Genomic DNA, 111750 nt, shown 5'->3' on the forward strand with positions numbered 1-111750 from the left:
AAGTGCATTCGATGACGAGCTTCGGCCAGCATTACATCGTGCCGATGATCTCGCGCTACCAGGAGCGGCATCCTTCGGTGCAGGTCGATCTGACGCTGGCGCAGCGCGTGCCCGATCTGCTCGACGAAGGTTACGACGTGTCCGTCGTGCTCGCCTCCGAATTGCCCGACTCGGCGCTGGTGTCGGCGCGGCTGGGTTCGGTGTTCAGCATCGCGTGCGCGTCGCCGGCCTATGTGGAGAAGCATGGCGCGCCGCATGTGCTGTCGGATCTCGTGCGCCATACCTGCCTGCATCTGATGACGCCGGTATTTCCGCCGGACCGCTGGGTGTTCGACGGTCCGAACGGGCAGGAAACCGTAAGTCTGGGACCGTCGGTGTTTACGGTGAACGTCGCCGACGCGATGGTCGTGGCGCTGCGCGAGGGCATGGGTGTCGGCGTGCTGCCGACGTCATCCGCGCTGCCGGCCTTGCGCGCGGGCACCCTGGTGCGGGTGCTGCCGCAGTACACGATGCAGGAGTTGAACGTGTACGCGCTGTATCCGTCGCGCCAGTATCTCGACGCGAAGATCCGCACCTGGGTGGAATTCCTGCGCGAGGTCATGCCGGACACGCTCGCGGCCGATACCGATTCCCTGAAGGAGTTCGTGGTCAGCTGAGCGCAGGCGCGGCTGTTACGAAATTAGGTGCGGCGCAACACTTGCTTACTCACGAAGCGTCCGCAGCTTGGTAATGTCAGCCTTCGACCACTCGCACCTTTTACGGGGACCTTACATGAGTACGCCACTTCTGCTCGCCCTCGCGGCTTTGTTGCTGCTGATCGCGATTCCGGCTTCGCGCGATCTGTTCAATGCGATGCGTGCTCAGTCTGAACGCAATGCACGGGGCCGCCTCGTGCCAATCCGCATCGACGACGACCGCGAGACGCGCAGGCGTTAAAAGGCGCTGCCTGCTCAGAGCAGCGTTTCCAGCGGCTCGATCAGGCGTGGTTCGTCGTTCGTGGCGCGGTTGACGTCGGTGGACACGCGGTGCCATACGAAATGCGACGCCGGTACGCCATCCGTCTTGACCAAGGCCGCAAGATCATCGGGCGTGGCGTCCGGATCCAGCCAGCGTCGCGCGGCGGCGGGCGCAAAGACAAGTGGCCGGCGGTCATGGACGTCGACGAGACCTTCGTCGGCGGCCGCCGTCACGATCACGAAGCCCGCGCCCGGCGCGGCGGCATCTTCATCGCGCATGATGCTCGTGAGCGCGGCAAGGTACATGGGCTCGCCGTCGGCGCGCTGGATGTAGTACGGCTGCTTGGCGGGCTTCGCGGCCGGGTTGTCCGCACGCGGCTCGATGCGCCATTCGAACCAGCCATCGGCCGGGATCAGGATGCGCGCTTTCTTCCACAGATGCTTGAAATATGCGCTCGTCGCCGCAGTTTCGACGCGCGCGTTGATGGTCTGCGGCAGTTTCTTCTGCAGCGCCCACGGCGGACAGTATCCCCAGTGAACGGCACGGATGGATTCGTCCGGATACACGCCCAGCGGATGCGTGCCCGGCGAGAGGTTATAGCCCGGACGCCGGTCGGCGGCATCCACGAGCACGAACGGATTTTTCAGATGCAGGCGTTGCGCGTAATGCATCGGCAGTCGGTACTGGCTGATTCGGCCGCACATGGCGTTCCTCCGCAGGGTCCAACAGGGTTCCGTGCTGCTTGTCGGGTTACCTTCCTTCAGTTCGTCTCGCTGTCGCTCACGCTCAGATCTCGACCACCTTGTCCCACGCAAACTGCTCGTTCTCCCAGCGGCCGCTGCGCCTGCTGAAGTAGCCGCGCGGATTGCATACCACACGCGTGCCGTCTGCTTCGTAATCGAACGAAGTATGTGTATGGCCGTGAATCCACAGCGCGACCGGCGCGCGCGCGAGCGTGGGCAAGTGGTTGACGAACCCCGCCGAAACGATGTCTTCCGCATACTGCGGCGCAAGGCTCTCGCGCCGGGGCGCATGATGCGTGACGACGATCGTCTGGCCCGCGAAGGGCTTCGCGAGTTCGGCTTCGAGCCAGCCGCGTGCCTGCTCGTGCAGCGCCAGCGAGTCGTCGGGTGCGAACGCGCGCGGCTCGCCGTCCGGCTCGGGCCACGCGAGCTGGATCGCCCCCTTGTAGTCGAGCATGACTTTCGTACACGCCTCGCAGGCGCGGCCGATGTCGCTCTCGCCCGATCCGAACAGCTCGAAGTCCGTCCACAAGGTCGTGCCGAGCACGCGCCACGCGCCCCGGCGATCCACCAGCGACGCGTTGTTCAGGTAATGCACGTTGTCGACGCTGCGGGCGGCGTCCTGCATGGCCGCTTCCATCGCGCCGAATTCGGCGTCGTAGTACTCGTGATTGCCGGGCACGTAGATGACCGGGACATCGGAATCGAAATTCTCGGCGGCCCAGCGCAGACCTTCGGCGTGGTTGTGGATGTCGCCGGCGAGCACGACGAGATCCGCCTGCGCGTAGGGAATGGCCAGGGGCTCGTCGCACTCCAGATGCAGGTCCGACAGCACGCGAATCTTCATGCGCCGTTCTCCTTGGCAGGCGCCGCGCCGGAGTGCACGACCTTGCCGGGGTTCATCAGGTTGTCGGGATCGAGCGCGGCCTTGACCGCCTGCATGAGGCGCACCTCGACCGGCGACTTGTAGTGCATGGCTTCCTCTGCTTTCAGTTGGCCAAGGCCATGCTCGGCGCTGATGCTGCCGCGATGCGCATGCACCTGATCGTAGACGAGCGCGTTGATCTGCGTTTCGCATTCCGCCAGGAAGGCCTTTTCGTCGACGCCTTCGGGCGCCTGCACGTTGTAGTGCAGATTGCCGTCGCCGAGGTGCCCGAAGGTCACCATGCGCGCGCCGGGTACGGCTTTCGCGATGATCGCGTCGGTTTCCTCGATGAAGCGGCCGATGCCCGAGATGGGCACGGCGATGTCATGCTTGATGTTCAGCCCTTCCTCTGCCTGTGCAAGCGGAATGTGTTCACGCAGCGACCAGAACGCCTGCGACTGCGCGAGATTCTCGGCCACCACCGCATCTTCCACGATGCCTTGCTCCAGCGCTTCTTCCATCAGCCGCTCGAAGAGGGCGCGGGCGTGCGCTTCGCTTTCGCTGTCCGAGAATTCGAGCAGCACCGTCTGCGCATGCGTGGCCTCGAACGGATAGCGCAACTGCGGGAAATGCCGGCCGACCAGGCGCATGCAGAAGTCCGACATGAGTTCGAAGCCGGTCAGCAGCGCGCCCGCGTGATGCTGCGCCAGCGAGAGGAAGTCGAGCGCGGCCTGCGCGGACGCCAGACCGGCAAGAGCCGTGACCTTCGCGACCGGCGCGGGGTGCAGCTTCATGACGGCGGCCGTGATGATGCCGAGCGTGCCTTCCGCACCGATGTAGAGATCGCGCAGATCGTAGCCCGTGTTGTCCTTGCGCAGCCCGCGCAGGCCGTCCCAGATCTCGCCCTGCGGCGTGACCACTTCGAGCCCGAGGCACAGCTCGCGCGTGTTGCCGTAGCGCAGAACGCCGGTGCCGCCGGCATTGGTCGCAAGATTGCCGCCGATCGTGCAGCTGCCTTCGGCGGCCAGACTCAACGGGAACAGACGCTGTGCCACCTGCGCGCGCGCCTGGATCTCGGCCAGCACGACGCCCGCTTCGACGGTGATCGTGTTGTTGTGCGGGTCGATGCCGCGCACGCGGTTCAGCCGCTTCAGGCTCAGCACGGCCTGTGCGCCGGTGTTGTCCGGCGTGGCGCCGCCGGCCAGGCCGGTGTTGCCGCCTTGCGGGACGATGGCGATGCGGTATTCACGCGCCAGCCGCACGACGCCGGCCACCTGTTCGGTGTTCCCGGGCAGCAGCACGGCGCACGCATTGCCGCGATAGCGCTTGCGCCAGTCGACGAGAAACGGCTCGGTGTCGTGGGTCTCGGTCAGGACGTGCGAGGTGCCGAGCAGTTCGGCGCAGGCGGAAACGAAAGCTTGGGTGGCGGTCATGAACGGTTGGGCAGGAAAGGGGTTCAGGCGTAGTGCAGAGTATCGCGCAGGGCGGCGCGAAGCGAACCTCGGCCGAATGGCATAGGCACGCACGGTGCGCCGGGAATCGTGCTACAAAGCATCACGTCGAAGCGATGCAGGCGTGGGAAAAGCGCACGGCTCAGCGTTTCTTCGCACGCGCATCCAGCTTCGCCGCACGCTTGAATGGCGCGACATACGCCAGCGCGAAGCCGAAAAAGGCTGCCGCAAGCAGCACTTCGAGCCAGCCCAGCGACGCGGACAGGCCCGCATCCGTCATCCCGCGCACCACGCCCTCGGCGATATAGAGCAGGACGAGCATCGCGGCCCATTGCATTGTGTAGAGGCTCTTGCGCGCCACGCCCGGCAGCGCGCACGCCAGCGGCACGGCTTTCAGCGCGAGCGCCCAGGCGCCTGGCCGCACCGGTGCAAGCCAGAGTTCCCAGAGCAGCGCCAGCACGATCAGCGCAATCAGGCTCGCGAGTGCGCCACGGGCATAGGCAGGGTGGCGGCGGGAAATGGCGGCGGGTGCGTTCATCGTCCGCGTCAGGCTGCTTGCGCGCCGCGTTGGACCTTGAGCGCCGTGCGCGCGAGCCGCGCGCCGAGCGCAATGGCGAGCGCCTTTTCGTCGGCGGTGATGCCGTGGCTGGCGGAGTCGCTGCCGAGGCGCGCGTGATGCGACGCGCCATAAGGCGTGCCGCCGCTCTGGGTCGTGGAGAGACGCGACTCCGTGTACGGAATGCCCAGGATCAGCATGCCGTGATGCAGCAGCGGCAGCATCATCGAAAGCAGGGTGCTTTCCTGGCCGCCGTGCAGGCTGCCGGTCGAGGTGAACACGCAGGCGGGCTTGTCCGCGAGCGCGCCCGAAAGCCATTGCGGCGTGGTGCCGTCGAGAAAATACTTGAGCGGCGCGGCCATGTTGCCGAAGCGCGTCGGCGAACCCAGCGCCAGGCCCGCGCATTCTTCGAGATCGCGTAGCTCGGCGTAGGGCGGACCGTCGGCGGGAATGTCGGGCTGGGTTGCTTCGCAAACCGCGGATACCGGCGGCACCGTGCGCACGCGCGCCTGCATGCCGGGAACGCTGTCGACGCCCTGGGCGATGGCGAGCGCAAGCTCGCGGGTCGCGCCATGGCGGCTGTAATAAAGCACGAGGATGTCGTTCATAAGGCTTTTCAGTGAACGGCTATTATAGGTTTTGAGCTGGTTTCCGGGGCGTGCGCCCTCCCGGTAATGCGGGCATGGGGCAAGGCGGGCATGGCCCGCCGCCGTGGCGTACGCCGGAAATCACGACGAGGAGAATGCCTTTGCAGTCACTTTCCATCGATCTCGCCGCGGTCAGGCGTCTCGCCAGCTTCGTGGCGCGCCGCATCGGTGAAGACCGCGTCGCGCAGGTGGCCGGCAGCCTGACGTTTACGAGCGTGCTGTCGCTGGTGCCGCTCGCCACGGTCGCGTTCGCGCTGTTCACCGCGTTTCCGATCTTCGGCTCGTTCCAGGCTTCGTTGCAGGATTTCCTGGCGGTCCACCTGATGCCGCCGCAGATCAACGACCAGATCTTCAAATACCTGAACCAGTTCGCGGCCAAGGCGAAGGGACTCACGACCGTCGGCATGATCATCCTGTTCGTGACCGCCGTGATGACGATGATGACCGTCGAATCCGCGTTCAACGTCATCTGGCGGGTGCGCAAGGCGCGTCCGTTCGCGCAGCGCGTGCTGGTCTACTGGTCGATCATCACGCTCGGCCCCATCCTGTTCGGCTGCAGCCTGTCCATCTCGTCCTATGTGTTCGCGCATTCGGTCGCCTTCGCGGGCTCGCACAACCTGATGCCGCCGGTCATCGAATGGGCGCTGACCGGCGTCTCGCTGCCGCTGACGGCGGTCGCGTTCACGCTCATCTACGTGTTCATGCCGAACTGCAAGGTGGAGTGGCGCGATGCGCTGGTGGGCGGGCTGATTGCAGCAGTTGCGTTCGAACTCGGCAAGCGTGGTTTCGGCTCCTACGTGCGGCGCATTCCCACCTACACGGCGGTGTACGGGGCCTTCGCCGCGTTGCCGGTGTTCCTGCTGTGGGTCTATCTGTGCTGGATGATCGCGCTGGTCGGCGCCATGGTGACGTCCGCGCTGCCCGCCATTCGCACCGGGCAATATCACCGGCGCGATTTCCCCGGCAGCGACCTGCTGGACGCGCTCGAGATCCTGGCGCGGCTGGTGGAGGCGCGCGTCGAAGGCAAGCCCGGCTACACCGCGCTGCAACTCTCGACAATGGCGCGCTGCGACCTCGATACCTCAAACCGGCTCATCGCCCGGCTCGACGCGCTCGGCTGGATCGGCCGGCTGGAGGACGCGCGCCAGCCGCGTTACGTGCTTATCGCGAATCCGAACCAGATGACGGTGACGATGCTGTTCGACCAGTTCGTGATCGATCGCGCGGAACTCGAATATCAGCTGAAGCTCGATGCCGCGCAGGTGGATTGCGCCGCGCTCATGAACGCGCTCGAAAACGACGCGCTGGACATCACGGTGGGCTCGCTGATCGCCGCGCGCGCCTCGGCGCTGACTGACGCGCGCCTGCGCGAGCCGCCGCCTTCCGCGCTGCCCCGGCAGACGGCATGAATTGCATGAGCCGTCAGAGCGAAATCCTGCCGATGCAGATGTCCTTGAACATCACCCAGTCGCCCATCAGGCTGTAGATCGGGTGGCGAAACGTGGCCGGCCGGTTTTTCTCGAAGAAGAAGTGGCCGACCCACGCGAAGCCATAGCCGCAGATCACGGCCGCCGGCGCCCAGAGCCAGTCGCCGGTGGCGATCGCCATGGCGAGACAGCCGATCACGCCGAGCGAACCGATGAAATGCAGCCGGCGCGAAATGAGATTGCGATGCTCCTCGAGATAGAACGGATAGAACTGGGCGAAGTTCGCGAAATGCTCCCCGTGTGCGGCGTGCGCCATGACGGCCTCCCTGTCATGCTTGGCTGATGTGCTGCGGCGCGTGGCGCGCCGGCTCTCCGACACCAGCAAGATTCATTCTGCGGCGGCGGCAGGCGCGGCGCAAGCGGGGGTTCCGGGGGGCGTTTCAAGCGGGCGGGCGAGTGCCGCGTGCGCAATCGAGCGCGAATGCAAACAGGGTATCGAGCGTCGCGTCCGGCTGTTCGGTCATCATGGCGTGACCCGCGTCCAGTTCCACTGTCTGCACCGTCGCGCCGGCCTTTCTCAAGGCCTCGACGACCGGACGCGACGCACGCGGCGGCGTCATGATGTCGCGGCGGCCGCTCAGCACGCACACCGGACAGCGCGCCGCGCCGGCGCGTTCGAGCGCCTCCGCGTAGGCATTGCAGGCGCTGAAGTCGGTATGGAAGAGCAGGGCCTCGCCCAGCAGGCTCACGCGCTCCATCAGCCGCCGGTTCGCGCCTTGCAGCCAGAAGCCGGGCGCGGGGCTCGAAGGTTTTGCGGCGAGCGTCGAATGCGACCACTGATTGACCATTTCGATGGCCTCCGGCTCGTGCTCGCGGGCCGCGTCGAGCAGGGTCGCGGAGACGGTCATCGGCGCGGCGGTCGCGAGCAGCGCGAGACCCAGCGCACGCTCCGGATGGCGCGCGGCGGCGTCGAGCGCGATCAGCGAGCCCATGCTGTGGCCGACGAAGATCGCCTGTCGCACGCCGGCCGCGTCGAGCACGCCGATCACCCAGTCGGCCAGCGCGCCGATGGTCGACAACGGCGCGCCGGCGCTGCGTCCATGTCCCGGAAGATCGAGCGCGAGCACCCCGAAGCCGTGATGCGCGAAATAGCGCGTCTGCAACGCCCACACGCTGTGATCGTGCTCCGCGCCGTGAATGAACACGACGGCAGGCCGCGCGGCGTCGAACGGTTTGCCGCCGGTATAGGCGTAGGCAGCGCGGCCGTGATGATCGAGCATCATGCGCGGCTCCCGAGCGGTGCGGCGGCGCCTGCGCCTGCGTTCTCGGCGGCCTTTTGCGCCGCCTTGAGCCCGCGCTTCAGGTCGTCGATCAGGTCGTCCGGATCCTCCAGACCGATCGACAGACGGATGCGCCCCGGCCCGATGCCCGCCGCGGCGAGCGCGGCGGCGTCCATGCGGAAATGGGTCGTGGAAGCCGGATGGATGACGAGCGAGCGTGCATCGCCGACATTCGCGAGATGCGAGAACAGCGTGAGCGTCTCGATGAAGCTGCGCGCCGCCGGCACGCCGCCCTTGATGTCGAAGCTGAACACCGCGCCCGCGCCGCGCGGCAGCAGGCGCTGGGCGAGCGCGTGGTCGCGGTGGGTCGGCAGTTCGGGATAGGCCACGCCCTCGACCGCCGCGGAGCCGAGCAGGAATTCGATCACCTTGCGCGTGTTCGCGACATGCCGGTCCATGCGCAACGGCAAGGTTTCGATGCCTTGCAGCAGTTGCCACGCGGCTTGCGGATGCAGACAGGCGCCAAAGTCGCGCAGGCCTTCGCGGCGGGCGCGCAGCAGGAAGGGCGCGACGGTGCTTTCCTCGGCGAACACCATGCCGTGAAAGCCGTCGTAAGGCTCGGTGAATTCGGGGAAGCGGCCGTTGGCGAAGTCGAAGGTGCCCCCGTCGACGAGCACGCCGCCGACGGTCGTCCCGTGGCCGCCGAGGAACTTGGTCGCCGAGTGGTAGACGAGGTCCGCGCCGTGTTCGAAAGGGCGCAGCAGATACGGCGTCGTGAAGGTGGAATCGACCAGCAGCGGCGCGCCGTGCGCATGCGCGATTTCCGCGACGCCCGCGATATCGAGCACGTCGAGGCCCGGATTGCCGAGCGTCTCGCCGAAGAACAGGCGTGTTTCGGGCCGCGCGGCCGCGCGCCAGGCGTCGAGATCGTGCGGCGCGACGAAGGTGGTGTCGATGCCGAAGCGCCGCAAGGTGTAATGCAGCAGATTGTGCGAGCCGCCGTAGAGCGCACTGGACGCGACCACATGCGAGCCCGCGCCCATCAGCGTGGCGATCGCGAGATGCAGCGCGGCCTGGCCGCTCGCGGTGCCGATCGCGCCGACGCCGCCTTCGAGCGCCGCGACCCGTTCCTCGAACACCGCGACGGTCGGGTTCGAGATGCGCGAATAGACGTGCCCGGAGCGCTCCATGTTGAAGAGCGCGGCGGCGTGATCGGTGTCGCGGAAGGTGAAGGAGGTGGTCTGATAAATGGGCGTCGCGCGGGCGCCGGTGGCGGGGTCGGGCGCGGCGCCCGCGTGCAGCGCGAGCGTGTCGAAGCGGTTGGCTGGCATCGTGGACGGCCGGCGCGCAGGGTGCCGGCGGGCGGCGAACAAGGGCCGATCATCGTAACATCGGGGATCGGCGTTCAAACTTAGGGCGAACATCAGGGCTGCGTCAGGGCTGCGTCAGGAACAAGCCACGCCGGATGCATGCTCCAAAGCAGGCACTCGAAACCGCGCAAAGCCTTGTCCATCCGGCCAGTGCGGGCGTTTCCCGGGCCGTTCGCCTTTTCTTTTGCGAGTCTTTCCGATAGCATCGATCCATCTTTGCCACCCCGTTCGCACCGCGGCTGCACGCCGTGCGCAACGCCGGCGGCGTCAACGTTTCAGGCTGCAACAGGCATCGTGCGGCCATTCGCGAGGAGACAACCATGCGAGTCAGCGACATTCTCAAGGTGAAGGGCAACACCCTTTTCACCGTCACACCGGACACCCCGCTCGGCGAGGCCGTCGACACCATGGCGGCGCATGACATCGGCTCGCTGGTCGTCATGGAGTACGGCGACCTGGTCGGCATGCTGACCTTCCGCGAAATCATCGTGACCTTGCGCGACAACGGCGGTTCGGTGGGCACGTCCACCATCCGCAAGATCATGGACGACCATCCGCTCACCTGCACGCCGGAAACCGACGTGAACGAAGTCCGCCGCATGATGCTCGAGCATCATGTGCGCTATCTGCCGGTCATGGAGAAGCGTCAGCTGATGGGCGTGATCTCGTTCTATGACGTCGCAAAGGCGGTGGTGGAGGAGCAGGGTTTCGAGAACCGCATGCTGAAGGCCTATATCCGCGACTGGCCCGAGCAGCAGGAAGAAGCGCGCTGAGCGCGTCATCTTTTGCGGCGGAACTTCGCAATCAGACATGATCTGGCTCGGGCGGTTTGAGCAGCTTGCTTGAACCCCGCGCCCCGCAAAGCGCGCCCGACCGGCGCGCTTTTTTTCGCCCCGCCCGGCAACCCGTCTCGCTCCAACGACTTCCATTCGGGCGCGCCCGACACCCAATCTCACCCTCCCGCAACACATGAGCGACCATCCGCCGCGCGCCCGAGAGCGCGACTCCCGACGTGCGCATGCAGCCGGCGAAAGCCAGTTCCGCCTGCTGCGCGAGCGCCGTTTCGCACCGTTTTTCTGGACGCAGTTCCTGGGTGCGATGAACGACAACGTCTTCAAGGTCGGCTTCACGTCGCTCGTGACGTTCCAGGCGGCGCGCTTTTCCGGCGTCGATCCGAAGACGGCCGCGTTCCTGATTTCCGCCATCTTCATCGTGCCGTTCGTGCTGTTCTCGGCGACCTCCGGCCAGATTGCCGACAAATACGACAAGGCCGTCCTCGCGCGCCTCGTGAAGAGCTTCGAGATCGTCGTGATGCTGATCGGCGGCGCGGGCTTCCTGTGGCACAGCGCGCCGCTGCTGTACGCCTGCACTTTCCTGATGGGCGTGCATTCCACCGTGTTCGGCCCGGTGAAATATGCCTATCTGCCGCAGCATCTCGACGCGCATGAACTGGTCGGCGGCAACGGGCTGGTCGAGATGGGCACCTTCGTCGCCATCCTGTTCGGCACGATCATCGGCGGCGCGGCAGCGGGCGCGTCCGAACACGGCGCGCTGCTGCTCGCCTGCGCCTGCTTTGCGTTCGCGCTGATCGGACGGGTGGCGGCCGCGTTCGTGCCGGCGTCGGCGCCGTCGCAATCCGGGCTGCGCATCAACTGGAATCCGTTCTCGGAAACCTGGCGCAACCTGCGGCTCGCGAAATCCGACCGCACCGTGTTCCTGAGCCTGCTCGGCATCTCCTGGCTATGGTTCGTCGGCGCGACCTTCCTGACCTCGTTCTTCAACTTCGCCAAGGACGTGCTGTCCGCCGATCCTGACGTCGTGACCGTCCTGCTCGCGACGTTTTCCCTGGGCATCGGCACGGGTTCGCTGCTGTGCGAGCGCCTGTCGAAGCGGCGCGTGGAGATCGGGCTCGTGCCGCTCGGGTCCATCGGCATCAGCGTGTTCGCGGTCGACTTGTTCTTCGCCAGCCACCGGATGATGCCGGCGGAACATCTGCTGGGCGTCGGCGAGTTTCTGCTTGCGCTGCCGCACTGGCGCATTCTCGCGGACCTGTTTCTGCTGGCGATGTTCGGCGGCTTCTACAGCGTGCCGCTCTACGCGCTGATCCAGGCGCGCAGCCAGCCCACGCATCGTGCGCGCATCATCGCGGCCAATAACATCCTCAATTCGTTCTTCATGATCGTGTCGGCGCTGATGGCGCTCGCGCTCACGTCCTTCGGCGTCGGCATTCCGGGACTCTTCCTCACTACCGCGCTGCTGAATGTGGTGGTCGCCTTGTACATCTATTCGCTCGTGCCGGAGTTCCTGCTGCGCTTCATCGCGTGGCTGCTGGTGCATACGTTCTATCGCATCCGGCTGGTCGATGCAGCGCGCATTCCCGCGCATGGCGCGGCCGTGCTGGTGTGCAACCACGTGAGTTTCGTGGACGCCGTGGTGATCATGGCCGAAAGTCCGCGGCCGATCCGCTTTGTGATGGACCACCGCATCTTCCGCACGCCGCTGTTCGGCTGGATGTTCCGCCACGTGAAGGCCATTCCGATCGCGCCCGCGCACGAGGACGCCGCCATGCTCGCACGCGCCTACGACGCGTGCGCCCAGGCGCTGGAAGAGGGCGATCTGGTCTGCATCTTCCCGGAAGGCAGGCTCACGCGCACCGGCGAGCTGAATCCGTTCCGGCATGGCATCGCCGAGATTCTGCGGCGCCATCCGGCGCCCGTCGTGCCGATGGCGCTGCGCGGCCTGTGGGGCAGCGTGTTCTCGCGTCACGAAGACGCGCAATGGCCGCGGCCGATCCGGCGCGGCGCGATGACGCGGCTGACGCTCGCGGTGGGCGAGCCGATCGCGCCGGAGGATGCGACGCCGCAGCATCTGCAGGAGGTGGTGTCGGCCTTGCGCGGGGCGCGCCGCTAGGGCGCGTCGGCGGGCGGCGCTGGCATAATGGCGGTTTCCCCCGACACTTTTTATCAGGTCGATGCTCATGTCCGGCAATACCCTTGGCACGCTCTTTACCGTCACGAACTTCGGCGAATCGCATGGTCCGGCGATCGGCTGCGTGATCGACGGCTGCCCGCCCGGCATGGCGCTCACCGAAGCCGACATCCAGATCGAGCTGGATCGCCGCCGCCCCGGCACGTCGCGGTACGTGACGCAGCGTCAGGAACCCGACCAGGTCGAGATTCTTTCCGGCGTGTTCGAAGGCGTGACCACGGGCACGCCCATCGCGCTCCTGATCCGCAATACCGACCAGCGCAGCAAGGACTACGGCAACATCGCGCAGAGCTTCCGTCCCGGTCATGCGGACTACACGTACCTGCAGAAATACGGCGTGCGCGACTATCGGGGCGGCGGCCGTTCGTCGGCGCGTCTCACTGCGCCGACCGTGGCCGCGGGCGCCGTCGCGAAGAAATGGTTGCGCGAGAAGTTCGGCCTCGAGACGCGCGGCTGCATGAGCGCGCTGGGCGAAGTGGCGATTCCGTTCGAAAGCTGGGAGCACGTGCGGGAGAACCCGTTCTTCTCGCCGAACGCGCAGATCGTGCCGCAGCTCGAGGAATACATGGACAACCTGCGCCGCGACGGCGATTCGGTTGGCGCGCGCATCGAGGTGGTGGCGAGCGGCGTGCCGGTGGGTCTCGGCGAGCCGCTGTACGACCGGCTCGACGCGGACATCGCCCACGCGATGATGGGCCTCAATGCCGTAAAGGCCGTGGAGATCGGCGCGGGCTTCGCGAGCGTCGCGCAACGCGGTTCGCAGCACGGCGACGAGATGTCGCCCGAAGGCTTCGCCACCAACAACGCCGGCGGCATTCTCGGCGGCATTTCAAGTGGGCAGGACATCACGGTGTCCATCGCGATCAAGCCGACGTCGAGCATCCGTACGCCGCGCCAGTCCATCGACAAGGACGGCGCGCCCGCCACCGTCGAAACCTTTGGCCGTCACGATCCGTGCGTCGGCATCCGCGCCACGCCGATTGCCGAAGCGCTGCTCGCGCTGGTGCTGATGGACCACGCGCTGCGGCATCGCGCGCAATGCGGCGACGTCGTGGTGGGCACGCCGAAGATCGCGGCTCAGGCGCCGTCGAAGTAGGCGGCAGGAGCGAACCTGAAATGAGAAACGGGCGCCATGGCGCCCGTTTTCTTTCGCTCGAACGATGCAGCCGGAACCCGGCCGCACGCCATCACATGTTCGGATAGTTCGGGCCGCCGCCGCCTTCCGGCGTGACCCACACGATGTTCTGCGTCGGATCCTTGATGTCGCACGTCTTGCAGTGCACGCAGTTCTGCGCGTTGATCTGCAGGCGCTCGTTGCCGTCGTCGCCCTTCACGAATTCATACACGGCCGCCGGACAGTAGCGGCTTTCCGGGCCCGCATAGGTGCGCAGGTTGACATCGACCGGCACCTTCGGGTCCTTGAGCGTCAGGTGCGCCGGCTGATTCTCCTCGTGGTTCGTGTTCGAGATGAACACGGACGAGAGCCGGTCGAAGGTGAGCTTGCCGTCGGGCTTCGGATAGACGATTGGCTTGCACTGCGAAGCCGGCTTCAGCATCTCGTGATCCCAGTGCTGATGGTGCAGCGTCCAGGGCACGTTGCCGCCCATCACCTTCTGCTCCAGGCCCACCATGAAGGTGCCGAGGTACAGGCCCTTGCTCATCCACTGCTTGAAATTGCGCGCCCGATACAGCTCCGTCTTGAGCCACGAGCTCTCGAACGCTTCCGGATAGGCCGTGAGTTCGTCGTTCTGGCGGCCGGCCTGCACAGCGTCGAACGCGGCTTCGGCGGCCATCTTGCCGGACTTGATCGCCGCGTGGCTGCCCTTGATGCGCGAGGCGTTCAGGAAGCCGGCGTCATCGCCCGCCAGCGCGCCGCCCGGGAAGCTCAGCTTCGGCAGCGACATCAGCCCGCCCGCGGTGATCGCGCGCGCGCCGTAGGAAATGCGCTTGCCGCCTTCGAGGAACGCGCGGATCGACGGATGGGTCTTGTAGCGCTGGAATTCCTCGAACGGCGACAGATACGGATTCGAATACCCCAGCCCGACGACGAAGCCCACCACCACCTGGTTGTTGTCCATGTGATAGAGGAACGAGCCGCCGTAGGTGTCCGGTTCGAGCGGCCAGCCGGCCGTGTGGATCACGAGGCCGGGCTTGTGCTTGACCGGATCGATTTCCCACAACTCCTTGATGCCGATGCCGTACACCTGCGGATCGGCATTGCGGTTCAGCTTGTACTTGTCGATCAGCTGGCGGCCGAGATGCCCGCGCGCGCCTTCGCAGAACAGCGTGTACTTCGCGTGCAGTTCCATGCCGAGCTGGAAGTTCTCGGTCGGCTGGCCGTCCTTGCCGACGCCCATGTTGCCCGTGACCACGCCGCGCACCGAACCGTCGTCCGCATACAGCACTTCGGCTGCCGGAAAGCCCGGAAAGATCTCGACGCCCAGCGCCTCGGCCTGCTGGCCCAGCCAGCGCGTGACGTTGGCGAGCGAAATCACGTAGTTGCCATGATTCTTGAAGTTGTCGGGAAGCAGCCAGTTCGGCACCTGCTTCGCGTCGTTCTGGGAGAGGAACAGGAAGCGGTCCTCGGTCACCTCGACGTCGAGCGGCGCGCCTTTTTCCTTCCAGTCGGGAATCAGTTCTGCAAGCCCGCGCGGGTCCATCACCGCCCCGGACAGGATGTGCGCACCGACCTCCGAGCCTTTCTCCAGCACGCACACGCCGATCTCGACGCCTTTTTCTTCCGCCAGTTGCTTTAACCGGATGGCCGCCGACAAACCGGCTGGCCCACCGCCGACGATCACGACGTCGTATTCCATCGATTCGCGGGGACCGTACTGCTCGATGAGGCTCGCCGGGGTCATCAATGCTCCTCTGTACTTTAGAATGCCCTTTCGGGTTCGGGGATCGCGTATTGTCGGGGAAGCTCAGGCAGCCCGCAACCGATGCTCGTTATATTCGCACGAACGTACTATTATGGCGGCGCCTGTGCCATCGGTGCCGACGCTGATGGCTTGCGGCGCGCGCCCGGTGCGCCGTCGAGGCTGAATCCACCCTGGAAAAGGAAGCACAATGGGCCGTTCGATCAACCTGGAAGGCAAGGTCGCGCTGATTACCGGCGCGTCCAGTGGTTTGGGCAAACGTTTCGCGCAGGTGCTGTCGCAGGCGGGGGCCAAGGTGGTGCTCGCGAGCCGGCGCACGGAGCGGCTGAAGGAATTGCGCGCGGAGATCGAGGCGTCGGGCGGCGCGGCGCACGTGGTCTCGCTCGACGTGACGGATTACCAGAGCGTCAAGTCCGCCGTGGCGCATGCCGAGACGGAAGCCGGCACCATCGACATCCTGGTGAACAACTCGGGCGTCTCCACCACGCAGAAACTCACCGACGTCACGCCCGCCGACTTCGAATTCGTTTTCGGCACGAATGTGCGCGGAGCGTTCTTCGTCGCGCAGGAAGTGGCCAAGCGCATGATCATGCGCGGCAACGGCGCCGCGAAACCGGCGTACCGGATCATCAACATCGCCTCGGTGGCGGGGCTGCGGGTGTTTCCGCAGATCGGCGTCTATTCGATGAGCAAGGCCGCCGTCGTGCAGATGACGAAGTCCATGGCGCTCGAATGGGGCCGCCACGGCATCAATGTCAACGCCATCTGCCCGGGTTATATCGACACCGAGATCAATCACCACCACTGGAAGACCGAGCAGGGGCAGAAGCTCATGTCGATGCTGCCGCGCCGGCGCGTCGGCACGCCGAACGATCTCGACGGCCTGCTGCTCCTGCTGGCCGCCGACGAATCGCAGTTCATGAACGGCGCCGTGATTTCCGCGGACGACGGTTTCTCGGTCTGAGCGCGGCCCTTCCACTTTCAGTCAACCAGGCCGTCATACGGCAACAGGTAACGCAGTCAATGAGCAGCGAGCAGAGCTTCCGCACCGTCATCGAATTACCCATGCCGATCCGCTGGGGCGACATGGACGCCTTCGGGCACGTCAACAACACCGTCTATTTCCGCTACATGGAGCAGGTGCGGATTTCCTGGTTCGAGCAACTGGGCATCGTGGGCGGCCACGGCGCGGGGCAGGGGCCGGTGATCGTGAACGCGTCGATGGAATTTCTCCGGCAACTGCACTATCCCGGCGACGTGATCGGCCGGATGTCGGTCGGCCAGCCGGGACGCAGCAGCTTCGACACGCATTTCGAGCTGGTGCGCGCCGATGCGCCCGACACGCTGGTCGCGCGCGGTGCGGCGAAGATCGTGTGGATCGAGTACGCGGCGGGCAAGTCGGCGCCGCTGCCGGAGGCGCTGCGCCGCGTGATCGAGACGGGTGTGTCCGTCGCGCTGTGAGTCCGTGGGTCAGGTGCCGAGCAGCCGTTGGAGCAATTCGGTGGCGTTGCCGGTGTCGTACTTGCGCATGAGTCGCGCGCGATAGATGTCGACGGTGCGCGGGCTGATGTCGAGCACGCGGCCGATCTGCTTGCTGGTCTTGCCGGTCACGAGCTGCGCGGCGATCTCCCGTTCGCGCGGCGTCAGTTCGATGGCGACCCGCCGCGTCGCGCTCAGGTCCTCGAAGGTCCAGACGCCGGCTGCGTGCGGCGTGGCGCGGTCGAGCGCGCGGCCGGTCACGTGGCACCAGAAGAGCTCGCCATTGTTGCGCTTCATGATGCGGTCGTCGCTGTAGGTGCCTTCCTTGCTGATGTGCGCGGCGATCCGCTCGCCGATCCGCGCGAATTCGTCCGGCGACGGATACAGCACCTCGAACGACTGGCCGATGAGCGCCTCGCGCGCAAAGCCGAAGATCGCGCAGAGCTGCGCGTTGCAGTCCTCGATCGCGCGCTCGCGCGAGAGCACGAGCCCGACGGGCGCGAGATGAAACGCGGTTTGATAGTCCAGTGCAGGCATGTGATCCGGGCGCCCGGGCGCTTGGCGCGGCGCGGCTGACGGGGCCGGGAACCAAACGCGCGCGGGCAATGACTTATGTATTTTTGCGTATTGTGCCGGATCAGCCGGGCAGCGTACTCTTTCGCCACGCTTCTGCCTCGCCAGCAGGCCGTCCGCGCGTCGGGTGACAGCGTCGTGACGGTTCACAAGCCGACGGATCAAGGCCGGTGCAAAACCGCTCAACAGCCGTTTCCCAGTTGGTTTCACACATGGAAGGGACACACAGATGAACAAGGTCTATCCCAGCGCGAAAGCCGCGCTCGAGGACATCGTCAAGGACGGGCAGACATTCGCCGTCGGCGGTTTCGGGCTGTGCGGCATTCCCGAGGCGCTGATCGCCGCATTGCGCGACACCGGCGTGAAGGGCATCACCTGCATCAGCAATAACGCGGGCGTCGACGGCTTCGGTCTTGGGCAACTGCTCGAAACTCGCCAGGTCAAGAAGATGATTTCTTCCTACGTCGGCGAGAACAAGGAGTTCGAACGGCAATACCTGGCCGGCGAACTCGAACTCGAATTCACGCCGCAGGGCACGCTGGCCGAAAAGCTGCGCGCGGGCGGCGCAGGTATCCCGGCCTTCTTCACCAACACCGGCTTCGGCACCGTGATCGCGGAAGGCAAGGAAACGCGCCAGTTCGGCGAGAACCACTACGTGCTCGAACATTCGCTGACGGCGGATGTCGCGCTCGTGAAGGCGTGGAAGGCCGACAAGTCCGGCAACCTGATCTACCGCCGCACGGCGCGCAACTTCAACCCGATGTGCGCGATGGCCGGCAAGATCACGGTGGTGGAAGTGGAAGAGATCGTCGAGGTGGGCGAGCTCGATCCGGACGCCATTCATACGCCCGGCATCTTCGTGCAGCGCCTCGTGCTGAACGCACAGCCCGAGAAGCGCATCGAACAACGCATCGTCCGCGCGAAAGGAGAGTAATCATGGCTTGGACTCGTGACCAGATGGCCGCGCGCGCGGCGCAGGAACTGCAGGACGGCTTCTACGTGAACCTGGGCATCGGCCTGCCGACGCTCGTCGCCAATCACGTGCCGGACGGCATGGAAGTGTGGCTGCAATCGGAGAACGGCTTGCTGGGCATCGGCCCGTCGCCGTATGAAGACGAAGTGGACGCCGACCTCATCAACGCCGGCAAGCAGACCGTGACCACCTTGCCGGGCTCGTCGATTTTTTCGTCGGCGGATTCGTTCGCGATGATTCGCGGCGGCCACATCAACCTGGCGATCCTGGGCGCCATGCAGATCAGCAAGAAGGGCGACCTGGCCAACTGGATGATCCCCGGCAAGATGATCAAGGGCATGGGCGGCGCGATGGACCTGGTCGCCGGTGTCAAGAAGGTGGTCGTGCTGATGGAGCACGTCGCCAAGGGCGACCAGCACAAGATCCTCGAAGAATGCTCGTTGCCGCTGACGGGCGTGGGCGTCGTGGACCGCATCATCACGGATCTCGGCGTGATCGACGTCACGGAGAAAGGACTGCGGCTGGTCGAGCTTGCGGACGGCGTGTCGGTTGAGGAAATCCAGCAGAAGACGGGTGCGCCGCTGGATGTCTCGGGCGTGAAGTGACGCGCGGGCAAGCGGTTTAAGCGCCGGATCTCGAACGGGCGCGGCTTTCGGGCTGCGCCCGTTTTGCTTTTCGCGCCGATGGTTCGTTCAGGGTCGTCCGTTCGGCCAGCGGGATTCCGGAGGACGCCACGCGCCGTACAATCGTTGCAATCCAAGTCACCAACCGCAATCTCATTCGCGAGGACCGCTTCATGACCGCACCGATCGTCGTCGAACCCGTTCACCCGGAGCTGGGCGAGCCGCGCCAGCGCTTCGTGCAATGCGCGAGTCCGGGCGGGCTGCATCGCGTGGCATACACGGAATGGGGCGATCCGTCGAACCCGCGCGTGCTGCTCTGCGTGCATGGCCTCACGCGCTCGGGGCGCGACTTCGACAAGCTCGCGAAGGCGTTCGCCCATGAGTATCGGGTCGTGTGTCCGGATGTCGTCGGGCGCGGGCTCTCGGGCTGGCTGGCGGATCCGCGTTACTACGGCGTGCCGCAATACGTCGCGGACATGGTCACGCTGATTGCGCGGCTCAACGTGGAGACGGTGGACTGGTTCGGCACGTCGATGGGCGGACTGATCGGCATGGCGCTCGGCGGACTGCCGGACTCGCCCATCCGCAAGCTGCTCCTGAACGATGTCGGGCCGCATATCGAGCCGGTCGCGCTCGGAAGGATCGGCGAATATCTGGGCAAGCCGGCGCGCTTTGCTTCCCTCGAAGAGGGCGTGCGGCGCGCGGCGGAACTCGCGGCGAGCTTCGGGCCGCTCAGCGACGCGGAATGGACCAGCATCAACACGCCGCTGCTGCGCGAGCGCGACGGCGCGTGGACCTTCCACTACGACCCGGCCATTGCCACGCCGTTCGCGTCGGTGACCGAGGAGCAGGCCGCCGCGTATGAGGCGTTCCTGTGGCATTCGGTAGCGTGCATCGCCTCGCCGGTTTTGGTCGTACGCGGCGAGACTTCTGATCTGCTGTCGCGCGAAACCGTCGAGCGGATGGTGAAGACGGGGCAAGCGGTGACGAGCGTCGAGATTCCCGGCGTGGGCCACGCGCCGGCGTTTCTTGCCGACGATCAAATCGCCATTGCCAAAGGGTTCTTTCTGGGCGATAGCGGCAGCGGGGCATAATATCGGGCTTGGCCGAAGCCGCACAGCTTCATCGATCCCATCTCCATCAACCATCGTCAGGAACCCATCATGGCAGTCATTCGTCATCACGTCGGCCCGCGTCTGTCCGAAACCGCCATTCATAACGGTACGGTCTATCTTGCCGGCCAGATCGCCGAGGACACGGACCAGGACATCACCGGCCAGACGCGTGAGGTGCTCGGCCACATCGACCGTCTGCTGGAAGAGGCCAACAGCGACAAGGCGCATTTGCTGTCGGTGCAGATCTATATCTCCGATCTCGTGCACTTCGCCGGCATGAACGCGGTGTGGGATGCGTGGGTTGCCGACGGCAACGCGCCGCCGCGCGCCACCGTCGAGGCCAAGCTGGCCAATCCGGCGTGCCTCGTCGAAGTCGTCGTGGTCGCGGCGCAGCGCACCTGAACCTTCGTATCGGCTGAAGCAGTCGCATTTCCCGCATGAGCGAGACCGCCGTTCCCACCGAGACCTGGCCCGAGCCGTCGATCGACGACGCGCTCGCGTTCGTGCACGAGCACGCGCGGGACGCCCGGCTGTCGACGGGCGAACTGCTCGCGGAGCACGCGGTGGGCACCGCACGCATCATGCAGACGCTCAATGTCGATGCGCACGCGGTCACGGCGGCGGCGCTGTTCGCGCTGGCGCCGCATCTCGAGGATCCCGAGAAGCTCATCACCGAGCGCTTCGGTCCGGAAGTGCAGCGTCTCGTCGGCGATGTCCGAAAGCTGTTGCGGCTCGGTTCCGTCAGCTCGCGCGCCACGCTGGCCGAGTTTCCCGATACCCGCGACGCACAGGCGGCCCGCCGCGCGCAGGTCGAGTCGCTGCGCAAGATGCTGCTGGCATTCGCGCAGGACATTCGCGTGGTGCTGATCCGGCTGGCGTCGCGGGTGCAGACCTTGCGCTTTCATGCCGCGCACAAGATCGATCCGCCGCCGGACGTGCCGCGCGAAACCCTCGAGATCTACGCGCCGCTCGCCAACCGGCTTGGCATCTGGCAACTGAAGTGGGAGCTGGAGGACCTCTCGTTCCGCTTCCAGGATCCGGTCACGTACAAGCGTATCGCGAAGCTGCTCGACGAAAAGCGCGTCGAACGCGAAAGCTATGTGACCGAGGCGATCGCGCGCCTGCAGCGCGAGCTGGACACCGCGCACATCAAGGCTGAAGTGAGCGGCCGGCCGAAGCACATCTACAGCATCTGGAAGAAGATGCGCGGCAAGCATCTCGACTTCTCGGAGCTGAACGACGTGCGCGCGTTTCGCGTGATCGTCGGCGACATCAAGGATTGCTACACCGTGCTCGGCATCGTGCATAACCTGTGGCAGCCGGTTCCGCGCGAGTTCGACGACTACATTTCCCGGCCCAAGCCGAACGGCTACAAGTCGCTGCACACGGTCGTGATCGGCGACGACGGGCGCGCCTTCGAAGTGCAGATCCGCACGCAGGAAATGCATCAGTTCGCCGAGTACGGCGTGGCGGCGCACTGGCGCTACAAGGAAGCGGGCGCGCGCGGTTACGCGGGGCAGGTGACCGCGAGCGAGAAATACGACGAGAAGATCGCGTGGCTGCGTCAGCTGCTGGCCTGGAAGGACGACGTGGAAGGCGACGGCGACGGCGATGCGGAAGCGGAAAAGCGCGGCTGGCAGCATCTGCGCGACGCCACGCTCGACGACGACCACATTTACGTGCTGACGCCGCAGGCCCGCGTGATCGCGCTGCCGCACGGCGCGACGCCTGTCGATTTCGCTTATCACCTGCACAGCGAGCTGGGGCATCGTTGTCGTGGCGCACGTGTCGACGGCGCAATGGTGCCGCTCAATACGCAGCTGCAAAACGGCCAGACAGTCGAGATCGTCGCGGTGAAGGAGGGCGGCCCCTCGCGCGACTGGCTCAACCCGCAGCTCGGCTATCTGCACAGCCCGCGGGCGCGGCAGAAGGTGCGCTCGTGGTTCCTTGCGGCGGACGCGGCGGAGACCATCGCGGCGGGCCGGACGATCGTTGAAAAGACACTGCAGCGAGAAGGCAAGACGTCCGTCAGCCTCGATCAACTCGCCACGAAACTCGGCTTCAAGACGCCGGAGGAGTTGTACGCGGTCGTCGGCAAGGACGAGTTCAGCCTGCGCAACATCGAGCAGGCGCTCTCCGACGCGCCGCCGCCGGAGCCCGAACCGGAAGCGCCCGAGCAGTTCGAGAAGCGCAGCAGCGGGCAGAGCGTGGCTCATGGCGCGTCGACGGGCGTGCTCGTCGTCGGCGTCGATGCCTTGCTGACGCAATTGGCGCGCTGCTGCCGGCCCGCGCCGCCGGACCCGATCGCCGGATTCGTGACGCGCGGCAAAGGCATGTCGGTCCATCGCACCGACTGCACGACCTTCAAGCGCATGGCGCAGCGCTCGCCGGAGCGCGTGCTGCATACGACCTGGTCGGCGGAGGTGATGAACGGGCGCGGCTCGTCGGTTTATCCGGTGGATCTGTCGGTGGAGTCGACCGACCGGCAAGGCTTGCTGCGGGATATCTCGGAAGTGTTCGCGCGCGAGAAGATCAACGTGATCGGCGTGAAGAGCCAGAGCCGCCGCAATGTCGCGTACATGCAGTTCACGGTGGAAGTGTCGAGCGCGGCACAGATTCAGCGCGCCTGCACGTTGTTGGGCGAAGTGCCGGGCGTGATCCGCGCGTCGCGGCGGGCGTGAGTGCCGTCTCAGTGAATTCCGCCTGACTTGCCGCAGCGGAATTCACCGAAAGATCCGCGGTTCGGCGAATAAACTTGAAGTTTCTCCGGACAAACCCTTGCCAAGGTTCGAAATACTCCATATAATCTCACTTCTTTCAGGCTCGTAGCTCAGCTGGTTAGAGCACCACCTTGACATGGTGGGGGTCGTTGGTTCGAGTCCAATCGAGCCTACCAACGAAAAAGAAGGCTTGCGGACTCCGGTCCGCGGGTTTTCAAACCGCGAAGGGCGTCTGAATGGCGCTCAGTGCAAAAGGCGAATGAAAATGGCACGTCGAACGTTGACCGAAACAGTTTCGGAGCGACGCTAGTCGAGGACCTAATTCGCCTTCTGCCAAATTGTTTCGCGGTCAGTGTGAAAAGTGAATGCGGCCCCTCGATAGCGGGGCCGCATTTTTTTTGTCTCCCGATTTCTCGACGTGAGATCGCGAGGCAAGCCTCAAACGACATCGCCCGGCGTGCGCCGGCGTTCTGGAGAACGATATGGTTTCGGTACGTTTGCCTGATGGGTCGGTCCGTCAATACGACCACCCGGTGACCGTCGCGGAAGTCGCGGCATCGATCGGTGCGGGCCTCGCCAAGGCCGCGCTCGCCGGCAAGCTCAACGGCGAACTCGTCGATACCTCCTTCCTGATCGACCGCGACGCGTCGCTTGCCATCGTCACCGACAAGGACCCGGAAGGCGTCGATGTCGTGCGCCACTCCACCGCGCACTTGCTGGCGTATGCGGTGAAGGACCTGTTCCCCGAGGCGCAGGTGACCATCGGACCGGTCATCGACAACGGCTTCTACTACGACTTCTCCTACAGCCGGCCGTTTACCCCCGAAGATCTCGAAAAGATCGAAAAGCGCATGCAGGAACTCGTCAAGAAGGACGAGCCGGTGTCGCGCCGCGTGGTGTCGCGCAACGAGGCCGTCGAGTACTTCAAGAGCATCGGCGAGAAGTACAAGGCCGAGATCATCGAGTCGATCCCCGAAAGCGACGAAATCAAACTGTATTCGCACGGCGGTTTCACCGACCTGTGCCGCGGCCCGCACGTGCCGTCCACCGGCAAGCTCAAGGTCTTCAAGCTGATGAAGCTTGCGGGCGCCTACTGGCGTGGCGACTCGAAGAACGAGCAGCTGCAGCGCATCTACGGCACCGCCTGGACCAAAAAGGAAGACCAGGAAGCCTATCTGCACATGCTGGAAGAAGCCGAGAAGCGCGATCACCGCAAGCTCGGCAAGCAACTCGACCTGTTCCATCTGCAGGACGAGGCGCCCGGCATGGTGTTCTGGCATCCGAAGGGCTGGTCGTTGTGGCAGCAGGTCGAGCAATACATGCGCCGTCGTGTGAACGAGGCCGGCTATCTCGAGATCAAGACCCCGATGGTCATGGACCGTTCGCTGTGGGAAGCCTCGGGTCACTGGCAGAACTATCGTGAAAACATGTTCACGACCGAGTCGGAAAAGCGCGACTACGCCATCAAGCCGATGAACTGCCCGGGTCACGTGCAGGTGTTCAATCACGGCCTGCGCTCGTACCGCGATCTGCCGTTGCGCTATGCGGAGTTCGGATCGTGCCACCGCAACGAGCCGTCGGGCGCGCTGCACGGCCTGATGCGCGTGCGCGGCTTCGTTCAGGACGATGCGCACATCTTCTGTACCGAAGATCAGTTCATCGCGGAGTCCATCGCGTTCAACACGCTGGCCATGAGCGTGTACAAGGATTTCGGCTTCGATCACATCGCCATCAAGCTGTCGCTGCGCCCTGAACAGCGCGCGGGCAGCGATGAAACCTGGGATCGCGCGGAGCAAGGTCTGCGCGAGGCACTGACCGCATGCGGTCTGGAATGGGAAGAGCTCGAAGGCGAGGGCGCGTTCTACGGTCCGAAGATCGAGTACCACATCAAGGATGCGCTGGGCCGTTCGTGGCAATGCGGCACCCTGCAGCTCGACATGGTGTTGCCGGAGCGTCTGGGCGCCGAATATGTCGCCGAGGACAACAGCCGCCGGCGTCCGGTGATGCTCCATCGTGCAATCGTCGGGTCAATGGAGCGTTTCCTCGGGATTCTGATCGAACACCACGCCGGCGCCATGCCGCCGTGGCTCGCTCCGACGCAGGCAGTCGTGCTCAATATTGCCGAAAGTCAGGCAGAATATGCCGCGAATCTGACCCAATCGTTGCAAAAACAAGGGCTTAGAGTCGAGTGCGATTTGCGCAATGAGAAGATTAGCTATAAAATACGCGAGCACACGCTGCAGAAGGTGCCGTATTTGCTGGTTGTCGGTGACAAGGAGCGTGAGGCGCAAACCGTAGCCGTGCGTGCTCGTGGCGGTGTCGATCTGGGCGTAATGCCGGTCGACGCATTTCTGGAGCGTCTGCAGCAGGATGTGCGGGCGTTCAGGTAAGTCACTCGCAGCGCGGCTTGTTTTTTAATTTTTAGAGGAAACGTAACATCGCTACTGATAAGTCGTCACATCGCATCAACGGTGAAATTACCGCACCGGAAGTGCGCTTGGTCGGAGTGGACAACGAGCCGCTCGGAATCGTGAAACTGGCCGAGGCGTTCCGTCAATCGGAACAGCTCGATGTCGATCTCGTCGAAATCGCGCCGCAGGCTTCTCCGCCTGTCTGCCGTTTGATGGATTACGGCAAGTTCAAATACTCGGAAGCGAAGAAGCAACACGAGGCGAAGCTCAAGCAGAAGATCGTGCAGGTGAAGGAAGTCAAATTCCGCCCCGGCACGGATGACGGTGACTACAACGTCAAGCTGCGCAACCTCACCCGCTTCCTCGAAGACGGCGACAAGACGAAAATCACATTGCGTTTCCGCGGTCGTGAAATGGCGCACCAGGAAATCGGCATGCGCATGCTGGAACGGTTGAAGTCGGATCTCGACGAATTCGGCCAGGTCGAGCAGATGCCGAAGATGGAAGGGCGTCAGATGATCATGGTGCTGGCCCCGAAGAAGAAGGGCAAGTAACCTCAAGCAACAAGCAATGGATCGCGCGCCGTCGAATGGCGGTCGGTGCGGCATTGCCGGCAGTTTCAGGCCGGCGTCATCTCGGTGACGCCGGTCATGCAAAGCGGCGACTCTTTACCGAGTCGTCTGCAAACAAGTGGCGCGTGGGTTTCGAAGGGCGGGAAGGGGTCTTGGCCAGCATGGACGGATCAGCCGCACACCCATGACCATCTAATGAACTGGAGTAGTTTCATGCCGAAGATGAAGACCAAGAAGAGCGCTGCAAAGCGCTTCGTGGTGCGTCCGGGCGGTACCGTCAAGCGCGGTCAAGCGTTCAAGCGCCACATTCTTACCAAGAAAACCACCAAGAACAAACGCCATCTGCGTGGCGCCACGGCCGTTCATGATTCCGATCTGAACTCCGTCCGCGCAATGCTGCCGTTCGCCTAACCTCAACTTAACTTAAGGAGCGCAACATGCCTCGAGTAAAACGTGGGGTTACCGCACGGGCCCGTCACAAGAAGATCCTCCGTCTGGCCAAGGGTTACCGCGGCCGTCGCAATAACGTCTATCGCATCGCCAAGCAGGCGGTCATGCGCGCTGGCCAATACGCCTACCGCGATCGCCGCAACAAGAAGCGTGTGTTCCGCGCACTGTGGATCACGCGTATCAACGCGGCGGTGCGTCAGCATGACATGACCTACAGCGTGTTCATCAACGGCCTGAAGAAGGCGTCGATCGAACTCGACCGCAAGGTGCTGGCTGACATGGCTGTGTTCGACAAGGCTGCTTTTGCTGCGATCGTGAAGCAGGTGAAAGCCGCCGTTGCAGCCTAATTGCGAAATTAGTACTGCGTGGTTCGCCTTCTCGTCGCCGGGTTGTTGACGGCGGCGCGAAGGCAGAAAACGGGGCTCTCACCGAGCCCCGTTTTTGTTGGTCGGACGGTTTTGCACATCGCATGCGCGCGTATCGGCGTGGATGAGCAAAACCGAACCTCTGTTTGAACTTCGACGTTAAGAAGATGGGATCAATGGATCTGGATCAGATTGTCGCGGACGCGAAAAGCGCCTTTGAACACGCCACCGACGCCAACACGCTCGAAAACGAGAAAGCGCGCTTTCTCGGCAAGTCGGGCGCGCTGACCGACTTGCTGAAGGGTCTGGGCAAGCTCGATCCCGAAGCGAAGAAGACCGAAGGCGCGCGCATCAACCAGGCAAAGCAGCAAGTCGAAGCCGCGCTGAACGCCCGCCGCCAGGCGCTGGCCGACGCGTTGCTCAACCAGCGTCTCGCGGCGGAAGCCATCGACGTCACGTTGCCCGGCCGCGGCGCCGGCGCCGGCACGCTGCATCCGGTGATGCGCACGTGGGAGCGCGTCGAGCAGGTGTTCCGCTCGATCGGCTTCGACGTCGCCGACGGTCCCGAGATCGAAACCGACTGGTACAACTTCACCGCGTTGAACAGCCCGGAAAACCATCCGGCGCGCTCGATGCAGGACACGTTCTATGTCGACGGCCAGGATGCCGACGGCCGGCCGCTCCTGCTGCGCACGCACACGAGCCCGATGCAGGTGCGTTACGCGCGCATGAACAAGCCGCCCATCAAGGTGATCGTGCCGGGTCGCACCTACCGCGTGGACAGCGACGCCACGCACTCGCCGATGTTCAACCAGGTCGAAGGCCTGTGGATCGAAGAGAACATCAGCTTCGCCGACCTGAAGGGCGCCTACACCGATTTCCTGAAGAAGTTCTTCGAGCGCGACGACATTCTCGTGCGCTTCCGTCCGTCGTATTTTCCGTTCACGGAGCCGTCGGCCGAGATCGACATGATGTTCGAGCACGGCAAGAACGCGGGCAAATGGCTGGAAATCTCCGGCTCGGGCCAGGTGCATCCCACCGTCATCCGCAACATGGGCCTCGATCCGGAGCGCTATATCGGCTTTGCGTTCGGCAGCGGCCTCGAGCGCCTGACGATGCTGCGCTACGGCGTGCAGGACCTGCGTCTGTTCTTCGAGAACGACTTGCGTTTCCTGCGCCAGTTCGCCTGAAGCACGCACGGCCCGCGACGTCCGGCTGCTCGCACCCGCCGAAGCCGGACCCGAGACTCCAAACATTTCGAACGTAGACATCCATGCAATTCCCAGAATCCTGGCTCCGCAGTTTCGTCGATCCGCAGCTCTCCACCGACGAACTCGCGCACGCGCTGACCATGGCCGGCCTCGAAGTCGAAGACCTGCGGCCGGTTGCGCCGCCCACCACGAAGATCGTCGTGGGCCAGGTGCTCGAAGTCGCGAAGCATCCGAACGCGGACAAGCTCAACGTCTGCCAGGTCGATGCCGGCACGGGCGAGCAGCTGAACATCGTGTGCGGCGCGCCGAACGTGGCGCCGGGCATCAAGGTGCCGGTTGCGCTGATGGGCGCCGTGCTGCCGCCGGCCGAAGCGGGCGGCGAGCCGTTCGTGATCAAGCCCGCGAAGTTGCGCGGCGTCGATAGCCAGGGCATGCTGTGCTCGGCGCGCGAACTGAAGCTGTCGGAAGATCACAGCGGCCTGCTGATCCTGCCCGCCGATGCACAAGTCGGCCAGGACATCCGCGAGGCGCTCAATCTCGACGACACGGTCTTCGAGATCAAGCTCACGCCCAACAAGGCGGATTGCCTGTCGGTGTATGGCGTCGCGCGCGAAACGGCCGCGATCACCGGCGCGCCGCTGAAGGCGCTCGAGGTGCCGGCAGTCGAAGCCACGCTCGACGGAAAGCTGCCCGTGAAGATCCTCGCGCCTGACCTGTGCGGCCGCTTCTCCGGCCGCGTGATTCGCGGCGTGAACGCGCATGCGAAGACGCCGCAATGGATGGTCGAGCGGCTCGAACGCGCGGGCCAGCGCAGCATTTCCGCGCTCGTCGACATCTCGAACTACGTGATGCTCGAGCTCGGGCGTCCGTCGCACGTGTTCGATCTCGACAAGATCCATGGCGCGATCGAAGTGCGCTGGGGCAAGCAGGGCGAGTCGCTGAAGCTCTTGAACGGCAACACCGTCGAGCTCGATGAAACCGTCGGCGTGATCGCCGATGACCGTCATGTCGAAAGCCTCGCGGGCATCATGGGCGGCGACAGCACGGCGGTGTCGCTGGATACCACGAACATCTATCTCGAAGCCGCGTTCTGGTGGCCCGACGCCATTCGCGGCCGCGCGCGCAAGTACAACTTCTCGACCGATGCCGCGCATCGCTTCGAGCGCGGCGTCGATTATTCGACGACCGTCGAGCACATCGAAATCATCTCGCGCCTGATTCTGGACATCTGCGGCGGCGCGGCGGGTCCGGTCGACGACCAGATCGTCAACGTGCCCGAACGCAATCCGGTGGCGATGCGCGTGTCGCGCGCGCATCGCATCATTGGCGTGGAGATCGGCGCCGGGGAGATCGCGCAGATCTTCACGCGCCTGAACCTCGCGTTCGAGCGCGACGGCGATACCTTCAAGGTCACGCCGCCGCCGTATCGCTTCGACATCGAGATCGAGGAAGACCTGATCGAAGAAGTCGCGCGCATCTATGGTTTCGAAAAGATTCCGGCCCGTCCGCCGGTCGCGCACAGCGAAATGCGCCGCACCGACGAGACCCGCCGTTCGATCCACGTGCTGCGTCACGCGGTCGCCGCGCGCGATTACTCGGAGACGGTGAACTTCAGTTTCGTCGATGCCGAGTGGGAGAAGGACTTCGCTGGCAACGATCAGCCCATCAAGCTGCTGAACCCGATCGCGAGCCAGCTCTCGGTCATGCGCACGACGCTGTTCGGCAGCCTGATCGAAGTGCTGCGTCATAACCTGAACCGTCGCGCCGAGCGTATGCGCGTGTTCGAGGCGGGCCGCGTGTTTCATCGCGACGCGTCCGTGCAGGCAGGCGAACTCAGCGTGCAAGGCTATGCGCAGCCGAAGATGATCGGCGGCCTCGCGTATGGCCCGGTCATCGAGGAGCAATGGGGCGCGGCTACGCGCAACGTCGACTTCTTCGACGTCAAGGGCGACGTCGAGGCGCTGTTCGCGCCGGTCGTGCCGCGCTTCGTGAAGGCCGAACATCCGGCGCTGCATCCGGGACGCAGCGCGCGTATCGAGGTGGCGGGGCGCGCGGTGGGCTGGATCGGCGAATTGCATCCGCGCTGGCTGCAAAAGTATGACCTTCCGCATGCGCCGGTCGTCTTCGAAGTCGATGCCGAAGCGTTGATGGAACGCGCGCTGCCGGCGACGTCCGAGGTGTCGAAATTCCCTCCGGTGCGACGCGATATCGCGGTCGTCGTGGATCAGGACGTGCCGGTTCGGGCGCTGCTCGACGAGCTCGAAAACGCCCGTTCGGAACCCGCCTGCAGGCACGTCACGAGGGTTGCGCTTTTCGACGAATTTCGTCCAAAATCAAATACTTCCGGAGGGTTGGGCGCGCACGAGAAAAGTCTTGCCTTCCGTGTAACGTTGCAAGATACTGGCGGCACGCTTCAGGACGAAACAGTCGATACGGCCATCAAAACCCTGGTGGATCGTCTGACTCGAGTACACGGCGCGCGATTGCGCGGATAGCCTTCCTCTGGAGTCGGCCCATCCGCACAACGCCCAAGGTCTCAAGCGTGTTACGCGCCGTTTTACCGATATGAACCAAATGAACTCGAGTGATTTCGAAGCCCTTCTTTCGGCGCAGCGCAGCGCCATGACCCGAGATATCCCGACCTCGAGCGCGCCCGGCGACACGCCGACGCTCACGAAAGCCGAACTGGCGGAGATGCTGTTCGACCACGTCGGCTTGAACAAGCGCGAGGCGAAAGACATGGTCGAAGCTTTCTTCGAAGTCATTCGCGACGCGCTGGAGAGCGGCGAGAGCGTCAAGCTCTCCGGCTTCGGCAATTTTCAGTTGCGCGACAAGCCGCAGCGTCCCGGGCGTAATCCGAAGACCGGCGAGGCCATTCCCATTGCGGCGCGGCGAGTCGTCACGTTTCATGCAAGTCAGAAGCTGAAGGCGCTGGTTGAAACGGGAGCGGAGACGGATCTCGCACGCTGATTCCTGATTCACGGAAGGCATGCGGCATGATCCGCGCTTTCCGCTGCTGCTGACCACCGCGCTTCAATCGACATCAATAACCACGATGGTTGATCGACGATGGAAAAAGTCGTCTTGCCTCCTATCCCGGCCAAGCGTTATTTCACGATTGGCGAAGTGAGCGAACTGTGCGGCGTCAAGCCGCACGTGCTGCGCTATTGGGAACAGGAGTTCACGCAACTGAGACCGGTGAAGCGGCGCGGCAACCGCCGCTACTATCAGCATCACGAGGTTCTGCTGATCCGGCGCATCCGTGACCTGCTGTACGAGCAGGGCTTCACGATCAATGGCGCCCGCAATCGCCTCGACTCGCAAGGCCGTGCAAGCGCCGACGAAGCTGAAGCCGAGGGCATGCCGGGCGATCCGCAAGCAGCGCAGGGATCGGTGGATGTCGATCAGTTGCGCAAGGAAATTCTTAAGGTGATCGATTTGCTGGGCGGCTGAAGGCCGTCTCCGGATGATCGATGTGCCTGGGTGATGCAGGTAGCGCAACGCCGCGAATCGTCGCGGCATTTTTTTGTCTGCGCAAAAAGCATTGGCGCGGTTGTGCGGCCGAGTTCATGCGCTGCATGCCGCACACCGGCGCAGTACGATACGCCTGCTTGTCCCCGTCTCGTCCTATCGATTCAGGAGGCTTTATGCGAGTACTGCTCGTTGGTGCAACCGGTCTGCTGGGCACGGAAATCAAACGACTCCTCGAACACCGGCACGAAGTGATCACCGCGAGCCGCAAGGGCTCCGACGTGGCTGTGGATCTGTCGGACAAGGCGAGCATCGTCGCCCTGTACGAGCGAGTGGGGATGGTTGGTGCAGTGGTGTGTGTCGGCGGAGCAGCGAAGTTCAAGCCGCTCGATGCGCTGGACGACTCGGACTATGCCTTCAGCCTCGCCAACAAACTGATGGGTCAGGTGAACCTCGTGCGCTGCGCCAGCGGACATGTGGAGACCGGCGGCTCGATCACGCTGACGAGCGGCACACTGGCGCAGGAACCGATGGTCGGCGCGGCTGCGGTGAGCATCGTCAATGCGGGGCTGGAGGGTTTCGTGCGGGTCGCGGCGCTGGAACTGCAAGGCACCTTGCGCGTGAATGTAGTGAGTCCGGGATGGGTTGCGGAGACGCTCGAATCGATGGGCAAGGATCCGTCGCAGGGCATTGCCGCCGCGGAGGTTGCAAAGGTCTATCAGCGCGCCATCGATGAGGCCATCACCGGGCAGACGCTCCTCGCCGCCAGGAGCTAGGACTTGAGGGCGGCGCGCAGGCGTCGCTTCGGGCGAAGCGCGGCGCGAGTGGCTGAAGGGGCGGGCGCTTTGACGTCGACCGAGCAATAAACGATGCTCGGTCCGACGCCCGACGGCGGATAGATGCGCCAGTCGTCATCGCCGTGATGGAAGAAGTAGAGCGCGTATCGACCGCCGGGCTTGGGCGCGCTCAGACACACGTAGCGGCTGCCGCCGGGATAGATGCGCCCGTAGCGCGCAACGCGCGCGTGACTCGTGGAATCGAACCATTTCGAGACTTCCTCGCGCAAACGGGAGAAAGGTCGATCTGACGAAATGCGCCCGGATTGCATGGGCGTGGATACGGTCGAGGGCATGGCGCGCCAATCCTTATGCGTCACGTTAAGACTAGAGCTTAAATAGCTGATTGACAAGTCATTTTTCGTGCTTAACGTATGAGCATTAAGCGTTGAAGCAATCACCTTCGACAGTCGCCAAAAGGCTTTCGACTGTCAGACGCTGAAGCCCATCATCGCGCCGGTGCTGGAGAGGGCCTCCTCTTCCGCGCGGGCCTTGAGCATGGCGTCGGCCAGACGGTAGTAAAACTGCGCGCGCTCTTCGAGAAACTCGGAGGAGGCATCGTTTGACAAGAAGTCATCTGCCATGTCGCCCGCCAGGGCCTGACCGGCGAAATAGTCCCGGAGCGACATCCCGAAATTCGTATTGCCGGGAAATGCGCGCGGGTTGTTGAGCTTGTTATACGCCATCGTTCTTGCTCGCCGTGTGTACGTAACGGTTCTTCAAATTCCCAAGCGGGTTCTTTTCAAGCTTGATTGGAGCGGCAAAGAAAAAGGCTCTCTGGTCGAGACCAGAGAGCCTTTTTTGTACTGGTCGGGGCGAGAGGATTTGAACCTCCGACCACCTGCACCCCATGCAGGTACGCATTGGTTGCAGTCAGTTGTGCGGTGTTGAACGAAGCCGAATAAACCATTGAAAATCAATCAGATGCCGCTACGTGCTTGTTAACTAAAGTTGAATAAAGTAGACTACGTTGGAGTTATTCCTGTAACCCCAACTGTAACCCCAAGCTCCTGATGGCCATCAACCAGCTTACTGCCAAGGAAATCGAGCACGCCAAACTAGCGCCCGGCGAGACAGAAAAAGTGCTGCGTGATGGCGAGGGGCTGGAGCTTCGTATACGCCCGGGCGGATCTTACTGGATGTTTCGCTATTCGTGGGAAGGAAAGCGCGTCGTTATTGCCATTGTTCAGAACGAAACCGGATCCACGAAGGAAGCGCATAAACGGCGCGCAGCGTCCACTGAACTCGCCCGCTCGACGGCTGCCGCCTATCGCGCCTGGTTGAAGCCGGCGCGAGGCGCTAATCAGGCGCCCCGCGACCCTCGAGCAGTACTTGCTGAAATGGCGGCGGCGGATGCATCGAGCAAAGCGCAGGCAGCCGCATTGGCCGAATTGGAGCGGGCAAGGCTCGAGCAGGCTGCGGCTAGGGCCACCGTTCGACGGCTGTTCGAGCGTTGGACCGCTCCGGGTGTCATGCAGCGCAGTGACGCCACACTGGCCGAGATGAAGCGGAGCTTTGAGAAAGACGTGTTCCCGGCCATTGGCGACCGCTACGCCGATCAGGTCACGAAGGGTGATTGCATGGCGATCATTGACGGCGTGCTTGCGCGTGGAGCGAACCGTCTGGCCAAGCGGATCTTTAGCGACCTTCGCCAGATGTTTGACTATGCGGTCAGTCGGGACATTATCGGCGTCAGTCCCATTGCCGCGATCAAGAAGAAGGACGTTGGCACGAAGGACGAAACCCGCGAGCGTTATCTGAACGAAGCGGAGCTGCGCGACCTGTTCGCGAAGCTGCCGGACTCAGGCCTGCTCAAGGCGACGCGGTACGGCGTGCTGCTGATGCTGGCCACCATGGCGCGTGTAGGCGAGTTGACGCGGGCGCAATGGTCGCACGTCGATCTGGAGGCCGGCACTTGGCTTATTCCGGCTGAGAATTCGAAGAACGGCAAACCTCACACGATCTATCTATCGGCGTTCGCTGTCGAGCAATACAAGGCGCTAAAGGCGGTCTGCACCAGTGAGACGTGGGTGTACCCGAACCGCGAGGACACCGGGCATATCGACCTGAAATCGATCAGCAAGCAGTTGCACGACCGTCAGCGCACGGCGCCGCTGAAGAATCGCAGCAAGGCGGTAGGCTCGTTGATCCTGTCGCGCGGCGAATGGACGCCCCATGATCTACGGCGCACCGGGGCAACGCTCATGCAGGGGCTGGGTGTTCTGCCTGGAGTGATCGAGCGGTGTCTGAATCATACGGACGATAACCGGATGGCCGCGATTTATCAGCGTCACGACTACGCGCCTGAGATGCGCGATGCATGGCGCCTGCTTGGGGATCGGTTGAGCTTGTTGCAGTCTCGGCCGGCTAATGTTCGGGTACTGGCGGCTTGAAACAGTCAAGCACAAGATGCGGTGGGTTTGTCGATGGACCCTTGCTAAACTAACGTCATTCCACGTAGCTCAACGAAGGAAATCGATGAGAGATTATCAAGTAACGACTAGCAGCCGAAAGGTGCAAGCGGGCGAAGCGAAGTACGGCTTTTGGGGGCGCCATAGCGCTGAGGCCAAGATGGATCGTGCCACTGCAAAGTGTGCGCGCGAAAGAAGCGCGGCTGGCATTCGTGCACCGCGGTCTGCGCGCCGGGTTCGCTCCGTCCAGGCTACGCGCCGTCCTGCCGCTAGCAGCGACTCGGAGGGTGAGCCTGCTCCTGCTTCACAGCTTCAAGGTGTAGCCCGCCTCAGCGGCTATGCAGCCCCGAAAGCAGGGGGTGCGCAATGAATACCCGAGTTCTCACTGTCAAACAAGTCTCCGAATGTATCGGCCTGACTCGATTCACCATTGCTGCATGGGTAAGAGAAGGTAAATTCCCGCAACCCATCCAATTGGGCGCTCGTCGCATCGGTTGGCGGTCTGACGAAGTACAGGCGTGGATCGACGCGCGGCCTCGTGCGAACGCTGACGAAGTGGGGGTGTCATGACGTCCATAAACGAGAAAGCGCCCGGTATTGAACCGAGCGCTTGTCTCCGCCACGAATCGATTAACACGACCTGGAATTCGTTCGTGCCGCAGAAACATCATAGCCTCGTTTTAGGTAGCGCGCCAATTGTTGACGCAATGCTATCTAGGGCATGGATGAGGTTTCCGAGAGATGCAAGACTGCGGCGCCGGTGCGAGCTCCAAATAGTAATTGACCATGCAGTTGATGCAGGTGCGATGCGATGCGAAGTCGTGTCCAAGCTCGCAGAGAGTGATCAAAATTTGATATTCGATATCGGAATTGAAACGCTCAACGCAGAGTACACGAAGGCGAATTGGAAAGCGTTCCGTGCGGCTTACCCGGCTTTGTATATGATGATGTGCCGAGACGCGACGCTCGAGGAAGCGTGCAAGGCAACGCAGATCGCAGAACGCACACACAATGCGGACCGGAAGACCTTCAACTCGGTCCTTCATCTTTGGATTGGTTTGCTACGCGCCGGCCGTACAGAAGATATCGACTACTGCCAGCGTGAGGCATACGTCTACCTCTCTGAGCAGAGGTTTTGCCGATTGAAGCAGGGCATGGTGATTCCTCGTGAACTCGTCAAACTGTCGCACTGGGATTAACTTAGAGCGCAAGTTGCTTTGCGCTTATATACTCGCAACGGGCACATCGGCAGAATTACTTCATCGATGAATAATGGAGTAATGCCGTGTCCCCAGAAGAATTCGCAGTCTTTCACGATACCGTCCGCCATACGCTCAACACTGCATCGTCGCTGACCATGAATGTCGCGACGAAAATGGCACTTGTCGCAAAGAATCTCAATCCTGAAGCGCCTGGGACGATCTCAGTTTATGAATCGTTGTCCGAGTTGGCCTCTCTGTCCGCGTTCTTTGACCAACAGTTGGCCGGCCTCGCTACCGTGACTTGGGGTCGCGAAGAACTCACGCAGTTATGCACGGACATTGCCAACACACTCAATGCTCATCGCGCTGAAGTCTTCGCCCATGCAGCAGTAGAAGCTGACTTGGCCACGCACGACGCGCCGGCCACGACGCAGTAAGGGGTTGCTATGGGAATCCTTGAATCTCTTCGGTCACTGGGCTACAGCGACGCGGACATTGCGCGAATCTCGTCTGCCGCAGGACAAGATGCGGCGCCCCCTGCCAATGAGCAACCGCAGAGCGGCTTGCTCGGCGCCTTCACCTCTCAGACCGCGCAGCCGCAGCCGCAGCAGCCGACTGGACTACGCTCGGGGACCCATGGCGAGGCGGCCACACCTGCGCAAGCGAATAGCTCGTCAGTCATCGTCCCCGCGGGCAACGGTACGTTCCGAACCGCTACGGCCAACGACGCGACGACCGCGGGGCTGGCTGGCCTACCTACTGCGTCCGACGCAACCGCTAACAGCAATTTCGTGCCGCCTACTACGGGCGATGACTCGAGCGTGCTTGGTCAAGATGCCCAACCTGCGCAGGGTGGCTTGCTGGCATTCAATCAGACGGCTTCCGCACTCCAAACTGCATCGCAGAGCCCGGAAGCATCCGGCGATTTGCTCGGCGCGCTTGGTGGGCGGCTGAAAGAAGTTGGCGCCAAGCTGACGAGCCTTAGCCCTGAAGCGGCGCAAGGAACTCTCGTTGCAGGTTTGCAAATGCTGCGTGCAAATGACGGCTCGCGCAATTTCGGCCAGGTTGCGGCGGAAGGCGGGATTGCCGGCCTGCAAACCTATGACGCCTTGGGCCAACAGAAAGCGGCGAACGCCTACGCAGGCCAAAAGCTCGCCCAGGAAACGGCCAATCAGCAGGCGGAGCGCAGTCTCGCTGAACGACGTTTCCAGCTCGAACTCGCTAACGCACGCAAGCCTTACGACGTGAACGGCACGACCTACGCAATGGGTTCTGACGGTCAATACGGTCCGCTCTCCGGTGCGCTGCCGAAGGTCGTCGCATGGCATGACGGCAACGACGCTGCCGGTAACAAGATTGCGATCGGCACGGATGCGCAAGGCAACGTCGTTAGCCGCATCAGCGCCGGGACAAGCACGGCACCCGCGGGCTATCGCTGGGGCACTGACGGCGGACTGACAGCCATTCCTGGCGGTCCTGCGGACCAGAGTTCCAAGCCGCTTACCGAGCAGCAGACAAAGGACCGAATGTTCGGTGATCGGATGGTTGACGCAAGCACCACGCTGAACCAGTACACGCCGAGCAACGCCGAGTTGGATCCGCTCTACTGGAAAAACCTGGGCGGTAATGGCACCAAGACGCCGGAAATGCAGAAGTATCAACAGGCCAAGGACCAGTGGATTGCCTCCGCTTTGCGGCAGGAGTCTGGCGCCGCGATTGGCGAGAGCGAATACAAGCGATTCGAGAGCGTCTACTTCCCGCAAGTAGGCGACACGCCGGAAGCCATCGCGCAGAAAGCGGAAGCTCGAGCACGAATTACGCAGAACATGGTGCAGGCCGGCAATCCGTATGGCTCCAAGCAGAGCGGCCAATCGAGCAGCAGCACGCCTGCCCTCAATCCTCAGGCAACCGCCAGCCTCACCCCGGCGCAACGCGACACCGTTAGCAAAGCGCTCGCGTCGGGCGATCCGAAAGCAATTCAGAAACTTCGCAGCCTGGGGTATGTGCAATGAGTGACTTTGATCTTTCGAGCCTGGACGGCTTGCCGCAAGCTCAATACACGCCCGCAACGTTTGCGGCTGCGTACGGAGATATGGCTGACAAGATCGCGTCTAGGACGGGCGTTGACCGCACTGTGATTCTTGGCGCGCTGGGCAATGAAACCGGCTGGGGTAAGAGCGTGACCGGTCGGAACAATTTAGGGAACATCAAGAGCGTGGACGGCGCCGGCACTGCCGGAACGGACAATATGACCGGCAGCAGCGATCGATATCAGGACTTCGACTCGCCTGACGCTTTCGCTGATGCCTACGCGGGCCTGCTCAATCGTCGTTACGCTGGCGCACTCAACTCCGGGCCCGACGCCTTCCGCTTTGGCCAAGCCTTGCAGAGCGGCGGCTATGCCGAGGATAAGGACTATGCGCACAAGGTCACAGCAGCAACGGCGAGCGTTGCAAAGGCCATTGGCGCGCGTCCTGGCGATCCCACGACCAGCAGCGGCGGTATCATCAGCCCGGCGAACGCGGCGACGGGTTCTCAGCCGTTCGACCTGTCGCAGCTCGACGATCTTCCTCCCGCGCGGGATGCAAGCGGAATCTACGACGCCTCCGGTAATCGGATCGGCACGCAGCAGGCAGCTAATCCGGGTTCGGGCTTCTTTGGCGCCGTGAACAATGCAGCGGCGCATCCTGTCGAGGCAGCGCGTGGTGTGGCGTCTGGCGCGAGCAAGTTCCTTGACGATGCCAGTATGGCGATTGGTCAGGGCGTCTCAAATCTGACTGGCATCCAGGTTGATCCGGCGGAGCGTGCCTCTTTCCAGAAGTACTCGGACGCTGAGCGCGACTTCCAGAACGATCCAACCGTCTCGCCTGATGTCCGCGCAGCTCGTGGCGCTGGCGCAAGTGTCGGCGCCGTGCTGGCCAATCCGACGACCTACCTGCCTATCCCTGGTAGCAGCGTTGCCGGCCGGTTGGCAGGTGGAGCACTGGTGGGTGGCTTGCAAGGCAGCTCGGGTGCTGCGGTGGACGCCTATGCGAATGGCGGCAGCATGCTTGATGCTGCCCTGCAAGGCGGCGCGTACGGTGCGCTGGCAGGTGGTGCATTGGGCGGCGCTGGTGAAATTGGCTCGCGCGCCGTTAATCGACTCTTGGCGCCTGCAGCGCGCCCAGTCATTGGTGGCTTCGATGCCACTGTGGGAAATGCGACGCGCGCCGCCACTCAGGACGCGGTAGACCGTGCGGCAGTGTGGACGATGCCGGCTGATCAACGAGCGCTTGCCGCGATCCGTGCGCAGACTGGCGACGACTTCAACCAGGCGCTTGCCAAATCGCAGTTCGCGCGGGACTTTCAGGGACCGGCTGCACCTCCTGTGCGCGGCGGTGTCGATGTGCCGTTGAGCACGGCGCAGCAGTTCGGCATCCCCGGCGTGAGCATCCTTGACAAGAATTTCCAGAACTTCAGTCAGCAGTATCGAAACGTCGCCGCGAATCTTAAGACGGCTCAGCAGGAGGCCATCCGCACAAACATCGGTGCGCTCGGCCCGGATGGCGCGGTGGCTGCAGCAGAAAAGGCCCGTGCGGTGGCAGCGCAGCCGTTCTATGACGCGAACGCCAATAGGCTGTTCGCCTTAGATCAGGCCGGCCAAGATCTGATCAGCCGTCCATCAGCGCGACAAGCACTGACGCGAGCCAACAGCAGCTTGGCTGATGCAGGCGTGCAGGTTCCGCCTGAGGCCACGTTCCGAAACGGCCCTAACGGTTCGACCGTGGCGCCGACCGCTCTGACTGGCGCGCAGTTGCAACAGATCGAACAGACGTTGCGTTTATCATCTCGTGGAGGTCCTGCTGTTCATCCTGCCGAGGCGGCCGATGCTCGATCGCTGATGCAAACCTTCAAGAGCTTCGCCCGCGATCTCTCGCCGGATTACGCCAAGGCTCAGGAAGCGTTCCGCCAGGCATCGCCTGCTGTCAACGACATGCGCGTGGCGGAAGCGCTGCAGAACGATGCGCGGGTCGTCGATCAGGCGGGCCAGCCGCTGCCGGTCACTAAGACCCGGTTCAACACGGCGCGCGGGCAGGCGATGAAAGCCGCGGATGGATTCGGCGTGAGTCCTGAGATGCAGACGCAGCTCGACCGCTTGCAAGGCCAGATCAATCGAACAGAGCCGTTCCGTACCGCGGCGGGCAGCGACACGGCGGAGAACCTCCAAGGTGCTCGATTCTTGGGACGTGCGCTTGGCGTGCCATCGAGCGACACAGGATTCTCCTTGGGCGCGATCGGCGCTAGTGCCGCGCATCCGATCGCGGCGCCGGTCATCGCAGGCGTGAAAGCCGTTGCTGGCGAGATCGCCAAGGGTCGATCACAGGCCGTTCAGAGCATCGTGCAGGACGTTCTGACGCGGCCGGCAGCGCTCGCAGAGTTGGTCGAATCGCTGGCCACGAAGCCGGGCAAAGCACGCGCCGAAGCTTTGGCCGCGAAGGCTTCAGCGGAAGCGATTAGCGCGCTCGGAGAGGCTGCGGCGTCGAATCCGCAAGCCGCCCAGCACCTTGCACAGACCATCAGCAATGCGTCGCCGGCTGCCCAGCGGGCCGTTAGCACGAGGCTCAGCGCCAAGGCATTGGCGGCAATCAGGCCGTTCCTGTTGGCTGCCGGGAAAGTTGTGCCACGCGCTGCAGGCGGTCTGCTGGCGCAGGGACAGGCACAGCAACAGAGCCAGCCTCGACAGCCTGCCGGCTTGCTTGGAATGATGACGGGCGGTTAAACGCCTGCGGCAACGAAGTAGGCTTGCAGCGCTGCAATGAGTCCTAGCAGGATCAGGACGGAGATGACGAAGGCGCGGGCATTGTCGGACGCCCGTCGCCTGAGTTCAGGCTGTTGCGCTACTCGCACGGCAGCGACAACTCCAATTAGTCCCAGCGAGCGCATGACGACACGGACGACCGGCAACAGGACCGCGACTAGTACAGCGATAGCAATGATGCTCATGCTAGTTCCTTGAATTGAACGTCCGTCACGGTCATATCATGGCGCACGCCGGACGGCAGTGCGAGCACCTTGCGCCGCTTCTGGCGGCAGAACACCAATGGTCCGCACATCACGCCCAGCGCGAACGAGCCGCTTATGACGGCGCGATAGGTGTTGCCCTTTTTCGTTTGCGCCTGTTTCCATGCTGCAGATCCTGGCGCGGGCGGTATGTCGTCAAGGCAACGCACTTCGAAGTGTTGGACGTCGCACGAGATTGGCGCGCCTGCAAATGAAGACAGCGGCATTAAAGCCGCTGCGAACATAACCGAAAGTAGTGAACGACTCATGCCGCCTCTCGTTGTCTATGCAAGATCTTTAGCCGTTGCTCGATTGCGTCGATCTGCAACCAGAGCATTGCATGTTGTGCCGATACCTCACGAGCGCTGCGCTCAATGTCGCGCAGAAGCATTAAACTTAGTGCAGCCATGATCGTTTGCCCCCCAAACGGTTGATGGTCAGGCGCGCTCTGTGTTGCGAGCACATTGCGCGCCGTCTCAGTTACTCAAAAAGTGCGGCAGCTTGGTCTAGCAAGACTTCGTCCATCAGCGCACTGATCTGCGCATCGAGTGCTGCGTTACGTTCGGACAGCCCTTGCAGATATGCGTCTGCTGCTGCCGGATCGATAAAACATGCGAGAATACCCATGGCGAAAACTCCCTAACAGTTTTTGCTGCATCAAATGACGGCTGGATCGTTCCCGCGATCTGGCCGTCGCCTTTTCAGCCTTTCGGCTGACTCTTCACGAACTCATATGTCGCACGGCGGATTAACTCCGCGACCGTTGCGCCCGTCTCCTGCGCGATCTTGCGAAGCTGCTCCGCGATGTGCGCCGGAATGTTCACGTTGAAGCGTTCCATCTAAAACCTCCAATCTCCGTAAATAGAAGTTTACGCACTTCGCGGTGCGTAAACAACACAAATCAGCACTGCTAACGATGTGACTGTTGTTAACTGACACTGTACAGTGTGTATGTGCACTAGTAAAATAAAGGTTAAGCAAATCAATGAGTTGCTGAACTATACCGCCCCGCAAGGCCAGCTGATGTTTTGCACGAGTTGATGAGTGAGTGCCGTAGTTGTGGTGTGTGATTGATGCGTGAAAGACCGGCCAGTCCAGAGCGCAAAGCCTTAGCCCGATGAGTTGGCCGACTCAGACGGTGGGTAGTCATTCGAATGACGCCCCGCGACGGCGGGGCATTAACAGGACCAGGAAATGAAGCACGCAGCGGTAGTGGCGGTTCTTGCAGTTACTTCGGCTGCGTGGGCCGAGGGCAGTATTCCGGTAGTCACGGCGAAAGTGGGTCAGCGCGTGACCGTGCAGGTGCCGGAGCAGCAGAAAGTGGCGTTCGAGTGCCAGCCGGCAGACGGAACGCTGGGGGCCGTGCTCGGTGTCGATGCGGTCAACAAGATCAACGCCAAGATTGCGTTGATGAACGAAGAAGCGAAGCGCAAGTAAGGGAGAGACCATGCCACTGCCGTCCACAATAACCGACCTGTCCGAGACGCCTGCTAGCAATAGCCCGCAGGGTAGTGAGCCTGTTGGGACGTCGATGAACGAGTATTTCCAGTATGCCTTTGCGTTCATCCGGCAGATCTACGACGGCACACTGAAGCCATTGGCTGCCACCAATTGGAACGGGCAGAAGCTGACCGGACTTGCAGCAGGGTCAACAAGCCCAGCGAGCACGGACGCCGTGAATGGCTCTCAACTTCGAGCCTTCTCATACAAGTACGGTGAGATTCGTACTTGGGCCGGTGCGCCGGCGAACATTGCAAGCGTTTGGGGCGCGGGCTGGCAGTTGGCAGACGGAACAAACAATTCGCCCGACTTGCGAGACAGATTTATTGTTGGCGCCGGCAGCAGTTACAGCGTCAATGCCATCGGTGGAGCGAACAGCGTCGCTTTGACAGTGGCCAACCTGGCCGCGCACAACCATGGCGTGAGTGACCCTGGTCACGCGCACGGATATAGCGACCCGGGTCACAGCCACGGCTACACCGATCCAGGGCACAGCCACACACTGCCGACGAATCTTTGGTCCGATAACGGCGGCGGCTCGACCGTTCCGTTTCAAGGAACGATTCAGCAGGCACACATCGCCCAGAACACCGGCCCGTCTGTGACTGGCATTCAGATTACTCCCTCAAGTACGGGCATCGTCATCGGTGCGTCCTCAACAGGCATCACAACGCTGAATAATGGATCTGGCACGGCGCACGAAAATCGACCGCCGTATTACGCACTCTGCTTTCTCTTTTATTCCGGCGCGGGAGTCTGACCATGCTGCTCTCCCAATTCTTCGCAGATGCCGTTGCGCCGGCTCCCGCGCTGTTTGTTGTCCCGCCTGAAGCTGACGCGGACCGTGATCGTGACCGCAACCGTGGACGGGGCCGGGTGTATCACGGCCTGCGCGATGACGGTGTGGTGCGGCTGATGGCGGTCGAGGCCAGTGATGAAGAGATTGCAGAGCGTCGTCATGATCTGGCCAGCCTGCATCGTGGATGGCTCGCGGATGAACAGCGGGACGTGATGACTGGCTCCTTTGTGCCGAGCATCTAATCATGCAACTCGAGTTCCTCGGCCGCGCATGGGAAGTCCTGTTGGATGACTGCATTCGGCAATATCTCGAGAATGGCGCGAGCGAAGTGCCGTTCCCCGACCACGAGCAGTGCTCGTTCGACGGTGAGCGCGTGATTCTGCGTAAGCAAGGCCGGATTGTGGGAACGTTCGTCATCACGCAGCTCGTGCTGGATTCTGAAATTAGCTTCACGCTGCGCGATGAGACGACGTATCCCACGAAGCCGGTCTTCACCAAACCATCCAAGCGGGGGCGCCATGCTCGCTAAGACGCTTCTGGCGAGTCTGTGCATCTCACTCGCCGCGTGTACGGCTCCGAAGGCGCCTGTACCGCCCGCACAGGCCGTTGGTGCGGCACAGTCATCGCAATGCCCGACGCTTTGGCCGAACGGTGCCGCGCCTGCAGTCTCCAACACAAAGGTGGCGGTTCGGCTGCGGGAGGTGTGTTTTTCGGGATTTGTCGTTCTGCATTCGGGCATGACGCACACACCTCTGCTAACGAGTGAGCATCTCGCTTCTCATGAACCGCTGACCCGCACAAATCGATTCCATGAGGAGGCGCGTCTTCTAACTGAAGACCGCGCAACGCTCGAGGACTATCGCGGCTCTGGATTCGACCGCGGACACCTGACGCCGGCCGGTGATGCGGCGACGTCCGAACAGATGGCTCAGTCGTTCAGCCTGGCGAACATCGCACCACAAGCGCCTCGTTTGAATCGTGGAGCGTGGTCGCATCTTGAAGCCGCAGTGCGGCGCATGGGCGATGTTTGGGTAATGACCGGCACGCTATTTGAAGGCGCGGCACTGCACACGGTCGGGCGTGTGATGGTGCCAACAGCCTTCTGGAAGGCCGTCCGCACGGGTGACGGAACGTGGATCTGTCGAATTGCCGCGAATGAAGATGCGGCAAAGGTTGAGAAGGTCGATTGCGCAGCTCTCGAGAGGCGCAGCGGCTTTGCGTTCATGGAGCGATGATGAGAACGACCGTAATCCTGTTTGCTGCAGCGCTCACGGCATGTGGTGCGCCACGCCCGAGGGAGCAAGCGCGGACGTGCCAGACATTCACCTTTGCCGGTGAATGTGTTCATACAACGCTGAGCCAGGCGCAGTGGATCGACCGGATGCACCGTAATCCGCCGCATGCAGAGTGCGTAGGCATGCCGGTAGTCCCGGGCTACGACGGCGTCATGCAATGCGAGGCAAGTCAGGCGGGACTAGATCGGCTGCGCGGCATGCCCGCAGGGATAGGAGCGCCCAGTGTAGTGATCGTTGCGCCGAGTGGATGGTAAGGGGGGAGATATGCCACGTGGAATGAGTGAGAACAGCCTGGCGAACCTAGCCAAGGGACGAGTCGGGCGCAGTGGCCCGAACAAGGCCACGGCAAGCGTCAAACAAGCGTTGCAGGAAGCCTTCGACGAGCTTGGAGGCGTGGCAGCCCTAGTGAAATGGGGCAAATCCGACCCTGGCGCGTTCTATGGCATCTGGTCGAAGATGTTGCCGGCCGAAATCAAAGCCGACGTGAACGTGACCGACGAGCGAAGCCCGGCGGAACGTCTTGAAGCGGTCGTCGCATTGTTGCGCGCTGCCGGGAAGACAACCGCCGAGACCGCGCAGGACGTCGATTTCAAGGAGCAACCGTGACGCTCGATGACGTGCGGCAAGCGCTCGGCCGGCTGAGCGAGGACGCTCTTGCGGAGCTGGATGCGCTGCTCGAGCCGCCTGAAAATTCCCTGATGTGCCTGGTGCTGGACGGTGATCGAGATGGCGCGCTGAATCGTTACTTTGGCGAGCACGGGCACTTGCCAGAGATCACAATGGTAGTGCAGTTCGAGGGCACAGCGGACGCGGGCGAAAGCATCACTTCGCGCGACACGCGGTTAAAAGATCTGGTGGGTTCACGCAGATGAAATTGACGCAATCGAGCTGACCGACCTCGCAACACAGGCGAATGCGCAGAGGCCGATGCAGGGGTTTCGCAAGCCACTGCCAACATCATATGAAGTGAATTTTTTACAATTCCCGTAAAAAAGCTATAAGGCTCAGGCAGCTTCCAATCACCACCCATGCTCGGTTCGCGACTTTTTGCATTCACTATTAGCGCTCTTTCCAGGTTTTTTCTACGGCAAACGTTTTCGCACGATTTGTGGTAAGCCAGTGAGGTTAGATTAAACGTTCTACACATTTGGTACGCGTATTGCCAATGTTTCGATCCCGTCTTGGGCATCTGCAAATTAGCAAAGGATTGGAGCAGCGGTGCTGAGCAGAAGCGAAAAACGCGCAACGAGTCTCGCAGACCGCGAACTCGACCATTTGTCGGCGGTGATTAGTGCACTTCGCCAGACTCGTTTGGCTACGACGCGCCTCTCGTGCAGCTATTGGCATGCGCGCGTTGCCGCGGTGGCGACCGAGTATATTTTGATTGCCAGTCAACGACGACGTATAGACTGCTTACGCCGAGACTTGCACTCAATCGAGGCGACGCTCGAAGACGCAGGTCAGCGAAACAAACGGGTCGCAGCATAGATAAGACACCTTGCAGGACAACTGGATTCCTCGTTGGGCAGCCGCGATCATAAGTGCTTGAAGGTTTTTCCAACTAGCGCGTCATAGTCAGCGGGATCCGCATCAGCGATGGCGATTATCATTTGCCCAAAGGCAGTGGCGGCTATGATGTCGTCGACCAAAGCGCGTGCCGTACGTAAGGAAATGCTATTTCGGATCGGATTCGGATTTAAGCTATCTGACATTGCGAAGACAAATCGATGCAACTCGCCCGTGCCAGTGCACACTGCTTCGTGAGCAAGAATTGTCACTTGTACGTCCACTTCTCCGCCTCCCTCGGAAACAAGGGGCGCGGTAGCACAAATCGTTCCTCGGCCGTCGCTTACTCGACTGCGGGGCAACCACAAGGAATTACGTCATCGAACGTAGTCAGGGATGGGTAACGGTCAGTAAAATTCGCCCCGTAATTGACCTGGCGCTATTAACATCCAAGGATGTTCAGCGAATCCGAAATCGTGTCCGTTCGTCGACAAGCGGGAGGTTGGGTCTGGGCAATCTTGGCTGACGATCCGATTACCCGAATCACCCGAGTAGTCCGCCAGTCACGGGCGGCGTTGCAAACCTATGAAGCAGCGTACGACGATGCACGAGCCGCTTTAGAGGAGTGGCGTCGCAATTCTACAGATGGATGAAGTCAGCAGGTGTGGTCCGCCGCGCCATAGGGTCAGAAAAAAGGGCGTCCCGAAGGACACCCTTATAACCAAGACTGGGCTAGGCCACAATCTCACAATCAAGAAGTGTATAACGGCACGATTGGCCAACCATCAAGGGATGCAGTGAAAGATGCTGGGAGAACGGCATGCGCATAGCCAGACGGTAAGCGTCCATCGCTGCGCTCGTGTTAAAGAAAAAAGACCGGCGAGTAGCACGCCGGTCTAAAAAGTTTCTGGCTCCGAGGATGCATGCCAGAAACCCTGAGACCAATGCTATCTGGGTAAACGCCGAGATAGGATTGCCTGGACTTCACTGTTTCCGCCCCGCGTTCAGTTAGCGTTTTTCGCCCAGCGTCGGCCAAATCAATGTCCTCGTATGCATCCGCACCCATTCTTCAAACACGTGATTCCGTAAGGGGCGGCTTACGAAGTAGCCTTGTGCTTCATCGCACCGGCTCGCGGCCAGCATAGCATAAAGGTCGGCGTTCTCTACACCTTCTGCAACCACCTTATATCCGAGGTCATGGGCGAGTTGCATCGTTGAATGAACGATCAACCTGTCCCGAGAATCATCTTGCATCGATGAGACAAGTGTCCGATCGATCTTCAGAACATCTGCAGGAAGTTTGTGAAGCTGAGTCAGATTACTGAATCCCGATCCAAAGTCGTCAATTGCGATGCTGACGCCCAACTTCCGCAACGACTCGAGCGTGGCCGCGGCAACTTCAGGGCTTTGCACTATGGCGCCTTCTGTCACTTCCAGTTCCAAGCACGATGCCGGCACACCGTTACGGGACAGCAAGGTACGAATGTTTCCAACGAAATCGGTTCTGCAGAGGTCAGACGCTGCGATGTTGACTGAGATTAGCAACCCTGGGAAGGTGTCGCGCCATCCTGCCAAGTGCCGTATAGCCTCTTCCAGAACCCAATCTGTAACGAGCGCAATTAGCAGCGTCTGCTCAGCAATAGGGATAAACTCGACCGGGGAGATTTCACCAAGCTGCGGGTGATGCCAGCGCAAAAGCGCTTCAGCGCTTACGCACGCGTTGTCCGAAAGACGAAGCCTCGGCTGAAAGACAAGGTAGAACTGATTCTTGCAACGAAGACCGCTCTTGATCGAGTTCAAGATGAGGAAGGCTCGCTCCCGGCTCCGCTTCATCTCGTCATCATAGAGGAGAACCGCCGCGCTCGATTCTCGCGCCGCGTCGGCAGCGGTGATGAGCGCACCTAGTAACCGTGCGGGGTCAGTCGGGACGGCGAGCGCCGCGATCCCCGCTGAAGAAATGACTTCTACAGGAATCGAACGATTGAGATGCAGAGCACTCGCATGGCTCGCTACGCATCGCTCAGCAAGCAGACACGCGGTTTCAAGGCCGCTTTTCACCAAGAATGCGTAGCGCGCGTACCCAACGCGGTAAAGAGTGATGCCCCTAGGCAGTACGGCGCTTAGTCGTTCCGTCGTGAGGATTGCCGCATGTACTGTTGTCTCAACACCTAACGCGACTACCATTCGGTTGACATATTCCAAAGGACAAATGTCGATCATTACCGCATGGGTGAATTTCACTTGAGCACTGCTCGCAGTGAAAGCAGCGACGTCAAGGTTGAAGCGGGCAAGATTAGGGAGTGTTGTAGCCTCGTCGCTGTATGCCAACGAGCTGAGTGCGCCGAGGCGCTCTATAACCGCCTGCGCCAGCGCCCACAGCATGGATTGTTCTTTTGGGCTGAAGTCGCTCCGCGGCAGATCATCGATCAAACACAGTGTGCCGACGGCGACCCCTCCATTAATTACAAGGGGTGCCGCGGCGTAAAATCGGATGCCCGGGTCTCCGAGAACCAAAGGATTACTCGAGAACCGTATATCTTTGGATGCATCGAGGACGATGGTGAGTCCCGATTCGCGGATCGCATGCGAGCAGAACGATACAGATCGGGGAGTCTCATCGCGTCCGAATCCATGCCGCGACTTGAACCACTGCCGATCGGCGTCCACAAAGGTGATGAGCGCCGAGCGGACCGAGAAGACATTCGCCGCCAGATCGGTAATATTGTCGTAGAAGCCCTCTGCTGGCGTATCCAAAAGCCTCAACGAGCGTAGCACCTCCAGCCTTAGCAATTCGCTTTGTGGTTGTCGCGAGTCCACGATCTTCTCTCTTCGGTGCCTTCAATCCATGCCGATCACTATGTGATTACGGCAAACACTTTTTAACGACGCGTTAGCCTTCAAACTTGAGCAAATTCCACGCCCTAAAGGAATCGCTGACTCGAGTAGCCGTATCTTGCCACGGAACCGCTCGAAATCATGAGAAACACCAGGCCACGAGGAGCGACGATGAACGTCTTCGAAGCAGACGTTCTGCATCGAAGCTGCTCTCAGCGTTGAGGCTCGTTCGTGTAGACGTGGCCTGGCCGTCACGGCTCAGTGGCGAACGCGTTAACTGCCTGTGTCGAAGGTCATGCCAGCACCTCGGGCAGAGTATCAATAAAAAGCTCAGCGCTGGCTTAGTCACATCACATCGACGCGGCAATATCGCCGGGATCGACGCCACGCGTCAAAGCGAATGCGGCTTCAGTCTCCGCCAGTTGCACAAGATCATCGACCGCCTGCCGAAAGTCGGCTTCGTCATTATCGGCGGCGTCGAGAGCATCAACGAACGGATCAGTCATGGCCGCCATCCTGGTCGAAGTGTTTCAGTACTGCGCCGTAGTTCGACAGTATCTCGACCTTAGGCAGCGTCCCTGATGATGGACGCAAACTCATGAATAGACGCATTACCGTTGGACTGCTATCGTCTTCGACATCGCGCTCCATGGCGATGCCAGCGATGGATGCGGCGTATATCAGCTCGCGCTCGGTCACTCGTAAGTGTTCCAGTACTCCGCAAACCAAATCATCGGTATTTAGGTGATACGCCATATCGCTGGGAATGAAGCTACGTTCCAAGAACAGAACGCACTCACGAACAGCTTCTAAGTTAACCCAATGCGCTAAATCGCTCTCAACGTCTGCGTAATCTATGCCCAACTCATTGTCCAGCCCGTTGATAGCCTGTCCACACATCTTCGTGAGTGAATCGGCATCGTGGATATCAGTTCTAATCACAGGTAGCTTAAACATTTGCGATTGCCTCACTTCGAAAATTGGTAGCTCTTTTTGAGATGTAAATCCGAGCACTTGTAGTGGCTCTAGTTAATGCCGTATACATGCATTTAGCGTAGCTGTCGGTTATGTCGTCGTAAATTAAAACCTTCGGCCATTCGCTGCCTTGAGAGGCGTGGATCGTCGCTGCATATCCAAAATGGAAAACACCGGGCCATTTGCTTTTGCCGCCGAACGTACTCGAATCCCATTCTGCGATGATATTTCTGTTGCCAACGCGCAGGCTGATTCTTGATCCATAGGGTTCTGACAAGACGGTGCCAATCTCGCCGTTCATCAGTCCACACGACGGTTGATTCCGCCGACACAGAATTTTCTCCCCCACCTGCGGCAATGTTCCGCTGAACCCTAATAAGGTCCGCGCCCGGTTGTTCAAATGCATGCGGTCGTCGTTGAAAAAGCAAAGCATTATGGCGTCGTCACCGCAATGGTCTCGAATAACGTCATCAGATGGAAATCCGCTCTCGATCGTTACGTCTCCGATCTTCACATCGTCTCGCAAGACCTCGCCTTTTCTGACGCGTGTTGCAAATTCCAGTACGCCTGAACCTTCGTCTTGCCGTTCGATTTTCTCCAACAATATGGACATATTGAGCCTTGTGAAAAACGGGTCTCCGAGGACTGGTCCTAGCTGACCAATATCCCCAAGAGCCAGCACGGGAATGCCATACTGCAGAATATCCTCCATTATTTTTTGGCTCACCATCGATGCTTCATCGACAACGATTAAATTTGCTTTGAGATTTAAGTCTTCTTTGTCAACAAAGATCGGATTGCCTTTCGCGTCCTCACCTTTGCAGTCATAGATTAGCGAATGAATAGTACGCGCGCCCGAGCAGCCTTTATCTCTAAGCCTGCTTGCAGCCTTTCCGGTGAATGCGCAAAAGATTACTCCCCCATCGGGGCAGCACTTGGTGGCGATCGTTTTGGCAATAGTTGTCTTTCCAGTACCCGCATAACCGGACAGGAAAAAATACTGCTGTTCGCCATTCTTGAACCAGTCTACCGCTTTGCTAATAGCAGCTAACTGTTCGCTATTGAAGTTAAACGACATTGGCAAGTGCCCCCCTCTTCAGGCGCGCTTTTTCAAGAATGCGCTGTTTATTTTTTTGATAGTAATCGGCGTAATACTTTTTTTCCGCTTCAATGTTTTCGCGATAGCGCCTCGCGCGCTGTTCGAGGATCCGCTCGCGGTTCAATTGGTAATAGGCTTTGGCTTCTTCTGGCGTTCTCATAATCGTTTCCTTAGCTGTTTTTCGTGATTGACCAATACTTGCCGTCTTTCTGCCGGAAATTTGTGTAGCCCATTTTCTTCAATATCTCGGCTGCTTCGTTCTGGTTGAAAAAATTCAAACGGCGGTTTTGCTTCACCCACGATTCAAGGTCACGCATCTTGAACTTGTGCTGCCAAGGATGACTGTAGTCTGAAGACAACGACGCAAGGTAGTCTTCGACATAGCTCTCGGTCACATCATCTTCGCGGAAGTCGTCACGGACCGCTCCTGCAAGTTGATCTGCTTCCTCATGTTGCACGCCGGTACGCCTGAATATCTCGGCCGCTTCCGCCCAAAGCTGGTCTCGTTCGGCGCTAACCAGGTCGGTGTCGATGACATCATTGATGATTAATGGAAGCCAACGTCGCGCACGTCCATGAGCGGGAAGGGGGGTGGTGCTGTTGGTGGAGCCTATGAAGATGCATCTGCGCGGATATTCGCGTTCCGTTTCCCGATACTTCGGCGTCCACTTTTCAACTGTCGAGGTAATGAAACTAAAGACGTGCTCCCGTCCGGCCGTTTTCAGACCTTTCAACTCGTCAAGCTCCAAAACGAGTTTTCCGACAATGGCGCGCGACAGGTTTTCACTCTTTTGCGAGAAGTCGATCTTTCCGTAAAACTTCGCATCTGGCGACAAGAGTTCCACGAAGGTGGATTTGCGCATGCCTTCGTCAGAAATCAGAATTGGCACCATGTCTGCCTTCACGCCAGGATGAAGCACGCGCCCCGCCATTGCTGTCCAGAGGTAGTTTGAAACGGCGCGGTGATATGGCGTATCTTTAAGGTGACACGCTCGCATCAGGAACGTCTCTACCCGCTCATTGCCATCCCATTCCAGGCTGTTGAGCCAATTCTGCGCACTGTCGTATTGATTCGTGCTGGCTGCTTCACGAACGGCGTTGCGGACAAGCGTTTCCGAAACGTATCGGTTAAATCCGTCGAGCTGCTCAACATGGGACGCAATGCGGTGATAATCCTCATCGTCAACCGGAGTTCCGCTTACGCTTATCGTTTCTGTGAACGTGTCGCGGCGAAACTCTCCGTAACTCCGAATGCCAAGAGCGACATTGGTGTTGCAGATGACAATCGCTCCTTCCTCATCGAGTAGATAGTCTCCCTCTTGACGCTGCACAACTTGCTTCAAGGGCCTGCACGCATCGCGCCAAAGGCCGATACCGACGCCGGTTGCCTTGCTCATCGCCTTCGCCAGTGCGTCGCGGTCAATGGGTGTCAGCCCATATGTGCGTGAAACCGCCGCAGCAATCTGCTGCATCTTAACGGCATCGTCGCCACATGCAGCGATCTGCTGACGATGGTCCGCGATCTTTTGGGCAAGGTTATCGCGGTCACTTTCGACGGTTGGCTCGGCCACGAGGACGCGGCGGTCGATGCCGACGACAGGAGCAAGCGCCGGCACATCTTCTGTTGGTAGAACAGCGGATTGATCAAAGGTCGCCCGCTGATCTACGCCCAAGCACATACGCACGCGCTCCAAGCCATGGACGCGGTGCAAATCGTTGAAGTCAACAAATGTTTTGGCGGCATCGTCATCAACGGCCGGCAAAACGACATCGTCAAAATGGGGAAAGCACAGCGAGGCATCCGGTACGGACTTGGCGACGGCCTGCGCTTTTGTCAGTCCCGGATTCCCAGGAGTGGCCCAGTCATTGTCCGCACAAACGATGATGTGTGCGGCGGAATAACTTTCACGCAATGCCTTGGCAACAGGCAAGAGATTGCCCGCGTCCATGGCAGCTATTACGACACCGCCCACGGCTTCGTAGATGGAACATGCAGTTGCCCAGCCTTCGCAGACAAAGATCTCTCCGGTTTCGCTTCCGGGCGCGTCGCCGGCGAGAACGAAGTTGCCGGACTTCTTGCCGTCTTTCAGATAAATCTTTTGGCCGTCCGGAGCGATGGTTTGAACGCTATGAATTGCGCCGATCACGTCGCGGATCGCCAAGACGAGATTTGGGCCAAGCTGCTTTGCACCTGTTGGGGCAATCCCTTTTGCGATGACGTAGTGATGGGACGGATCGACCTCGTGGGAAGCCTCCCATTGCGCAATCCCTCGAGCAGCGGCTTCGCTCTCTCTGCGCTGGCACTCTGCGATTTCCCTCGCCTCAGCGGCCTCGCGTTCCACGCGACGGGCTTCGCGATTCGCGGACGAATCAGGCGCCGTTTTAAAACGGCTCGGATCAAAGCCGTTTTGCTTTGCCAAGAAAATCAACGTTCCAAAGCCGACGCCAGTCCCGGCGCGCTTGAACGATTTCCAGACAGCCTCTGCGTCGCGCTGCTTAAAGTTGTCGCACTGGCTGCTTGCATCGAGCCAGATTTGTTTGCCTTTTTCGCCTAGTTCGGCCTTAATTGCCATTCCGGCCTTCGTCCACGTTTCGCGGTCGGTCAGGTCGAGATAGGAAAGTGCTGCTTGGGCTTTTGCGAATTGATCGTTGTAGTTCGGGATGGCGCTCACAGGACACCTCCCAGACGGCTGACGCGCGTCGGACGTTCTACCGCGGGCGGTTCTCCAGGCCCGTCAGAATCGGATCCGCCGGAGGACGTGGTGCGACGAGCTGTGGGCCGGTGGGCGGCGCGTGTACGGCGGGCGGTGCGGACAAAGCGCACGGGGTGAGCGGCGGCACGACGAACACGGGCGGCGGGACGCGCATGGCGACCAAACGACTTGCGGAAGCGCTGCTCCTGGCGAAGATGCTCCACGCGTTCAGTTGCACTCATGCCGGCAAACATCTCGCCGCGCGACTGCTCGTACTCTGCATCGATTTCCAAGGCAAATGCCGGATTGGACTCGTATTCGTTATCGAAGGCTTCGGCGTCTTCGTGAGCACGGCGCTCAGCACGAATGTTTCGGCGATACTCGTCGTCGTCAACCATGAATCCGCTGGTCGTTTTGCCGTGCATTGAAACGACGATATTCCAATCAACGCCAGGCGCACGCTTGTTAACTGCTTGAAATTCAAGCATAATCAACTCCATCGTTAGTGTTATTTAAGGGCTGTCCTCGCGGACGGCCCTTTTTTTATCGGCCGCTCATACAGTTCGCATGCCTTAATGCGAACTGTAACCCAACTTTTTCAAGTTAACAAGCCCAAGTTGGTGATAAATTTCACGCGAATCATTCGGTATAGTTCAATCTGCTGAAAAATGACTGAACTATACCAATTTATGCTGCGGCGTCCGCGGTTCGGGTCAGGTAGGTGAACCCCGGTGAACCCCTGGTGTATAGGGGGTTCACCGCTCAAAGCCTTACTGGACATGGGTTTGCGGGATGGTGAACCCCGGTGAACCCCCTTTTTATGAAAATTATAGAAAAAATCTAAAGTTGGCGGTGCAAGGACGCATTGGTGCGTCTATAAGGGATTGTAGTAATAGGGGGTTCACCGGGGTTCACCTTTGCCCGGAAGCCTTGCTGGATAAGGCTTTGACGGGTGAACCCCCCGGGTTCACCAAGGTACATCGGGGTTCACCACTGGCGCGCGAACGCGCTGGCGTCCAAAAAGACAGGAAATGTAGGGGTTAATCCGCAGACAGGCGAGAACTGGGGCTAAAGCTGTGTCCTCAGCGACCGTTATTGCGAGGGTGATTAATGCGGGAGCCTAGGCGCTCAGATGCCCGAGACCAATACGAAGTCCATGGAGTTTCTCGTCGCTGCGATCGAAACGGAAGACAAGTGGTTTCTGAATACTGGGAAGCTACGGATTACGCTTAACAGCGGCTCGATCGTGGCGTTGTTGGCAATGTCCCAAGCCCTCTTGGCGAATGGGCATTTCGGGGCGCTCAAGCCGTTTCTCTTGTAAGCGCTAGGGGTGTTTCTTTTTGGGATTTGCACTGGAGTCGCAGCATTCAATGTTCGCCGCGTCGCCTGGAGTGCGACGATCGGACAAGGCGCCTTGACTTGCAAGACGTCCTGCATCGGGAGCTTATGAGGTCCTACCTTGGTCTGAGTCTGTCATTTGTTGCGTTCATGGCTGGGGCCGTCGTTATTGGCGCAGGAATGGCGTTGACGCTCTGAGCCGAGCGGCTTTACCCGGAACCGCTAGGCCGGACACGACAGCACCAGCCATTGACGTAACCGCTTCGCGAGCAAGTCAGGCAGTTCAGTCGCAAGGTGGCAACAACTCTTCGATCGGCTTTGCAGCGACCAAGTGGGAGAAGACCTTGAGCAGCGCTCCGCGCGACGCGTCGGGCGTTCGCCGATATAGTTCCATGATGGCTGTTTGGAACGCTTGAGCATCGGCGTCTGCCGGCATGGCGTGATCAGTGTCGAGCCAACCCGAAGGAAGGGCGAGCGCCGTCTCGATTCGGTCGCGCAGCAGGGCGCCCAGATCCTTGTGGCCGTTCCTCAGTTGCGACATCTGAATTGGATCAACGCCGACATGTTCGGCGAAGCGTTTGAGCATGCCTTTTTCCGGATCTGAGGGGAAGGCGGCGCGACGCTTTCGCTTGAACAACTCGAATTGCATCTCCAGATTCTCGCGTCGCCTCTCACTCACGGCCTTGATGGTCACAGTAGTATTTTTCCGGTGTGTTTCATTGCTTGGATCTCGGCCAACGAACCCGCGATGTATTCTCGCGGGCCGTGTCAAGCCAGCTTCTGCATGGTCTTCTTGTAAGCACGCCCGATCAGCCAGCAGATGTGGGAGCCTAGAAAAATGGCGATGAATAAAAACGCTCCGAGGGCCGCGTAAGGGCCGGCAATGCCGGACACTGCGCAATTCGGCGCTGCGATCGGGCCGTAGTCAACTTCACGAAGGGCGACATCCAAGGCGGCGTCGCTCAATTGGTCAACGGAACGTTTCTCGGCCTTCGCGAGGGCTAACTCGTCGTGGGCGGACTTCCAACTGGCGTATCGCGTGGCGCATTCTTTCCTCTCGGTATAGGTCGGAATAACGGCTACACCTACGCCCACTGCGACAGCAACGCCGAGGATCCACTTGCTTGCGCGTTGCATGATGCGCCCTCCCATATTTTTGATTATCGCCGTAGTATCGGACAGCAGCCGCAAATCTTAAGTGCGCTGGTATACGCACGCATAAGCGTTACAAGGTTGCGATCGCGTCACCATTGCGTACTTTGTCACCGACCTGCACGTTGAGTTTGAGAATGACGCCGGCTGCTTCAGAGACAACGTCAAGTGTCGTTTTGTCCGTCTCAAGCGTCGCGATCGCCTGGTTAAGCTCGACCCTGTCGCCTCGGTTCACGTGAACTTGGATGACGTCGGCTTGCTCATCTTCGTTAAGCTCCCGCACGATCACTGCGTGCATTCTATTCGCCGGCTGTGCACCTGCCGAAGGCTCGATCCGCGGCAGAGAAAGCTTTGGAATCTCAGTAAGGATGCGTTCGCCCCGTCCGTCGATGAATTCTCCAATGTGCTGCCAGTCCGTCTTGGCCTTCACGAGTCGCTCTCCCCAGACGTCGAGAATGGCTTTGCGTAGCTCTGCCGCCTGCAGCTTGACGAACGCTTTCTGCTGCTCGGAGGTTGCGATTGCATGCATCCCAGCAAGTCTCAAATTCTCGGCGATCAGCCACTGACCTTCCCAGTGCGTTTTGCCCTCGTTGATTCGGTTCCGGGCGTACTGCGCTTGCTCACCTATGGGACCGAGTCGGTTAGATATCAGCGAGTGATCACCGAATTCAAGTGCCTCGATTAGTCCCTTGATCCGAGATTCTAGAAGCTCGTACTGGTCCTGCTCAAGCTTGTCGATAACCTGGCGGGCAACATCTGGAGCGATCGTCTCCAGTTTTTTCGACAGCTGCTTCAACGCAGTGCGAAGCTGGTCGGCTACCTCGGGAAATTGGGGATCTGCGTGCAACTGCTCTCGTGTGGGTTCCTTCGCGGGTTCATCATCGCGTGTCAGCCTTACCAAAATCCGCTCCGCGAAAGCAGTCCCAATGTTGCGCAGCGTTTGCGACCAATCCATAGCGTATATCCTGTTGAGCCTCTTCAAGCAAGGGTTAACGGCTGGATGCTCCCGAACTTGATCGAAACGCGTAAGATGAACCCGAGGGATACGACAAAGCCCGATGTTACTTCAGGACCTCAATGGCAATCGGCTCGTCATCGTCGCCCTCGACTTGCATCTTTAATTCGCCGGAACGTGACTTGAAAATGATGACGGCAGGTGAATACGCGTAGTGATAGTGGTAGTGGTAACTTTTCTGCTGGATGATGTGGCCGTCCGCTAGCCTGTACACAGTTTCGCCGTCCCATCCATGAAACTCGCCGTCAATGTTCCCCTCGTAGGCAAACGCGGACAAGGACAGCACCGACAAAATCAACGCGCATAGTTTTTTTTTCATTTTGAATGTTGTGGTGAAGTTTGGTAGCGCTCGTCCTTCAGGTAGTTGAGCACCATTCGCTCAGTGCGCCCTCAATATTGGTGTACGTAGACATTTATCGGCCGGTTCATGTTGTCGATCATCTGTTGGTTCTGCATGATCGTCGCGGCGTTGTTCAGCGCCGCGGCAACTCTCGCCGCGCGTTCTCGAGAGGCTTGGCGTTCTGCGGCGTCTCGATTGATGTCGAGTTGCATTCCAGACAGTTGCTCGCGCTCGGTCTGGGTCATGTCGTCCATAGAGATCCTGCCGGCCTCGTAAGCCTGTGCCACGCGAATCATTGTGTCGGCACGCTTACGGGCGATTTGATTCAGTGGGTTGTGATCGTCTGGACCGAGAGCGTTCCGGATGCCGGTGTAGAACTGGACCCATGTCATGGATCCGGAGCGAAGCTCCCAGCGATGGTCGTCGGCCCAGTGTTCCGCGTCTGGGATAGTTGAGACTTGCGCGCAGGCGGATAAGGCGAATATCGCAGCCGTGATGAAGACCCGTTTCATCTGTATGCCCTCGATTCTGGTTGTGATCAGAATATCGGGCGCCGCAGCCAAAACTTAAGTGCGCTGGTTTACGAACTGGAGCACAATCGTTGACAACACGTTACTAAAGGTCGAGCGGGATCCGCCGATATTCCGGACATGAACTATTTCCATGGACCCTTCGAAGCTCGCGACTTCTACCAAGTAAGCAAGAGCGCGGCAGAGATAACGGTCGCGGCAGCCTTCGGCTCGGCTTTCGACGCCGACAATACGGCGCACTGCTTGGCGTTCGTTCAGAATCTCGATGCTCTTCTTGCTGACGACGAGCGGATGCAGTTCCACCGCTGGACTGCGGCAGACTTGCTTGCCTTCGCGTACGGTTGACAGCTGCAGGTCGTAACGAATCCTGAAACGCAGCATTTCAGCTTTTGATCTTCCGGCCCTGCTGCCGTAAGTGCCGCAACGTGAGATGCTTGCAATCGATTCAATGCGAAAGCAAACCAGTCAATGAGCACTCGTCAACCTGATATGTCGGCGTTCCTCAAGTGCGCGCTCGAAGGCGACGAGGGCGGCATGGCGATGCTCGTTGCGCAGGGCGTGGACCTGAAGAAGCCTGACCGCTTTGGTGATAGCCCGCTGACGCAGTTGATTGAGCATCTACAGTACAGTCCTGAGGAACACGTCTTAAGGATGGTCAAGCTGGCGGTCAGACTAGGCGCCGATCCGCGCCAGACAGACGTCGATCGTCATGACGTCTTCGGGCCGCTCGTTGGCGCGATGCTGGGGATGCGCACGGAAGTGCTCCGGTTCCTACTCGAAAGCGGCGCTGATCCCAACGCATTGATTGACGAGGGCAAGCCCATCTCGCTTTACGGGTGGGCATGGTCCGACTATCAGCTTGAAGTCTGGATGGGCAATCCATTGCCTGAGCAGCCGTCCGAGATAGACAAAGTGAGCGAAGAGAGTTGGATCGCATTCTTCGACAGGTTGGCGGTGAAGTATGGCCGGAGGCGTCCGGACTATCTAACCGTGCTTCGTGAATTCGGCGCGTTGACGGATGCCGAGATGGCGCAACGGCGAACTGGCAGCGGAAATTCGTCGGTGTAAGGCCGGCCTGCCTGCGATGCGAATTGCCAGGTGTGACAGCACTCCCTTAGGGAGGCAGCGAGTATCCGGCGCTCTACGACTCGGCAAGCGCCATGATGTCCGGAAGTGTCATGTACGGCGCACGTTCTACGATCGTGCCGATGAAAGAGCGCCAATAGAGGTCGCCTTGGTCCTTGTTGAACGGATCATAGCCACCGTATCGGATGGCTACGTCGGCCATCGCAACGGCGTCGGCGAAGTCGAGCAGAGTTTGAGCTTGCAGTTTGTTCATCGGTGCAATAACGGCGGACTCAGTTGAAGCTGAAGGGCGCTTGGCGATTACGAGACAATCATAGTGCGGCTTCGTATGCGGCAGTCGGCCAGAAAGCGTCATTTACCGCTTCTGCCGCTCGGACCTTCAGGAGTCACTTCCCCGCGGGAGGCGGCCGTCAGTCATGGTTATACGCGGCCCCGCAGGCGGAGAGGGCTAGCCGCTGCGGTGCGCTCGGCGGCTCTTGCTCGTAGTTGCAGTAAGAAAACTCTAAGTGCAGTGGACGTTGATATTTGGCAAAATCCACCAACCAGCACGCCGAAGGTGTGGTTCGACGCCAGTATTTTTAAATCGAAGCGGCAGCAATTGTGCATGACTGAGCGATAGGTAAATCACGATGTTACGACTTAGAAGTTTCAAATTCGAGCAGATCAATCAAGGTGAAAGCTGGTCATACAGCTGGAATAAGATTGGTGATTTGGCAATGATTGTTGGTGTTAATGCAACCGGGAAAACACGACTGCTGAATACGCTGAAAGGTTTTGCGAAAACTCTGTCAGGCCTTCTAATGGTTGTCGGAACGGAGATTACTGAGGCCGAATTTTCGGACGAGGGCTCAGGCTCGGCAGAGGTATATCGGTATAAGATTAGTCGTGAAAATGGAGTTGTAAAGGAAGAGCGGCTTGTCATCAACGGGGAAGATCGGATTATCCGTGAGGCAGGTGGTGAAACTAGAATTTTCTCGCCAAAACTTTATCAGAATGGAATCGATCCGTGGGATGTCATCGGAATCGCAGATAATCAAGGGGTGGTAGCTGCAAAGCGCGACACTATCCAGTATCCGTTTTTGGAGCCGCTTATTGAATGGGCTGAGAATGTCGAGCATTTTTCGTTTACGACCGAAGGCTCGGGTTTCCACGTTATGATGCAGCTTGGCACAGCGTTTGATTTCGCGGCCGCAAAGCGAGCAGATCAAAGCCCAATCCCTCTTTCAGGCTATTTTATGGAGGCAGCCAGGAGGCATGATACAGAGTTTGGAAGTTTTATCGTCAATGCGATGAATGTGATTGACTTTCATATCTCGAAGATTGAACTTGCTTCTGCACCTATTCCGGCAGGCGCGGGCGTGCCGATGATCGGGGTTGCCGCTTATGAGAAAGGCCGGTTGCACCCGACGTTTCAGAATGAGATGTCTTCCGGCATGTTACGCGCCTTAGCTGCAATTATTAAGTTGCGGACTGCTCAAACTGGAAAGGTCGGGACACTGTTGCTCGACGATATCGGCGAAGGTATGGATCACTCTAGATCTGTCAAACTTATAAATCTGTTGTTACGCGAGGCGGAAAAATCGGAAATCCAGTTGTTCATGACCACGAACGACAGATTTGTGATGAATGAAGTGCCATTGCAGCACTGGGTCATCTTGAACAGGAGTAACGGTGTCATTTCCGTGCGTGATCGCTACACTGATCAAAAGCTATTTGATAAATATGAAAGATTAGGTCTTTCAAATTTCGATTTGTTCAAGGCTACGACGAAAACCAAAAATGGCTGATGAAATTATGAATAACAAGAAAAAGGTGGCTTTTTTCGTTGAAGGGCAAACCGAAGCCATTTTTTTGACGGAGTTGCTTTTTGCTTACTTCAGTTATCAGAGTCTTCGTGTAACGCACAGACAAGCGATCGGAGATGATGTGGTTGAGATCGGAGTGCGAGGCAGCCCGCCCCAAGACACCATATATGACATCCTCGTATTGGATTGCCAAGGTGACAATAGAGTGCTTTCGGCAATCGTAGATCGGCAGGGATACTTGCACAAGCAGGGCTATTCAGAAGTAATAGGTTTGCGTGACCTGTTCAATCCGAAGTCTAAAGGCGTCACTCATGCTGACCTGAAAGCGGAGATTGATGAGTATCTGGCGGAGCAAGGCTGCCTGATCTCGTCCAAGGTATTCATTGCCGTCATGGAAATAGAGGCTTGGTTTCTGTGCGCACCAGACTTTTTTGGGAAGATTAACCATGCGCTTGATTCAGCAGCAGTGACGGCGGCGGCTGGTATGGACTTGTCAAAGACAGAAATCGAAGCAATTGCCCATCCTGCCCGCATCATTGAAAAGGTTTTCGCTACGATCGGCGAAGCGTATAACAAGTCGAAAGGTGATACTTATCGAGTCACCTCGAAGCTGAACTATGAGGAGTTGGTGTTGGAAGGCCCCAGTAGATCTAGTTCGCTCAAAGAATTTGTCGATCACATTCATGCCGCGTTCAGCTAGTAATTTCGAGCACCTTGATGACGTACGCGATGCTGGAAGGGCTAACAAAGGGAATTTTGCGGAGCGTCGCAGACGAACGGCCGTTGTATCCCCGAAGTTTACATCGACGAGGACGCGGGTAGACCGGCAAAAGTGGGTGGTACTCAGTAGTGATGCAACTCGGCGGGCTATTTCAAGCAATGAAACGCAGCATTTAACCGCTGCACTTGGGTAGTTGCGTTCGCTGGCACATACTGGAAGGGCGCTGGTCGCACGGCGTTGTAGCCCTCGGAAAGACTTGGCCCGTCAGCGATGGCGGGCTTTTTGTTGGTACTTCGGAGACCGCGGATAGCAGGGTAACTACTTCGCTTGCTCTATACGTTTCTGCGCATCCTTCCATCCACCGGTCCGATAGCGGCGCTGTGCCTCTTTCTCCGCGCGCTTCGCGGTTTCCTGAATAAAATGCTCGTCCATTCTTCCAGGTCGGCCGCAGGAATCGCAGACATAGGTTGAGCCTCCGGTGATCAGCGGCTGGAAGTCGTTCATCGTCAATTGGTTATCGCAACTGGGGCAAAACGCGGTGAAGTCGTCCCAACCGAACGCAGTAATTCGCCAGCGCCAACGCAGTCCGAACAGGATGTCCGATTCGTATCTAGTCGGGATTGTTGAGGCCTCATCCCTCTTGACGTCCCACCACATATAAGCAACGAATCCAATGGCGCCGACCGTTGCGACGAGCCAGATCCAGAAGACCCACCGGGGCAGAGTAACGTCTGTTGCGAGGAAATGAATAAGCGTGACGATCATCCTGGCCATAGGAGCCAAGGATGGAATATAGAAGGAAGCAATCGCCGACACGGCAGCGACAAAGAGTGGGTAGGCGATACCAACAGTAGCCGGGTGCTTCCAGAATGTGCTCATGTCTTTGCGCTGTTGTAGAGACAAAGCTGAGCACGAGGCAGCGCCCTGAGCCTAGTTTGCTAGCGCGTTCTCCCCGTAACCCCAGCTGTAACCCCAAACCGACAATTGAGGCTCTGAAACGACAATGGGCTACGAACCGAAGCTCGTAACCCATTGATTTGTTTGGTCGGGGCGAGAGGATTTGAACCTCCGACCACCTGCACCCCATGCAGGTACGCTACCAGGCTGCGCTACGCCCCGATTGCCTTTGCGAAAGGTCTGGCGTTGCCGTCTGACCCTTCGCCACGATCCCGAACTGCGCTGTGAGGCAGCAGGGTGTGTAGCAAAGAACGGCGATTGTAGCGTGGCGGCGGGCCGGCCGCAAGCGCGCCGGCCCTTTGTGCCGCCAGCTAATTACTGTCTTGCGCCAACGAAGAGCACGCCCGCTTTCGTCGGTGACTGAAGCGTCTGAAGTTCAGCACGCATGGTCGTTCCGGTCATGATCGCAACACCCGATGCAGTGGTGTTCGGATAGGCGCAGTTGTCACCACCGAAGCGAATCGTCAGGTCGTAGACGTTGCCCGACGCATGCGGCTTGATGGACCCGGTGAAATTGCAACTCGTGCCCGTACCCGTGATCGAACCGGTGGCGTCTGCCGTAAGCGTGACGTTTGGGTCGTTGCCGCCGTTGGTCACGCTTTCTCCCTTGAAGATACCTGTGACCGTGGCCTGCATGGGTACGGTGTCGTAGCTCGGATCGTACGTGCCCGCGAAGGTGGTCTTCGCTCCGTTTGCGTAGAGGAGCGTGGTGTTGAGGAGGGCTTTCGCGGAATAAGCGCCAGAGAGCGTGACTGCGTTACTGCCTTGACCCTCGAGGTTGTAGTCGATGCCGCTGCCATTTGACAACTTGCCGTTGCTCGACGTGACCGCTCCAATCACCCCGCCCGCGATGAAGTTCGTATTGCCAGCGACGGAGTAGATCGAATACAGGCGCCCGTCGTCGAGAATGAGCACGGAGGCTTGCCGGTTGCTGTCTGTTTTACCCGAGTAAAGCCCTGCCGCAGACGCCGTGGAAACGGGCGTCGACGGCCCGTTGTCGCTTCCACCGCCGCCGCATGCGGTCAGGATGATCGCGGCCGAAGCGGCGGCGATAGGTGCATGTCGTCTCATTGGATGTCTCTGTTGTAGATGTGAAACTTGCCTCACGAAAACGGGTTCAACGCGCACAGACAGTCACCGTACAAGACCCCTACAGCCGCAACTCCGACCGCGTATAAGCCGACGTCTGAATCTGCACGACATCGCGCTGCTTGCACTGCGCGCGTCGCTCCACCGGACATTTCGCGCAAGCCCTCGCACTCCCGCCCGCACGACATCGCGCGAATCGCTGACGCCTTCGGAACCGCACCGCCAGCGCCAGTGCGATCGTCAACTGGATCAGATAAGTCACAGCGCGTTCACCCCATTCGTTCCGGGACGCATAGCGCTCATACTCCGTGCGCTCGTAGAAGCTGGCCGAAGCAAAGATCATCGTGAGGGCGAAGTCCAGCAGCATGGCCAGACCACACAGTGCAAAGAAGAACAGCGCGCCGTTCCATCGCGGGACGCCGCAAGCTGCATTGACCGTACGGCACACGAATATCACGAACGCCAGCAGGCATAGCCCGAGCGCCAGGGGAAGCCAGGGAAAAACCATGTCGCGCAAACCTCGTGACAGACGAAGTGAGGGAAAGTCCCGGCGACGCGCGAGATCGCGACACACCTGCGACACACCACATCGCGCGCACGCTTCGGGAAGCGGCGCGATGATGGCACGCCGTCTCTCAAGCACGAATACGAGTAATCCTAATAAGGCAGACGATCGCTGAGCGCGTCGGAGAGGAAATCGATGAAGGTGCGCACTTTGCTTGTCATGAACTTGCGGCTGGTGTACACCGCGTACACCGATGGCGCGAACGCCGAATAGTCCGGCAACACGCGCAGCAGCGTTTCGGATGCGAATTCCGGTTCCGCGATCCACGCCGGAAAGTAGGCGAGCCCAAGCCCGGCGCGCACGAGTTGCAGCGCCATCGCGGTGTCGTTGGTCTTGAGCACGGCCTGATGCTTCACGGTGAACGCGCCGTCCGGTCCGGTCAGCGTCACCGATTCGATATTGGTGTAAGTCGGCAACACCAGCCGGTGCCGGGCGAGATCGTCCGGATGGCGCGGCTGGCCGTGCCGCTCCAGATAGCCACGCGCGCCCGCGAGCAGGAAAGGCATCCTGCACAGCGGCCGCACGATCAGCGAAGGCGAGGGATCGGAGGTCGCGCGCAAGGCCATGTCGTAGCCTTCCTCGACCAGATCGACGAAGCGGTTCTCCAGCCGCAGGTCCACCAGCACGCCGGGATAGCGCGCCTGATAGGCCACCACGAGTTCAGCGAACGTGGGATTGGCGAACCAGCCCGGCGCGGTCACCTTGAGCACGCCCTGCGGCTGCGCCGTCTGCGCGCCGACGGCCGCCTCGGCGGCCTGCAGGATATCGAGCGCCTCGCTGCATTGCTCGAAATACACACTGCCGGCTTCCGTGAGACTGAGATGGCGCGTGGTCCGGTTCAGGAGACGCACGCGCAACTGCCGCTCCAGATTCGCGACATGCTTGCTGGTCATGGCGGTCGACATGTCGAGGCGCTCGGCGGCCTTCACGAAGCTGCCCGCCTCGACGACCTCGCGAAACACCCGCAGACTGGTCAGCGCATCCATCGATCATTTTCCGCCGGGCAATAAAACTGCGATGTTAGCGGGATTCATCGCCCGCGAGGTGAAGCTCACTTCGGCCATTCGTCGAGCTCGTCGTTGAACAGCGCGGCCACGACACCGCGCAGCCATTTCGTGCGCGCGTCGTTATGGAACTTGCGATGCCAGTGCTGCTTGAGATCGAAGCGCGGCAGCGCGAGCGGCGGTTCGGCGAGCGTGATCGATGCGTGTTCGGCGACGTACGCGAAGCCGATCGCATGCGGCACCGTGGCGATCAGGTCGGTGCGCGACAGGATGAACGGCAGGCTCATGAAGTGCGGCGTTTCGAGTACGGCGCGGCGGCGCACGCGTTCGCGGTCGAGATGATTCTCGAGGATTTCCTGGCTGCGGCCTTCCGCGCGCACCACCGCGTGTCCGCAGGCGAGAAAGCGTTCCAGCGTCAGCGGTTCGCGTGCAAACGGATGATCGCGCCGCATCAGGCAGATGAACCGGTGTGAAAAGAGCCGCTGCTGGAAGAAGTTGTTGCCGCGCAGATCCGGAAAGTAACCGATGGCCAGATCGATTTCACCGGCTTCGAGCCCGCGTCCGACATCGCCATGCGAAGCCGACACCGAGCGCAGATTCGCATTCGGCGCCTGTTGCGCGAACGCCTGCAGAAGCCGCGGAAGGAACACGATCTCGCCGACGTCCGACAGCGCGATCGAAAAGGTTTCCGAGCTCGTGGACGGATCGAAATGCTGCCGGTCGAGCATGCCGCGCTCGATGCGGGCGAGCGCCTCGCGCGCGGCGGGCACCAGCGCGAGCGTGCGTGGCGTCGGCTCCATGCCGCGTGCGGTGCGCACGAACAGCGGGTCGTTGAAATACTCGCGCAGCCGCGCCAGCGCCGTCGAAACACGCGGCTGGCTCACGCCGAGCCGCTCGGCCGCGCGGCTTACGTTGCGCGTCTCCTCGATGGCGACGAGGTACGGGATCAGGTTCAGATCGAGATCGTTCATGGCGCTCACTGCGTCCAATGCTTCAACCTGCGGAAAAACCCATCAGCCGCGCCGCGCGACCATGTCCGACACGCGCTGCGCGGCATCCAGCAAGGGCTCGAGAAAGGCCTTCACCATCTGCTTCGCGCTCTTGCGCTGGGCATTGCCGCTGATGTTGAGCGCCGCGATCACCCGGCCTTGCCGGTCGCGGATCGGCGCCGACATCGAGATCAGTCCTTCTTCCAGTTCCTGATCGACGATGGCCCAGCCTTGCGCGCGCACGACCGCAATGGCTTCCTTCAGCGCAGCGCGGTCGACGATCGTGCGCGGCGTGCGCGCCACCAGCGGATTGGCATCGAGGATGGCGTCGAGGCTGGCTTCGTCGAGCGCGGCGAGGAGGACCCGGCCCATCGACGTGCAGAACGCGGGCAGCCGGCTGCCGATCGAGAGGTTCTGCGTGATGATCTTGTGCGTCGGCACCCGCAGCACATAGACGATCTCCGCGCCGTTCAGCACGGCCGCCGAACAGCTCTCGTGCACCTGTCCGACCAGATCTTCCATGACCGGTTCGGCGAGATTCCAGAAGGGCATCGACGTCAGGTACGCGAAACCCAGGTCGAGGATTTTTGGCGTAAGTTGGAACAGGCGGCCGTCCGCCTCGACATAACCGAGCGCCTGCAAGGTGAGCAGGATGCGGCGCGCGCCGGCGCGCGTGAGCCCGGTGGCCGCGGCGACGTCGGTGAGGGTCTGGGCGGGCCGGCTGGCGTCGAAGGAACGGATCACCGACAGCCCGCGCGCGAAGGACTGCACATACGCGTCGCCGGGACGCGACTGTGCATCCGGTGCATCCGGCGCATGTGTCGTGTCGATCCCGGGAGCGGCTGAGGCTGAGGCTGAGGCTGAGGGTTTCATAGGCATGATCCAGGTGGCGCGAAGCAGCGGCAGCTCCGTGAAAACCCGCACTTCGACAGTGCTTCGTTGACACGGCAACAAACGCGGGACTACCATGCCGATGTTCGCTAAACGAATCCATGTTCGCATATCGAACATTCGCTGACAAGCTGATTCGCGAGTCAGCTGCAAGTCTGATTTCGAGCAGATAAACCCTGGAACGGGACGGATGCCTGCGGCGACCTCGGGCGTCCAGACTGGAGAAGAACGGCAATGATCAACAAGATTTTCGATTCGCTCGCCTCGGCCGTGGCCGACGTCCACGACGGCGCGACCATCATGATCGGCGGTTTCGGTACGGCGGGCATGCCGTCCGAGCTGATCGACGCGCTCATCGAGCAGGGCGCGCGCGATCTCACGATCGTCAACAACAACGCCGGCAATGGCGACATCGGCCTGGCCGCGCTGTTGAAGGCGAAGCGCGTGCGCAAGATCATCTGCTCGTTCCCGCGCCAGACCGATTCGCACGTGTTCGACGCGCTGTATCGCGCGGGCGAGATCGAGCTCGAACTCGTGCCGCAGGGCAATCTGGCCGAGCGCATCCGCGCGGCGGGCGCGGGCATCGGCGGATTCTTCACGCCGACGGGCTACGGCACCAAGCTCGCGGAAGGCCGCGAAACGCGCGAGATCGACGGCAAGCACTACGTGCTGGAGTCGCCGCTGCATGCGGACTTCGCGCTGGTGAAGGCATTCAAGGGCGACCGCTGGGGCAATCTGGTGTATCGCAAGACGGCGCGCAACTTCGGCCCGATCATGGCGAGCGCCGCGAAGACGGCCATCGTCCAGGTGTCGAAGGTCGTGCCGCTGGGCGAACTGGACCCCGAGAATATCGTGACGCCGGGCATTTTCGTGCAGCGCGTGGTGGAAGTGCCGCAAGCGGTGCATCAAGCCGAACTCGCTGCCTGAATGAACGTTGAGGAAGGATTTAGCCATGAAGAAACTCACTCGTGACGAAATGGCCCGGCGCGTGGCCGCGGACATTCCCGAAGGCGCCTACGTGAACCTGGGCATCGGCGTGCCGACGCTCGTCGCCAACCACCTCGCGGCGGACCGCGAGATCTTCCTGCACAGCGAAAACGGCCTGCTCGGCATGGGCCCGGCGCCGGCCAAGGGCGAGGAAGACGACGAACTCATCAACGCCGGCAAGCAGCACGTCACGCTGCTCACGGGCGGCGCCTATTTCCATCACGCGGATTCGTTCGCGATGATGCGCGGCGGCCATCTCGACTTCTGCGTGCTCGGCGCGTTCCAGGTGTCGGCGGACGGCGATCTCGCGAACTGGCACACCGGCGCGCCGGATGCGATTCCAGCGGTCGGCGGCGCGATGGATCTCGCAATTGGCGCAAAGCAGGTCTACGTGATGATGGAACTGCTGACCAAGCAGGGCGAAAGCAAGCTGGTTGCGCAATGCTCGTATCCGGTGACGGGCGTGCAGTGTGTGGATCGCGTGTACACGGACCTCGCCGTGTTCGACGTCACGCCGCAAGGCTTCGTCGTGCGGGAAATGGTGGAAGGCCTGTCGTTCGATGAGCTGCAGAAGCTCGCGCAGGTGCCGCTGCAATATGCCCCGCTGAGCGAAGCCGCCTGAACGGCATACCGAGCCCGAGCCGAAGCCCGAGCCCGAGCCTGAGCCTGAGAGACACAAGACAATACTGGAGCCAAGCAATGAAAGAAGCCTTCGTATGTGATGCGATCCGCACGCCGATCGGCCGTTACGGCGGCGCACTCTCGTCAGTGCGCGCCGACGATCTCGGCGCCGTGCCGCTGCGCGCGCTCATCGAACGCAACAAGGACGTGGACTGGGACGCGGTCGAGGAAGTGATCTACGGCTGCGCCAACCAGGCGGGCGAAGACAACCGCAACGTCGCGCGCATGTCGGCGTTGCTGGCGGGCCTGCCGGTCGGCACGCCGGGCTCGACCGTCAACCGCCTGTGCGGCTCCGGGATGGACGCGGTCGGCATTGCCGCGCGCGCGATCAAGGCGGGCGAAGCCACGCTGATGATCGCGGGCGGCGTGGAAAGCATGAGCCGCGCGCCGTTCGTGATGGGCAAGGCGACGAGCGCGTTCTCGCGCGCCGCCGAGATCCATGACACGACCATCGGCTGGCGCTTCGTCAATCCGCTGATGAAGAAGCAATATGGCGTCGATTCGATGCCGGAAACCGCCGAAAACGTCGCCGACGACTACAAGGTGAGCCGCGCCGATCAGGACGCGTTCGCGCTGCGCTCGCAGCAGAAGGCGGCCCGCGCGCAGCAGGACGGTACGCTGGCGCAGGAGATCGTCGCGGTGACGATCGCGCAGAAGAAGGGCGACCCGCTGGTCGTCGGGCGCGATGAACACCCGCGCGAAACCACGCTCGAGGCGCTGGCGAAGCTGAAGGGCGTCGTGCGGCCGGACGGTTCGGTGACGGCCGGCAATGCGTCGGGCGTGAACGACGGCGCGGTCGCCATGCTGATCGCCGACGAAGAAAGCGCGCAGCGTCACGGCCTCACGCCGCGCGCGCGCATTCTCGGCGTCGCCACGGCGGGCGTGCCGCCGCGCGTGATGGGCATCGGTCCGGCGCCGGCGTCGCAGAAGCTGCTGACGCGCCTCGGCATGAGCATCGACCAGATGGACGTGATCGAGCTGAACGAAGCGTTTGCCGCGCAAGGTCTCGCGACGCTGCGCATGCTCGGTGTGGCCGACGACGACGCCCGCGTCAACCCGAACGGCGGCGCCATCGCGCTGGGCCATCCGCTCGGCGCGTCGGGCGCGCGTCTCGTCACGACCGCGAGCTATCAGCTGCATCGCACCGGCGGCCGCTACGCGCTGTGCACGATGTGCATCGGCGTGGGCCAGGGCATCGCGATCGTCATCGAGCGCGTGTAAGCGCATGTTCGCAGCCACGGGACGTCTCACGGATCTGATCTGCGGCACCGAGGCCGCCAACGCGCTCTGGTCGCCGCGCGCGACCGTGCAGGCGATGCTCGACGTCGAAGCCGCGCTCGCGCGTGCGTCGGCGTTGCATGGCGTGATTCCGGCGAGCGCCGTGGACGCGATCGTCGCCGCGTGCCAGGCCGACGAGATCGACGCGCAAGCCTTGATGAGCGGCGCGCAGGCGGGCGGCAATCTGGCCATTCCGCTCGTCAAGCAGTTGACGGCCGTGGTCAAGGCGCGCGACGCCGAGGCCGCGAAGTATGTGCACTGGGGCGCGACGAGCCAGGACATCATCGACACGGGACTGATGCTGCAACTGCGCGCCGCGCTCGATCAGCTCGATGCTGACCTGCGCACGCTCGCCACGGCGCTCGCCGCGCAGGCGCAGGCGCACCGCGCGACGCCGATGATCGGGCGCACGTGGCTGCAGCAGGCGCTGCCGATCACGCTCGGTCTCAAGTTCGCGCAATGGCTCGACGCCATCACGCGCCAGCGCGCGCGCCTGGGCGAGCTGAAAGCGCGCGCGCTGGTGCTGCAGTTCGGCGGCGCGGCTGGCACGCTCGCGAGTCTGCGCGACCGCGCACTGCCGGTCGCGCAGTCGCTCGCGGACGATCTCCATCTGACGCTGCCAGTCCTGCCGTGGCATACGCAGCGCGACCGCATTGCGGAAGCCGCGGCCTGGTTCGGCATGCTGACGGGCACGCTCGGCAAGATCGCGCGCGACATCTCGCTGATGATGCAGACCGAGGTCGGCGAAGTCGCGGAGCCGGCGGCGGCGGGCAAGGGCGGTTCGTCGACGATGCCGCACAAGCGCAATCCGGTCGGCTGCGCGGCGGTGCTGACGGCCGCGACGCGCGCGCCGAATCTCGTCGCGACGATCTTCGCCGGCATGGTCCAGGAGCACGAACGCGCGCTCGGCGGCTGGCAGGCCGAATGGGAAGCGCTGCCCGACCTCGCGCGGCTCGCGGCGGGCGCGGTGGCGAATCTCAACGGCATCGTCGCGGGGCTGGAAGTGAACGCGGAACGGCTCGCGCAGAATCTCGATGCCACCCACGGCCTCGTGCTCGGCGAAGCGGTGATGCTGGCGCTGGGCGATGCCATCGGCCGGATGGAGGCGCACAAGCTGGTGGAAGGGGCATCGAAGGCGGCGGTCGCGAACGGCCGCCCGTTGCTCGAAGCACTCGCCGCCAACGAAACCGTGATGCGCCATCTGTCGCGCGCTCAACTCGAATCCTTGCTCGATCCGGCGAACTACGTCGGACAGGCGCAGTCGTTCGTCGATGCGGCCATCGCGAACGCCCATTTGAAAGAACCGAAAGAACAGGAGCGTTAAGACATGCCTCTTGCTGAAGTCAACGGAACCCGGCTTCACTATCGCGTCGATGCCACGGCGGGCGACAGCGCCCCGTGGCTCGTGCTGTCCAACTCGCTCGGCGCGGATGTGTCGATGTGGACACCGAACATCGAGGCCTTCGCGCAGCGTTACCGGGTCCTGCGCTACGACACGCGCGGCCACGGTCACTCGGACGTGCCGCCCGGGCCGTACACGATCGATCAGTTGATCGGCGACGTGATCGGCCTCATGGATCATCTGAAGATCGAGCGCGCGCACTACTGCGGCCTGTCGATGGGCGGCCTCACCGGCATCGGCCTCGCGGCGCGTCATCCAGAGCGCTTTGCGCGCGTCGTGTTGTCGAACACGGCGGCGCTGATCGGCTCGGACGCGGTGTGGACGCCGCGCGCCGCGAAAGCGCGCGAGCCGGGCGGCATGCCCGCGCTCACCGACGCCGTGATCGCGCGCTGGTTCACCGCGCCGTTCATCGAGCGCGAGCCGCTTGCGCTCGCCAACATCCGCGATGTGTTCCGCCATACGTCGGGCGAAGGCTACGCGTCGAATTGCGAAGCGATCCGCGACGCCGACCTGCGTGACGAAGCGAAGACCATCACGCTGCCGGTGCTGATGATCGCCGGTACGCACGATCTCTCGACGACCGCCGAGCAGGGCCGCGAGCTGGCGGGTTACATCGAAGGCGCGCGTTATCTCGAACTGGACGCGGCGCATTTGTCGAACATCGAAAAGCGCAACGAATACACCCGCGCCGTTCTCGACTTTCTTGGAGCATGAGCATGACCGATGACGAACGCTACGAAGCCGGGATGAAGGTACGCCGCGCGGTGTTGTCCGACGCGCACGTGGACCGGTCGCTTGCGAACCGCACCGAACTCACGACCGATTTCCAGAACTTCATCACGCGTTATGCATGGGGCGAGATCTGGACGCGCGACGGCCTGCCGCGGCACACGCGCAGCCTCATCACGATTGCGATGATGGTCGCGCTGAATCGCAGCGAGGAACTCGCGCTGCATCTGCGCGCCGCGAAGAACAACGGCGTGACGCAGGACGAGATCAAGGAAGTGCTGTTGCAGACGGCCGTGTATTGCGGTGTGCCGGCAGCTAACTCGGCGTATCACCTGGCGCAGAAAATCTTCGACGAAGAGAAGCAGAAGCAGGCCTAGCCGCGCGCGCGTTCTCGAAGCAGATATCGAAGCGGATCCTGAAGCTGTCCCGGCGCAAACCGGGACGGCTTTTTTCATGCGCGGTTCAGAACGCGTAGTAAGGACCGGCGCCGGCCGGCGTCGCGCGTTCCTGGAACGCCGTGAAGACGCGCCGGCCGAAGAAGAACGGCAAGCCCCAGGCGAAGCCACTGTTCGACGGCCCCGCGAGATTGTCGAAGGCGTAATTGCCGCTGCCGAACAGGCTCGTCGAGGACGCGACGCTGAAATTCACCGTGCTTTGCGCGCCCGCCGGCGAGCGGATCGTCGCGCTGAGCGACTGCGTCGTCGCCGGACAGAACCATGCGCCGCAGCGGGCGAGTGTCGTCGAGGGAAAGAACAGGCCGTTCGAACCGCTGTCGATGTAACTCGCGCCATAGGTCGTGCCGCCGAAATCCGTCGACACGTAGGCGCTCGACGCATTCGCGGCGAGCACCGTGGCCGAGCCGAGCGCATTGTTCGCCTGCGAGCCGATGCCGAAGGTCAGCGTGCCGTTGACGCTGAAGGCGCCGTCATCCGGCACGTCGGGCAGTTCGATCACGACGCCGTTGTTGTCGGTGGCGAAGTTCGCGACCGGATTCGTCACCTGCTGCGCGACCGCGAGCGGGCTTGCGGCGCACGCGCCCGACGTGCACTGGTAATACCAGCGCGGCATGGGCGCGCTGGCGCAGTTCGCGCCGCAATCGGCGACGAAAGGCCCGATGCCGAGAATGCCGTTGCCGCGCAGCGTGGTTGCGTTGAGCATCGACAGTCCCGACTGGTTGCAATCCTGCGCAACAGCGGGGACCGCCGGGTCGGCGATGATCTGCACCGACGTCGAGGCCGCCAGCTGGCCCGCGAGCCGGATGTCGGCCTGGCGCACCGCGCCCCACGTGTAGCCGGAACCGAACACGGCGCATTCCGCCATCGCCGAGCCGGACGTGCTGCCCGCGACGGGCGGCAGCGCCATCGTCGGATCGAGCGCGGAGGCCAGGACACGCAGACCGTGCGATCCGGTATCGACCTGAATGCCGTCGATGGTCTGGCAGGTGTTCGTGCCCGGCACGCAGAGCGTCACGCTGGTTTGCAGCATGTTGCGCGTGTCGGTGGAGGTGCGGGACACGGTGACGGGCTGCACGTTGGGCAACGACGATTGCACGACGGCCGTGCTCGCCGCGTCCGGCGCGCTTGCCTGTGCGGGTGCAGCCGAAGATGCGGGTGGCGCGGGTTGGGCGGTGGCGGTCCCGCGGGCGCTGGCCCCGCCCGCCGCGCCATCGCCTCCGCCACCGCCGCCGCAGGCAACCAGCAGCGAGCAGAGCGTCATGACGAGCAGCAGCGCGCAGGCTTCACGAAACGCTTCGAGGCAGGGCATGGCGGCCTCCTACTGAATGTCCGACGCGTTCACGCCGGGCGGCAGCGCGTTCGCGAGCCACGCGCGTCCGCTGAACTCGCGCAGGCGCATGTGGTTCTCGACGACCAGGTCTCCTGTCGCCACCTGCGCCGTGTGCAGTCCGAGCGCGCCCATCGATGCCAGCGCGCCTTCCCTGAACGTCTCGAAATGCGCGCCCAGGAGCGCCTGGATATCCGGCATCGCGGGCCCGCGCCAGGATACGGCGTAGACCGCGCCGTTTCCATCGACATACTCGCGGATGACGATCCCGTTCGCGTCGGTCGTTTCGCTGAAGGCCGGCAGGCCCGATTGCGCCCGCCGCATGACGGCGTCCGACGTTTCGTCCGACGCGCGCACCGTACCGCCGAGATGAGCCGTCGCGGTCGCCGTCAGCAGTAGAGAACATACCGCAAGCCCCCGCGCGATATTTTTAGGATGTCTGATCTTGGCCATCGAATCTCTCTCTCAGATTGGGAGTTTTCGTATTGTTTGAGAGGAGATTCTAGGGTTATGGTTAGCCTTCGCAATAGATGGCTGCTTTTGAACAGGTATACGCCGAATATTGCGCTCATCAAGAAAATCCAATATGAATCAGCGGGTTGGCGCGAACACGAACGGCAAACGCCGCCTTGATCAATCGTCATAAATTGTCATTTCTTGTCGGGTCGCTTTGGCAGCTCGTCCGAATGGTCCATCGGCGTCGGGCGTCGCAACGAAGGACCGAGATCGAATGCAACACAGGCTTGCCGACTCATGCCGCCGTGCCGGTCATGAGGGATATCCCGTGTTTTTGCACCAGCGCGCGCGGGATCGGTAAAATAACGGGTTGATCCACGGAAGAACGCCCGTGGCGTAGCGGAAGGACTTTCCAGACATGACAGATTTTCGTGTAACCAGGCGGGTAACCCAGCAGCTCACCACGCGGGCGGCCACGCGCATGGCTGCGCTGCTCGCGGTGGCAGGAATCGTGGCGGGATGCGGCTCGACCAATCCCAATGCGTTCAATTACAAGAGCGATCAGCGTTCGAAGCAGGTGTCTCTCGCCGTGCCGCCGAATCTGATCGACGAAGCATCCGACTCGCGCTCGCTGCCGCCGCAAGGCGGACAGGCCTCGCTCTCCGATCTCCAGCAAGTACAGAAAGTCGCCCCGAACGCGCCGACCGTCGTGCCGCCCGTCTCGGGCATGCACATCCAGCGGGACGGCGCCGAGCGCTGGCTCGTGGTCGACGGCAAGTCCCCTGATCAGGTGTGGCCGCAAATCCGTCGCTTCTGGCAGGAGCAGGGCTTTCTGCTGGTGGTGGATCAGCGCGACAAGGGCGTGATGGAAACGGACTGGAACGAAACCCATCCGCAGATTTCCGACGGCCTGATTCGCGACACGCTCGCCAAGGCCACCGGCAATTCGTATGTCACGGCCGAGCGCAACAAGTACCGGACGCGTCTCGAAAAAGCGCCGGACGGCGGCACCTACGTGTTCGTCAGCCAGAAGGGCATGCGTGAGGCGCTCACCGGCGTCAACAACGATTCGAGCCAGTGGCAGGCGCGTCCCAACGATCCCGCGCTCGAGAACGAATATCTGAAGCGGTTGATGTCCTCGCTCGCGTTGTCCGACCAGCGCGCGGCTTCAGGCGGCGCGACTTCGCTGGATACGCCGGCCGCCGTCGGCGCGGCAGGTGCAAGCGCGCAAGCTGCGAAGGGCGGCGATGCCAAGGCGGCTTCGGTCGCGGCACAGAACGTCGCGAATGCCGGCAACACGCCGATCCGCAACGAAGTCGTGCCCGAGGCCGATACCTCGCAAATCACCTTGCCGGAAGCCTACGATCGCGCGTGGCTGCGCGTGGGCACCGCGCTCGATCGCGCGAACTTCACCGTGGATGACCGGGATCGCGCCAAGGGCATGTACTACGTGCGCTACGTCGATCCGACCGACAAGACGTCGGCGGAGCAGGGCTTCTGGAGCCAGGTCTTCCACGGCCGCAAGGAAATGAAGGCCAAGCAGTATCAGGTCAACGTGCGGGCCGTGACGGAAGCGCAGACGCGCGTCGCGATTGTCGATGACAAGGGCAATCCGGATTCGTCGCCGCAAGCGCGTCAGATCATGGCGCTGCTCGCCGGGCAGATCAGCTGATCTCTCCCGCAAGACGCTACTCTTCGCAACGCCTCCTCCGGGAGGCGTTTTTGTTTGCATCGCTCGCGAAGATTCCAGCAAAAGCGGTCATCGCATGCTCGTTTCGTAATGCGCGCTAATGCGAAACTCGCCTTCGATATGCGCAGACAATTCTTTCGATCGGGAAATGTGCGCAAAAGCTTATAAAGAATAGGCCCATGGATAGTACATTGCATCAATGGCGCGAATCGCCGCTTGAACTTCTTCGACAAGCGAGTCATCCCGCGCAATGCACCAGACATGCCGAACATTGGCTCGCCATGCAGCGAGCCCCGATGGCCCCGTCGCCTATCCTCGTAGGGCGACGGTTTTTGCCCGCGTTTCCACCGAAACGCGGGCTTTTTCTTTGTGGCTTGCGCCTGTGTCGCGCTCATGTGATTCCGGCAGCGCATGACGCGGACGGTTATGCTCGTGCTTCGTCAATCAACGAAGACAGGAGAAGCTCATGTCGGAAGTCGCCGTTGTCGCGATATTCGTCGCGAAGCCGGGCAAGGAAGAGGAACTGAAGCAGGTGCTCGAAGCGAACGTCGAGCCGACGCGCAAGGAGCGCGGCGCATTGCAATACGACCTGCATCGCGACAACGAGGAGCCGCGCCGCTTCATCTTCGTCGAGCGCTGGGAGAGCCAGGACGCGCTCGACGCACACGGACAGGCGCCGCACATCCAGGCATTCCGCGCGAAGGCGCCGGCGCTGTGCGAACACGGCGAAGTGCGCAAGGCGACGAAGCTCCTCTGAGCCCGCAGGAGCGGGACGTTGTCAGTGCGTTTCGTGCGGCACGTCGAGAATGAGGATGATGGTCCAGTCGGCGTCGCCTTCGTGATGGTACTGGCGTTCCGCGACGATGAACGGCTGCTGCTTGCCGTCCGGACCGAGAAAGAGCACGTCGCCTTCCATCGGCAGGCATTCGATGGGCGGCAGCGCCAGGTATGCGTCCTTGCTGGCGTTGCGCGGCATCAGTTTTTCGATCTTGCGCGATGCCGCTTCGGTCCATTCGATATCGAGCTGGATGTTGCTCATGCTGTCGTTCGCACGGTGAGTGCGCTCCACGGTTGAATCGTTGAAAAAGGCGATGCGCAATGTAGCACACGCCATGCTCGGTCCATCATGCGCCTCAAACGAAAAAACGGCCCGCAGGCCGTTTTTCTCGCACGCTGAAGCTTCGTTGCGGACGACGCGCTCAGATCTCCTCGTACAGCGGGAGCGTCAGAAACTCGGTGAAGTCGGCCGAGGTCGACATCTCCTCGAAGATCTTCGCCGCGCGTTCATACGGCTTCGTGTCCGCGCCCGTTGCGCCGACGCTCATTCTCACCTTCTCCAGCTCGTCGATGGTGATCTCGCGCACCAGCGCGGCCGTGACCTTGCGGCCGTCGTCGAGCGAGCCCTTGGGCGAGCGGATCCACTGCCACACTTGCGAGCGCGAGATCTCGGCGGTCGCGGCATCTTCCATCAGGTTGTGGATCGGCACGCAGCCATTGCCCGCGAGCCACGAACCGAGATAGTGGATGCCGACGTTCACATTGTTGCGCAGACCGGCTTCGGTGATCGGCGCTTCCGGACGGAAGTCGAGCAGATCGTGCGCGGTGACCTGGACATCGGGGCGCTGCTTGCCGATCTGGTTCGGCTGATCGCCGAGCACGTCGACGAACGCTTTCATCGCGATCGGCACGAGGCCCGGATGCGCCACCCAGCCGCCGTCGTAGCCGTCGGTGGCGTCGCGCGTCTTGTCGGAGCGCACGCCGTCCATGGCGCGCTCGTTCGCCGCGGGATCGTTCTTGATCGGAATCAGCGCCGACATGCCGCCGATCGCCGGCGCATTGCGCTTGTGGCAGGTCTTCAGCAGTTCGAGCGCATAGGCGCGCATGAACGGCGAGGTCATCGTGATCTTCGCGCGGTCGGCGAGACAGAAGTCCGTGTCGTTCTTGAACTTCTTGATCGCCGAGAAGATGTAGTCCCAGCGGCCCGCGTTCAAGCCCGAGCTGTGCTCGCGCAGTTCGTAGAGGATCTCGTCCATTTCGAAGGCGGCGAGAATCGTCTCGACGAGCACGGTTGCGCGGATCGTGCCGCGCGGAATGGCGACCGCCTCCTGTGCCGCGACAAACACATCATTCCACAGGCGCGCTTCGAGATGGCTCTCCATCTTCGGCAGATAGAAGTAAGGACCGCTGCCGCGCGCGATCAGCTCGTGCGCGTTGTGGAACAGATAGAGCGCGAAGTCGAACAGGCCGCCGGACACGCGCTGGCCGTCGACGGTCACGTGCTTTTCGTCGAGATGCCAGCCGCGCGGACGGACGATCAGCGTCGCGGTCCTGTCGTTGAGCGTGTACGACTTGCCGTTCTGCTGCAGCGAGATCGTGCGGCGCACCGCGTCGCGCAGATTGATCTGACCGACGATCTGGTTGTCCCAGTTCGGCGCGTTCGAATCCTCGAAGTCGGTCATGTACGAATCGGCGCCGGAATTGAGCGCGTTGATGATCATCTTGCGCTCGACCGGACCCGTGATCTCGACGCGGCGGCATTGCAGATCCTTCGGCAGCGGCGCGACGGTCCAGTCGCTCTCGCGGATCGAGCGCGTGGCGTCGAGGAAATCGGGGCGCTCGCCGGCGTCGAGGCGTTGGGTGCGCTCGACGCGTGCAGCGAGCAAGTGCTGGCGGCGCGGTTCGAACTGACGGTGCAGCGCCGCGACCAGCTCGAGCGCTTCGGGCGTCAGGATGGCCTGGTAGTCCGGCTTGATGTCGGCCGAGATGGCCATGCCCTTCGGCAGCGCGAGCGGGTTCGAGATTGAGGTCATTGTTTTCTCCTTGGTCGGTCAGACGGTTTTGCTTGCTGGTTTTGCGTAGTGGCTTGCGTGGGATTGATGCGTGGCGATTCAGACCGCGGACGAACGGCGCGCGCTGCCTGCCGTACTGCCCGCTGTGCGGCTGCGCTCTCGCGCGGGCGGGCGCACCGCGCTCGCTTCGACGAACGCGACGAGATCCGCCATGCCGCGCCCGCGTCCATGCGGCGCGACGCCGAGTTCTTCGGCCGCCAGCGCCGCGCGATTGATCCAGAAACTCGTGTAGCCGAACCAGGTCGCTCCCGCGACGTTCCAGCCGCTGCCCGAGACGAACACGATGTCGCGCGGCGGCGCGTCGAAGGCGCGCGTGCCGAGTGCATACGCGGCGGGGGCGGGCGGATAGGCGCGCGCGGCATCGACGGACAGCACGTGATCGAACAGGCCGCTCATGCCGGCGCTTTTCACGGCGACCTCGAGCATCGGGGCGCTGCCGTTCGAGAGGATCGCGAGCGGCAGGTTGAAGCGGTCGCGCAGCGCCGTGAGCGCCGGCACGATGTCGGGAAACGTCGAGAGGCACGCGTATTCGTCGAGCAGGCGCTTTTCGGCGGCGCGGGTCAGCGCGTCGGCGAGCGCGAGACGCGCGGCGGCGTGGCGCAGCGCATCGACGGTGATCTTCCAGAACGGCTCGTAGTGCGTGCCGGCCGGGTCGGCGAGCGTACGCAATTGGGTGTATTCGATCTGCTTGCGGCGCCACAGCCGCGACAGCGCGACGCCGCGTCCCGGGAACAGCTGTTCGGCGGCGGCGACGACCGAATGGACGTCGAAGAGGGTGCCGTAGGCATCGAAGATGACGGCGCGCGGAAGCCGGGCCATGTCGGGGAGAGACAGGGGTGTCGCGTTTGCGGTGAGTGTCGTTCTGGCCGACATAGCCGTGCGCTCCGTGTAGAGGTCAGGACTGATTCTATTCGTGATCCAGGTGATGGAAAAAGCACCGCGACATCACTTGATCTTTTACTTTTTAATACCTAATCTGTGTCCGGTCTCCCTGAATGACGACGAAAACGCATGGATCGGTTCAAGCAGATAGAAACCTTCGCCTCGGTGGCAGCGAAAGGCAGTCTCTCGGCGGCGGCGCAGGCGGAAGGCATCGCGCCGGCCGTGATCGGACGCCGGCTTGACGCGCTCGAAGAGCGTCTTGGCGTCAAGCTGCTGGTGCGCACCACGCGCAGGATCACGCTGACCTTCGAAGGTTCGGCGTTCCTGGAGGATTGCCAGCGCATCATCAACGACATGCAGAACGCCGAGGCCAGCGTATCGGCGGGCGGCGTGAAGGCGAGCGGGCACTTGCGTGTGTCGGCGCCGGCGGGATTCGGCCGGCGGCATGTCGCCTCGCTGGTGCCGCGCTTCACCGCGCAGCATCCGGATGTGTCGGTGAGCCTCGACCTGACCGACCGCATGGTCGATCTCGTCAATGAAGGTTTCGACTGCGCCGTGCGGCTCGGAGAATTGCCGGATTCGTCGCTGGTGTCGCTGAAGCTCGGCGAGAACCGGCGCGTGTGCGTCGCGTCGCCGGACTATCTGGCGCGCCGCGGCACGCCCGCCGATCTCGCCGCGCTCGCCCAGCACAATTGCCTGGCGCTCGGGGCATCGGCGAATCAGCAGCGCGGCTGGGTGTTCCAGCAGGACGGCCGGGTCGTGACGATCAAGGTGTCGGGCACGATGGAATGTTCCGACGGCGCGGTCCTGCATGAATGGTGTCTGGAAGGCCGTGGACTGGCGTGGCGCTCGTGGTGGGAGGTCGGCGAGGACATCGGTGAAGGACGGCTCGTGAGCGTGCTCGAAGGCTTTGCTGCGCCGCCCATCGGCATTCACGCGGTGTTTCCGCAGCGCCGGCATCTGCCGCTGCGCGTGCGCCTGTTCCTCGATCTGCTCAAGCATACGTACAACGCTCCGGGATATTGGGGCGACGAGGCGTAGCAGGGACGTTCGCTCCGGCACGCCGGGCAGTCCGGCGCGAAACGTCTCGCCGCCGCGCGGCCCTGACTACAATGAAGCGTGCCCCGAGGTTCGAAGGAGGACGCCATGTTCAAGCACATCCTGGTGCCGACCGACGGCTCCGAGCTGTCGCAGAAGGCCATCGACGGCGCGATCGATCTCGCGCAATCCGTTGGCGCGCGCATCACGGCTTATGCGTGTCTGCCGCAATATCCGTATTCGCCGTTCGCGGATGTCGCCGTCGAGCCGCCCGACGATTTCCACGCCCGCGCCGAGAACGAAGCCCGCGAGCATCTGCATGCGGTCATGCGCGCCGCCGACGACGCCGGCGTGCCCTGCAACAGCGTCACGAGCATCGAGGCGGCGCCGTATATCGGCATCATCGAAGCGGCGGAGCAGAATGGCTGCGACGTCATCCTGATGGCGTCGCATGGACGCCGCGGGCTCGGCAGCCTGTTGATCGGCAGCGAGACGCAGCGCGTGCTCACGCACACCAAGATTCCTGTGATCGTGTATCGCTGAGAACCGGCCAGTGCGCAGCGGCCGCCGCCCGCTTTCGCGAGGACGGCGGCCGCCGCTTTCTTCACTACGCTCCCTGATTCAGCCTGTTACCGCGTGATGATCGACGCGAGGGTCAAGCCACCTTCTTGTCGAAGAACTGCTCGTCTTCCGTCGAGCCGTGCAGCGCGGTGGTCGATGCGTCGCGCTCGACCGTCTGCGTGACCGCGTCGAAATAGCCGGTGCCCACTTCGCGCTGATGCTTGACCGCCGTGAAGCCCTTGTCGGCGGCGGCGAACTCGGCCTGCTGCAGTTCGACGAACGCGCTCATCTGCGAACGGGCGTAGCCGTGCGCGAGGTTGAACATCGAGTAGTTCAGCGCGTGGAAGCCCGCGAGCGTGATGAACTGGAACTTGTAGCCCATCGCGCCGAGTTCGCGCTGGAACTTGGCGATGGTCGCGTCGTCGAGATTCTTCTTCCAGTTGAACGACGGCGAGCAGTTGTACGACAGCATCTTGCCCGGGAATTCCTTGTGGATCGCCTCGGCGAATTTCTTCGCGTATTCGAGGTCCGGCTTGCCCGTCTCGCACCACACGAGATCCGCGTAGGGCGCATAGGCGAGACCGCGCGACACCGCCTGCTCCAGACCCGGCTTCGTGCGGAAGAAGCCTTCCACGGTGCGCTCGCCGGTGAGGAACGGCTTGTCGTTGTCGTCGATGTCGGAGGTGACGAGATCGGCGGCTTCGGCGTCCGTGCGGGCGATCAGCAGCGTCGGCGTGCCGCAGACGTCGGCGGCGAGGCGCGCGGCCGTCAGCTTGGCGACGTTTTCGCGGGTCGGCACGAGCACCTTGCCGCCCATGTGGCCGCACTTCTTGACTGAAGCCAGCTGATCCTCGAAGTGCACGCCGGCCGCGCCGGCTTCGATCATCGCCTTCATCAGTTCGAACGCGTTGAGCACGCCGCCGAAGCCTGCTTCGGCGTCGGCCACGATCGGCGCGAAGTAGTCGAGGTAGCCTTCATCGCCGGGATTCTTGCCTTCCGACCACTGGATCTGGTCGGCGCGCGTGAGCGTGTTGTTGATGCGCTTGACGACGAGCGGCACCGAATTGGCCGGATACAACGACTGGTCGGGATACATTTCGCCCGCGACGTTGGCGTCGCCCGCCACCTGCCAACCCGACAGATAGATGGCCTTCAGGCCGGCCTTGACCTGCTGCATCGCCTGGTTGCCGGTCAGCGCGCCGAGCGCGTTGACGAACGGCTCTTCGTTGATCGACGCCCACAGCTTCTCCGCGCCACGCCGCGCGAGCGTGTGCTCCACCGGCACCGAGCCGCGCAGGCGCACGACGTCGTCCGCCGAGTAGCCACGCTTGATGCCCTTCCAGCGCGGGTCGCTTTCCCATTGCTGATGGAGTTGCTGAGCGAGTTGTTGACGTGAGGTCATGGCGTTTCTCCTTGAGATTGGAATGAACGGCGATTCGTGAAGCGGTGATTTTTCCTGGACTTGAGCTTGGTGCGCCGTATCGGGCGCTGTGTGTTTGCTCAACTCTTATATAAGAGTCTAGGCAAACGACGCCGCGCGAAACACCCCTTGTGAGCAGAAATTGCGAATCTTTTTATTGTTTAGAATCAGTAATTTAAGATTTATATTTCGTCATTCGGAATTGCATTTCCTATGTTGCAATGCGTAAATTTGTGCCGCGCAGCACATCTTTTGCGACACAAAAGGCCATTGCGCATCGTGAAATATGGCGACAAGGCGAAAAAAAACCGATGCACGGGGCATCGGTTTTCTGGTGAAACCGGAAGCGGCGCGTGGCCGCTTCCTGTCAAACGAGGGCTTAGTTGCCGCGGCGCGGTGCGCGCGGGCCGTCGTTGCGGCGTGCGCTGTAGCCGTCGCGCGAGCCATAGCCGCCTTCGCCGCGATTGCCGCCACGATAACCACCGTCGCTGTTGCCGCCACGATAACCACCGTCGCTGTTGCCGCCACGATAACCACCGTCGCTGTTGCCACCGCGATAGCCGCCTTCGCTGTTGCCACCGCGATAACCGCCTTCACGCGAGCCGGCATTCGGCTTGTTGCCGTAGCCGCTGGCGTTGCTCGGGCCGTAGCCTCGGCCGCTGCTGCTGCCGCCGCCATTGCCGAAGCGTCGGCCGCCACCGCCGTTGCCGCCCGGACGGCCGCGGCCGCCGCCGAAACCGCCCTTCGGCGGGCTCTTGCGCGGCTCGAAGCCGACCACGACATTCACCGGCAGCGGCGCACGCACGAAACGCTCGATGCGCTTGAGCGCGCCCATCTCGGCGTAATGCACGAGGCTGACGGCGGTGCCGCTGCGGCCCGCCCGGCCGGTGCGGCCGATGCGGTGCACGTAGTCTTCAGCGAACTTCGGCAGGTCGTAGTTGAAGACGTGCGTGATGCCCGGAATGTCGATGCCGCGAGCCGCGACGTCGGTCGCCACCAGCACGCGCACACGGCGCTCGCGCAGCGCGCGGATGGTGCGGTTGCGTGCGCCTTGCGGCAGGTCGCCGTGCAGCGCGGCAGATTCGAAGCCGGCGTCGGCGAGACGGTTGGCGATCAGGTCGGCGTCGCTCTTGGTCGCCGTGAAGACGATCGCCTGGTCCAGCGCGTCGTCGCGCAGCAGGTGGTCGAGCAGGCGGTCTTTGTGATCGCGGTCATCCACATAGTGCACGGTCTGCGCGATGTTGCTCTTCGCTTCGAGCTTCTGGACGATCTCGATGCGCTCCGGATCCTTCAGCAGGCGGCCAGTCAGCGAGCTGATCTTGCCGTCGATGGTCGCCGAGAACAGCAGCGTCTGGCGCGAGGCCGGCGTGGCGTCGACGATCGTCTCGATGTCTTCGATGAAGCCCATGTCGAGCATGCGGTCGGCTTCGTCGAGCACGAGCATGTTCAGTTCGGACAGGTCGATACGGCCGCGCTCGAGGTGATCGATCAGGCGGCCCGGCGTGGCGACGAGAATCTCGGGGTTCTTCGCGAGCAGCATCAATTGCTGACCGTACGCGACACCGCCAAGGATGCTGACGGTACGCAGGCGGCGCAGGTGCTTGCCGTAGGTGGAAGCAGCGGTCGAGACTTGCATCGCGAGTTCGCGGGTCGGCGTCAGCACGAGCAGCTTCGGACGTGCGATCGGCTGCGGACGACGGCCGCGCGCGGCGTTCGGGTCACGCGGCGGGCGCGGTTGCTGGGCTTCCAGCTTTTGCATCTGCGAGAACTTCTCGATGGCGGGCAGCATGAACGCGGCCGTCTTGCCCGAACCGGTCGGGCTGGAGACGAGCAGGTCGCGGCCGGCGAGCGCGGCGGGAATCGCGCGCTGCTGCACGGGCGTCGGGCTGGCGTAGCCTGCGGCGGTCAATGCGGAGATGATGTCTTCCGAAAGACCGAGCGATTCGAAAGTGGGGCCGGTGGGCACGTCGGCTGCCGGGGCGGCTGCGGCGACGGGCGTGTCGGTGGTGGGGGTGAGGCCAATGTCTGCTGCGAGGTTGTCCAACGGGCTAGCGGTGAAGCTCGAAGTCATGTCGATCCTTGAAACGAGGAATAAGGCGTCGGCGCCAATCGGCATACCCAAGTCGTTGGATTCAGCGAGCGAAAAAACAGCGAGCAAATCGAAAAACGAAGGTCACTCACGCGAACGGGCGGTGAGTCTCTTTGTTAGAAGCTGTATCGGATACGGCAGGCCCGTTCGGCCGGAACCGAGCGATGGGCGCTGACGTCAGCCTGATGCATGACGGGCCGGGGACACTGACTGCGTGCAAAGCAACGCAAAACGGCCTAGCAGGGAGGGGACAGTTTCTAAACTGGATTGGAGCGAAACGCTACGATGTGCCTTGCTGCAAGAGGCCTGGCTGAGAAGCCGGGCAGCCGCCGCACGACACAGAAGCGTAAGTATATAGGAATTTGCTGCACCGCGCCAGATCATGACGCCGTTTTGGCGCATTCGCGCGCCAGGGACGGGCATGAGCAGATGCGGTGCGGTTCGTTTCGGGGAATGTTCGCGCCTGAATGACGCAGCGAGCCCCGCAGGCTCAGGTCGCTTCGCCGCGTTTCAACGATTCGACGAGTTCGACGTAGCGCGCCTTGGCTTCGTCGGCGGGCGTGCCTTTCAGCGCTTCCCACGCTTCGAACTTGAACTTGCCGGCGATATCGGTGAAGCCGGGCTTTTCGCCCTGGATGTCGCCGAGGCTGCCTTGCTTGAAGAGCGCATACAGGCGCAGCAGCGTGAGATTGCCGGGCCGCTCGGGCAACTCGGTGACGTCGGTTTGGGCCTGCACGAATTGCTGCTCGATCTCGGTCATGCGTGCTCCATTCGGGTTGAAAAGGCTGCGGTCGATCTTAGCAAGCGCCACGCGCTTTGCCTGTCGAGGCTTTCTTCGAACCGGGCACGCCTTCCAGACGCGCGCGCCTCCTGTCGTAAGCGTCGATGGCGCGAAACCGGTGCAGGTGTCGCATTACAATACCGGCTATGACACGCACTGCCATGCCCACAGCCACACGCACAGTCCTGCTGGCTCTCGACACATCGACCGAGTTCTGCTCAGTCGCGCTGTTACTCGCCGATTCCGCTTCTCCTTCCCCTGACACCGCCATCCCGTCCGTCGCGCCGCAGTATGCGAGCGGCGCGGTGCGCGCCTGGTTCCGCCACGAGGCCACCGGCGCGGTGTCCAGCACCCGCCTGCTGCCCGCGGTGCGCGAGCTGTTCGACGACGCGGGCCTCGCACTCGCCGATTGCGGCGCCATCGCGTTCGGCGCGGGTCCGGGGTCGTTCACCGGTCTGCGCACGGCAACGGGCGTCGCTCAGGGGCTGGCGTTCGGACTGAATGTGCCGGTGGTGCCGGTGAGCACGCTGCTCGCCTGCGCCGAAGCGGCGCGCCTGCACGATCCCGCCGCGCCGCAGCGCGTGCTCGCCGCGCTCGATGCGCGCATGGACGAGGTCTACTGGGCCGACTACGCCTACGACGCCGCGTCGGACGAGTGGCGCACGCTGCATCCGGCCGCGCTCGATGCGCCCGGCGCGCTCGCGCTGCCCGATGTGCCGTTCACGCTGGCCGGCAACGCCGCGGCGGCTTTCAGCGAGCGGCTGCCGGCGCTTGCCGCCGCCGCACACGTGGATCGCGAGGCGCTGCCGCATGCGTTGCCCGTCGCGCTGCTCGGCTTGCGGGCGTGGCGCGCGGGCCGTACCGTCGCACCCGAACACGCGGCGCCGGAATACGTGCGCGACAAGGTCGCGCAGACCACGGCCGAGCGCATGCGGGCCCGCGAGGAGGCGCTGCGGTGAGCGGCGTGCTGCTGGCGGACCGGTATCTCACGCCGATGACCGAAGCCGACCTCGACGAAGTCGCCGCGGTCGAGAAACTCGCCTATGAGTTTCCGTGGAGCCGCGGCAATTTCCAGGATTCCTTGCGCAATGGGTATTACGGCGTCTGCCTGCGGCATGTGACGGGCACGCTGATCGGCTATTGCGTGCTGATGCCGGTGGTCGACGAGATGCATCTGCTGAACCTGTGTGTCGCGCCGGCGGCGCAGCGCGCGGGCGCGGGGCTCACGCTGCTGCGCGAGGCGGTGCGCATCACGCGTTCTGAAAAGCTCGAAGGCGTGCTGCTCGAAGTGCGGCCGTCCAATCCGCGCGCCATCCAGCTATACGAACGCTTCGGCTTTACCGCCATCGGGCGCCGCAAGAACTATTACCCCGCGCGGCATCGCTCGCGCGAGGACGCAATCGTCATGCGTCTGTCGTTTTCGAAGGAGAGTGCGCATGGCGCTCGATGAATCGCTGATCGAAGAACTTGGAATCGGGCCGGTGTGGGTCCGGCGCGCGGCGGCCAAGGCGCCCGCGATGCAGGCGGACGCGCCCGAAGTGCAAGCAACGGCTGCGGGGGTTGGGGAAGCGCCGCCCCCCACGGATCGAAGGGAAGTGCATGCCGCATCGCCCTTGCCGGCCTCACGGCCCGAAGCCGCGCAACCGAAAGCCGAGCGGCCGGAAGCGCCGTCCGCTTCCGACCTCCCGCCGCTCGACGCCTACGACGATCTCCCCTGGGCCGACGAAGCGCCCGCCGCCCCCGAACCCGCGCTGGCCGACGCCCCCGGCGACCTCGACATCGCCACGCTCGACTGGGATGCGCTCGCCGACCGTGTCTCGAACTGCCAGCGCTGCCGTTTGTGCGAGCGGCGCACGAACACGGTTTTCGGCGTCGGCGATCGCGAGGCGGACTGGATGCTGATCGGCGAGGCACCGGGCGAGAACGAGGACAAGCAGGGCGAGCCGTTCGTCGGCCAGGCGGGCAAGCTGCTCGACAACATGCTGCGCGCGCTCACGCTGTCGCGCGTGTCGAACGTCTATATCGCCAACGTCATCAAGTGCCGTCCGCCCGGCAACCGCAATCCCGAGCCTGATGAAGTCGCGCGCTGCGAGCCGTATCTGCAACGGCAGGTCGCCCTGGTGAAGCCGAAGGTGATCGTCGCGATGGGACGCTTCGCCGCGCAAAGTCTGCTCAAGAGCGATGCCAGCATTGCGTCGCTGCGCGGGCGCGTGCATGCGTATCAGGGCGTGCCGGTGATCGTCACGTATCACCCGGCCTATCTGCTGCGCAGTCTGCAGGACAAGTCGAAGGCCTGGGCCGATCTCTGTCTCGCGCGCGCGACCCATCGCGACGCGCTCACGGCGCTCGGCGTCCAGCCCGGCGCCGGGGAAGACGCGCGGCAAGCATCGGGGAAGGGCGGCCGCTGATGGCGGTCACGGCGAGCGAACTGACGCGCCTCGTCGAACGTTTCGACGACGTCACCGTGCGCGACCTCGCCTGGCTGCTGTTCGCGCCGGATCTGCTGAGCGGCGCGGACGCGGAACTGGCACAGCCGGTCGCGTCCGCCGCCGAATACGACGCGACGCTCGCCTGGCTCACGCAACTCGACACCGCGCCGCAGAGCCTGCATGAACACGCACGCGATCCGCGCTTCACCCGTCTCGGCATCTACGCGGAAAGTCTGCTGCGCTACTTTCTCGTTCATGGGCCGGCGGCGCGTCTCGTCGCGGCGAACGTGCCGGTACGGCGCCAGCGCCAGACCATCGGCGAATGCGACTTCCTGCTCGAAGGCGCCAATGGCGCGAAGCTGCACTGGGAACTGGCGGTGAAGTTCTATCTGCATATCGGCGACGGCTCGGGCGACCCCGCCTCTACTGCGCGGCTGTCCGATTATGTCGGCCCGAACCTGCAGGATCGCTTCGATCTCAAGCACGCGCGTCTGCTCACGCATCAGCTCGGGCTGACCGCGCGCGCCGAATTCGCGGCGCTCGGCTTCGACGGTCCCTGGCGGGCGCAATCCTTCATCAAGGGCCGGCTCTTCTATCACGGCCTGCATGCCGAGGCGGTCAGGCCTGCGCCCGAGATCGGCGCGAACCATGTGCGCGGCTGGTGGCTGACGGCGTCGGAATGGCGGGCGGCGCGTGCCGCGTCTTCGCACGGCGAACGCGCCTGGGTCGTGCAGCCGCGCATGGCGTGGCTCGCGTCGCGCCGGATCGATGCAGCGGCCGCCGACGCGCTCGTGGCCGAATCGGACGAAATCGCCCTGCGCCTCGCTCACGCGGCGACGCCGACGATGATCGCCACCTACGCGCGCAACGAGGCGGAAGATTGGGTCGAGGAATCGCGCGGCTTCATCGTGCCGGACGGATGGCCGGACGCCGCGCGCGCCTTCGCCCGACAGGCAGTCTGACGTCAATCAGGACGCGACTCACCACCAGCGAAAGAAATGATGCACCGGCCCGACACCGTGGCCCACGTCGAGTTGCCCGCTCGCCTCGATCGCGCCGGTCAGGTAGCGCTTGGCCTCCGAGGTGGCGCTCGCCAGGTCGCCGCTGTGCGCCAGCAGCGCGGCGATCGCCGACGACAGCGTGCAGCCCGTGCCATGCGTGTTCCTGAGCGGCACGCGCACGCCGCCGAGCCGCAACGCGCCATGTTCCTCGATGAGCCAGTCCGGACTTTCCGTCGAGGCCAGATGGCCGCCTTTCATCAGCACCGCCTGCGCGCCGAGCGCGCGCAGCGCTTCGCCTTGACGGACCATCGCGTCTTCGTCGGCGGCGGATTCGGTGCCGAGCAGCGCGGCCGCTTCCGGCAGATTCGGCGTGACGAGCGTCGCGAGCGGCAGCAGTTCGTCGCGCAACGCGGCGACGGCTTCCGGCGCCAGCAACGCATGATGGCTTTTCGAGATCATCACGGTATCGAGCACGACATGCTTCGGCCGGTAACGCCGCAATGCGTCGGCGACCGCGCGCACGATGCCCGCGTTCGCCAGCATGCCGATCTTGACCGCGTCGATGCGGATGTCGTCGAACACGGCGTCCAGCTGCGCGCCGATGAACGACGGCTCAGGCGCATGGACCGCCGTGACGCCGCGCGTGTTCTGCGCGGTCAGCGCCGTGATGACGCTCGCGCCGTAGGCGCCGAGCGCGGAGAAGGCCTTGAGATCAGCCTGGATGCCCGCGCCGCCGCCCGAGTCGGAACCGGCGATCGTGAGCACGTTGGGAATGGTTTGCGTGGCGGAGATGTCGGACATGGCGAATTCAGGTTGGAGCGCGGGCGATCGTCGCGCGCAGGGCCGCCGCGGCTGCACGCGGATCCGCGGCCCGGCAGAGCGCCGATACCACGGCCAGGCCGGCGGGCCGGGCGCGCAGCACGTCGGCGGCGTTATTCGCCTGGATGCCGCCGATCGCCACAGTCGGAAAACGCGCGGCGGCGCGGATGGCCGCGAGGCCGTCGATGCCGCATGGCGTGGACGCGTCGGTCTTGGTCGGCGTCGCGTAGACCGGCCCTGCGCCCAGGTAATCGATGACGCCGGCGAGCGCGTCGGCTGCGGCGGTCTCCTCGAGATTCGACACCGACAGCCCGATCAGCGCATCCGGCCCGAGCATGTCCCGAACGACGCCGGCCGGCAGGTCGCGCTGGCCGACATGCACGCCATCGGCGCCGGCGGCGAGCGCGACATCGACGTGATCGTTGATGACGAAGGGCACGCCGTGCGCGCGCGTCAGCGGCAGGATGTCTCGCGCGAGGTCGAACCACGCGCGCTTGTGCCACTCGGGCGCGCGCAGTTGCACGAGCGTGGCGCCGCCCTCGAGCGCCGCGCGCGCGACCTGCACGGTCGCGTCGTGGCCGCCGCACTGCACCGGATCGAGCACGAGGTACAGCGACAGGTCGAAGGCGGTGCGCATCGTCAGCTCGCGACGACGTCGCGCTGCACGAGCGTCTGGCCGAACGCGGCCTGATCGAGCGATGCAAGCCGGTCCAGGTACGCGACCGCGAAGCTGCCGGGCAGGGCGGCGTCGCGCGCGGCGAGTTCGCCGGCGATGGTCGAATACGCGACGGCGGCCACCGTCGCGGCCCAGAACTCACTGGCATCGGACGCCGTGCCGACGAACGCCGCGACCGTCGCCGAGAGCGCGCAGCCGACGCCCGTCACGCGTGTCATCAAGGGCGAGCCGTTCGAGAGCGCGATCACGCGGCGGCCATCGGTCACGTAGTCGGTCTGGCCCGTCACGGCAACCACCGCCCGTGTTTTGAGCGCGAGGATCTGGGCGGCATCGAGGGCGGCGTCGGTGGCCGCGGTGCTGTCGACACCGCGTCCGCTCGCCGCGCCGCCCGACAGGCTGATGATCTCGGAAGCGTTGCCGCGGATGACGGCAGGTCTGGCATCGAGCAGGTCGAGCGCGAAATCAGTGCGGAACGAGAGCGGCCCGACCGCGACAGGATCGAGGATCCACGGCGTGCGCGCGTCGTTGGCGGCGTGCACGGCGGCGCGGATCGCGCGCGTCTGGGGCACGTCGAGCGTGCCGAGATTGACCGACAGCGCCTGCGCGATGGGCGCGAATTCCGCGACTTCCTCGCGCGCGACGACCATCGCCGGAGCCGCGCCGAGCGCCAGCAGCACGTTGGCCGTGAAGTTGGTGACGACGAGATTGGTCAGGCAATGCACCAGCGGAGCGCGCTCGCGCACACGGGAAACGAAGGCGTAGAGGTCGGCGGCGAGCATGAGGTGATGTCGATGAAGCGGCGCGTCAGTGACGCATCAGTGCCGCGCCTCGCCGATCAGCGCGACTGAATCGAACGCGCGCTGGTTGGCCTGATGCCGGCGCATCACAAAATACATCATGAGGCAGACGAACGAGCCGAACATGACGATGACGAACTGGATCGGCATGTCGAGCCAGACGAGCACCGCGTACAGGCACAGCATGACGAGCACGGAGAGGTTCTCGTTGAAGTTCTGCACGGCGATGGAATGTCCCGCCGACAGCAGCACGTGCCCGCGATGCTGGAGCAGCGCGTTCATCGGCACGACAAAGAAGCCCGACAGCCCGCCGACCACCATCAGGAACAGATAGGCGATCAGCAGATAGCCCGGGAAGTGCAGCTTGCCGAAGTAGATGCCCCAGTGCGCCGGAAACAGATGGCGGGTGTAGAACGCCATCACCATGACGGCGATGCCCATCATGATGCCGACCGGCAGCACCGAGAGCGAGCGCTTGAGCGGCACGCGGGCCGCCGCCAGCACGGCGCCGACCGCCACGCCGACCGCGATGACGGCCTGCAGGATGGCCGCCTGCGAAAGCGTCATGCCGAGCGAGACTTCGGCCCATTTCAGTACGATGAATTGCAGGGTGGCGCCCGCGCCCCAGAAGAGCGTCGTGACGGCCAGCGAAATCTGGCCGAGCTTGTCGCGCCAGAGGATGAGGAAGCAGTCGGCGAAATCGGTGATCAGCTTGAGCGGGCGCGTTTCCTGTTTCGGATAGCGCGCGCCGGTGTCGGGAATGCGCAGGTTGAACATCGCGGCGATCACGTACATCAGCATGATGACGAGCATCGCGGCTTCGGCGGGCGTATGGATGCGCGGAATGTGCAGCGACAGCAGATGACTCGCGATATGCGGACTGATGAGCGCGCCGCCCATCACGGTGCCGAGGATGATGGAGCCGACCGTTGTGCCTTCGATCCAGCCGTTCGCCGCCACGAGACGGTCGGGCGGCAGGAGCTCGGTGAGAATGCCGTACTTGGCGGGCGAGTAGGCGGCGGCGCCGAAGCCGACGATGCCGTACGCGAGCAGGGGATGCGCGCCGAACAGCATGGTGATGCAGCCGACCACCTTGATGGAATTGGTCACGAACATCACGTGACCCTTGGGCCGGGAATCCGCGAAGGCGCCGACGAAGGCCGCGAGCACCACGTACGAGAGGACGAAGAACAGCTTGAGCAGCGGCGTCATCCAGTTCGGGGCGTGAAGATCTTTCAGCAGTGCAATGGCAGCGATCAGTAGAGCGTTGTCGGCCAGCGATGAGAAAAACTGCGCGGCCATGATGGTGTAAAAACCTTTTTTCATCTGATCCGAAGCTTTCCTCACTGCGGGTGATCCGCCCCGGGCACGTCGTGTGTGACCGGGCTTATGCCTTTCGAAATGGGTTGTGCGCACGGCTTTATAACACGAAAATAGATGCATTCTGACTAGCAGTAATCTCGATGACGTGCGAAATGGCACGCCCGTCCCGAAGATTCGTCATAACTTACTGATTCGCAAGGCGCCTGAGCGGCGCAGCGGGATGCATCCCGCTGGCGTATGCTCGCCGTTCCGGCCGCCTTCATTGCCTTTCAACCAGACACTCATGCCGCGCCCCCTATCCGCAACCATCCACACCGCCGCACTCGCCAACAATCTCGCCATTGCCCGGAAGTTCGCGCCGAAATCCAAGATCTGGGCCGTCGTCAAGGCCAATGCGTATGGCCATGGTCTTGCCCGGGCGTTCCCGGGATTGCGCGCGACGGACGGCTTTGGGCTTCTCGACCTCGAAGAAGCCGCGAAGTTGCGTGAATTGGGCTGGGCGGGGCCGATTCTTTTGCTCGAAGGCTTTTTCCGCCCGACTGACATCGACGTCATCGACCGCTACAGCCTGACCACCGCCATTCATTGCGACGAGCAATTGCGCATGCTGGAAATGGCGCGGCTTTCGAAGCCCGTCAACGTCCAGCTGAAGATGAACAGCGGCATGAACCGCCTGGGCTACCGGCCGGAGAAGTATCGCGCGGCGTGGGAGCGGGCGCGGGCGTGCCAGGGCATCGGCCAGATCACGCTGATGACCCATTTCTCCGATGCCGACGGCCCGCGCGGCATCACTCATCAGCTCGAGGCCTTCGAGCGCGGCGCCGAGGGCATTGCCGGCGCGCGCAGCCTCTCCAATTCGGCGGCCCTGCTGTGGCATGAAGGCGCGCATTTCGACTGGGTGCGGCCGGGCATCATGCTGTACGGCGCTTCGCCGTCGGGCGTGACCGCGGATATTGCCGCCATCGGACTCAAGCCCGCCATGACGCTGCAATCCGAGCTGATCGCCGTGCAGACGGTCGATGCGGGCAGCAGCATCGGCTATGGCTCGACCTTCACGGCGGGGCAGTCGATGCGCGTCGGCGTGGTCGCGTGCGGTTACGCGGACGGCTATCCGCGCGTGGCGCCGGAAGGCACGCCGGTGATCGTCGACGGCGTGCGCACGAAGCTCGTCGGCCGCGTCTCGATGGACATGCTCACCGTCGATCTCACACCGTGTCCGAATGCGGGCGTCGGCGCGCGCGTCGAGCTGTGGGGCCCGCGTCTGCCGATCGACGACGTCGCCAGCGCGGCGGGCACGATCGGCTATGAGCTCATGTGCGCGATCGCGCAGCGCGTGCCGGTGCGCGCGGAATGACGGGTTCTGACTGGGCAATCCGAACGACTTTAGAACAAGGCAAGGCACTCAGTGGCAAAAGCAGCAAAGGCGAAAACGCTCTTTACGTGTAGCGAATGCGGCGGGCAGTCGCCGAAATGGACAGGCCAGTGCGCCGCATGCGGGGCCTGGAACACGCTGGTGGAAACCGTGGAGCAGGCGCCGTCGGCGCATCGCTTCCAGGCGCTGGCAAAGAGCTCGGCGGTGCGCAAGCTGGCGGACATCGAGGCCGCCGACGTGCCGCGTTTCACCACCGGTGTCGGCGAATTCGACCGCGTGCTGGGCGGCGGCCTGGTGCCGGGCGGCGTCGTGCTGATTGGCGGCGATCCGGGCATCGGTAAATCCACGCTGTTGCTGCAGTCGCTTGCCGAGATCGCGCGCAAGCGGCCCGCGCTGTATGTGAGCGGCGAGGAATCCGGCGCGCAGATCGCGTTGCGGGCCCAGCGGCTGGGGTTGATCGGCGGCGCAAGCGGCGCGGGCGATCTGGCGCTGCTCGCGGAAATCCAGCTCGAAAAGATCCAGGCGACCATCGACGAGCAGCGGCCCGAAGTCGCCGTGATCGACTCCATCCAGACCATCTACTCCGAAGCGCTGACCTCGGCGCCCGGTTCGGTCGCGCAGGTGCGCGAGTGCGCGGCGCAACTGACGCGCATCGCGAAGCAGACCGGCACGGCGATCATCATGGTCGGCCACGTGACCAAGGAAGGCAGTCTCGCGGGGCCGCGCGTGCTGGAGCATATCGTCGATACCGTGCTGTACTTCGAGGGCGACACGCACTCGTCGTTCAGGCTCGTGCGCGCGTTCAAGAACCGCTTCGGCGCGGTCAACGAACTCGGCGTGTTCGCGATGACGGAAAAGGGTTTGCGCGGCGTCGCCAATCCGTCGGCGCTGTTTCTCTCGCAGCACGAGCAGAGCGTCTCGGGTTCGTGCGTGCTGGTGACGCAGGAAGGCTCGCGGCCCTTGCTGGTGGAAGTGCAGGCGCTGGTCGATACCGCCCATGTTCCCAATCCGCGCCGTCTTGCCGTCGGCCTGGAGCAGAACCGTCTGGCGCTGTTGCTCGCGGTGCTGCACCGGCACGCGGGCATTGCGTGCTTCGACCAGGACGTGTTCCTCAATGCGGTCGGCGGGGTCAAGATCACCGAACCCGCGGCCGATCTGGCCGTGCTGCTCGCCATTCACTCGTCGCTGCGCAACAAGCCGCTGCCCAAGGGGCTCATCACCTTTGGCGAGGTCGGACTGGCCGGCGAGATCCGGCCGTCGCCGCGCGGCCAAGACCGTCTGAAGGAAGCTGCCAAGCTCGGGTTTTCGGTCGCGCTGATTCCGAAGGCGAATGCGCCGAAACAGGCGATCGACGGACTCAAGGTCGTGGCTGTGGACCGCATCGAGGAAGCGATCGACCGGGTGCGCGATCTCGAATAGGACGTTCGCGTAGCGCGCGCCGTGCGGCAGGGAAACCTGCAATGATCGGGCCCCTCGTAACGCGTCGTAAAATTATCGTTGCGCAATGTAACCCAATCGAAGCGCGCTTTTCTTATCCTTCCAGAGCTACGGACCCGGCAACCTCGCTCACGCCTCTCAAGAAGCGAGGTGACTGGAAGGATCGAGAGGACCACGCTTTGAAACACCTGAAATCTACCCGGCCGAAGCCCGCGTTCCATCTGCGCGGTTGCCGTGTCTCCGCGCCGCTGCAGCAGCCGTGGGGCAGCGGCTGCAGGATCGTGGAATGGATCGACGAGAACGGCCAGATTTCGCGCCGCGCCGTTGCCGCCGACGTCACCGAAGACGAAGTGGTCGCCACCATCCGCAAGCATGTGACCGGCCGCAAGCACGTGCTGGTGGATGACGAACGCGAGCCGCGCCAGGTTCTGCCTCGCCGCTAGTCTGGCGTCTGGCGTGCTTGCGCTGTAAAGAGAGGATGCATGGCCGCTTCGGCGGGGGTGAGCACCGGCGCGACGCAGCAATCGAGCGGCTCCAGCAACGCCATCCATTCGTCTCGCGTGCGCTCGCGAAAGCATGCCGCGAGTTCCGCCGACAGTTGCGCCGCATCCACGCCGCCGATAGCCTGCCCGAGACTCCAGTGACGGCCGGCCCAGTCCGGGCGGCCGAGCGCTTCGCACAGCGTTCGCCAGAACTTCAACTCGAGCGCGCCGACGGCAATGAAGCGTTCATCGCGCGTGCGATACACGTCGTAACAGGGCACGCCACCGTTCAGCAAACCCGCGCCGGCGCGCGTGACCGCGGGGTCTTCATTGGCGAGCGCGATGTGGGCCATCACGTTGTGGGCGTGCATCGCGTGCGTCATCGATATATCGATGCGCCTTCCCGCGCCGCCGCGCGCCACCTGCCACGCTGCCGCGAGCATTTCCGTCACTGCCGTCAACGCGCCGCCGAGCAGGTCGGCCAGCTGGAAATTCGGCGCGATGGGCGTGCCGTCGCGGGCGGCTAGCTGATCGAGCACGCCAGCGTAGGCGATGTAGTTCAGGTCGTGACCGGCCTTGTGCGCAAACGGTCCCTCGGCGCCGAAGCCCGTGATCGCGCAATAGACGAGCTTCGGATTGGCCTCGCGCAGCACCTCGTCACCCACACCCAGCCGCGCCATGACCGCTGGGCGGAAGCTTTCCACCAGAATGTCCGCGTCGCGCGCCAGTTCGATCAGCCGGGCGCGACCTTCCGGCGTTTTCAGATCCAGCGTGAGCTGCCGTTTGCCGCGATTGACGATGCGATAGAACGCGCTCGGCACGCCGCGCGCGCGGTCGGCCGGGCTTTGCAGCATCGTGCGCGCATAGTCGCCGTCACCCGGCGGTTCGATCTTGAGGACGTCGGCGCCGAGTTCCGCCAGCCGCAGCGTGGCGACGGGTCCGGGCAGAAGCCGCGTCAGGTCGAGGACGCGCAGGCCGGTGAGTGCAGGCGTCACGTGGCGGGTCTCCTCATCAGCCGATCTGCTCCAGTTCCTCGTGCGTGTCGAGCCATTCCATTTCGAGCGTTTCGAGACGCGCACCGACTTCGCCCTGACGACGGAGCGTCTCGGTCAGCCGGGTCTTCAAGGCCGTGTCATAGCTCGCGGGATCGGCGACGAACGCATCGAGTTCGGCTTTCTCGGCGTTGAGCGTGTCCATTTCCTTTTCGATCTTCTTGATGCGCGTCTGCAGCGGCTTCTTCAGATGCGCAAGCTTCTGCCGCTCCTGCGCGTCCTGCCGACGCTGTTCGCGCCGGTTCACGCCGCTGTCCTGCGCCTCGCCCGCCGCCGCCGCGCCCGCTTCCCGAGCCGCCGCGCGCGTTTCGGCGGCATGTTGCAGCAGCCAGTCGCGGTAGTCGTCGAGGTCGCCTTCGAACGGATGAAGCCGATGTTTCGCGACCAGCATGAAGGTGTCCGTGGTCGCGCGCAGCAGATGGCGGTCGTGCGACACCAGGATCAGCGTGCCTTCGAACTGCGCGAGCGCCATGGTCAGCGCATGACGGGTTTCGAGGTCGAGGTGATTGGTCGGTTCGTCGAGCAGCAGCAGGTTCGGCTTTTGCCAGATGATCAGCGCCAGCGCCAGCCGCGCTTTCTCGCCGCCGGAGAAGGGCGCGATTTTCGCCGTGGCCATGTCGCCGGAGAAGTTGAAGCTGCCGAGGAAATCGCGCAATTCCTGTTCGCGCGCGTCGGGGGCGAGGCGCGCGAGATGCTGGAGCGGCGAATCGTCGGGACGCAGGGTTTCCAGCTGATGCTGCGCAAAATAGCCGATCTGCAGACCGCGCCCCTGGCGCACGTCGCCCGACAACGGCGCGAGCGTGTGCGCCAGGGTCTTGATGAGCGTGGACTTGCCCTGGCCGTTGGCGCCGAGCAGGCCGATGCGCTGGCCGTTCTGGATGGACAGCGACACGCCCTCGACAATCGGAATCTCGCCGCCTTCCTCACTGTGATAGCCGCAGCGCACGTCCTCCATGACCATCATCGGATTGGGCGCCGCGTCGGGTTCGCGGAACTCGAACGTGAACGGCGAACTCGCGTGCGCCGGCGCGATCAGCTCCATCTTTTCGAGCGCCTTCACGCGGCTCTGCGCCTGCTTGGCCTTGGTGGCCTTCGCCTTGAAGCGGTTGATGAAGCTTTGCAGGTGCGCGACCGTCTTCTGCTGCTTCTCATAGGCGCTCTGCTGCAGCGCGATCTGCTGGGCGCGCAGCACTTCGAACTGGCTGTAGTTGCCGCCGTAGCGCTTGACCTGACGATTTTCCAGATGCAGCGTGACGTTGCAGACCGCATCGAGAAACTCGCGGTCGTGCGAAATCACGACCAGCGTGCCCGGATAGCGCGCGAGCCAGTCTTCCAGCCAGACAATGGCGTCCAGATCCAGGTGATTGGTCGGTTCGTCGAGCAGCAGGAGGTCCGACGGGCACATCAGCGCCTGGGCGAGATTCAGCCGCATGCGCCAGCCGCCCGAAAAGCTGGAAACGGGCTCACGCGTTTGCTCCAGCGTGAAGCCGAGGCCCAGCAGCAAGGTTTCGGCGCGAGCGGGGGCGGTGTAGCCGTCGGCATCCGCGAAGGCGGCGTGCGCTTCGGCTTCGGCGGCGCCGTCGTGCGCGGCAGAGGCAGCCGCGATGCGGGCTTCGATGTCCCGCAGGCGGGTATCGCCGTCCAACGTGTACTCGAGCGCGCTACGGTGTACGGCGGGCGTTTCCTGCGCGACATGGGCAATGCGCCACGACGGCGGCATGGAAAAGTCGCCGCCGTCCGCGTGCAGTTCCCCGCGCAGCACGGAGAAGAGCGTGGACTTGCCTGCGCCATTGGCGCCGACGAGACCGGCTTTTTCGCCCGGATTGAGCGTGAAGCTGGTGTCTTCGAAAAGCGGCTTGGTGCCGCGCGACAGGCTGAACTGGTTGAAGCGGATCACGTGCGTAGGGCGGCGAAAGGGGGCGCGGCTTGAAGAGAAAGCGCTATTTTAGACCGGACCGATCGCGCCACAGGGGTCGTCCGTTCGGCCGATGGCAGGCATTCGCGCGGCGGGTTAGCATCCCGGGACTTTCATCGAATGCGCATAGCGCGCCTTTCAGGAGCAGGATCATGAGCGAATCCATGAGCACACCCGGCACGGACATCTACGGTTTCTCGGCCGAAACCCTCGGCGGCGGCACCGTCACCCTGGACCAGTACCGGGACAAGGTGCTGCTGATCGTCAACACGGCGAGCGAATGCGGCTTCACGCCGCAATACAAGGGCTTGCAGGCGGTCTATCAGAAGCTCGCCGCGCGCGGCTTCGAGGTGCTGGGCTTTCCCTGCAACCAGTTCGGCAAGCAGGAGCCCGGCGACGCCGCGCAGATCGGTGCGTTCTGCGAGCAGAACTACGGCGTCACCTTCCCGATGTTCGCGAAGATCGACGTGAACGGCGCGAACGCCCATCCGCTCTTCAAGTACCTGAAGGACAAGGAACCCGGGCTGCTCGGCATCGAGGCCATCAAATGGAATTTCACGAAGTTCCTCGTGGACCGCAACGGCGCCGTGGTCAAGCGCTATGCGCCGCAGACCAAGCCCGAGGCGATCGTCGAGGACATCGAAAAGCTGCTCTGAGGCTTCAGAGGATCGGCGAGAACAGCCGCGCCACGTGCATCGCCATGCGCCGCCAGAACACGGCGCCGCGATAATCGTTCGTGTCGATCTCGACGGAATGCGCGAAATCGGCATCCAGCATCGCTTCCACTTCGGCTGCGAAAGCGCGGTCCACGGTGAGCACCGTGATTTCGAAGTTCAGGCGGAACGAACGGTTGTCGAGGTTCGCGCTGCCCACGGACGCGGCCGTGTCGTCCACGAGCACCACTTTCTGATGCAGGAAGCCCGGCTGGTAGCGGAAGATGCGCACGCCCGCCTGCACGAGGTCGTAGGCGAAGAGTTTCGACGCCGCGAACACCACGTGATGATCGCGCCGGCTCGGAATCAGGATGCGCACGTCCACGCCGCGCAGCACCGCGAGACGAAGCGCGGAAAACACGGCTTCGTCGGGAATCAGATAGGGCGAAGTGATCCAGATGCGCTCGCGCGCCGCATTGATCGCTTCCACGAAGAACAGCGAGCAGGTTTCCTGCTTGTCGGCGGGGCCGCTCGACAGCACCATGCAATGCATGTTCTCGTCCGAATGCGGTGCGGGACCGAGTTCGGGCAGGCGCTGCGTGGCCCAGTACCAGTCCTCGGTAAAGACGAACTGGATGCTGGCGATGGCCGGTCCGCGCACTTCCACATGGGTGTCGCGCCAGGGCGAGAGACGCGGATTGCCGCCGAGATACTCGACGCCCACGTTGTGACCGCCAACGAACGCGCGCTTGCCGTCCACCACCACGATCTTGCGGTGATTGCGGAAGTTGATCTGAAAGCGGTGGACGAACTTGCGCTTGGCCGCGAACGGATGGGTTTCCACGCCGCCCGCGCGCAGTGCGTTCACGTAGCGGTGCGGCAGGTCGAAGCTGCCGACGCTGTCATACAGGAAGTACACGCGCACGCCTGCCTGCGCCCGGCGGATGAGCGCGTCCTTCAGCATCTCGCCGAGGGCGTCGTCGCGCACGATGAAGAACTGCACGACCACGTAGTGCTCGGCGGTGGCAATGGCGTCGAGGATCGCGGCGAAGGTGGCGTCGCCGTTCACCAGCACGCGCACCGAATTGCCGCGCAGGAACGGCATGCCGGACAGGCGCTGCAGCGTGCGGATGGTCGGGTTGCCGAGATAGGCGGCCGGTCCCGGCGCCAGTTCGCCGCGCGCGCCTGAAGAATCCAGAGCGGGCAGGGTGTTGGGCGCATCGCTGCGTGCGCCGGAATCCCATTCGGCGGGTTTCGAGCGGCTGCGCAGGATATCGAGTTCGAGGCGGCGCTCGTCGATATAGCCGGCGAACTTGCTGCGGCCGAGGAACAGGTAGGGGATGAGCGTGAAGTAAGGCATCGCGACCAGCGACACGGCCCACGCCACCGCGCCTTGCGAGGTGCGCGTATGAATCACGGCATGGATCGCGGCGATCACGCCCAGCACGTGCGCGGCGATCACCAGCGTGCCTATGTGGAGCCAGTCCGATGCTTGCATAGACGCGAAACGGGAGAGGAAAAAGGGTAGGCTGACGGCGATTCGCCATCTTACCCAAGCCTTCCGCGCGAAGTGTCAGCAATCGTTGCAGCGGGCGCCGTGCAGTGTCGCGAAGTCGTGCCGCGACGCCCGGTCGTGCGGTCTCAGGCCGGCAAGTCGGCGGCCTGGATCAGGAACACGTTGTCGTCGCCGGCGCTGGTCGAGAGCCAGACGAGATCGAGGCCGCCCAGCGCCGCTTCCACATTTGCCCGCTCGTTGCCGATCTCGACCACCAGCACGCCGTCTTCGGTCAGCCACTTGCCCGCTTCGCGCACGATGCGCCGCACCACGTCCATGCCGTCCGCGCCGCCCGCCAGCGCCAGTTCCGGCTCGTGCTGGTACTCGCGCGGCAGCGCCTGCATCGACTCGGCGTTGACGTAAGGCGGGTTCGAGAGGATCACCTCGTAGCGCGTGGTCGGCAGCGGCGCGTAGAGGTCGCCTTCGTACAGGGTCACGCGCGCGTCGAGTCCATAGTCGTCGACGTTGCGGCGCGCCACCGCGAGCGCGTCCGCGGAAATGTCGACGGCGTCGACATCGGCATGGTCGAACGCGTGCGCCGCGAGAATCGCGAGGCAGCCCGAGCCGGTGCAGAGTTCGAGCACGCGCGTCACCTGATCGGGGTCCGCCACGTAGGGTTGCAGGCCGTCCTGCAGCAATTCGCCGATGAACGAGCGCGGCACGATCACGCGCTCGTCCACGTAGAAGCGGTTGCCGTGCATCCACGCTTCCTGCGTGATGTAGGCAGCGGGCACGCGCTCGGTCGCGCGGCGTTCGATCACCTTCATCACGGCGTCGATTTCATGGTCGAGCAGGCGCGCGTCGAGGAACGGGTCGAGCGTGTCGAGCGGCAGATGCAGCGTATGCAGGATCAGATAGGCGGCTTCGTCGTAGGCATTGGTCGTGCCATGGCCGAACGAGAGTCCGGCTTGCGTGAAACGCGAGACGCCGAAGCGCAGCAGGTCGCGCACGGTCGTGAAGGGTAGCGCCATGGAAGGCTCCTGTTTGTTGTCGGACTGGATTGAGCGGACCGTTTCAGGCGATGAGCCGTTCCAGCACGCGGCGGTACACGTTTTTCAACGGCTCGATGAAGCGCACTTCCACATGCTCGTCGATCTTGTGGATGGTGCCGTTCGGCGGGCCGAATTCCACGACCTGATCGCAGATCTGCGCAATGAAGCGTCCATCCGACGTCCCGCCGGTCGTCGACAGCTCGGTGCGCACGCCGGTTTCGTCGTGGATGGCCTGCTCCAGCGCGTCGGACAGCGCGCCGCGCGGCGTCAGGAAGGGCAGGCCGCTGACGGTCCACGTCAGGTCGTAGTCGAGGCCGTGCCGGTCGAGGATCGCGTGGACGCGGGCCTGCAGTCCTTCCACCGTGCTCGCCGTCGAGAAGCGGAAGTTGAACATCAGGTCCGCGAGGCCGGGAATGATGTTGGTGGCGCCGGTGCCGGAGTGCAGGTTGGACACCTGCCAGGTGGTCGGCGGGAAGTATTCGTTGCCGTCGTCCCATTTTTCCGCGACGAGTTCCGTCAGCGCCGGGGCCAGCAGATGTACCGGATTCTTCGCCAGATGCGGATAGGCAATATGCCCCTGCACACCCTTGACGATGAGCTTGCCGCTCATCGAGCCGCGCCGGCCGTTCTTGACCATGTCGCCGAGCGTCGCGCTCGACGTCGGCTCGCCGACGATGCAGTAGTCGAGCCGCGTGCCGCGCGCCTTCAGCGCTTCGACGACCTTGATGGTGCCGTCGGTGGCGGGGCCTTCCTCGTCGCTGGTGATCAGGAACGCGAGCGTGCCGCGATGCTGCGGATGCTGCGCGACGAACTCTTCGCTCGACACGACGAACGCCGCCAGCGACGCCTTCATGTCCGCCGCGCCGCGGCCGTAGAGCTTGCCGTCGCGGTGGGTCGGCGTGAAGGGCGGCGAGGTCCACTGTTCGAGCGGGCCGGTGGGCACGACATCGGTGTGGCCCGCGAAGGCGAGCAGCTTGCCGGACGGGTCCGTGCCGCGCTTCACGGCCCACAGGTTGGTGACGCCGCCCGATTCGATCGTTTCGCAGTCGAAGCCGAGCGCGGCGAGCCGCTCGATCATCAGCGCCTGACAGGCCTGGTCGTCGGGCGTGACGGAGGCGCGCTCGATCAGCGCTTCGGTGAGGGAAAGGGTGCCGGACATGGTGAATTCACGTAGGTGCGATGAAAAATGCCGGCGCGCGGGCCGGCACTCGAAGCAAGCGGGCGATGACCGTAAGAGGCACAGTCATCGCGGGGACTCAGGCGAAGAGCGTGTCGTACTGCTCGGCGGAAAAACCGAGCGTCTTCACGCGCCCGTTCACGACGACCACCGGCCGCTTGATGATGGACGGCTTGTGGATCATCAGCGCAATGGCGCCGGCCGTGGTGCCGGCCTCGGCCTTGTGGACCTCCGACAAACCGCGCCAGGTGGTGCCGCGCTTGTTGATGAGCTGTTCCAGCGGCACGTCCTTCAGCCAGTCCTGGATCAGCGCGGTCGAAACGCCGGCCTTCTTGAAGTCGTGGAACTCGAACGGCACGCCGTGCTCTTCCAGCCACACGCGCGCTTTCTTCACGGTGTCGCAGTTCGGAATGCCGTAGACGACGGTGGTTGGAGTCGAGCCGCGGGCCACGTTCAGTCGCCTCGCAGCAGTTCGTTCAGGCCGACCTTGGCGCGCGTCTTGGCGTCCACCTTTTTGACGATCACGGCGCAGTACAGGCTGTGCGAACCGTCCTTCGACGGCAGGTTGCCCGCCACCACCACCGAGCCCGCCGGGATGCGGCCGTAGCTGACTTCACCGGTTTCGCGGTCGTAGATCTTGGTGGATTGACCGAGGTACACGCCCATCGAGATGACCGAGTTTTCTTCGACGATCACGCCTTCCACCACTTCCGAGCGCGCGCCGATGAAGCAGTTGTCCTCGATGATGACCGGGTTCGCCTGCAGCGGCTCCAGCACGCCGCCGATGCCCACGCCGCCCGACAGGTGCACGTTCTTGCCGATCTGCGCGCACGAGCCGACGGTGGCCCAGGTATCGACCATCGTGCCTTCGTCGACGTAGGCGCCGATGTTGGTGTACGACGGCATCAGCACGACGTTCTTCGCGATGAACGAGCCGCGGCGCGCGATGGCCGGCGGCACGACGCGGAAGCCGCCTGCCGCGAAGTCTTCCGCGGTGTAGTTCGCGAACTTCGAGGGCACCTTGTCGTAGAACTGCGAGTAGCCGCCGGCGGGCATCGGCGCGTTGTCTTCGAGGCGGAACGACAGCAGCACGGCCTTCTTGAGCCACTGGTTCACGGTCCACTCGCCGTCGCGCTTTTCAGCGACGCGCATGTGACCCTTGTCCAGTTGTTCGATGGCGTGCGCGACGGCTTCGCGGACTTCGGCGGGCGCGGCCTTGGGCGAGAGCTCGGCGCGGTTGTCCCAGGCGGTATCGATGATGCTCTGAAGTTGTTGCGACATAGTAGGGTTCGAGGATGGGTAATCGGGCCGGCTGGCGATGGGTCCGTGAGACTCAGTTCTTCAAGCTCAGGACGCGAGCGAGCGGCAGAATTCGACGATGCGGCGTGCGCCTTCGACACATTCCCCGGTTTCGGCCACCAGCGCGATGCGCACGAAGCCGACGCCGGGATTCGTGCCATGCGCCGCGCGAGCGAGGAAGGAGCCCGGCAGAACGGTCACATTATAGTCGGCGTACAGGCGCGCCGCGAACTCGGTATCCGTCAGGCCAGTGCGTTCGACGTTCGCCCAGAGATAGAACGCGGCGTCCGGCAGGCGCACGTCGAGCACCTCGGCGAGCATCGGCGTGACGGTCGTGAACTTCTCCACATACTTCGCGCGGTTTTCGCGCACGTGCGTTTCGTCTTGCCAGGCGGCGATGCTCGCGCGCTGGAACATCGTCGACAAGGCCGCGCCGTGATACGTGCGATACAGCAGGAAGTCCTTCAGGATCGCTGCGTCGCCGGCGACGAAGCCCGAGCGCATGCCCGGCACGTTCGAGCGTTTCGACAGGCTCGACAGCATGACCAGACGCTCGAAGCCGCGGCCGAGCAGGCGGGCTGCTTCCAGGCCGCCGAGCGGGGGCTGCGCTTCGTCGAAGTAGATCTCCGAGTAGCACTCATCCGAGGCGATCACGAAACCATGTTTGTCCGAGAGCGCGAACAGTTCGCGCCAGTTGTCGAGCGTGAGCACCGCGCCGGTCGGGTTGCCCGGCGAGCACACGTAGAGCAGTTGCGTGCGGGCCCAGATGTCTTCCGGGACAGCGGAGTAATCGCAGGCGAAGTTGCGCGCCGGATCGCTGTTGACGAAGTAGGGCTCGGCGCCAGCGAGCAGCGCGGCGCCTTCGTAGATTTGATAGAACGGGTTCGGACAGAGTACGATGGGCGGCGCTTCGGCCATGCCCGCGCTGCGGCTGTCGATCACGGTCTGCGCGAGCGAGAACAGCGCTTCGCGGGAACCCGATACAGGCAGCACTTCGGTCGCCGGATTCACTTTCTCGAGGCCGTAGCGCTGCATGACCCATGCCGCGATCGCCTTGCGCAATGGCTCGCTGCCGAGCGTCGCCGGGTAGGATGCGAGGCCGTCGAGGGCGGCGATCACCGCGTCGCGGACGAGCGGCGGCGTCGGATGCTTGGGTTCGCCGATGCCGAAGCCGATCGGCGTGAATCCGGCGCGCGGTTCGATGCCTTCGAAAAGCGCCCGAAGCTTTTCGAACGGATAGGGCTGAAGTGTCTTGAGAAGTGGATTCACGGCGTGATCGATAAGCAGGGGTCGACGCGCGAGCGGCATCCGAAGGGCATCGAACGGAACGAGACAGACACTCGCCACCGAGTGCTTTGAACGCGCGCGCAAGGCAAGCTGAAGATTATAGCGCGGGGCCGTATGCGTGAAACGGCCGGCGGTCCGCCGCCTCAAGAGGCTGAACCATCAAACCGGAGACAGTAGTGAAGAAGCACACCATGACCGGCGCGCCGCAATGACCGGCAGTCTGCGCAATGCATGGCCCACGTTCGCGATCATGCTCGGCGCGTCCGTCTGGGGACTCGTCTGGTATCCGATGCGCATGCTCGCCGCCATGGGCTTCACCGGCACCGCCGCGAGCGCCACCACCAGCGCCGCCGCCTGTCTGTTCGTGCTGCTGGTCCGGCGCCGCTCGATCAGCACGCTGTCCTGGCACTGGCTGCTGGTCGCGCTCGGGCTGGCGTCGGGCGTGACCAACCTGGGCTTCGTGTGGGGCGCCATCCACGGCCAGGTGATGCGCGTGCTGCTGCTGTTCTATCTGACACCCGCGTGGACCGCGGTCTTCGCGCACTTCATCCTCAGGGAACGCCTGACGCGCGCCGATGCGTGCCTGTCGCTGCTCTCGCTCGCAGGCGCGGTGACGATGCTCTGGTCGCCCGAGCTGGGGCTTCCGCTGCCCGCCAGCCTCGCCGAGTGGGCAGGGCTGATGGGCGGCATGGGTTTCGCGATGAGCAACGTGCTGATCGTCAAGGTCTCCCGCACGCTGCCCGCCATGAAGGCCGAGATGCGCACCGCCGTGATCTTCGGCGGCGCGGCCTTGCTCGCGTCCCTCGCCACGCTGTTCGAGCCGATGCCCGCGCCGCCCGCCGCCGCGCTTTGGCCGATGGTCGCGTGCATCGTGATCGGGCTCGGCATCGTGCTCGCGGGCAACAACATGATCGTGCAGCTCGGGCTCGCGCGCGTGCCGCCGAATCGCGCGTCCATCATCATGCTGTTCGAACTCGTGGTGACGGCGCTGTCGTCCTGGCTCTTCGCGGGCGAGGTGCCCGGTCCGCGCGAATGGGCGGGCGGTGCGTGCATCGTCGCGGCGTGCGTGCTGTCGGCGTGGGTGCACCGGCGGCGTGTGCCGCCCAGCGCGCCGCGATCGTCGGATTCACCGCGTTCGCCGCACGCGTCCGAGGCGTCCGGCGCGAGCGAACACGCGCCGGAAAGCAAAAAGAAATCGGTTCGCGCGATGGTATGATGGTGTCCGCTTCGCCGGGCCCGGGCGCAGATCCATGCAGCGTACCGGCCCATGACGATCGACGGGCCGCACTGCGGCCTGTCTGCCATTCATCCTCCGTCTCATTCAAAACAGCGATATCGCCGTGCGTCTGACCTCGATAAAACTCGCTGGCTTCAAGTCCTTCGTCGATCCCACGCATTTTCAGGTCCCCGGCCAGCTGGTCGGCGTCGTCGGGCCGAATGGCTGTGGCAAGTCCAACATCATCGATGCCGTGCGCTGGGTGCTCGGCGAATCGCGCGCCTCGGAGCTGCGCGGCGAATCGATGCAGGACGTGATCTTCAACGGCTCGACGGCGCGCAAGCCCGGCAGCCGGGCAAGCGTCGAACTCATTTTCGATAATGCCGACGGCCGCGCCGCCGGCCAATGGAGCAGCTACGGCGAGATCGCGGTCAAGCGCGTGCTCACGCGCGACGGCACCTCCAGCTACTACATCAACAATCTGCCGGCGCGCCGCCGCGACATCCAGGACATCTTCCTCGGCACGGGCCTGGGTCCGCGCGCGTACGCGATCATCGGGCAGGGCATGATCTCGCGGATCATCGAAGCCAAGCCGGAAGAGCTGCGCGTGTTCCTCGAGGAAGCCGCGGGCGTCTCGAAGTACAAGGAGCGCCGCCGCGAAACCGAGAACCGCCTGCACGACACGCGCGAGAACCTGACGCGCGTCGAGGATATCGTCCGCGAACTGGGCGCCAATCTCGAGAAGCTCGAGGCGCAGGCCGTCGTCGCGACGAAGTACAAGGCCTTGCAGGCCGAAGGCGAAGAGAAGCAGCGTCTGCTGTGGCTCTTGCGCAAGAAGGAAGCGGGCAACGAGGCCGAGCGCCAGCAGCGCGCGATCCGCGAGGCGCAGGTCGAGCTCGAAGCCCAGACGGCGCGTCTGCGCGAAGTCGAGGCGCAGCTGGAAACGCTGCGCGTCGCGCACTACAGCGCCAGCGATTCGATGCAGGGCGCGCAGGGCGCGCTCTATGAGGCGAATGCCGAAGTGAGCCGGCTGGAAGCGGAGATCCGCTTCATCGTCGAGTCGCGCAACCGGGTGCAGGCGCAGATCGCCGCGCTTACCGCGCAGCGCGAACAATGGCAGGTTCAGGCGCAGAAGGCGCGCGACGAAATCGATACGGCGACCGAAGCACTGGCCGAGGGCGAGGAAAAGGCGGCCATCGCGCAGGAAAACGCCGCGACGAAACACGATGAACTGCCCGCGCTCGAAGCCCGCTGGCGCGACGCGCAGACGCAGTTGAACGAGGAGCGTGCGGGCATCGCGCGGGCGGAGCAGGCGCTCAAGCTCGAAGCCGCCCATCAGCGCAACGCGGACCAGCAACTGCAGCAGTTGCAGCAGCGCCAGGAACGTCTGAAGAACGAGGCGAGCGGCCTCGACGCACCGGATGAAGCGCATCTCGAAGAGTTGCGCATGCAACTGGCCGAGAACGAGGAGATTCTCGCGGAAGCCCAGGCGCGTCTCACGGACGCGCAGGAAACCGTGCCGCGTCTGGACGCTGAACGCCGCGCCGCGCAGGAACGCGTGCAGAAGGAAAGCGCGCAGATTCATCAGCTCGAAGCGCGTCTCGCGGCATTGAAGCAGCTTCAGGAAAGCGTGCAGACCGAAGGCAAGGTCCAGCCGTGGCTCGACAAGCATGAGCTCGGCGCGCTGCCGCGTCTGTGGAAGAAGCTGCATGTCGAGGCGGGCTGGGAAGCCGCGCTCGAATCCGTGCTGCGCGAACGCCTGGCTGCGCTCGAGGTGTCGAACCTGGATTGGATCAAGGCCTTCGCCACCGACGCGCCGCCGGCCAAGCTCGCATTTTATTCGCCGCCCGTCGCGGGCAAGCCGGTCGAGACGCCGCAGGGCTTGCGGCCGCTGCTGTCGCTGGTGCGCATCGACGATCCGGGCCTGCGTGCCGTGCTTAACGAATGGCTTGCCGCGACCTTCGTCGCCGACGACCTCGCGCAAGCGCTGGCCCAGCGTCAGCAACTGCCCGATGGCGGCGCATTCGTCGTGAAGGCGGGGCACGTGGTGACGCGCGTGGGCGTGCAGCTCTATGCGTCGGACTCCGAGCAGTCGGGCATGCTCGCGCGGGCGCAGGAAATCGAGAATCTGACCAGGCAGGTACGCGCGCAGGCGCTCTTGTCGGACGAAGCGAAGTCCAACGCCGTGCGTGCCGATGCCGCCCATACGCAGGCCTCGCAGGCGCTTGCCGAAGCCCGCGCCGCCGCCGAGCGCGCCACCCAGCGCGTCCATGCACTGCAGCTCGACGTGCTGAAGCTCGCGCAGGCGCATGAGCGCTATACGCAGCGCAACACGCAGATCGGCGAGGAACTGGAAGAGATCGCCGCGCAGGTCGAAGAGCAGCGTGCGTTGCGCGCCGAGTCCGAAGCCGCGTTCGAGCGTCACGACGGCGAGATCGCCCAGTTGCAGGCGCGCTTCGAGGACAACCAGCTTGCGTTCGAAACCCTCGACGAACAGCTCACGGCCGCGCGCCAGGAACTGCGCGAGCTGGAACGCGCCGCGAGCGATGCCGGTTTTGCCGTGCGCGGCCTGTCCGCAAAGATCGACGAGTACCGGCGCAACATCGACACCGCGCACGACCAGAGCGAGCAGATCGCGGCCACGCTGGAAGACGCCCGCGCCGAGCTCGAGACCATCAACGAGCAGACCGCGCAAACCGGCCTGCACGACGCGCTGGAAGTGCGCGGCGCGCGCGAGGAAGCGCTGCATGCGGCGCGCATCGAACTGGACGACCTGACCGCGCGCCTGCGCCAGTGCGACGAACAGCGTCTGCTGGCCGAGCGCTCGCTGCAGCCGCTGCGCGACCGCATCAACGAATTGCAGTTGAAGGAACAGGCGGCGCGCATCAGCGGCGAGCAGTTCGTCGAGCAGTTGCAGGCGGCGGGCGTCGACGAAGCCGAGCTCGCACAGAAGCTCGCGCCGGACATGAAGCCGTCGTATCTGCAGGGCGAGGTCACGCGCCTGAACAACGCGATCCTCGCGCTGGGGCCGGTCAACATGGCCGCGCTGGAAGAACTCGCCTCGGCGACCGAGCGCAAGCACTTCCTGGACGCCCAGTCGGCCGACCTGACCGGCGCCATCAACACGCTGGAAGATGCAATCCAGAAGATCGACCAGGAAACCCGCGCGCTGCTGCAAGGCACCTTCGATGAAGTGAACCGTCACTTCGGCGAACTGTTCCCGCGGCTGTTTGGCGGCGGGCAGGCGAGGCTCATCATGACCGGCGACGAAATCCTCGACGCCGGCGTGCAGGTGATGGCGCAGCCGCCCGGCAAGAAGAATTCGACCATTCACTTGCTGTCGGGCGGCGAGAAGGCGTTGACCGCAACCGCGCTCGTGTTCGCGATGTTCCAGCTGAATCCGGCACCGTTCTGTCTGCTCGACGAAGTGGACGCGCCGCTCGACGACGCCAACACCGAACGCTTTGCGAACCTGGTGCGCGCGATGGCGGTCAAGACGCAGTTCCTGTTCATCTCGCACAACAAGATCGCGATGGAAATGGCGCAGCAGTTGATCGGCGTGACGATGCAGGAGCAGGGCGTGTCGCGCATCGTCGCGGTGGACATGGAATCGGCGGCGGGTTTCGCGCAGAACGGCTGAAGGTCTCGCGGTTCGCGACACTGTTTCACTGAGTCATGGGTTGATTGGGCCGGACGATGATCCGGCGGCGTGCGCAAAGGCGCGGAGTGGCGCGCATCGGCCAGGCGGCGGCGACAAGCCGGAACGCGGTGCGATGCGGGCGACAGATCGCGCGGCGCTTCGTAACGTAAAAGAATGATGGAGCCTGCATGGATGAGTTGACGCTCGGTTTGATTGGAGCCGGTGCCGTGGTGGTGGGCGGCGTGGTGGTGTACAACGCGTGGCAGAACGCCAAGGTGCGGCGCAAGATGCCGCGCCCGATGCCGGACGAAGCCGCCGACGCGCTCGCGCGCCAGGACGCTGACGACGAGCAGCCGTTCATCGAGCCGGTGCGCCAGCCGCGCCGCGAGCCGGCCGCCGGAGACGGCGCCGCCGAGCGTGATTCGCGCGTCGAGCCGAGCTTCGGCACGGCGCAGGCCACGCAGGCAGCCTCGACGCCGCCTGTTGTGCCGGTTCCGCCGGCTGACACGGCCGTCGATCTCCAGGCCGAAGCGACGGCGCCGAACGGCGCAGCCGAAATCTCTGGCGATGACGCCGACGAAACCCGCGCCGAGCCGGTGATGCCTGCCGCGACCACGCATTCGTCGGCGCTGCCGGCGGTCGTGGATCGCCGCATCGATTGCGTCGTGCCTATCCGACTTGCCGCGCCGGTCGCGGGCGACCGCGTGATTCCGCTGGCGCAGCGTCTGCGCCGCGCGGGCACGAAGCCCGTCACGATCGAAGGCAAGTCCGAAGGCGACAGCGCGTGGGAACTGCCGCGCAACGGCGGGCGCTATGAGGAACTGCGCGCGGCGGCGCAACTGGCGAATCGCAGCGGGCCGCTGAATGAACTGGAATTCTCGGAATTCGTGACGGGCGTACAGCGTCTGGCCGACGCGCTCGACGGCGCGCCCGAATTCCCCGACATGATGGAAACGGTCGGCATGGCGCGCGAGCTGGACGGCTTCGCCGCGCAATGCGACGCGCAACTGTCGATCAACATTCTCTCCGACGGCGCGCCGTGGTCCGCCAACTACGTGCAGGCGGTGGCGTCGCAGGACGGCCTGCTGCTGTCGCGCGACGGCACGCGCTTCGTCAAGCTCGACGCGAAGCAGAACCCGGTGTTCATGCTGCTGTTCGGCGACACCAACTTCCTGCGCGACGACCTCACCTACAAGGGCGGCCA

At 63.0% G+C, this 111750-nt stretch carries 116 protein-coding genes and 2 tRNA genes (2 of these 118 running past the window's edge); 62 read left to right on the plus strand and 56 right to left on the minus strand.

Going from position 1 to position 111750, the window contains the following annotated elements:
• Positions 1-656: the 3' portion of a LysR family transcriptional regulator gene (locus QCE62_RS05360; protein ID WP_309915183.1), read on the plus strand. Its footprint begins 283 nt before the window's first position; 656 of the gene's 939 nt are visible here — the last part of the coding sequence; its start codon lies off the left edge, out of view; its stop codon occupies positions 654-656.
• Between the two features lie 115 nt (positions 657-771).
• Positions 772-936 (plus strand): hypothetical protein, encoded by a 165-nt coding sequence (locus QCE62_RS05365; protein ID WP_309915186.1) that lies wholly within the window; start codon positions 772-774, stop codon positions 934-936.
• Positions 937-950: 14 nt separating this feature from the next.
• Here the strand turns inward: QCE62_RS05365 and QCE62_RS05370 are convergent, their stop codons facing one another.
• The 5 genes from QCE62_RS05370 to wrbA form a co-directional block, all read right to left on the minus strand.
• Positions 951-1661, minus strand: a complete 711-nt coding sequence (locus QCE62_RS05370; RefSeq protein WP_309915189.1) for an SOS response-associated peptidase — start codon at positions 1659-1661, stop codon at positions 951-953.
• A gap of 82 nt (positions 1662-1743) precedes the next feature.
• Positions 1744-2547 (minus strand): metallophosphoesterase, encoded by an 804-nt coding sequence (locus QCE62_RS05375; protein ID WP_309915191.1) that lies wholly within the window; start codon positions 2545-2547, stop codon positions 1744-1746.
• A complete protein-coding gene (locus tag QCE62_RS05380; RefSeq protein WP_309915194.1) occupies positions 2544-3998 on the minus strand; it encodes an FAD-binding oxidoreductase in 1455 nt (484 codons plus the stop codon). The genes QCE62_RS05375 and QCE62_RS05380 overlap by 4 nt, the downstream gene beginning before the upstream one ends.
• 160 nt (positions 3999-4158) lie before the next feature.
• Positions 4159-4554 carry a DUF2069 domain-containing protein gene (locus QCE62_RS05385; protein WP_309915196.1) on the minus strand — a complete coding sequence of 132 codons (396 nt, stop codon included), beginning with the start codon at positions 4552-4554 and terminating at the stop codon, positions 4159-4161.
• An 8-nt stretch (positions 4555-4562) separates the two neighbouring features.
• Entirely contained in the window at positions 4563-5180 is a 618-nt protein-coding gene (gene wrbA / locus QCE62_RS05390; RefSeq protein WP_309915198.1) for an NAD(P)H:quinone oxidoreductase, read from the minus strand.
• 134 nt (positions 5181-5314) lie between these two features.
• Between wrbA and QCE62_RS05395 the strand changes: the two genes are divergently transcribed.
• Complete coding sequence (locus tag QCE62_RS05395) at positions 5315-6628, plus strand: YihY family inner membrane protein (protein WP_309915201.1); 1314 nt, start codon at positions 5315-5317, stop codon at positions 6626-6628.
• 13 nt (positions 6629-6641) lie between these two features.
• On the opposite strand, the gene QCE62_RS05400 is transcribed toward QCE62_RS05395, so the two are convergent.
• From QCE62_RS05400 to QCE62_RS05410, 3 genes are all read right to left on the minus strand, one after another.
• The gene (locus tag QCE62_RS05400; RefSeq protein WP_309915204.1) at positions 6642-6962 is read right to left on the minus strand and encodes an Mpo1-like protein; all 321 of its coding nucleotides are present in this window, start codon (positions 6960-6962) and stop codon (positions 6642-6644) included.
• Positions 6963-7086: 124 nt separating this feature from the next.
• Positions 7087-7929 carry an alpha/beta hydrolase gene (locus QCE62_RS05405; RefSeq protein ID WP_309915206.1) on the minus strand — a complete coding sequence of 281 codons (843 nt, stop codon included), beginning with the start codon at positions 7927-7929 and terminating at the stop codon, positions 7087-7089.
• Positions 7926-9257 (minus strand): O-acetylhomoserine aminocarboxypropyltransferase, encoded by a 1332-nt coding sequence (locus QCE62_RS05410; protein ID WP_309915209.1) that lies wholly within the window; start codon positions 9255-9257, stop codon positions 7926-7928. The genes QCE62_RS05405 and QCE62_RS05410 overlap by 4 nt, the downstream gene beginning before the upstream one ends.
• Positions 9258-9616: 359 nt before the next feature.
• Here QCE62_RS05410 and QCE62_RS05415 point away from each other — a divergent pair, with 359 nt between their 5' ends.
• From QCE62_RS05415 to aroC, 3 genes are all read left to right on the plus strand, one after another.
• The gene (locus tag QCE62_RS05415; protein WP_309808003.1) at positions 9617-10069 is read left to right on the plus strand and encodes a CBS domain-containing protein; all 453 of its coding nucleotides are present in this window, start codon (positions 9617-9619) and stop codon (positions 10067-10069) included.
• Between the two features lie 196 nt (positions 10070-10265).
• A complete protein-coding gene (locus tag QCE62_RS05420) occupies positions 10266-12206 on the plus strand; it encodes an MFS transporter (protein WP_309915212.1) in 1941 nt (646 codons plus the stop codon).
• A 67-nt stretch (positions 12207-12273) separates the two neighbouring features.
• A complete protein-coding gene (gene aroC / locus QCE62_RS05425; RefSeq protein WP_309915215.1) occupies positions 12274-13380 on the plus strand; it encodes a chorismate synthase in 1107 nt (368 codons plus the stop codon).
• A gap of 91 nt (positions 13381-13471) precedes the next feature.
• Here the strand turns inward: aroC and QCE62_RS05430 are convergent, their stop codons facing one another.
• Positions 13472-15145, minus strand: a complete 1674-nt coding sequence (locus QCE62_RS05430) for an electron transfer flavoprotein-ubiquinone oxidoreductase (protein ID WP_309915218.1) — start codon at positions 15143-15145, stop codon at positions 13472-13474.
• A gap of 208 nt (positions 15146-15353) precedes the next feature.
• Here QCE62_RS05430 and QCE62_RS05435 point away from each other — a divergent pair, with 208 nt between their 5' ends.
• Entirely contained in the window at positions 15354-16127 is a 774-nt protein-coding gene (locus tag QCE62_RS05435; protein WP_309808008.1) for an SDR family oxidoreductase, read from the plus strand.
• A 59-nt stretch (positions 16128-16186) separates the two neighbouring features.
• Complete coding sequence (locus QCE62_RS05440; protein WP_309915221.1) at positions 16187-16624, plus strand: thioesterase family protein; 438 nt, start codon at positions 16187-16189, stop codon at positions 16622-16624.
• Positions 16625-16633: 9 nt separating this feature from the next.
• Here QCE62_RS05440 and QCE62_RS05445 read toward each other — a convergent pair whose 3' ends face one another.
• Positions 16634-17179, minus strand: a complete 546-nt coding sequence (locus tag QCE62_RS05445; protein ID WP_309915224.1) for a LuxR C-terminal-related transcriptional regulator — start codon at positions 17177-17179, stop codon at positions 16634-16636.
• 265 nt (positions 17180-17444) lie between these two features.
• On the opposite strand from QCE62_RS05445, the gene QCE62_RS05450 reads away from it, so the two are divergent.
• The 15 genes from QCE62_RS05450 (at position 17445) to QCE62_RS05520 (ending at position 31902) form a co-directional block, all read left to right on the plus strand.
• A complete protein-coding gene (locus QCE62_RS05450) occupies positions 17445-18149 on the plus strand; it encodes a CoA transferase subunit A (protein ID WP_309915227.1) in 705 nt (234 codons plus the stop codon).
• A 2-nt stretch (positions 18150-18151) separates the two neighbouring features.
• Positions 18152-18793 (plus strand): CoA transferase subunit B, encoded by a 642-nt coding sequence (locus tag QCE62_RS05455; RefSeq protein WP_309915231.1) that lies wholly within the window; start codon positions 18152-18154, stop codon positions 18791-18793.
• A 191-nt stretch (positions 18794-18984) separates the two neighbouring features.
• Positions 18985-19905, plus strand: coding sequence for an alpha/beta hydrolase (locus QCE62_RS05460; RefSeq protein ID WP_309915234.1), 921 nt, complete (start codon positions 18985-18987; stop codon positions 19903-19905).
• A 69-nt stretch (positions 19906-19974) separates the two neighbouring features.
• Entirely contained in the window at positions 19975-20328 is a 354-nt protein-coding gene (locus tag QCE62_RS05465) for a RidA family protein (RefSeq protein ID WP_309915238.1), read from the plus strand.
• 35 nt (positions 20329-20363) lie between these two features.
• Positions 20364-22607, plus strand: a complete 2244-nt coding sequence (locus tag QCE62_RS05470; protein ID WP_309915240.1) for a bifunctional (p)ppGpp synthetase/guanosine-3',5'-bis(diphosphate) 3'-pyrophosphohydrolase — start codon at positions 20364-20366, stop codon at positions 22605-22607.
• Positions 22608-22745: 138 nt separating this feature from the next.
• Positions 22746-22822, plus strand: a tRNA-Val gene (locus QCE62_RS05475).
• 306 nt (positions 22823-23128) lie between these two features.
• The gene (thrS, locus tag QCE62_RS05480; protein WP_309915243.1) at positions 23129-25036 is read left to right on the plus strand and encodes a threonine--tRNA ligase; all 1908 of its coding nucleotides are present in this window, start codon (positions 23129-23131) and stop codon (positions 25034-25036) included.
• Positions 25037-25083: 47 nt separating this feature from the next.
• Positions 25084-25611 carry a translation initiation factor IF-3 gene (gene infC, locus QCE62_RS05485; protein WP_075583873.1) on the plus strand — a complete coding sequence of 176 codons (528 nt, stop codon included), beginning with the start codon at positions 25084-25086 and terminating at the stop codon, positions 25609-25611.
• A gap of 231 nt (positions 25612-25842) precedes the next feature.
• Positions 25843-26040: a 50S ribosomal protein L35 gene (rpmI, locus tag QCE62_RS05490; RefSeq protein ID WP_004191477.1), complete on the plus strand. Its 198-nt coding sequence runs from the start codon at positions 25843-25845 to the stop codon at positions 26038-26040.
• Between the two features lie 26 nt (positions 26041-26066).
• Positions 26067-26426: a 50S ribosomal protein L20 gene (gene rplT / locus QCE62_RS05495; RefSeq protein WP_309915246.1), complete on the plus strand. Its 360-nt coding sequence runs from the start codon at positions 26067-26069 to the stop codon at positions 26424-26426.
• Between the two features lie 194 nt (positions 26427-26620).
• On the plus strand, positions 26621-27634 hold the full coding sequence (gene pheS, locus QCE62_RS05500) for a phenylalanine--tRNA ligase subunit alpha (RefSeq protein WP_309915249.1): 1014 nt from the start codon (positions 26621-26623) through the stop codon (positions 27632-27634).
• A gap of 83 nt (positions 27635-27717) precedes the next feature.
• Positions 27718-30150: a phenylalanine--tRNA ligase subunit beta gene (pheT, locus tag QCE62_RS05505; protein ID WP_309915253.1), complete on the plus strand. Its 2433-nt coding sequence runs from the start codon at positions 27718-27720 to the stop codon at positions 30148-30150.
• A gap of 70 nt (positions 30151-30220) precedes the next feature.
• Positions 30221-30625 carry an integration host factor subunit alpha gene (locus QCE62_RS05510; protein WP_309808019.1) on the plus strand — a complete coding sequence of 135 codons (405 nt, stop codon included), beginning with the start codon at positions 30221-30223 and terminating at the stop codon, positions 30623-30625.
• A gap of 99 nt (positions 30626-30724) precedes the next feature.
• Positions 30725-31108 carry a MerR family transcriptional regulator gene (locus QCE62_RS05515; RefSeq protein ID WP_309915257.1) on the plus strand — a complete coding sequence of 128 codons (384 nt, stop codon included), beginning with the start codon at positions 30725-30727 and terminating at the stop codon, positions 31106-31108.
• A 194-nt stretch (positions 31109-31302) separates the two neighbouring features.
• The gene (locus QCE62_RS05520) at positions 31303-31902 is read left to right on the plus strand and encodes a short chain dehydrogenase (protein WP_309915260.1); all 600 of its coding nucleotides are present in this window, start codon (positions 31303-31305) and stop codon (positions 31900-31902) included.
• Here the strand turns inward: QCE62_RS05520 and QCE62_RS05525 are convergent.
• Both QCE62_RS05525 and QCE62_RS05530 read right to left on the minus strand, forming a co-directional pair.
• Positions 31899-32258 (minus strand): hypothetical protein, encoded by a 360-nt coding sequence (locus QCE62_RS05525; RefSeq protein ID WP_309915262.1) that lies wholly within the window; start codon positions 32256-32258, stop codon positions 31899-31901. The two genes, QCE62_RS05520 and QCE62_RS05525, sit on opposite strands and share 4 nt — an antisense overlap.
• A gap of 135 nt (positions 32259-32393) precedes the next feature.
• Positions 32394-32648, minus strand: coding sequence for a hypothetical protein (locus QCE62_RS05530; protein WP_309915265.1), 255 nt, complete (start codon positions 32646-32648; stop codon positions 32394-32396).
• Positions 32649-32975: 327 nt separating this feature from the next.
• Between QCE62_RS05530 and QCE62_RS05535 the strand changes: the two genes are divergently transcribed.
• The 6 genes from QCE62_RS05535 (at position 32976) to QCE62_RS05555 (ending at position 40334) form a co-directional block, all read left to right on the plus strand.
• Positions 32976-34355: a tyrosine-type recombinase/integrase gene (locus QCE62_RS05535; protein WP_309915268.1), complete on the plus strand. Its 1380-nt coding sequence runs from the start codon at positions 32976-32978 to the stop codon at positions 34353-34355.
• A gap of 384 nt (positions 34356-34739) precedes the next feature.
• On the plus strand, positions 34740-34943 hold the full coding sequence (locus QCE62_RS35250; RefSeq protein ID WP_409017795.1) for a helix-turn-helix transcriptional regulator: 204 nt from the start codon (positions 34740-34742) through the stop codon (positions 34941-34943).
• 251 nt (positions 34944-35194) lie between these two features.
• A complete protein-coding gene (locus QCE62_RS05540) occupies positions 35195-35572 on the plus strand; it encodes a hypothetical protein (protein WP_309915272.1) in 378 nt (125 codons plus the stop codon).
• Between the two features lie 86 nt (positions 35573-35658).
• On the plus strand, positions 35659-36012 hold the full coding sequence (locus QCE62_RS05545) for a hypothetical protein (protein ID WP_309915274.1): 354 nt from the start codon (positions 35659-35661) through the stop codon (positions 36010-36012).
• A gap of 9 nt (positions 36013-36021) precedes the next feature.
• Positions 36022-37587 (plus strand): hypothetical protein, encoded by a 1566-nt coding sequence (locus QCE62_RS05550; protein WP_309915277.1) that lies wholly within the window; start codon positions 36022-36024, stop codon positions 37585-37587.
• An 80-nt stretch (positions 37588-37667) separates the two neighbouring features.
• Positions 37668-40334: a glucosaminidase domain-containing protein gene (locus QCE62_RS05555; protein ID WP_309915280.1), complete on the plus strand. Its 2667-nt coding sequence runs from the start codon at positions 37668-37670 to the stop codon at positions 40332-40334.
• Here QCE62_RS05555 and QCE62_RS05560 read toward each other — a convergent pair.
• From QCE62_RS05560 to QCE62_RS05575, 4 genes are all read right to left on the minus strand, one after another.
• On the minus strand, positions 40331-40558 hold the full coding sequence (locus QCE62_RS05560; protein WP_309915283.1) for a hypothetical protein: 228 nt from the start codon (positions 40556-40558) through the stop codon (positions 40331-40333). The two genes, QCE62_RS05555 and QCE62_RS05560, sit on opposite strands and share 4 nt — an antisense overlap.
• Positions 40555-40884: a hypothetical protein gene (locus tag QCE62_RS05565; RefSeq protein WP_309915285.1), complete on the minus strand. Its 330-nt coding sequence runs from the start codon at positions 40882-40884 to the stop codon at positions 40555-40557. Before QCE62_RS05565 ends, QCE62_RS05560 begins: the two co-directional genes overlap by 4 nt.
• 211 nt (positions 40885-41095) lie before the next feature.
• Positions 41096-41242, minus strand: coding sequence for a hypothetical protein (locus tag QCE62_RS05570; RefSeq protein WP_309915288.1), 147 nt, complete (start codon positions 41240-41242; stop codon positions 41096-41098).
• A gap of 74 nt (positions 41243-41316) precedes the next feature.
• Positions 41317-41454, minus strand: a complete 138-nt coding sequence (locus tag QCE62_RS05575) for a ribbon-helix-helix protein, CopG family (protein ID WP_309915290.1) — start codon at positions 41452-41454, stop codon at positions 41317-41319.
• A gap of 355 nt (positions 41455-41809) precedes the next feature.
• On the opposite strand from QCE62_RS05575, the gene QCE62_RS05580 reads away from it, so the two are divergent.
• From QCE62_RS05580 to QCE62_RS05610, 7 genes are all read left to right on the plus strand, one after another.
• Complete coding sequence (locus QCE62_RS05580) at positions 41810-42052, plus strand: hypothetical protein (RefSeq protein ID WP_309915293.1); 243 nt, start codon at positions 41810-41812, stop codon at positions 42050-42052.
• Between the two features lie 10 nt (positions 42053-42062).
• Complete coding sequence (locus tag QCE62_RS05585; RefSeq protein WP_309915296.1) at positions 42063-42875, plus strand: hypothetical protein; 813 nt, start codon at positions 42063-42065, stop codon at positions 42873-42875.
• Between the two features lie 2 nt (positions 42876-42877).
• Positions 42878-43156 (plus strand): hypothetical protein, encoded by a 279-nt coding sequence (locus QCE62_RS05590; protein ID WP_309915299.1) that lies wholly within the window; start codon positions 42878-42880, stop codon positions 43154-43156.
• 2 nt (positions 43157-43158) lie between these two features.
• Entirely contained in the window at positions 43159-43443 is a 285-nt protein-coding gene (locus QCE62_RS05595; protein WP_309915302.1) for a hypothetical protein, read from the plus strand.
• On the plus strand, positions 43433-44149 hold the full coding sequence (locus QCE62_RS05600; protein ID WP_309915305.1) for a DNA/RNA non-specific endonuclease: 717 nt from the start codon (positions 43433-43435) through the stop codon (positions 44147-44149). The genes QCE62_RS05595 and QCE62_RS05600 overlap by 11 nt, the downstream gene beginning before the upstream one ends.
• A 336-nt stretch (positions 44150-44485) precedes the next feature.
• Positions 44486-44815 carry a hypothetical protein gene (locus tag QCE62_RS05605; protein ID WP_309915308.1) on the plus strand — a complete coding sequence of 110 codons (330 nt, stop codon included), beginning with the start codon at positions 44486-44488 and terminating at the stop codon, positions 44813-44815.
• Positions 44812-45081, plus strand: coding sequence for a hypothetical protein (locus QCE62_RS05610; RefSeq protein ID WP_309915312.1), 270 nt, complete (start codon positions 44812-44814; stop codon positions 45079-45081). Before QCE62_RS05605 ends, QCE62_RS05610 begins: the two co-directional genes overlap by 4 nt.
• 1642 nt (positions 45082-46723) lie before the next feature.
• Here the strand turns inward: QCE62_RS05610 and QCE62_RS05615 are convergent.
• The 7 genes from QCE62_RS05615 to QCE62_RS05645 all read right to left on the minus strand — a co-directional run bounded on the left by QCE62_RS05615 (position 46724) and on the right by QCE62_RS05645 (position 53805).
• Complete coding sequence (locus QCE62_RS05615; RefSeq protein ID WP_309915315.1) at positions 46724-48532, minus strand: EAL domain-containing protein; 1809 nt, start codon at positions 48530-48532, stop codon at positions 46724-46726.
• Positions 48533-48900: 368 nt separating this feature from the next.
• Positions 48901-49056, minus strand: a complete 156-nt coding sequence (locus tag QCE62_RS05620; protein WP_309915317.1) for a hypothetical protein — start codon at positions 49054-49056, stop codon at positions 48901-48903.
• Complete coding sequence (locus QCE62_RS05625; protein WP_309915320.1) at positions 49049-49507, minus strand: hypothetical protein; 459 nt, start codon at positions 49505-49507, stop codon at positions 49049-49051. Before QCE62_RS05625 ends, QCE62_RS05620 begins: the two co-directional genes overlap by 8 nt.
• Positions 49500-50603, minus strand: coding sequence for an ATP-dependent RecD-like DNA helicase (locus tag QCE62_RS05630; protein WP_309915323.1), 1104 nt, complete (start codon positions 50601-50603; stop codon positions 49500-49502). The genes QCE62_RS05625 and QCE62_RS05630 overlap by 8 nt, the downstream gene beginning before the upstream one ends.
• Positions 50593-50784 carry a hypothetical protein gene (locus QCE62_RS05635; protein WP_309915328.1) on the minus strand — a complete coding sequence of 64 codons (192 nt, stop codon included), beginning with the start codon at positions 50782-50784 and terminating at the stop codon, positions 50593-50595. The genes QCE62_RS05630 and QCE62_RS05635 overlap by 11 nt, the downstream gene beginning before the upstream one ends.
• 10 nt (positions 50785-50794) lie before the next feature.
• Positions 50795-53296: a VapE domain-containing protein gene (locus QCE62_RS05640; RefSeq protein ID WP_309915331.1), complete on the minus strand. Its 2502-nt coding sequence runs from the start codon at positions 53294-53296 to the stop codon at positions 50795-50797.
• Complete coding sequence (locus QCE62_RS05645; protein WP_309915334.1) at positions 53293-53805, minus strand: hypothetical protein; 513 nt, start codon at positions 53803-53805, stop codon at positions 53293-53295. Before QCE62_RS05645 ends, QCE62_RS05640 begins: the two co-directional genes overlap by 4 nt.
• A gap of 644 nt (positions 53806-54449) precedes the next feature.
• Between QCE62_RS05645 and QCE62_RS05650 the strand changes: the two genes are divergently transcribed.
• Positions 54450-54638, plus strand: coding sequence for a hypothetical protein (locus tag QCE62_RS05650; RefSeq protein ID WP_309915337.1), 189 nt, complete (start codon positions 54450-54452; stop codon positions 54636-54638).
• Positions 54639-54938: 300 nt separating this feature from the next.
• Here QCE62_RS05650 and QCE62_RS05655 read toward each other — a convergent pair whose 3' ends face one another.
• The 5 genes from QCE62_RS05655 to QCE62_RS05675 form a co-directional block, all read right to left on the minus strand.
• A complete protein-coding gene (locus QCE62_RS05655; protein WP_309915340.1) occupies positions 54939-55349 on the minus strand; it encodes a hypothetical protein in 411 nt (136 codons plus the stop codon).
• Between the two features lie 74 nt (positions 55350-55423).
• Positions 55424-55792, minus strand: coding sequence for a hypothetical protein (locus QCE62_RS05660; protein ID WP_309915343.1), 369 nt, complete (start codon positions 55790-55792; stop codon positions 55424-55426).
• 88 nt (positions 55793-55880) lie between these two features.
• Positions 55881-56762, minus strand: coding sequence for a lipoyl domain-containing protein (locus QCE62_RS05665; RefSeq protein ID WP_309915346.1), 882 nt, complete (start codon positions 56760-56762; stop codon positions 55881-55883).
• A 106-nt stretch (positions 56763-56868) separates the two neighbouring features.
• Complete coding sequence (locus QCE62_RS05670; protein WP_309915349.1) at positions 56869-57141, minus strand: hypothetical protein; 273 nt, start codon at positions 57139-57141, stop codon at positions 56869-56871.
• A 71-nt stretch (positions 57142-57212) separates the two neighbouring features.
• Entirely contained in the window at positions 57213-57674 is a 462-nt protein-coding gene (locus tag QCE62_RS05675; protein ID WP_309915352.1) for a hypothetical protein, read from the minus strand.
• Positions 57675-57812: 138 nt separating this feature from the next.
• On the opposite strand from QCE62_RS05675, the gene QCE62_RS05680 reads away from it, so the two are divergent.
• Both QCE62_RS05680 and QCE62_RS05685 read left to right on the plus strand, forming a co-directional pair.
• On the plus strand, positions 57813-58037 hold the full coding sequence (locus QCE62_RS05680) for a hypothetical protein (RefSeq protein ID WP_309915354.1): 225 nt from the start codon (positions 57813-57815) through the stop codon (positions 58035-58037).
• Between the two features lie 123 nt (positions 58038-58160).
• A complete protein-coding gene (locus QCE62_RS05685; protein ID WP_309915357.1) occupies positions 58161-58760 on the plus strand; it encodes a hypothetical protein in 600 nt (199 codons plus the stop codon).
• A gap of 73 nt (positions 58761-58833) precedes the next feature.
• Here the strand turns inward: QCE62_RS05685 and QCE62_RS05690 are convergent, their stop codons facing one another.
• On the minus strand, positions 58834-59133 hold the full coding sequence (locus tag QCE62_RS05690) for a hypothetical protein (protein ID WP_309915360.1): 300 nt from the start codon (positions 59131-59133) through the stop codon (positions 58834-58836).
• 274 nt (positions 59134-59407) lie between these two features.
• On the opposite strand from QCE62_RS05690, the gene QCE62_RS05695 reads away from it, so the two are divergent.
• Entirely contained in the window at positions 59408-60565 is a 1158-nt protein-coding gene (locus QCE62_RS05695) for an AAA family ATPase (protein WP_309915362.1), read from the plus strand.
• Positions 60558-61283: a hypothetical protein gene (locus tag QCE62_RS05700; protein WP_309915365.1), complete on the plus strand. Its 726-nt coding sequence runs from the start codon at positions 60558-60560 to the stop codon at positions 61281-61283. The genes QCE62_RS05695 and QCE62_RS05700 overlap by 8 nt, the downstream gene beginning before the upstream one ends.
• A gap of 339 nt (positions 61284-61622) precedes the next feature.
• On the opposite strand, the gene QCE62_RS05705 is transcribed toward QCE62_RS05700, so the two are convergent.
• The 7 genes from QCE62_RS05705 to QCE62_RS05735 all read right to left on the minus strand — a co-directional run bounded on the left by QCE62_RS05705 (position 61623) and on the right by QCE62_RS05735 (position 66781).
• Positions 61623-62183: a hypothetical protein gene (locus tag QCE62_RS05705; RefSeq protein ID WP_309915368.1), complete on the minus strand. Its 561-nt coding sequence runs from the start codon at positions 62181-62183 to the stop codon at positions 61623-61625.
• A 163-nt stretch (positions 62184-62346) separates the two neighbouring features.
• Positions 62347-62423 (minus strand) — tRNA-Pro (locus tag QCE62_RS05710).
• Positions 62424-62576: 153 nt separating this feature from the next.
• A complete protein-coding gene (locus QCE62_RS05715) occupies positions 62577-63332 on the minus strand; it encodes a hypothetical protein (RefSeq protein WP_309915370.1) in 756 nt (251 codons plus the stop codon).
• Positions 63333-63411: 79 nt separating this feature from the next.
• Positions 63412-63858 (minus strand): hypothetical protein, encoded by a 447-nt coding sequence (locus tag QCE62_RS05720; RefSeq protein ID WP_309919642.1) that lies wholly within the window; start codon positions 63856-63858, stop codon positions 63412-63414.
• Between the two features lie 149 nt (positions 63859-64007).
• Positions 64008-64901, minus strand: coding sequence for a LysR family transcriptional regulator (locus QCE62_RS05725; RefSeq protein WP_309915373.1), 894 nt, complete (start codon positions 64899-64901; stop codon positions 64008-64010).
• Positions 64902-64966: 65 nt separating this feature from the next.
• Positions 64967-65890 carry a LysR family transcriptional regulator gene (locus QCE62_RS05730; RefSeq protein ID WP_309915374.1) on the minus strand — a complete coding sequence of 308 codons (924 nt, stop codon included), beginning with the start codon at positions 65888-65890 and terminating at the stop codon, positions 64967-64969.
• Positions 65891-65932: 42 nt separating this feature from the next.
• Positions 65933-66781: an IclR family transcriptional regulator gene (locus tag QCE62_RS05735; protein WP_309915377.1), complete on the minus strand. Its 849-nt coding sequence runs from the start codon at positions 66779-66781 to the stop codon at positions 65933-65935.
• A 252-nt stretch (positions 66782-67033) separates the two neighbouring features.
• Between QCE62_RS05735 and QCE62_RS05740 the strand changes: the two genes are divergently transcribed.
• The 6 genes from QCE62_RS05740 to pcaC all read left to right on the plus strand — a co-directional run bounded on the left by QCE62_RS05740 (position 67034) and on the right by pcaC (position 72253).
• Positions 67034-67726 carry a 3-oxoacid CoA-transferase subunit A gene (locus tag QCE62_RS05740; protein ID WP_309808028.1) on the plus strand — a complete coding sequence of 231 codons (693 nt, stop codon included), beginning with the start codon at positions 67034-67036 and terminating at the stop codon, positions 67724-67726.
• Positions 67727-67751: 25 nt separating this feature from the next.
• Positions 67752-68408, plus strand: coding sequence for a 3-oxoacid CoA-transferase subunit B (locus QCE62_RS05745; protein ID WP_309915380.1), 657 nt, complete (start codon positions 67752-67754; stop codon positions 68406-68408).
• Positions 68409-68485: 77 nt separating this feature from the next.
• The gene (gene pcaF / locus QCE62_RS05750) at positions 68486-69688 is read left to right on the plus strand and encodes a 3-oxoadipyl-CoA thiolase (RefSeq protein WP_309915383.1); all 1203 of its coding nucleotides are present in this window, start codon (positions 68486-68488) and stop codon (positions 69686-69688) included.
• A gap of 4 nt (positions 69689-69692) precedes the next feature.
• Complete coding sequence (locus QCE62_RS05755) at positions 69693-71069, plus strand: 3-carboxy-cis,cis-muconate cycloisomerase (protein WP_309915386.1); 1377 nt, start codon at positions 69693-69695, stop codon at positions 71067-71069.
• Between the two features lie 3 nt (positions 71070-71072).
• A complete protein-coding gene (gene pcaD, locus QCE62_RS05760) occupies positions 71073-71861 on the plus strand; it encodes a 3-oxoadipate enol-lactonase (protein ID WP_309915389.1) in 789 nt (262 codons plus the stop codon).
• 2 nt (positions 71862-71863) lie between these two features.
• Entirely contained in the window at positions 71864-72253 is a 390-nt protein-coding gene (gene pcaC, locus QCE62_RS05765; protein WP_309808034.1) for a 4-carboxymuconolactone decarboxylase, read from the plus strand.
• Between the two features lie 85 nt (positions 72254-72338).
• Here pcaC and QCE62_RS05770 read toward each other — a convergent pair whose 3' ends face one another.
• Positions 72339-73640: a DUF3443 domain-containing protein gene (locus QCE62_RS05770; RefSeq protein ID WP_309915392.1), complete on the minus strand. Its 1302-nt coding sequence runs from the start codon at positions 73638-73640 to the stop codon at positions 72339-72341.
• 9 nt (positions 73641-73649) lie between these two features.
• Positions 73650-74111, minus strand: coding sequence for a DUF2844 domain-containing protein (locus QCE62_RS05775; RefSeq protein ID WP_309915393.1), 462 nt, complete (start codon positions 74109-74111; stop codon positions 73650-73652).
• Positions 74112-74532: 421 nt separating this feature from the next.
• Here QCE62_RS05775 and bamC point away from each other — a divergent pair, with 421 nt between their 5' ends.
• A complete protein-coding gene (gene bamC / locus QCE62_RS05780; RefSeq protein ID WP_409017799.1) occupies positions 74533-75786 on the plus strand; it encodes an outer membrane protein assembly factor BamC in 1254 nt (417 codons plus the stop codon).
• 484 nt (positions 75787-76270) lie between these two features.
• Entirely contained in the window at positions 76271-76561 is a 291-nt protein-coding gene (locus QCE62_RS05785; protein WP_309808037.1) for a putative quinol monooxygenase, read from the plus strand.
• Positions 76562-76582: 21 nt separating this feature from the next.
• On the opposite strand, the gene QCE62_RS05790 is transcribed toward QCE62_RS05785, so the two are convergent.
• From QCE62_RS05790 to QCE62_RS05800, 3 genes are all read right to left on the minus strand, one after another.
• Positions 76583-76843, minus strand: coding sequence for a DNA-binding protein (locus QCE62_RS05790; RefSeq protein WP_309919647.1), 261 nt, complete (start codon positions 76841-76843; stop codon positions 76583-76585).
• Positions 76844-77003: 160 nt separating this feature from the next.
• Entirely contained in the window at positions 77004-78605 is a 1602-nt protein-coding gene (gene aceB, locus QCE62_RS05795; protein ID WP_309919650.1) for a malate synthase A, read from the minus strand.
• 87 nt (positions 78606-78692) lie between these two features.
• Positions 78693-79472 carry a haloacid dehalogenase type II gene (locus tag QCE62_RS05800; protein WP_309919653.1) on the minus strand — a complete coding sequence of 260 codons (780 nt, stop codon included), beginning with the start codon at positions 79470-79472 and terminating at the stop codon, positions 78693-78695.
• Between the two features lie 192 nt (positions 79473-79664).
• On the opposite strand from QCE62_RS05800, the gene QCE62_RS05805 reads away from it, so the two are divergent.
• A complete protein-coding gene (locus QCE62_RS05805) occupies positions 79665-80576 on the plus strand; it encodes a LysR family transcriptional regulator (protein ID WP_309915396.1) in 912 nt (303 codons plus the stop codon).
• A gap of 105 nt (positions 80577-80681) precedes the next feature.
• Positions 80682-81116, plus strand: a complete 435-nt coding sequence (locus QCE62_RS05810; RefSeq protein WP_309808040.1) for a universal stress protein — start codon at positions 80682-80684, stop codon at positions 81114-81116.
• 112 nt (positions 81117-81228) lie between these two features.
• On the opposite strand, the gene aceA is transcribed toward QCE62_RS05810, so the two are convergent.
• From aceA to QCE62_RS05825, 3 genes are all read right to left on the minus strand, one after another.
• A complete protein-coding gene (aceA, locus tag QCE62_RS05815; protein WP_309915399.1) occupies positions 81229-82536 on the minus strand; it encodes an isocitrate lyase in 1308 nt (435 codons plus the stop codon).
• A 397-nt stretch (positions 82537-82933) separates the two neighbouring features.
• A complete protein-coding gene (locus tag QCE62_RS05820; protein ID WP_309915402.1) occupies positions 82934-84625 on the minus strand; it encodes a DEAD/DEAH box helicase in 1692 nt (563 codons plus the stop codon).
• A gap of 508 nt (positions 84626-85133) precedes the next feature.
• Entirely contained in the window at positions 85134-85403 is a 270-nt protein-coding gene (locus tag QCE62_RS05825) for an acyl-CoA-binding protein (RefSeq protein WP_309915405.1), read from the minus strand.
• A gap of 182 nt (positions 85404-85585) precedes the next feature.
• Between QCE62_RS05825 and tsaB the strand changes: the two genes are divergently transcribed.
• Genes tsaB through QCE62_RS05845 form a run of 4 tightly spaced genes read left to right on the plus strand, consistent with a single transcriptional unit; the run spans position 85586 to position 88815 of the window.
• A complete protein-coding gene (gene tsaB / locus QCE62_RS05830; RefSeq protein ID WP_309915409.1) occupies positions 85586-86383 on the plus strand; it encodes a tRNA (adenosine(37)-N6)-threonylcarbamoyltransferase complex dimerization subunit type 1 TsaB in 798 nt (265 codons plus the stop codon).
• Positions 86380-86874, plus strand: a complete 495-nt coding sequence (gene rimI / locus QCE62_RS05835) for a ribosomal protein S18-alanine N-acetyltransferase (protein WP_309808045.1) — start codon at positions 86380-86382, stop codon at positions 86872-86874. Before tsaB ends, rimI begins: the two co-directional genes overlap by 4 nt.
• Positions 86861-87832 (plus strand): uracil-DNA glycosylase family protein, encoded by a 972-nt coding sequence (locus QCE62_RS05840; protein WP_309915412.1) that lies wholly within the window; start codon positions 86861-86863, stop codon positions 87830-87832. The genes rimI and QCE62_RS05840 overlap by 14 nt, the downstream gene beginning before the upstream one ends.
• Positions 87832-88815 (plus strand): DUF1853 family protein, encoded by a 984-nt coding sequence (locus QCE62_RS05845; RefSeq protein ID WP_309915415.1) that lies wholly within the window; start codon positions 87832-87834, stop codon positions 88813-88815. Before QCE62_RS05840 ends, QCE62_RS05845 begins: the two co-directional genes overlap by 1 nt.
• Positions 88816-88833: 18 nt before the next feature.
• Here QCE62_RS05845 and thiD read toward each other — a convergent pair whose 3' ends face one another.
• The 4 genes from thiD to lplT are packed head-to-tail and all read right to left on the minus strand — an operon-like array spanning position 88834 to position 92472.
• The gene (thiD, locus tag QCE62_RS05850; RefSeq protein WP_309915418.1) at positions 88834-89655 is read right to left on the minus strand and encodes a bifunctional hydroxymethylpyrimidine kinase/phosphomethylpyrimidine kinase; all 822 of its coding nucleotides are present in this window, start codon (positions 89653-89655) and stop codon (positions 88834-88836) included.
• Between the two features lie 7 nt (positions 89656-89662).
• Positions 89663-90310 carry a thiamine phosphate synthase gene (gene thiE / locus QCE62_RS05855; protein ID WP_309915421.1) on the minus strand — a complete coding sequence of 216 codons (648 nt, stop codon included), beginning with the start codon at positions 90308-90310 and terminating at the stop codon, positions 89663-89665.
• 2 nt (positions 90311-90312) lie between these two features.
• Entirely contained in the window at positions 90313-91128 is an 816-nt protein-coding gene (thiM, locus tag QCE62_RS05860; protein WP_309915423.1) for a hydroxyethylthiazole kinase, read from the minus strand.
• A 36-nt stretch (positions 91129-91164) separates the two neighbouring features.
• Positions 91165-92472 (minus strand): lysophospholipid transporter LplT, encoded by a 1308-nt coding sequence (gene lplT / locus QCE62_RS05865; RefSeq protein ID WP_309915426.1) that lies wholly within the window; start codon positions 92470-92472, stop codon positions 91165-91167.
• 280 nt (positions 92473-92752) lie between these two features.
• On the opposite strand from lplT, the gene alr reads away from it, so the two are divergent.
• The 3 genes from alr (at position 92753) to QCE62_RS05880 (ending at position 95721) form a co-directional block, all read left to right on the plus strand.
• A complete protein-coding gene (gene alr / locus QCE62_RS05870) occupies positions 92753-93823 on the plus strand; it encodes an alanine racemase (RefSeq protein WP_309915428.1) in 1071 nt (356 codons plus the stop codon).
• A 51-nt stretch (positions 93824-93874) separates the two neighbouring features.
• A complete protein-coding gene (gene radA, locus QCE62_RS05875; RefSeq protein ID WP_309915431.1) occupies positions 93875-95260 on the plus strand; it encodes a DNA repair protein RadA in 1386 nt (461 codons plus the stop codon).
• Positions 95261-95457: 197 nt separating this feature from the next.
• On the plus strand, positions 95458-95721 hold the full coding sequence (locus QCE62_RS05880) for a DUF2866 domain-containing protein (protein ID WP_309915434.1): 264 nt from the start codon (positions 95458-95460) through the stop codon (positions 95719-95721).
• Here QCE62_RS05880 and QCE62_RS05885 read toward each other — a convergent pair.
• Entirely contained in the window at positions 95718-96755 is a 1038-nt protein-coding gene (locus tag QCE62_RS05885; RefSeq protein ID WP_309915435.1) for a CaiB/BaiF CoA-transferase family protein, read from the minus strand. The genes QCE62_RS05880 and QCE62_RS05885 overlap by 4 nt on opposite strands.
• Positions 96756-96771: 16 nt before the next feature.
• A complete protein-coding gene (locus QCE62_RS05890; protein ID WP_309915437.1) occupies positions 96772-98709 on the minus strand; it encodes an ATP-binding cassette domain-containing protein in 1938 nt (645 codons plus the stop codon).
• 182 nt (positions 98710-98891) lie between these two features.
• Here QCE62_RS05890 and QCE62_RS05895 point away from each other — a divergent pair, with 182 nt between their 5' ends.
• Positions 98892-99383: a glutathione peroxidase gene (locus tag QCE62_RS05895; RefSeq protein WP_309919655.1), complete on the plus strand. Its 492-nt coding sequence runs from the start codon at positions 98892-98894 to the stop codon at positions 99381-99383.
• 4 nt (positions 99384-99387) lie between these two features.
• Here the strand turns inward: QCE62_RS05895 and cls are convergent, their stop codons facing one another.
• The 6 genes from cls to dapC all read right to left on the minus strand — a co-directional run bounded on the left by cls (position 99388) and on the right by dapC (position 105672).
• Positions 99388-100878, minus strand: a complete 1491-nt coding sequence (gene cls, locus QCE62_RS05900) for a cardiolipin synthase (protein WP_309915440.1) — start codon at positions 100876-100878, stop codon at positions 99388-99390.
• A 143-nt stretch (positions 100879-101021) separates the two neighbouring features.
• Complete coding sequence (gene prmB, locus QCE62_RS05905; protein WP_309915442.1) at positions 101022-101906, minus strand: 50S ribosomal protein L3 N(5)-glutamine methyltransferase; 885 nt, start codon at positions 101904-101906, stop codon at positions 101022-101024.
• A gap of 43 nt (positions 101907-101949) precedes the next feature.
• On the minus strand, positions 101950-103086 hold the full coding sequence (gene dapE / locus QCE62_RS05910) for a succinyl-diaminopimelate desuccinylase (RefSeq protein WP_309915444.1): 1137 nt from the start codon (positions 103084-103086) through the stop codon (positions 101950-101952).
• A gap of 97 nt (positions 103087-103183) precedes the next feature.
• A complete protein-coding gene (locus QCE62_RS05915; protein WP_309900598.1) occupies positions 103184-103555 on the minus strand; it encodes an ArsC family reductase in 372 nt (123 codons plus the stop codon).
• Between the two features lie 2 nt (positions 103556-103557).
• On the minus strand, positions 103558-104385 hold the full coding sequence (dapD, locus tag QCE62_RS05920; RefSeq protein ID WP_309808060.1) for a 2,3,4,5-tetrahydropyridine-2,6-dicarboxylate N-succinyltransferase: 828 nt from the start codon (positions 104383-104385) through the stop codon (positions 103558-103560).
• 66 nt (positions 104386-104451) lie between these two features.
• Complete coding sequence (gene dapC, locus QCE62_RS05925) at positions 104452-105672, minus strand: succinyldiaminopimelate transaminase (protein ID WP_309915448.1); 1221 nt, start codon at positions 105670-105672, stop codon at positions 104452-104454.
• A gap of 226 nt (positions 105673-105898) precedes the next feature.
• Here dapC and QCE62_RS05930 point away from each other — a divergent pair, with 226 nt between their 5' ends.
• The 3 genes from QCE62_RS05930 to QCE62_RS05940 all read left to right on the plus strand — a co-directional run.
• Positions 105899-106906: a DMT family transporter gene (locus tag QCE62_RS05930; RefSeq protein ID WP_309915452.1), complete on the plus strand. Its 1008-nt coding sequence runs from the start codon at positions 105899-105901 to the stop codon at positions 106904-106906.
• Positions 106907-107030: 124 nt separating this feature from the next.
• Complete coding sequence (gene smc, locus QCE62_RS05935; RefSeq protein WP_309915455.1) at positions 107031-110546, plus strand: chromosome segregation protein SMC; 3516 nt, start codon at positions 107031-107033, stop codon at positions 110544-110546.
• A 188-nt stretch (positions 110547-110734) separates the two neighbouring features.
• Positions 110735-111750 carry the 5' portion of a cell division protein ZipA C-terminal FtsZ-binding domain-containing protein gene (locus QCE62_RS05940; protein WP_309915458.1) on the plus strand. Its footprint extends 247 nt past the window's final position, so 1016 of the gene's 1263 nt are visible here — the first part of the coding sequence; it begins with the start codon at positions 110735-110737; its stop codon lies off the right edge, out of view.

It is taken from the genome of Caballeronia sp. LZ033, assembly GCF_031451265.1.
Lineage (GTDB): Bacteria > Pseudomonadota > Gammaproteobacteria > Burkholderiales > Burkholderiaceae > Caballeronia.

Bases quoted from the DNA above. Each gene is read 5' to 3' on its own strand.
- QCE62_RS05650 (WP_309915337.1), top strand. From the start codon at position 54,450: ATGCCCGAGACCAATACGAAGTCCATGGAGTTTCTCGTCGCTGCGATC.
- QCE62_RS05385 (WP_309915196.1), bottom strand. From the start codon at position 4,554: ATGAACGCACCCGCCGCCATTTCCCGCCGCCACCCTGCCTATGCCCGT.
- thiD (WP_309915418.1), bottom strand. From the start codon at position 89,655: ATGTCCGACATCTCCGCCACGCAAACCATTCCCAACGTGCTCACGATC.
- tsaB (WP_309915409.1), top strand. From the start codon at position 85,586: ATGCCCACAGCCACACGCACAGTCCTGCTGGCTCTCGACACATCGACC.
- QCE62_RS05515 (WP_309915257.1), top strand. From the start codon at position 30,725: ATGGAAAAAGTCGTCTTGCCTCCTATCCCGGCCAAGCGTTATTTCACG.
- QCE62_RS05670 (WP_309915349.1), bottom strand. From the start codon at position 57,141: ATGAAAAAAAAACTATGCGCGTTGATTTTGTCGGTGCTGTCCTTGTCC.
- QCE62_RS05450 (WP_309915227.1), top strand. From the start codon at position 17,445: ATGAACAAGGTCTATCCCAGCGCGAAAGCCGCGCTCGAGGACATCGTC.
- QCE62_RS05600 (WP_309915305.1), top strand. From the start codon at position 43,433: ATGCTCGCTAAGACGCTTCTGGCGAGTCTGTGCATCTCACTCGCCGCG.
- QCE62_RS05380 (WP_309915194.1), bottom strand. From the start codon at position 3,998: ATGACCGCCACCCAAGCTTTCGTTTCCGCCTGCGCCGAACTGCTCGGC.
- QCE62_RS05590 (WP_309915299.1), top strand. From the start codon at position 42,878: ATGCTGCTCTCCCAATTCTTCGCAGATGCCGTTGCGCCGGCTCCCGCG.
- QCE62_RS05530 (WP_309915265.1), bottom strand. From the start codon at position 32,648: ATGGCGTATAACAAGCTCAACAACCCGCGCGCATTTCCCGGCAATACG.
- prmB (WP_309915442.1), bottom strand. From the start codon at position 101,906: ATGGCGCTACCCTTCACGACCGTGCGCGACCTGCTGCGCTTCGGCGTC.
- QCE62_RS05895 (WP_309919655.1), top strand. From the start codon at position 98,892: ATGAGCACACCCGGCACGGACATCTACGGTTTCTCGGCCGAAACCCTC.
- QCE62_RS05645 (WP_309915334.1), bottom strand. From the start codon at position 53,805: ATGCTTGAATTTCAAGCAGTTAACAAGCGTGCGCCTGGCGTTGATTGG.
- QCE62_RS05690 (WP_309915360.1), bottom strand. From the start codon at position 59,133: ATGACGCTTTCTGGCCGACTGCCGCATACGAAGCCGCACTATGATTGT.
- QCE62_RS05730 (WP_309915374.1), bottom strand. From the start codon at position 65,890: ATGAACGATCTCGATCTGAACCTGATCCCGTACCTCGTCGCCATCGAG.
- QCE62_RS05460 (WP_309915234.1), top strand. From the start codon at position 18,985: ATGACCGCACCGATCGTCGTCGAACCCGTTCACCCGGAGCTGGGCGAG.
- QCE62_RS05570 (WP_309915288.1), bottom strand. From the start codon at position 41,242: ATGGGTATTCTCGCATGTTTTATCGATCCGGCAGCAGCAGACGCATAT.
- aceA (WP_309915399.1), bottom strand. From the start codon at position 82,536: ATGACCTCACGTCAACAACTCGCTCAGCAACTCCATCAGCAATGGGAA.
- QCE62_RS05715 (WP_309915370.1), bottom strand. From the start codon at position 63,332: ATGAGACGACATGCACCTATCGCCGCCGCTTCGGCCGCGATCATCCTG.
- pcaF (WP_309915383.1), top strand. From the start codon at position 68,486: ATGAAAGAAGCCTTCGTATGTGATGCGATCCGCACGCCGATCGGCCGT.
- QCE62_RS05555 (WP_309915280.1), top strand. From the start codon at position 37,668: ATGGCTGACAAGATCGCGTCTAGGACGGGCGTTGACCGCACTGTGATT.
- dapE (WP_309915444.1), bottom strand. From the start codon at position 103,086: ATGTCCGGCACCCTTTCCCTCACCGAAGCGCTGATCGAGCGCGCCTCC.
- QCE62_RS05805 (WP_309915396.1), top strand. From the start codon at position 79,665: ATGGATCGGTTCAAGCAGATAGAAACCTTCGCCTCGGTGGCAGCGAAA.
- QCE62_RS05365 (WP_309915186.1), top strand. From the start codon at position 772: ATGAGTACGCCACTTCTGCTCGCCCTCGCGGCTTTGTTGCTGCTGATC.
- alr (WP_309915428.1), top strand. From the start codon at position 92,753: ATGCCGCGCCCCCTATCCGCAACCATCCACACCGCCGCACTCGCCAAC.
- QCE62_RS05675 (WP_309915352.1), bottom strand. From the start codon at position 57,674: ATGAAACGGGTCTTCATCACGGCTGCGATATTCGCCTTATCCGCCTGC.
- QCE62_RS05820 (WP_309915402.1), bottom strand. From the start codon at position 84,625: ATGACTTCGAGCTTCACCGCTAGCCCGTTGGACAACCTCGCAGCAGAC.
- thiE (WP_309915421.1), bottom strand. From the start codon at position 90,310: ATGCGCACCGCCTTCGACCTGTCGCTGTACCTCGTGCTCGATCCGGTG.
- QCE62_RS05775 (WP_309915393.1), bottom strand. From the start codon at position 74,111: ATGGCCAAGATCAGACATCCTAAAAATATCGCGCGGGGGCTTGCGGTA.
- QCE62_RS05810 (WP_309808040.1), top strand. From the start codon at position 80,682: ATGTTCAAGCACATCCTGGTGCCGACCGACGGCTCCGAGCTGTCGCAG.
- QCE62_RS05470 (WP_309915240.1), top strand. From the start codon at position 20,364: ATGAGCGAGACCGCCGTTCCCACCGAGACCTGGCCCGAGCCGTCGATC.
- QCE62_RS05840 (WP_309915412.1), top strand. From the start codon at position 86,861: ATGGCGCTCGATGAATCGCTGATCGAAGAACTTGGAATCGGGCCGGTG.
- QCE62_RS05575 (WP_309915290.1), bottom strand. From the start codon at position 41,454: ATGGAACGCTTCAACGTGAACATTCCGGCGCACATCGCGGAGCAGCTT.
- pheS (WP_309915249.1), top strand. From the start codon at position 26,621: ATGGATCTGGATCAGATTGTCGCGGACGCGAAAAGCGCCTTTGAACAC.
- QCE62_RS05580 (WP_309915293.1), top strand. From the start codon at position 41,810: ATGAAGCACGCAGCGGTAGTGGCGGTTCTTGCAGTTACTTCGGCTGCG.
- QCE62_RS05405 (WP_309915206.1), bottom strand. From the start codon at position 7,929: ATGATGCTCGATCATCACGGCCGCGCTGCCTACGCCTATACCGGCGGC.
- QCE62_RS05720 (WP_309919642.1), bottom strand. From the start codon at position 63,858: ATGGTTTTTCCCTGGCTTCCCCTGGCGCTCGGGCTATGCCTGCTGGCG.
- pcaD (WP_309915389.1), top strand. From the start codon at position 71,073: ATGCCTCTTGCTGAAGTCAACGGAACCCGGCTTCACTATCGCGTCGAT.
- QCE62_RS05680 (WP_309915354.1), top strand. From the start codon at position 57,813: ATGAACTATTTCCATGGACCCTTCGAAGCTCGCGACTTCTACCAAGTA.
- QCE62_RS05825 (WP_309915405.1), bottom strand. From the start codon at position 85,403: ATGACCGAGATCGAGCAGCAATTCGTGCAGGCCCAAACCGACGTCACC.
- QCE62_RS05585 (WP_309915296.1), top strand. From the start codon at position 42,063: ATGCCACTGCCGTCCACAATAACCGACCTGTCCGAGACGCCTGCTAGC.
- QCE62_RS05785 (WP_309808037.1), top strand. From the start codon at position 76,271: ATGTCGGAAGTCGCCGTTGTCGCGATATTCGTCGCGAAGCCGGGCAAG.
- QCE62_RS35250 (WP_409017795.1), top strand. From the start codon at position 34,740: ATGAATACCCGAGTTCTCACTGTCAAACAAGTCTCCGAATGTATCGGC.
- thrS (WP_309915243.1), top strand. From the start codon at position 23,129: ATGGTTTCGGTACGTTTGCCTGATGGGTCGGTCCGTCAATACGACCAC.
- QCE62_RS05520 (WP_309915260.1), top strand. From the start codon at position 31,303: ATGCGAGTACTGCTCGTTGGTGCAACCGGTCTGCTGGGCACGGAAATC.
- QCE62_RS05400 (WP_309915204.1), bottom strand. From the start codon at position 6,962: ATGGCGCACGCCGCACACGGGGAGCATTTCGCGAACTTCGCCCAGTTC.
- aroC (WP_309915215.1), top strand. From the start codon at position 12,274: ATGTCCGGCAATACCCTTGGCACGCTCTTTACCGTCACGAACTTCGGC.
- bamC (WP_409017799.1), top strand. From the start codon at position 74,533: ATGACAGATTTTCGTGTAACCAGGCGGGTAACCCAGCAGCTCACCACG.
- QCE62_RS05445 (WP_309915224.1), bottom strand. From the start codon at position 17,179: ATGCCTGCACTGGACTATCAAACCGCGTTTCATCTCGCGCCCGTCGGG.
- QCE62_RS05745 (WP_309915380.1), top strand. From the start codon at position 67,752: ATGAAGAAACTCACTCGTGACGAAATGGCCCGGCGCGTGGCCGCGGAC.
- QCE62_RS05455 (WP_309915231.1), top strand. From the start codon at position 18,152: ATGGCTTGGACTCGTGACCAGATGGCCGCGCGCGCGGCGCAGGAACTG.
- QCE62_RS05465 (WP_309915238.1), top strand. From the start codon at position 19,975: ATGGCAGTCATTCGTCATCACGTCGGCCCGCGTCTGTCCGAAACCGCC.
- QCE62_RS05550 (WP_309915277.1), top strand. From the start codon at position 36,022: ATGGGAATCCTTGAATCTCTTCGGTCACTGGGCTACAGCGACGCGGAC.
- QCE62_RS05685 (WP_309915357.1), top strand. From the start codon at position 58,161: ATGAGCACTCGTCAACCTGATATGTCGGCGTTCCTCAAGTGCGCGCTC.
- QCE62_RS05735 (WP_309915377.1), bottom strand. From the start codon at position 66,781: ATGAAACCCTCAGCCTCAGCCTCAGCCTCAGCCGCTCCCGGGATCGAC.
- rpmI (WP_004191477.1), top strand. From the start codon at position 25,843: ATGCCGAAGATGAAGACCAAGAAGAGCGCTGCAAAGCGCTTCGTGGTG.
- QCE62_RS05535 (WP_309915268.1), top strand. From the start codon at position 32,976: ATGGCCATCAACCAGCTTACTGCCAAGGAAATCGAGCACGCCAAACTA.
- QCE62_RS05435 (WP_309808008.1), top strand. From the start codon at position 15,354: ATGGGCCGTTCGATCAACCTGGAAGGCAAGGTCGCGCTGATTACCGGC.
- QCE62_RS05440 (WP_309915221.1), top strand. From the start codon at position 16,187: ATGAGCAGCGAGCAGAGCTTCCGCACCGTCATCGAATTACCCATGCCG.
- QCE62_RS05930 (WP_309915452.1), top strand. From the start codon at position 105,899: ATGACCGGCAGTCTGCGCAATGCATGGCCCACGTTCGCGATCATGCTC.
- QCE62_RS05725 (WP_309915373.1), bottom strand. From the start codon at position 64,901: ATGGATGCGCTGACCAGTCTGCGGGTGTTTCGCGAGGTCGTCGAGGCG.
- rplT (WP_309915246.1), top strand. From the start codon at position 26,067: ATGCCTCGAGTAAAACGTGGGGTTACCGCACGGGCCCGTCACAAGAAG.
- pcaC (WP_309808034.1), top strand. From the start codon at position 71,864: ATGACCGATGACGAACGCTACGAAGCCGGGATGAAGGTACGCCGCGCG.
- QCE62_RS05635 (WP_309915328.1), bottom strand. From the start codon at position 50,784: ATGAGAACGCCAGAAGAAGCCAAAGCCTATTACCAATTGAACCGCGAG.
- QCE62_RS05595 (WP_309915302.1), top strand. From the start codon at position 43,159: ATGCAACTCGAGTTCCTCGGCCGCGCATGGGAAGTCCTGTTGGATGAC.
- QCE62_RS05430 (WP_309915218.1), bottom strand. From the start codon at position 15,145: ATGACCCCGGCGAGCCTCATCGAGCAGTACGGTCCCCGCGAATCGATG.
- QCE62_RS05420 (WP_309915212.1), top strand. From the start codon at position 10,266: ATGAGCGACCATCCGCCGCGCGCCCGAGAGCGCGACTCCCGACGTGCG.
- QCE62_RS05375 (WP_309915191.1), bottom strand. From the start codon at position 2,547: ATGAAGATTCGCGTGCTGTCGGACCTGCATCTGGAGTGCGACGAGCCC.
- pheT (WP_309915253.1), top strand. From the start codon at position 27,718: ATGCAATTCCCAGAATCCTGGCTCCGCAGTTTCGTCGATCCGCAGCTC.
- dapD (WP_309808060.1), bottom strand. From the start codon at position 104,385: ATGTCGCAACAACTTCAGAGCATCATCGATACCGCCTGGGACAACCGC.
- thiM (WP_309915423.1), bottom strand. From the start codon at position 91,128: ATGCTCGCCGCCGACCTCTACGCCTTCGTTTCCCGTGTGCGCGAGCGC.
- QCE62_RS05660 (WP_309915343.1), bottom strand. From the start codon at position 55,792: ATGCAACGCGCAAGCAAGTGGATCCTCGGCGTTGCTGTCGCAGTGGGC.
- QCE62_RS05415 (WP_309808003.1), top strand. From the start codon at position 9,617: ATGCGAGTCAGCGACATTCTCAAGGTGAAGGGCAACACCCTTTTCACC.
- QCE62_RS05770 (WP_309915392.1), bottom strand. From the start codon at position 73,640: ATGCCCTGCCTCGAAGCGTTTCGTGAAGCCTGCGCGCTGCTGCTCGTC.
- QCE62_RS05755 (WP_309915386.1), top strand. From the start codon at position 69,693: ATGTTCGCAGCCACGGGACGTCTCACGGATCTGATCTGCGGCACCGAG.
- QCE62_RS05370 (WP_309915189.1), bottom strand. From the start codon at position 1,661: ATGTGCGGCCGAATCAGCCAGTACCGACTGCCGATGCATTACGCGCAA.
- lplT (WP_309915426.1), bottom strand. From the start codon at position 92,472: ATGAAAAAAGGTTTTTACACCATCATGGCCGCGCAGTTTTTCTCATCG.
- QCE62_RS05630 (WP_309915323.1), bottom strand. From the start codon at position 50,603: ATGTCGTTTAACTTCAATAGCGAACAGTTAGCTGCTATTAGCAAAGCG.
- QCE62_RS05740 (WP_309808028.1), top strand. From the start codon at position 67,034: ATGATCAACAAGATTTTCGATTCGCTCGCCTCGGCCGTGGCCGACGTC.
- QCE62_RS05625 (WP_309915320.1), bottom strand. From the start codon at position 49,507: ATGTTTAAGCTACCTGTGATTAGAACTGATATCCACGATGCCGATTCA.
- wrbA (WP_309915198.1), bottom strand. From the start codon at position 5,180: ATGAACGACATCCTCGTGCTTTATTACAGCCGCCATGGCGCGACCCGC.
- QCE62_RS05800 (WP_309919653.1), bottom strand. From the start codon at position 79,472: ATGGCCCGGCTTCCGCGCGCCGTCATCTTCGATGCCTACGGCACCCTC.
- QCE62_RS05510 (WP_309808019.1), top strand. From the start codon at position 30,221: ATGAACCAAATGAACTCGAGTGATTTCGAAGCCCTTCTTTCGGCGCAG.
- QCE62_RS05845 (WP_309915415.1), top strand. From the start codon at position 87,832: ATGGCGGTCACGGCGAGCGAACTGACGCGCCTCGTCGAACGTTTCGAC.
- QCE62_RS05705 (WP_309915368.1), bottom strand. From the start codon at position 62,183: ATGAGCACATTCTGGAAGCACCCGGCTACTGTTGGTATCGCCTACCCA.
- QCE62_RS05560 (WP_309915283.1), bottom strand. From the start codon at position 40,558: ATGAGCATCATTGCTATCGCTGTACTAGTCGCGGTCCTGTTGCCGGTC.
- QCE62_RS05790 (WP_309919647.1), bottom strand. From the start codon at position 76,843: ATGAGCAACATCCAGCTCGATATCGAATGGACCGAAGCGGCATCGCGC.
- QCE62_RS05700 (WP_309915365.1), top strand. From the start codon at position 60,558: ATGGCTGATGAAATTATGAATAACAAGAAAAAGGTGGCTTTTTTCGTT.
- QCE62_RS05605 (WP_309915308.1), top strand. From the start codon at position 44,486: ATGAGTGAGAACAGCCTGGCGAACCTAGCCAAGGGACGAGTCGGGCGC.
- QCE62_RS05695 (WP_309915362.1), top strand. From the start codon at position 59,408: ATGTTACGACTTAGAAGTTTCAAATTCGAGCAGATCAATCAAGGTGAA.
- QCE62_RS05565 (WP_309915285.1), bottom strand. From the start codon at position 40,884: ATGAGTCGTTCACTACTTTCGGTTATGTTCGCAGCGGCTTTAATGCCG.
- QCE62_RS05525 (WP_309915262.1), bottom strand. From the start codon at position 32,258: ATGCCCTCGACCGTATCCACGCCCATGCAATCCGGGCGCATTTCGTCA.
- cls (WP_309915440.1), bottom strand. From the start codon at position 100,878: ATGCAAGCATCGGACTGGCTCCACATAGGCACGCTGGTGATCGCCGCG.
- QCE62_RS05395 (WP_309915201.1), top strand. From the start codon at position 5,315: ATGCCTTTGCAGTCACTTTCCATCGATCTCGCCGCGGTCAGGCGTCTC.
- QCE62_RS05620 (WP_309915317.1), bottom strand. From the start codon at position 49,056: ATGACTGATCCGTTCGTTGATGCTCTCGACGCCGCCGATAATGACGAA.
- QCE62_RS05665 (WP_309915346.1), bottom strand. From the start codon at position 56,762: ATGGATTGGTCGCAAACGCTGCGCAACATTGGGACTGCTTTCGCGGAG.
- QCE62_RS05410 (WP_309915209.1), bottom strand. From the start codon at position 9,257: ATGCCAGCCAACCGCTTCGACACGCTCGCGCTGCACGCGGGCGCCGCG.